Genomic DNA, 113,672 nt, shown 5'->3' with positions numbered 1-113,672 from the left:
ATGCTGACGTTCTCCGCCGTATGAATCAATTTGCCGCCTCTGAAGGATATGCAGTGAAAGGACTGTCCTTCTCACCGATTACAGGGGGAGACGGCAATATTGAGTTTCTGCTTCATCTGAACTGGGAGGGAGAAGACGGAAACGGCACTGAACTGCCGGAAGAAGACATTCTCCGTACCGTCCGCGAAGCACATGAGACATTAAAAGCCAAAAAGACAGATGTACCGGAATAATAGGGGGCTATTATTCCTTTTTTCTGCCATCATGTACTTTTTATCAAGAAGCGGTTAACATAATGACAAGAACAGCTTGAAAACAGAGGTGCTTACATGACAAAAGGCCAAAGGCATATAAAAATCAGAGAGCTTATTACAAGCCAGGAGATTGAAACGCAGGATGACTTAGTTGACATGCTGAGAGAAGAAGGGTATAAGGTAACCCAGGCGACTGTTTCCAGAGACATTAAAGAGCTGCATCTCGTAAAGGTGCCTACGAATAACGGCTCCTACAAATACAGCCTGCCGGCGGATCAGCGGTTCAACCCGCTGTCAAAACTGAAGCGTTCATTAATGGATGCGTTCGTAAAAATTGACTCAGCAAGCCATATGATCGTATTAAAGACGATGCCGGGGAATGCTCAGGCAATCGGTGCTTTGATGGATAATCTCGAATGGGAGGAAATCATGGGCACGATTTGCGGAGATGACACAATTTTGATCATCTGCAGGACGCCTGAAGATACGGAAGGCGTTCAAAGCCGTCTTTTGGAGCTGCTGTAGCGTAATTATCAGATAAAAGGTGGAATGCTGTTTGTTAGCTGAACTATCAATAAAAAACTTTGCCATTATAGAGGAACTGACGATCTCGTTTGAACGGGGGCTCACCGTCCTGACGGGAGAAACAGGAGCCGGCAAGTCAATTATTATAGACGCCGTTTCCCTGTTAGTCGGCGGCCGCGGGTCGTCTGAATTTGTCCGTTACGGTGAAACAAAGGCCGAGCTTGAAGGACTGTTTCTTTTAGACAGCGGCCATCCCGTTTTTGAGGTGTGCCGTGAGCAGGGAATAGACGCATCTGACGACATGATTGTCATGAGAAGGGACATCAATGCCGGAGGAAAAAGCGTCTGCCGTGTCAACGGAAAATTAGTAACGATCGCGGCTTTAAGGGAGATCGGCAGACTTTTATTAGATATTCACGGACAGCATGATAACCAGCTGTTAATGGAGGACGACAAGCATTTAGAGCTTTTAGATAAATTTGCGGGCGCTGAGGCCGAATCAGCGCTTCAGGCTTACCGTGAAGGCTATGACCGTTATATGAAGCTGCTCAAAAAAGTGAAGAAGCTGTCAGAGAGCGAGCAGGAAATGGCGCATCGGTTAGATCTGATCCAATTTCAGCTTGAAGAAATCGAATCGGCTAAGCTTGAATTGAATGAAGACGAGCTTCTTCAGGAAGAACGGAAGCAAATATCCAACTTTGAGAAAATTTATGAATCATTGCAAAACGCCTATAATGCGCTCCGCAGTGAGCAGGGGGGTCTCGACTGGGTCGGAATGGCTTCTGCCCAGCTTGAAGACATTTCGGATATCAATGAACCGCTGCAAAAGCTGTCCGAAACTGTGTCAAGTTCCTATTATCTGCTGGAAGATGCAACCTTTCAGATGCGCAATTTGTTAGATGATCTGGAATATGATCCGGAACGGCTGAATTTTATTGAAACCCGTTTAAACGAGATTAAACAGCTGAAGCGCAAATACGGAGCGACGGTAGAAGATATTCTGGAATACGGCTCAAAGATAGAAGAGGAAATTGATCAAATCGAGAACCGTGACAGCCACCTTGAAACGCTGAAGAAGGAACTGGAGTCCGTGGGCAAAGATGTGGCCGTAGAAGCCGCCAACTTATCAAAAATCAGAAAAGCATGGGCCAAAAAACTGGCTGAAGCGATTCATCAGGAATTAAAAAGTCTGTATATGGGCAAATCTACGTTTGATACGGAATTTCTTGTGAAAACCGATCCGTCAGCCGATGAAGCGCCAGTTGTCAACGGCCAGCCCGTGCAGCTTACCCAAAAGGGCATTGACCTTGTGAAATTTTTAATTTCAACAAATACCGGTGAGCCTCTCAAGCCGCTGTCAAAGGTTGCGTCCGGCGGCGAACTTTCAAGGGTGATGCTGGCGATAAAGAGTATTTTTTCTTCTCAGCAGGATGTCACTTCCATCATCTTTGACGAAGTGGACACCGGTGTAAGCGGGCGGGTTGCGCAGGCCATCGCGGAAAAAATCCATAAAGTATCTACCGGTTCACAGGTGCTCTGCATTACACATCTTCCGCAGGTTGCCGCGATGGCGGACACGCACCTTTTGATCGCGAAAGAATTAAAAGACGGCCGGACGACAACGCATGTCACGCCGCTTTCCCAGCAGGACAAGGTAGCGGAAATCGGCCGCATGATTGCGGGCGTCGAAGTGACAGATCTGACAAAACGGCATGCAAAAGAGCTTTTAAAACAGGCCGGACAGGTAAAATCGACAGGATAAGCTGCTGATACAGGCAGCTTATTTTTTTGTTCCATTTCTCTAACAGTGTATCCAATGTTTTTCTTCGTATGCCGGTTATAAATCAAGCGCAGGAAGGCAAAAGTATAGATGTAGCAGAAAAAGAAAGTGGTGTGGGATAGGAGCGAGGAGAGTGAAGGAATGAATGCACGATAACATGAGGAAAGCAATAGGTGTAATTCTCCTTGTTTCTTTACTAAGTGTAGGCTTTTTTAAGCCGTTTAAAGAATATTTACTGATACCATCGCAAATGAGCGTCTTTGAAAAACAGACACAAGCCGTTCCGGTCAATGCATCAATAAGCGCTGAAAAGGGCGAATTATCAGAAGCCTTTACGCTGAAAGAAGAGCACGGTCATGCAAACATAACAGGGCAAAAACAAGGCCGGTCAGAAGTAGTATATGATCTTGCCGGATTTCCCATTAAAAAAACGAAAGTGCGTGTGCTTCCTGAATTAAAGGTCATTCCAGGCGGACAGTCCATCGGTGTAAAACTGCATTCAGTCGGTGTTTTGGTCGTCGGCTTTCACCAGGTGATGACAAAGGATGGAAAAAAGTCTCCGGGAGAACAAGCGGGAATTGAATCTGGCGACATCATTATTAAAATGAACGGACATAAAATTGAAAAAATGAGCGATATCGCCCCGTTTATTCAAAAAGCGGGCACAACCGGAGAATCATTGGATTTATTGGTGAAACGCGATAAGCAAAAAATCAAGACAAAGCTGATTCCGACAAAGGATGAAGCTGAAGGAAAATATCGAATCGGCCTTTATATCCGCGATTCGGCAGCCGGCATCGGCACGATGACATTTTTTGAACCGAAAACAAAAAAATACGGCGCATTGGGCCACGTCATTTCTGATATGGATACGAAAAAACCGATTGTTGTAGAAGACGGAGAAATCGTCCGTTCAACTGTAACCTCCATTGAAAAAGGAAAAGGCGGCAATCCCGGCGAAAAACTGGCAAGGTTTTCGTCAGAACGGAAAACGATCGGCGATATTAACCGCAACAGTCCGTTCGGCATCTTTGGGAAACTGCATCAGCCGATTCAAAACAATATTTCCGACAAAGCGCTTCCGATTGCTTTGTCAAATGAAGTAAAAAAAGGACCGGCGCAAATGCTGACGGTTATTGAAAACGATAAAGTAGAGAAATTTGATATTGAAATCGTCAGCACCACGCCGCAAAAATTCCCGGCGACAAAGGGTATGGTATTAAAGGTAACCGACCCGAAACTGCTGAAAAAAACCGGCGGAATCGTTCAGGGAATGAGCGGAAGCCCGATCATCCAGAACGGGAAAGTCGTCGGAGCCGTTACCCACGTGTTTGTCAATGATCCGACAAGCGGCTACGGCGTTCATATCGAATGGATGCTTTCTGAAGCAGGCGTTGATGTTTACGGAAAAGATAAAGCAAGCTGACTGCCGGATGATCCGGCAGTTTTTTTATTTGATGCGTTCTTCACTTCTTTCCTGGATTCATGTAAAATAAGACATGAAGATTTTTCGACAAATTCACGTTTCCTGATTTGTCAAACTTAATTTTTAGTCGAAAAACCTAGAAAAACAAAGATATACCACTATTATTGGTAAAAATGGATTTTTTAAAAGGGGAAGTAGTGGTTTTGTCGAATGTAACATGTAGCAGTCAAATGGGTTGCGTCCTGTTAATACATTGGGGGAGGAAGAAACGTGGAGAAAATTAAAGTTTGTGTTGCTGATGATAATCGAGAGCTTGTAAGCCTGTTGAGTGAATATATAGAGGGACAGGATGATATGGAAGTGCTCGGCGTTGCTTATAACGGACAGGAATGCCTTTCTTTGTTTAAAGATAAAAATCCCGATGTGCTCGTTTTAGACATTATTATGCCGCATCTGGACGGTCTTGCGGTTTTGGAGCGCCTCCGGGAATCAGAACTTGCGAAGCAGCCGAACGTCATCATGCTGACGGCATTCGGTCAGGAAGACGTTACGAAAAAAGCCGTCGATTTAGGTGCGTCCTACTTCATCCTGAAGCCGTTTGATATGGAAAACCTTGTCGGCCATATCCGCCAGGTAAGCGGCAATGTCAGCAGCGTCACACACCGTGCGCCGTCCGCGCAAAGCAGCATTATCCGCAGTCAGCCTGAGCCGAAGCGGAAAAATCTCGATGCCAGCATTACAAGCATTATCCATGAGATCGGTGTGCCTGCCCATATCAAAGGCTATCTTTATTTGCGTGAAGCCATTTCCATGGTGTATAACGATATTGAACTTCTCGGCAGCATCACAAAAGTCCTTTATCCCGACATTGCCAAAAAATTCAACACGACCGCAAGCCGTGTAGAACGGGCCATCCGCCATGCCATTGAAGTCGCATGGAGCAGGGGAAATATTGACTCCATTTCTTCGCTGTTCGGGTATACTGTGAGCATGACAAAAGCAAAACCAACCAATTCAGAATTCATCGCAATGGTTGCTGACAAGCTGAGATTGGAGCATAAAGCTTCATAACGTAAGCTGAATGGCAGGATGTCTTTTTCACGTCTTCTTTTCCGTGCATCAATGCGGAAGAGAAGGCGTTTTGTGCTTTTGCCGGTGAAATCAAGTGAATCACTCGCACCGGCACCTGAATTTTATACATAAGCAAAATCCCTCTGGTCCGAGGAATCTTGATGCTGCATAAAAACGGGGTTTATGAGACCTACACGTATAATACGGGAGCTGATACTTTGATGATCTCGCCGTCTCTGATATAAAAGCGGGGGACGCGACGGCTTAACGTAGATACGACTTCATAATTAATCGTACCTAGCATTTCGGCAATCTCATCAACTGAAATCTCGGCTCCTTTTTGTTTACCGTAGATGACGACTTCTTCTCCTTGTTTGCCCTCACTCTCACCCAAACTGACCATGATCATATCCATCGTCACTCTCCCCGCCACCGGCACCCGTCTGCCGCGATGAAGAATAAACCCGCGGTTGGAAAGGGCGCGCGAGTAACCGTCAGCATAGCCGATCGGAATTGTTGCGATAATTTCACCCGGTTCGGCGATATATGTAGCACCATAACTGACGGTCCGGGGCTCCGTCACCATGGCTTTCACATAAGCGATACGCGCCTTTAAACTGAGTGCGGGCGTGAGTTTTACAAGATCCAGCTCCTTGATATAGGCGGACGGGTATAATCCATATAAACCGATGCCTAAACGGATCATATCGGCGCTGAATTCCGGGAAAGCGATAGCGGCTGCTGTGTTGCACATATGCACGGTAGGGAGCGTAATGCCTTGATCTTTTAAAAAACGGAGAAAGCTGATAAATTTTTCGTGCTGCAGCATCGTCAATTCAGTATCAGGTTCATCCGCTGTTGAAAAATGGGTAAAGATCCCGTCCCACGACAGGTATGTACTCGACTTGAGCGCTTTTACAACTGCTAAAAGGTCTTCTTCTGTGCGTACACCGAGCCGGCCCATTCCGGTATCCACATTGATATGAATGGACAGCTGTTTCGAAACCGCTTCTTTTTCCAATATCTGGTTCGCTTTTTTTGATCCAGCTGACTTGAAACGCTGATAATGTTATATTCCAGACGGCAGACTTTTTCACACAGCTGAGAGCGGTAAAGCCGAGCACAAGGATCGGTGCCGTAATCCCCGCTCTTCGTAACACAATTCCCTCTTCGACGCTGGCGACTGCGAGCTCGCTCGCTCCGCTTTCCAGTGCCTGCCGCGCTACTTCCACAGAGCCGTGGCCATAAGCATTTGCTTTTACGACGGCCATAATCTTTGACTTCTTCGGAATATGGCGGCGGATCGTCCGTATATTCTTTTTTATCGCATCAAGGTCAACTTCAATCCAAACTTCCCGGCAAAGTTTTTTCATCGCGATTCCTTCTTTCCGTAATGAGATTCAGTACTGCCGTGTTTTCATGCTTTCAATCTGCATTCTATTTACTCTTAACTGAAATCATTCAAAACATAAGAAGGTGATCGCTGATTGTTTTCAGTGATTCTGCCGGCCTGCTTATATTTACGCTTTACGTGTCTATAAGGGCTGCATGGCAGCCCTTAAATTGACTTCACAATATTCTGATCTGAAAATTGATGCTCAAACATTTTGGCCTGGCTCACAGCATTGCTTTGAATGACAATACCGATATTTCCTCCTCCGGCACCGAAAACGGTTTTTGATGCAGTCACCGGACTGATGGATATAGCGCCGCCAACATTGACAACTCCGTTTCCTGATACGTTGTTTATCGTAATCGGGCAACCGCTCATTCTATTTTTTCTCCTTTCTCTCTAAGTCTACTAACTATATGTACGCTGTGATCTGAAATAAGATTAAACAAAACGGTAAAAAAATCCGGCTGCTGTGAGCCGGAATAGGAGGGAAATACAGATATCATAGTGTTTTCATTACATTTTGATCAGAGAATTGAGAACTTGAAGATTGAGCCGTGCTGGATTGATTCATTTGCAGAACCATACCGATATTTCCTCCTCCTGAGCCGTAGACTGTTTTTGATACGGTTAAAGGACTTATCGAAAACGCGCCGCCGACATTGACAACCCCGTTTCCGGAAAGACTGTTAATCGTAATAGGAAATCCAGCCATCATATACGGTCTCCTTTCTATTAATCTATTTACTATATGTACGCAGTGTGTCAGAAATAGGAGTAAACAAAGCGGTAAAAATTTATGAACCAAAAAAACTGCCGGACATCCGGCAGTTTTTTGTGGTTATTTTTCAAACGGCACCCAGCCGCCTGTATTCTGGATCATTTCCCATAACGGTTCAGGGAGTCGGTATTTCTCAATTTCAGATGCTTTTATTGCTTTTTCGATTTCCTGCTCGCGGCCTTCTTTGATCAGCACCGACCATTCGGGGTTGATCAGAATGACACGTCCCAGAGCCACCAGCGGAATCCCGCTTTCTAATACGGCTAGCGCTTCATCCGCGGTATAGATAGAACCGACCGCCATCAGCGGCACTTTATGGCCAACGCGTTCGTTTAATAAATCCATCCGTGTACGTGAAGTATCTGCGCCGCGGCGGGCTTTGGAATTGACGTCCATCAGTGAAATATGCAGGTAATCCAAGTTTTGTTCCGCAAGCGCGTCGGCGAGCAGGAAGGTTTCTTTCATTGTAATCCCAGGTGTTTCCGGCTCTTCCGGTGACAGGCGGTAGCCGAGAACAAATGGATTTTCAGCGTGTGCAGCAATCGCCTGTTTGACAGCGTCAACGACTGCAAGCGGGAACGCAAGGCGTTTTTCATCGCTTCCACCCCAGCGGTCTGTGCGCTGATTTGTTTTCGGAGAATAAAATTGTTGAATCAGGTACCCGTTTGCCCCGTGAATTTCAACACCGTCAAAGCCGGCTTCAATCGCTCTGCGTGTCGCTTCGCCGAATGCTTTTACGATGTGCTCAACTTCTTGTTCAGTAAGAGCCCGGGAAGTTTGTCTGCCGTCTTCTTCTGAGCCGCTCGGGCTGACGACGTCTTTGTTTGGCACGAGTTCAGGAGGGCATTCCAATCCGCCATGGTGAATCTGCACAACGGCTTTCGCTCCTTGAGACTGGATCGCCTGGGCGAGTTTTTTCAAGCCGGGAATGTGAGAATCATCATAGATACCGGGCTGGCCGGGAAACGCTTTGCCATCAGGTGTTACGTTTGCACATGCCGTAATGACTATGCCCATTTCTTTTGAACGGGGAGTAATGTAGCTTAATTCACGGTCTGAAATTGTTCCGTCATCGTTTGATGAATAGTGTGTGATCGGTGCGACAGAAATACGGTTTGGTATGGTGACGCCGCTTTCGAACGTAAAAGGTTCAAACAGCGGTTTATAAATTTGCTTCATCATTTCGCCTTCTTCCTTAGGAGTTTAACTCGTCCGTATTCTAGCTTATGTTTTAATTGTGTGCAATTATTTTGCCTGTGCTTTATCCTGAGATTATGATCGGCTGAACCATTTAAATGAATGGAACGGTTTTCTCCGTTCTTTTTCAGGATCTTTATATCCGCCTGAAATTTGATGGCCGATCGAGCTGAATATGACAGCGGCGGCGAAGAGGAGAATGATTTTTTTCATATGCATAACTTCTTTCTAATCATTTACAAGATTATTTATAAGCATACGCTTGTGCGAAAAAACCGTCAATTTGTTTTTTATTCTTTTTTCCACTTTCCTGCGGCGAATATCGTTCCGATCTGAATCACAACACTTAACAGAGCGCACACCATAGAAGACACCCTCCTTTTTGTTAGGTTAATGTATCATATGACAGCTGTCTCTGTTTTGACAAAACCGTAATGCGGTGTTTCATATTTTTCAACAAAAAAGGGCGCTTTTTTAAGCGCCTTTACTTTTTTTTCAGCCGATGTAAAGCGATTTGAACGGCGATCGCGTCGTCCAGATAGCCGATTGGAAACATGTAATCCGGAATGACGTCCGTCGCCAAAATATAATACAGCAGCGCGCTCCCGAGAATCGCGCGGTCTTCAGCCGGTGTTGATTCATCCATATATTGATGATGCATGTTTTTCAAGTGATCAATAAAAGGGCCGACACTTTCTTCGTTATCCATTTTCTTTTGAAACTCATCACAAATCAGGCGATGGCCCTGCTGGGTTTTGGCATATTGTTCATATCTGGTCAGCTCGCGTTCAATTTGCTCGCGGGAAAAAGGCTGATCAAACATCTCCGCCATATTCAGCATATCCTGAATCGCGTGCATCGGATCTTGCGGCGCAGCTTCTTTATCATGGCCGATGTCTATGCCTGACGCCTCAAGCAATTCCTCCAGCGGGGTGCGGAGGTGTTTTGAAAATTCCTGAAGATGCTTTAAATTGGCCTTCTGCTTGCCGTTTATAATCCGGGAGATGGTGGCCGTATCAATGTTGGTTAAGGCGCCGAGTTTTCTCATGGAGAGCGAGTGCTTATCAAGCAGTGATTTTAAAAGCGGGCCCAATGTATTATTTTCATTTTCTGCCAAGGGTGTCACCTCGTTTCCGCCGGAATGATGATAATCAGTCAATAATTTTTTGCAGAAAAGGTACCTTTTCTGTGCTGCTGAATAGGATAGTGTAGATTCAACAGCGCAACATGTTGAAAAGACATCAAAGAATGGGGAGAAAATAACATGGCTTGGTTACTGATTTTAGGTTTGGCAGTGTCCTCGAGCATTGATAATTTAGGAGTGGGGATGTCATACGGCATCAGAAAGATCAAAATATCGCACACGTCAAATATGATGATCGCTTTTATCTGTTTTTTATTCAGTTATATCGGGATTTATTTCGGCAAATGGATTTCAGCCGTTCTGCCTGGTTTTTTTCCCGTCTTGCTGGCGGCTTTTATCTTATCTGTCATCGGCATCCGCATCATCCTGCTGGCAGTGCCGAGAAAAAAAGAAAATTCAGCGCGTGCTGATCTGTCATCAAGAAAAAAAGGCCGTTTTGCCGGTCTGTTACAAAACCCGGAGACAGCGGGTGCTGACGGTTCGGGAGAAATCGGTATATTGGAATCCATGGTTCTCGGAGTGGCCGTATCCGCAAATGCGCTGACTAACGGATTAAGCGCAGGCCTGATCGGGCTTTCTCCCGCCGCAATTTCCATCACTGCGGCGTTCGGAAGTTTTCTGACCATATGGCTCGGCTGCTTGCTTGGAAAAAAAGCTGCGTCATTGCGCATCGGATCTTTCCATGTCGGACAGTTCAGCACGGTGCTGAGCGGAGTGATTATTCTCATCATTGCCGTCAATACGCTCCTCTTTTAAGTTGTCCCGTTCATTTTATGAAAAACTCAAAATAAATATGAACAATTCTATTCGGGAGAGCGCATGATGAGCCTCTCTTTTTTTGATGATCTGATATTTTTTCAAAATGAATAGAAAGTCGTCCGTTTCCGTTAAATTCTGCATATCCGCTCTTCAGACAGAACCTTTTTCATAGACGAATCAGCTCGTTTTCTTTCTAAGTTCAGGTAATCAGCGGGTCAGAAATCCTTCATTCCAAATATGGAAAAGCACTGGAGGAAAGAAGGCGCCCTTTACAAATCGGCCATTCTGTTCAAAGATAAAGCCGAATGAGAAAACGTGAGGTGATCTGTGTGAAGTCTGTCATATCTGTCATACTTCTAATCTTCACCGCATGGCTGTTATCAGGCTGCGAGTATACCGCGGAGGCGGATTCGGCGCCGTCATTTACACAGGAAGGAACATTTATAAAAGCGTCCGGAAACGATACGATCGTGGTGAAAATTGACGGAGAGCGGCAAGAGGTGAAGGTGCCTTTCTCTAAGCGGTTTGAATGTCAGTCTCTGCCTGAACATACGGCGGTGCAAATCACCTATAAAAAAGAGAGCAACGGACAATTACAGCTTGAAAAACTGAAAAGAGAAACAGATATGTAAAGAACGGGGAGGAAAACACGTGGGTTTACTGACAAAAAGCGCTGCAGCATTCGGTGCCGCTCTGCTTCTTCTTGCACCGTCCGCTTATGCAGCTGAATCTGTGCAAGGAAAAACCATTTATATCGATGCCGGACATGGCGGAGAAGACAGCGGGGCCGCCGGAAATGGGCTGCTGGAGAAAAATATCAATTTAGCGGTGTCAAACAAGGTGATCGCCAAATTGGAGGCAGAAGGCGCAAAACCTGTTGCTTCAAGAACGGATGATACTTTTTTAAGCTTGGACGAGCGGGTGGCGAAAGCAAGCGCCAGCCAATCCGATTTATTCGTCAGCCTCCATACGAATTCAGCCGTATCAACGGCATCGGGGACAGAAACGTATTTTAATTCAACATATGAAGGAGCAGACAGCGAGAGGCTTGCTTCTGACATTCAACAGCAGCTTGTCTCGTCTTTAGAGATGAGGGACAGAGGTGTAAAAGAAGCCCCTTTTTATGTCATTACATATTCAAAAATGCCGAGTGTGCTGGCTGAATTAGGCTTTATCACAAATTCTCAAGATGCGGACAAGCTGAAAAACGAGAGTGGACAAGAGCATGCCGCAGACGCTGTTGTAAACGGAATCGAAACCTATTACAGCGGGCAATAATTATAAAATATATGTAAATAGCGCCCTCCTTATGTGCATAACGATTATAATAGAGAAAACCGATGACAAACACCTGAGGTGACACATATGACGACTATTTTTGCCCACCGGGGGGCGTCGGGCGACTATCCCGAAAATACGATGCTCGCGTTCACGAAAGCGATTGAGGCCGGAGCTGACGGAATCGAACTTGACGTACAAATGACAAAAGACGGCCGAATCGTGGTTATTCACGACGAAACCCTTGACCGTACGACGTCTTTAAAAGGATTTGTGAAAGATACGGCGTATGAGAAAATCAGAACTGCCGATGCCGCCGGCAAATGGAAAGATTCGTTTAAAGGAGTCAGAATTCCGCTTTTGTCAGACGTGCTGCGTTTTGCGGAGCGTGCTGATTTTCTGATCAATATTGAGCTGAAAAACAGCGTGTTCCGTTACGAGGGAATGGAAGAAGAAGTGATCAAAAAAGTCAGGTATTACGGACTGGAACAGCGCGTTATTTTTTCTTCATTTAATCATGAGAGCCTCGCGCTTTGCCACGCCCTGGCACCTGAGATAGAACGGGCGGTGCTGACGATGGATGTGCTTTACCGGCCTGAACGGTATCTTGCTTCAATTCCAGCTTCTGGTTATCATCCGAAGCTCGGCACGCCGGCGGTCAGCGCTGAAGTGATCAAACATCTTGCAAAACACCAAGCGGCGCTCCGTCCGTTCACCGTCAATCGGCCGGAAGATATGAAGCAGCTGATAAAAGCGGGAGCAGACGCATTTTTTACCGATTATCCAAAGCTGGCTCTTTCAATAAAAGAAGAATGCTGCAACTAGAGGACTGTTCAGACAGTCCTCTTTTTTTATGGGCGGAAACAGCACGGGGCGATCATAACTTGGTCAGCCGGTTCATATATTGGAACAGGGCGTTTTTTGTAAGCGTTATCTTTTATCTTATTGAAAGTGAGGCAAAAGTGTGGGAAAAACGGTTATCGTCAGTGCGGCTAGAACGCCGTTCGGAAAATTCGGCGGGGCATTAAAAGAGGTAAAAGCAGCCGAGCTTGGCGGCATTGCCATAAAAGAAGCAATCAAGCGCGCCGGCATCAGTGAAAGCGAAGCAGAAGGTGCGGTGATGGGAATGGTCGTCCAGGCGGGCGCGGGGCAGATTCCGGCGCGGCAGGCTGCGAGGCATGCCGGGCTTCCATGGTCCGTTCCGGCTGAAACCATTAATAAGGTCTGTGCATCGGGGCTCAGAGCCGTTACCATCTGTGATCAAATCATCCGGGCGAAAGATGCGGACGTGCTGATTGCAGGCGGTATGGAAAGCATGAGCAACATTCCGTACGCCATTCCGGCCGGCCGTTGGGGTATGAGGATGGGAGACGGGGTTTTTCAGGATTTAATGGTTCATGACGGGCTGACCTGTGCGTTTGATCAGGTGCATATGGCTGTCCACGGAAGCTCTGCGGCCAAAAAGTACGGCATTTCCCGAGATGAACAGGATCATTACGCTCTTTTAAGCCAGAAACGCGCGGCTGAGGCAGCTGAGACGGGTAAATTGCATGAAGAAATCGTTCCCGTCACCTGGACCGGTAAAAAGGGCAAACAGCATACTGTTGCAGCAGATGAGGGGCTGCGTCCGGATACAAGCCTTGACCAGCTCGCAAAGCTCAAACCTATTTTTACAGCCGACGGAACGGTCACCGCCGGAAACGCTCCCGGTGTAAATGACGGCGCCGGAGCATTTGTGCTGATGTCGGAGGAAAAAGCCGCGAAGCAGCATGTCAGACCGCTCGCTGCGATACTTGGTTTTGCGTCTGTCGGACTGGAAGCGTCCGAGCTTGCAAGCGCGCCGGGAGAAGCTATCAGCCGGCTCTTGAAAAAAACCGGATTGTCCGTTGACGACATCGATTTGTTTGAAGTGAATGAAGCATTTGCGTCCGTCGTCCTCGTGAGCGAAAAAATAGCCGGGTTCAGCCGGGAGAAAGTGAATGTTAACGGGGGGGCAATTGCGTTCGGCCATCCGATCGGCGCAAGCGGAGCCAGAATCATCATGAGTTTGATATACGAATTAAAGCGGCGCGGCGGAGGTTTAGGCATAGCGGCAATATGCAGCGGAGCGGCTCAAGGAGACGCCGTCCTGCTGGAGGTGTACTGATATAACGAAGGGAGCGTCAGATGAAGATGAAAACAATCATGGTCGCAGGTGCCGGACAGATGGGAGCCGGCATCGCACAGACAGCTGCCGAAGCTGGGTTTACCGTCATGTTATACGACTGGGAGCCGGAAATGGTGACAAAAGGCCTTCGCCGTATCAAAACAAATCTGGAGAAAGATCAGGCGAAAGGACGAAAGACACAGCATGAAACAGATGCCGTTTTCAGCCGCATTTCCCCGGCAGAACTAACGGACGCGGGAAATGCTGATTTTGTAATAGAGGCGATTGCCGAAAACAAAAAAGCAAAGGCCGAATTGCTCGGCACACTCGATAAACTGTGTCCCCCTCATACCGTATTGGCAAGCAATACGTCTTCTCTTCCCATTACGGAGCTTGCCGCTGTCACAAAAAGGCCTGCAAAAGTAATCGGCATGCATTTTATGAATCCGGTTCCCGTCATGGAGCTTGTCGAAGTCATCAGAGGGCTTGCCACGTCGGAAGAAACATCGGAAACAGTAAAGAAGCTTGCCGTTCAGATGAAAAAAATACCTGTCGAAGTCAATGACTTTCCAGGCTTTATATCTAATCGCATATTAATGCCGATGATAAACGAGGCCGTTTATTGCCTTTACGAAGGTGCGGCCTCAAAGGAAGCGATTGACGATGTGATGAAGCTCGGCATGCGTCATCCGATGGGGCCTTTAACATTAGCCGATTTCATCGGATTGGATACGTGCCTTTCCATTATGGAGGTTCTCTATTCGGGACTCGGAGATTCGAAATATCGTCCATGCCCTCTGCTCAGAAAATATGTCAGCGCCGGCTGGCTCGGAAAAAAAAGCGGGCGCGGTTTTTATGAGTACAACAGATGACATAAAAATCATGAGGGGGAGGCGGCAGCCGTGCATTTTACAGAAGAGCACATCATGATGAGAAAAATGGTGCGTGATTTTGCGCGCAAGGAAGTCGCGCCGATGGTTGAGATCATGGAAACAACCGATGAATTTCCGGACCGGCTGATTAAAAAAATGGGGGAAGCGGGGTTAATGGGGATTCCCGTCCCGGAAGCTTATGGCGGAGCGGGCGCTGATATAACATCTTATATTTTAGCGATTCATGAAATATCAAAAGTAAGCGCGGCTGTCGGAGTTATTTTATCCGTCCACACATCGGTAGGGACAAACCCGATTTTGCATTTCGGGACAGAAGCCCAAAAACAAACGTACATTCCAAAGCTGGCAGCGGGCGAATATGTAGGGGCGTTTGCACTTACTGAGCCTCAATCCGGATCTGATGCGGGAGGCCTGAAAACAACGGCCGTGCAAAAAGGCGGTTCCTATATTCTGAACGGTTCAAAAATCTTTATTACAAACGGCGGAGCGGCAGATCTGTATCTGACATTTGCCTTAACCGATCCGGCTAAAGGGAGGAAGGGGATATCCGCTTTTATCGTTGAAAAAAACACACCCGGCTTTTCTATCGGAAAAAAAGAAAAAAAGCTCGGTCTGTTAGGTTCCAACACTGTCGAATTGCAATTTGACCAAGCGGAAATTCCAATTGAAAACCGGCTCGGCGAAGAGGGCGAGGGTTTTTCAATCGCCATGAAAAACCTTGATGTCGGGCGGATCGGCATAGCGGCTCAGGCGCTCGGGATTATCGAAGCGGCGCTCGGCTGCTCTGTCGAGTACTCGAAAACCCGCAGCCAGTTCGGCAGGCCCATCGCCTCGAATCAGGCCGTTTCTTTTAAACTTTCTGATATGGCGACGAATGCGGAAGCTGCCAAATTATTGGTCTATCATGCTGCTGATCTGTATCAGCGCGGGCTTCCGTGCGGAAAAGAAGCATCAATGGCAAAGCAGTTCGCGTCTGATGCGGCGATGAAAGCGGCGGTTGAGGCCGTGCAGATTCACGGAGGCTACGGCTATATGAAAGAGTATCCCGCGGAGCGTTTATTTCAGGATGCGAAGGTCACGCAAATCTATGAAGGCACCAATGAGATTCAAAGGCTGATTATTTCTAAGTATCTTCTTCAATAAAATGTGCGAAAAGGAGCGAAATCATGGAACCTTATTCTCCTGGTTTAGATGGCGTTATTGCGGTGGAAACGGGAATTTCTTTTCTGGATACACAGCAGGGCAGTATTTTGATCAAGGGCCACGATCTGATTGAGCTTTCTAAAACGGCCGGCTATATGGACATTGTCCATCTCTTATTGGAAGACAGACTTCCTGATGCGAAAGAGAAGGCGGCGCTTGAAGAAGACGTCCGGCGCGGCGGATACCTTCCTGAGGAAATCTTGCACATCTGCCGTCTGCTGCCAGAACATACTCACCCGATGGACGGACTGAGGACGGGTTTGTCTGCGCTTGGAGGCTTTGACAAGGACATTGATGACCGCACCTCATCTGTGAATCAGCACCGTGTCCGCGGGCTGATAGGCAAAATGCCGAATCTGACCGTCAACAGCTATCGCGTCATAAACGGGCTGGAGCCTTTAGCGCCTGTCGGGACTCTATCGTACAGCGCAAACTTTTTATATATGATTACCGGAAAAACCCCGTCATCCTTGGAAGAAGAAATATTCGACCGGTCGCTTCTTTTATACAGTGAGCATGAATTGCCGAACTCAACGTTTACGGCCCGAGTCATTGCTTCGACACAATCGGATATATACGGCGCTCTGACCGGAGCCGTCGCCTCATTGAAGGGAAACCTTCACGGTGGAGCGAACGAAGCGGTTATGTACATGCTTGAAGAAGCGAAGGATACAGACGGGTTTATACAATTGTTAACTCAAAAAAAGAAAAAATCATGGGCTTCGGTCACCGTGTCTACATGAAAAAAATGGACCCGAGGGCGCTCATGATGAAAGAAGCATTGAAGAAGCTGTCTGATCTTTCGGGTGATTTCCGTCTTTATAACATGTGTGAAGCCGGTGAAACCGTCATGCGGGAGAAAAAAGGCCTTTATCCGAATTTAGATTACTACGCAGCGCCGGTCTATTACATGCTCGGCATTCCGATTCCGCTGTACACGCCTATATTCTTCAGCGCACGGACGGTCGGCCTATGCGCGCACGTCATTGAACAGCACAGCCGGAACCGGCTTTTCCGCCCGCGTGTCCGCTATACCGGGGCGCGCCTGTAAATAGATGAGAAAGGAAGATGAAAACATGACAGAAACCCGCCGAATGGACGCCGTGATCGAAGAGATTTCTGATTACGTGCTCCATCAAGAGATTGACAGTTCAGAAGCTTTCACTACGGCAGGACATGTGCTTCTTGATACGATAGGCTGCGGAATTCTGGCGCTCAGCTATCCTGAATGTACAAAGCTGCTCGGCCCGATTGTCCCGGGAACCTCCGTGCCGAACGGAAGCAGAGTCCCCGGCACGCCTTTTGTGTTAGACCCCGTCACGGCCGCTTTTAATATCGGATGTATCAACAGATGGCTCGATTATAACGATACGTGGCTTGCAGCGGAATGGGGTCATCCGTCTGACAATCTCGGAGGCATTTTGGCCTGTGCGGACTATATTTCCAGAGTAAGGGTGTCTGAAGGGAAAGAACCCCTTACCGTGCGCGATGTGCTTCGCGCAATGATCAAAGCGCACGAAATCCAAGGTATTCTCGCTTTGGAAAACAGTTTAAACAGAGTCGGACTGGACCATGTGCTGTTTGTGAAAGTAGCGACTGCGGCTGTGTGCACGCAAATGCTGGGCGGTTCAAAAGAGGAAATCAGCAACGCCGTATCACACGCCTGGATTGATAATTCAAGCCTCAGAACGTACCGGCATGCGCCGAACACCGGATCGCGCAAATCATGGGCGGCCGGTGATGCGACGAGCAGAGGCGTGTATTTGGCCCTCATGGCGCTCAAAGGTGAAATGGGATACCCGACGGCGCTGACCGCACCGGGATGGGGATTTCAAGATGTATTATTTAATCAGCAGGAAATGAAGCTTGCCCGCCCGCTTGGTTCCTATGTTATGGAAAATGTTTTGTTTAAAGTATCCTACCCGGCTGAATTCCACGCCCAAACAGCTGCGGAATGCGCGGTCCAACTCCATCCTGAGGTGAAAGACCGCATCGGGGAAATCGACAGAATCACGATTTTGACGCATGAGTCAGCGATCCGGATTATTGATAAAAAAGGGCCGCTTCACAATCCGGCTGACCGGGATCATTGCCTGCAGTACATTACGGCAATCGGGCTGCTTTTCGGAGATATTACGGCAGACCATTATGAAGAGGAAACGGCGTCTGACCCGAGAATTGATACATTGCGGAGCAAAATGGAGGTGACGGAACATAAAGCGTACTCAAAAGATTACTTAGACCCGCATAAGCGATCCATCTCAAATGCCGTGCAGGTGCATTTTACAGACGGCACAGCTACGGAGGGGATTGAATGTGAATACCCGCTCGGGCACCGATTCCGCAGAAAAGAAGCCGTTCCGAATATTCTTGCCAAGTTTTCAGCAAACGTCAGCACTCATTTTTCACTGAAGCAGCAGCGTAAAATAGAAGAAGCCTGCAAACATAGCGGACGGATGCAGCAGCTCAGCGTTATTGAATTTATGGACTTATTTCTCGTATAAAGTAGGAGGGTGACAAACATGACGTGGATCGTCAGCAGGCAGTCGTCTCAAGAGGAGCTTGCAGAGCGGTTCCGTACGCAGATGACAGCGCCGGATCTATTGCAGATCCCCGGCGCTCACGATGCGATGGCTGCTCTTATCGCCAAGAAAACGGGGTTTTCGGCTCTTTATTTGTCAGGCGCGGCTTACACGGCGAGCAGAGGGCTGCCCGATTTAGGCATCATCACGTCGGCGGAAATGGCTGAACGTGTTAAAGACCTGGTCCGTGCATCTGACCTGCCCGTCCTTGTGGATATTGATACGGGTTTCGGAGGAGTGCTGAATGCCGCCCGGACGGCGAAAGAAATGTATGAAGCGCGCGCAGCCGCCGTCCAAATGGAGGACCAGCGCCTGCCGAAAAAATGCGGGCATCTGAATGGGAAGCAGCTCGTGCCGATCGAAGAAATGGCGCAGAAAATCCAAGCGGTCAAGCAGGCAGCGCCGACTCTTCTCGTTGTTGCGAGGACAGACGCCAGACAGCAGGAAGGGCTGGAGGGCGCATTAAAAAGAGCGGCCGCTTATATAAAAGCGGGTGCTGACGCCATTTTCCCGGAAGCGCTCCAATCAGAAAGTGAATTCAGAGCGTTTTCCAAACAAATCAGTGTGCCGATTCTCGCAAATATGACTGAATTCGGAAAAACGCCATATTACAGCGCTGAAGAATTCTCCGGCATGGGCTGTCAGATGGTCATTTACCCGGTCACGTCACTCAGGACGGCGGCCAAGGCTTTTGAGCGTATTTTCCGCCTTATAAAAGAAGAAGGCTCGCAAAAAGAGGGGCTTTCGGACATGCAGACGAGAAAAGAATTATATGAAACGATCGCTTACCATGACTATGAAGAACTTGATCAATCCATTGCAAAAACGATACTGCCGGATGACTGAAAAAAGCCCTTTTTAGCAAGGGCTTTTTTTACAGCTTTTTTTTCCTGAATCGCGGGCTGACTTGATTGCGTTTCCGATCTCTGTACAGAATAAATCCGGCCAGAATATAAAGGCCGAACAAAAAAAACGCCAGTCCGGCCGCTCCCTGAAGAAAAAGGGACGGAAACGGGGCAAACGTATGCCCGAATAATGCATCTCTCATCAGCTTAATGCCGAGCGCCGCAACAGCGCCGGGGAGGACCAGAATCAAAAGCGCAACAAGCCGGCTCATATTCAGAAAACCCCTTTTCGATATGATTTCCTTTATTGTCCAATCGAAAAAATATTTTGTCAAGAGATGAAAACATGGTAACATAGGGGTTGTGCAAATTATTGCAACGGAAAATACAGGTGTGCAAATTTTTTCATACAAAGGGGTATCGGGATGCAGAAGGTGCTGATTATAGGTGCTGGTAAAGGAGGCACGGCGCTCTTACAGATTTTGATGAAAACAAAACTGATCCGGATTATTGCGGTGGTTGACCAAGATCCGGAGGCGCAAGGGCTGCAAGAAGCCCGGAGATATGGAATTGCAACCTCATCAGATTGGAAACCTTACATAACCGAAGATATAGATATTATCATCCACACAACGGGTGACAAAGCGGTCATGGATGAGCTGCTCCATGAGAAAAAAGAACAAACCATCGTCATGCCGGGGAAATTGGCGTACATGGTGTTTCAGCTGATGGAGGAAAAGCAGCAGCTTATTCAAATGCTGAAGTCACAGACGTATAAGCATGACCGGATTTTTAATTCAACCCACGACGGCATGATTTTTATAGACGTCAACGAAACGATCATTTTATTTAATCAGATGGCTGAAAAAATGGTCGGCCAAAAACGGGAGCATGTCATCGGCCGCCAAATTAAAGATGTCGTGCCGAACACAAAACTGCCGCGGATTTTGGAAACAAGAGAGCCGGAATATAACCAGAAGCAGCTTCTCGGAAAGCACCTGCAGATTGTCACGACAAGACTGCCGATCATTGATGAAGGCGGAAAGCTTCTCGGTGCGTTATGCGTGTTTAAAGACATCACGGACGCAGTTGAGCTGGCAGAAGAGGTAACGAACTTAAAACAAATCCGCACCATGCTTGAAGCGATTATTCAATCGTCAGACGAAGCCATTTCCGTCGTTGATGAAAACGGCATCGGAATGTTAATCAACAAAGCGTATACAAAAATGACCGGGCTGTCAGAAAGCGAAGTCATCGGAAAACCCGCCTCCACCGATATCTCAGAAGGAGAAAGCATGCACCTGAAAGTATTGGGGACAAGGCGGCCTGTACGGGGCGTAAGAATGAAAGTCGGCCCCAATAAAAAGGATGTCATCGTGAATGTTGCTCCGGTTATCGTGGACGGCATTTTAAAAGGCAGCGTCGGAGTCATTCACGATGTGTCAGAAATTAAAACACTGACTGCTGAACTAAACCGGGCGCGGCAGATCATCCGCACGCTTGAAGCGAAATACACGTTTGACGACATTATCGGCACGAGTGAACAAATGCTGGTCGCCCTTGAACAGGCGAAGCTCGGGGCGAAAACACCGGCGACAATTCTGCTGCGGGGAGAATCCGGCACCGGAAAAGAACTTTTCGCCCACGCCATCCATAACGAAAGCGACAGAAAATACAATAAGTTCATTCGGGTTAATTGTGCGGCCCTGTCAGAATCCCTGCTTGAATCCGAGCTTTTCGGCTATGAGGAAGGCGCGTTTACGGGCGCGAGGCGCGGGGGCAAAAAAGGGCTTTTTGAAGAAGCGAATAACGGCAGCATTTTCTTAGATGAAATCGGAGAGCTGACCCAAAGCACCCAGGCGAAGCTGCTCAGGGTTCTGCAGGAAAAAGAAATTACCAGAGTCGGCGGTGCTAAAGCGATTTCTGTCAATGTCAGAATTATCGCAGCGACAAACGTCAATATCGAAAAGGCCATGGCGGAAGGAACGTTCCGGGAAGACCTGTATTACCGAATTAACCGCTATCCGATCTCAATCCCGCCGCTTCGGCAGCGCAAAGAGGATATTGAAGCGCTGAGCATACGGCTCATCGAAAAAATCAATCAGGATTACGGACGCAACGTAAAGGGGCTCACGCCGAACGCGCTGCGTGCTTTATCAGCCTACAGCTGGCCGGGAAACGTCCGAGAGCTCGAAAATGTTCTCGGCCGGGCGATGATATTTTTAGAGCCGCACATGGAGCGGATAGAACAGCAGCATCTGCCTGTTTTTGAAACAGAGCTGAGTGAAAAAAGCGGCGCCCGAAGTGATTTTCCGGATGTGGAAGGAGAAAAACTCTCTCAGGCCGTTGAAAAATTTGAAGCGCACGTCATTCAAAAAACGCTTGAAAAGCATAAATTCAACCGAACCAAAACGGCAAAAGCGCTTGGCGTCAGCATTCGGAATCTGTACTACAAAATGGACAAGTACGGCCTTGCAAATGACGGCATGCAATAAATTGCAGAGAAAGCGCAAACAGCTGCATGTTTTCTTGAAAAAAGGCCGGAATAACCCTCCCGAACATTTGGCACGGAACTTGCATTGATAAAAGCGGATTCGAACAAGGAAGGTGGTACAAAATGAAGCTGAGAGACTTAGTTGAAAAAGCCGCGGCAAAAAACGCAAAAACCATTGCAGTGGCCCACGCAGCAGATAAAGAAGTAATCCAGGCCGTCAAAATGGCGGCAGAGCACTTGTCGGCACGATTTTTACTGACGGGTGACAGCGAAAAGCTGAAAGAGCTTCTGGCAAATGAGCCGAAGTTCAATGCTGACATTATCCACGCCGATTCACCCGAAGAATCTGCGGCAAAAGCAGTGCGCGCAGTGCGCGAACAAGAGGCGGATATTTTAATGAAAGGGAATCTGCCGAGCTCAACTCTTCTGAAGTCGGTTTTAAACCGCCAGGAAGGGTTACGTTCTAAAAGTGTGTTATCACATGTAGCCGTTTTTGAGGTGCCGGACTATGACCGGCTGATGTATGTGACTGATTCAGCGCTGAACATCGCCCCGTCTCTTGAAGAGCTCCGGCATATTCTGCAAAATGCGGTTCATGTCGCACATTCAGTAGGGAACCCTATGCCGAAAGCCGCAGTCCTTGCCGCTATTGAAACGGTTAATCCGAAAATGGAGGCGACGCTGAACGCGGCTGCGATCGTCCAAATGTGCAATAGAGGCCAGATTACAGGCTGTATCGCGGACGGACCGCTTGCTTTGGATAATGCCGTATCTCAAGCTGCAGCACTGCAAAAAGGAATTTCCGGAAGCGTAGCGGGCCAGGCAGATATTCTCTTGGTTCCGTCAATAGAGGCTGGAAATATGCTTTATAAGTCAATGATTTATTTTGCGAAAGCAAATGTTGCTGCCGTCATCGCGGGTGCGAAGGCGCCGATTGCATTAACGAGCAGAGCGGATACCGCAGAAAATAAACTGTATTCAATTGCGCTTGCGATTTGCGCATCACAAGAACAGTAGGAGGAACGTACCTATGGAAATTTTTAAATATATGGAAACTTATGATTACGAACAATTGGTATTCTGCCAAGATGAACAGTCAGGATTAAAAGCGATCATCGCGATTCATGATACAACGCTCGGCCCTGCACTCGGCGGAACGAGAATGTGGACATATGACAGTGAAGAAGCGGCAATTGAAGATGCATTAAGACTTGCAAAAGGCATGACTTATAAAAATGCGGCTGCCGGTTTAAACTTAGGCGGCGGGAAAACCGTTATTATCGGGGACCCGCGCAAGGATAAGAATGAAGAAATGTTCCGTGCATTCGGCCGGTACATTCAAGGCTTAAACGGAAGATATATTACCGCTGAAGACGTCGGCACAACCGTTGAAGATATGGATATTATTCATGATGAAACAGACTATGTAACAGGGATTTCTCCGGCATTCGGTTCATCAGGAAACCCATCTCCGGTTACGGCGTACGGCGTCTACAAAGGGATGAAAGCTGCTGCTAAAGCGGCGTTTGGCACTGATTCACTGGAAGGAAAAACAATTGCCGTGCAAGGTGTGGGAAATGTGGCTTACAATCTTTGCCGCCATCTTCACGAAGAAGGTGCTTCTTTAATCGTGACGGATATCAATAAAGAATCTGTTAAACGTGCCGTTGAAGACTTCGGGGCCCGCGCAGTTGATCCGGACGACATTTACTCACAGGCGTGCGATATTTATGCTCCGTGTGCCCTCGGCGCCGTCATTAATGATGACACGATTAAACAGCTGAAAGCGAAAGTCATTGCGGGAGCGGCCAATAACCAGCTGAAAGAAACACGTCACGGCGATACCATTCATGAAATGGGAATCGTGTACGCGCCGGATTATGTTATCAATGCCGGCGGCGTCATCAATGTAGCTGATGAGCTTTACGGCTATAATGCTGAGCGGGCTTTGAAAAAGGTTGAAGGCATCTATGCAAATATTGAACGGGTGCTCGATATTTCTGCGCGTGACGGTATTCCGACTTACTTAGCGGCTGACCGTCTGGCTGAAGAACGAATTGAGCGCATGCGCCGTTCAAGAAGCCAGTTTCTGCAAAACGGCCAAAGTGTATTAAGCAGACGATAGGAATTTGATCTGGAGGTATGAAAATGTTCGAACAGGAAAAACGCATTCTCATTCTGAATCCAGGCTCAACATCAACGAAAATCGGTGTCTTTCACAATGAACGCTGTATCTTTGAAAAGACGCTGCGGCACCCCGAAGAAGAGCTGAAAACATTTAACAGCATTATCGACCAATACGAATTTCGAAAAATAAGCATACTTGAGTCTCTGCACGAACAGGGCATCAACATTTCAAAGTTTGATGCCGTTTGTGCCAGAGGCGGCCTGCTCAGACCGATTGAGGGCGGCACATATGAAGTGAATGACGCCATGATCACTGATTTGAAAAACGGCTACAACGGCCAGCATGCTTCGAATCTGGGCGGGATTATTGCCAGGGAAATAGCTGACGGACTTAATATCCCGGCGTATATCGTCGATCCTGTTGTGGTGGATGAGATGACACCGCTTGCTAAAGTATCTGGCATGCCTGAAATTAAGCGTAAAAGCATTTTCCACGCTTTAAACCAAAAAGCCGTTGCCCGTACGGCGGCGGCGTCTCTCGGCAAGCGGTATGAACAGATGAAGATGATCGTCACTCATATGGGCGGCGGCATCACAGTCGGCGTTCATGACTGCGGACGGGTGACTGATGTCAACAATGGGCTTCACGGAGAAGGGCCATTCAGTCCGGAACGTGCGGGAACCGTTCCGGCGGGTGATCTGGTGGAGATGTGTTTTTCCGGCAAGTATTCAAAAGCCGATATGATGAAAAAACTTGTCGGCACGGGCGGACTCTCCGGCTACCTGGGGACAACGGACGCGGTGAAAGTGGAAAAACGCATTCAGGACGGAGATGAAAATGCGAGGCTCATTTATGACGCCATGGCTTATCAGATAGCGAAAGAAATTGGGGCGGCAAGCGCCGTTTTAAAAGGAAAAGTAGATATTATCGTCCTGACAGGCGGATTGGCGTACGGGAAAGATTTCGTTTCCGCCATCAGATCGTACATAGATTGGATTTCGGATGTACTGGTGTATCCGGGAGAAAATGAACTGCAATCACTTGCGCAAGGCGCGCTTCGGGTTTTAGCCGGTGAGGAGCAGGCGAAACAATATCAGATCGGCGAAGGAGTGAAAACAAATGGCGACGGAGTATGATGTGGTCATTCTGGGCGGCGGCACGGGCGGTTATGTTGCCGCCATCAGAGCGGCCCAGCTCGGCTTAAAAACGGCCGTTGTAGAAAAAGAACAACTCGGGGGAACATGCCTTCATAAAGGATGTATTCCGAGTAAAGCGCTGTTAAGAAGCGCAGAAGTGTATCGGACCGCAAAGGAAGCGGCAGCATTCGGCATTGAAACGGAAGGTGTCTCCCTCCGTTTTGACAGCGTGCAAAAACGAAAGCAGGGAATCGTTGACCGGCTGGCCGGAGGTGTCGCCCATCTGATGAAAAAGGGGAAGATTGATGTATTCAACGGGTACGGACGTATGCTCGGCCCTTCCATCTTCTCACCTCTTCCGGGTACCATTTCCGTCGAATACGCAAATGGTGAAGAAAACGACATGCTGATACCGAAACAATTAATTATCGCAACCGGTTCAAGGCCGAAAATGCTTCCAGGTTTAGAAGCAGACGGTACGTATATTCTGACGTCAGATGAAGCGCTGCAGCTTGAACGACTGCCTCAATCCATGATAATCGTCGGCGGCGGTGTCATCGGTATTGAATGGGCATCCATGCTGAATGATTTCGGCGTCAATATCACTGTAATTGAATACGCGGACCGCATTTTGCCGACTGAAGACCGTGATATTTCAAGCGAAATGGAAAAACTGTTAACGAAAAAAGGAATTAAGATCGTAACGGGTGCGAAAGTGCTTCCGGATACATTGGAAAAAGCGGACGGCGTTTCAATTGAAGCTGAAAAGAATGGTGAAAGCGAAACGTATCACGCGGAACAAATGCTTGTTTCCATCGGCCGCCAGCCCAATATCGAAGGAATCGGGCTCGAAAATACGGACATTGCAACGGAAAACGGTTCTATCGTCGTAAACGAATCCGGACAGACGAAGGAATCGCATATTTATGCGATCGGTGATGTCGTCGGCGGGCTGCAGCTTGCACATGTGGCCTCACGTGAAGGCATCATTGCGGTTGAGCATATGGCGGGTCTTAATCCGGCTCCGCTTGATGCCGCCCTTGTGCCGAAATGCATTTATTCAAACCCGGAGGCGGCGAGTGTCGGTCTGACAGAAGAAGAAGCCGCCGAAAAAGGCCATGAACTTAAGATCGGGAAGTTTCCGTTCATGGCGATCGGAAAGGCTCTTGTATACGGAGAAAGCGACGGCTTTGTCAAAATCGTCGCCGACCGGAATACAGATGATATTCTCGGTGTTCATATGATCGGTCCGCACGTTACCGATATGATTTCTGAAGCGGGGCTTGCCAAGGTGCTAGATGCGACACCGTGGGAAATCGGTCAGTCCATACACCCGCATCCGTCGCTTTCAGAGGCGATTGGAGAAGCTGCGTTAGCCGCAGACGGAAACGCGATTCATTTTTAAAAGGAAAGAAGGAGGGGTTTGAATGACTACAAACCGCCATCAAGCATTAGGGCTTTCTGACGCGGAAGCCGTTGAAATGTACAGAACCATGCTGTTAGCCAGAAAAATCGACGAAAGAATGTGGCTGTTAAACCGCTCGGGCAAAATTCCGTTCGTTATTTCATGTCAAGGGCAGGAAGCGGCTCAAGTAGGCGCGGCTTATGCTTTAAACCGTGATACCGACTATGTGCTTCCGTACTACAGAGATATGGGGGTAGTGCTTGCATTCGGTATGACTGCAAAGGATTTGATGATGTCCGGTTTTGCGAAAGCGGCTGACCCGAACTCAGGCGGAAGGCAGATGCCGGGCCACTTCGGGCAAAAGAAAAACAGAATCGTAACGGGCTCATCCCCTGTGACGACGCAGGTGCCTCACGCGGTCGGAATCGCGCTTGCGGGACGCATGGATAAAAAGGATATCGTCTCTTTCGTTACCTTTGGAGAAGGATCTTCCAACCAGGGAGATTTTCACGAAGGGGCAAACTTTGCCGCCGTGCATAAACTGCCGGTCATTTTCATGTGTGAAAACAATAAGTATGCCATCTCTGTTCCGTATGACAGACAGGTGGCCTGCGAGAATATTTCCGACCGGGCGGTAGGCTACGGCATGCCGGGAGTCACTGTTGACGGAAACGACCTGCTGCAAGTTTATCAGGCTGTGAAAGAAGCGCGCGAACGGGCGTCTAAAGGCGAAGGCCCTACATTAATAGAAACGGTTTCCTACCGTTTGACGCCGCATTCCAGTGATGATGACGACAGCAGCTACAGAGAACGTAAAGAAGTAGAAGAAGCAAAGAAACAAGATCCGCTTCTCATATACAAAGCATACCTGCAAGAAGCCGGACTTCTCGGCGAAGAAGAAGAAAAGGCCATGCTGGATGATATCATGGCCATCGTAAACGAAGCGACAGACGAAGCGGAGAAAGCGCCTTACGCATCTCCTGAATCAACGCTTGATCACGTTTATGCGAAGTAGGGAGGAATACTTATGTCTGTAATGTCTTATATTGACAGTATTAATGCAGCAATGAAAGAAGAAATGGAAAGAGATCCGCGCGTTTTTGTTCTCGGGGAAGACGTCGGGAGAAAAGGCGGCGTGTTTAAAGCCACGGCAGGTCTTTATGAGCAATTCGGAGAAGAGCGGGTTATGGATACGCCGCTTGCGGAATCAGCGATTGCCGGTGTCGGTATCGGCGCCGCGATGTACGGCATGCGTCCGATCGCGGAGATGCAGTTTGCCGATTTCATTCTTCCTGCGGTCAATCAAATCATTTCAGAAGCGGCAAAAATCCGCTACCGTTCAAACAATGATTGGACCTGTCCGATGGTCATCAGAGCGCCATACGGAGGCGGCGTGCATGGCGCATTGTATCACTCCCAATCTGTGGAGGCCATTTTTGCCAACCAGCCGGGACTTAAAATTGTCATGCCTTCAACTCCTTATGACGCAAAAGGGCTGTTAAAAGCTGCAGTCCGTGACGATGACCCCGTGCTGTTTTTCGAGCATAAGCGGGCATACCGCCTGATTAAAGGCGAAGTTCCTGCCGATGATTACGTTCTTCCGATCGGTAAGGCCGATGTAAAACGCGAAGGCAGCGACATTACTGTCATTACGTACGGATTATGCGTCCATTTCGCTCTGCAGGCTGCCGAGCGTCTTGAAAAAGACGGAATTTCCGCGCACGTATTAGACTTGCGCACGGTCTATCCGTTAGATAAAGAAGCCATCATTGAAGCCGCGTCTAAAACGGGAAAAGTTTTGCTGATCACAGAAGATACGAAAGAAGGCAGCATTATGAGCGAAGTCGCCGCCATTATTTCTGAGAACTGCTTATTTGATTTAGACGCGCCGATCAAGCGGCTTGCAGGTCCTGATGTTCCGGCGATGCCTTATGCGCCGACGATGGAAAAATACTTCATGATGAATCCTGACAAAGCAGAAGCCGCAATGAGAGAATTAGCGGAGTTTTAAAGACGTAAGGAGGTTTTTGACATGGCGATTGAACAAATGGCGATGCCGCAGCTCGGAGAGAGTGTAACAGAAGGGACGATCAGCAAATGGCTGGTATCCCCCGGTGATCATGTGAATAAATACGACCCCATCGCGGAGGTCATGACAGATAAAGTGAATGCGGAGGTGCCGTCTTCTTTTACGGGCACGATTACAGAACTTGTAGGAGAAGAAGGGCAGACTCTTGCGGTCGGCGAGATAATCTGCAAAATTGAAACAGAAAAAACGGAAACCCAAGAAGCGCCGAAGCGGGAAGAAGAGCAAAGCACACCTGCAAATAACCCTTCACACGATGCAGGCAAAGATCGGTCAAATAAAGCGCGTTATTCGCCGGCCGTGCTCAGATTAGCGGGAGAACACGGCATTCAGCTTGAACAAGTTGAAGGAACGGGTGCAGGCGGAAGAATTACACGGAAAGACATTCAAAAGATCATTGATTCGGGCGTGCAGCAGAAGACGGAAACGCCGAAAGCGGCTACCGTTCAAGCCCCGCAAGAGCCGAAACAGCAGCAAAAACAAGCACCGGCGCCAGCTCTGTCAGCCGGTGATATTGAAATTCCGGTTACAGGCGTCAGAAAAGCCATCGCAGCCAATATGCATAAAAGCAAAACAGAAATTCCGCATGCCTGGACGATGATGGAAGTCGACGTCACAAACATGACGGCATACAGAAACAGCATAAAAGACTCGTTTAAACAGAAAGAAGGCTTCAATTTAACATTTTTTGCTTTCTTTGTGAAAGCGTCGGCGCAGGCTCTCAAAGAATTCCCGCAGATGAACAGCATGTGGGCGGGAGACAAAATCGTCCAAAAGAAAGACATCAATATCTCCATTGCCGTTGCCACAGAAGATTCGCTGTTTGTTCCGGTTATTAAGCATGCTGATGAAAAAACGATTAAAGGCATAGCGAGAGAAATAACAGACCTTGCGAAAAAAGTGAGAGACGGAAAACTTACCGCCGATGATATGCAGGGCGGCACATTTACCGTCAATAACACGGGATCTTTCGGCTCGGTTCAGTCTATGGGCATTATCAACCATCCGCAGGCGGCGATTCTTCAGGTAGAATCAATCGTCAAACGTCCGGTTGTCATGAATAACGGGATGATTGCCGTGCGTGACATGGTTAATCTTTGTCTGTCTTTGGATCACAGAGTGCTCGACGGGCTCGTGTGCGGCCGTTTCCTCGGACGCGTCAAAGAGATTTTAGAAAACATTGACGAAAATACTTCAGTCTATTAAAAAAAACTCCTTTTGCCCGGGCGGCAAAGGGAGTTTTTTCAGTTTCATTCTGAATCTTCGGGAACAAGCATAGTGAGATGATGTTTTTTCACTTCGATCGTGCAAGGTGTCTTTCCGTATACCTCGCCATCCGTATCGGCGTCCATCTCGCGTCCGGTTTCGATTTCAATTCTGGAGGCCTGAATATAGGACAGCTCCCCTTTGAAATCATCAAATGTACCCTGTTCCATTGTCATCAGCTCCCGCAACGCTCCAAGGCTTGTGTTGCGGCAGATTAACACATCGGCTAAGCCGTCCTGAAGGCTGGCATCAGGCAGGGGAACTCTGTTTGTCCCGATGTAATGCCCGTTCATGACAAGCACCATAACGGCTTCATCTTCTTTCACCTCGCCGTCGATCGTCAATTTGACGGGAAAAGGGTTCGCGCTTGTCATCGTCCGCAAGGCGCTCGTGAAGTAGCTGATTTTTCCGAGCCATGCTTTTTCAGTTTCATTGATATGGCTGGAGGCTTCGGTGATAAGCCCGATGCCCCAGAAGTTCAGAAAATAGCCGTGATCCGATTTACAGACGTCAATCATCCGTTTATGCCCGGCCGCGAGCGCTTCAGCGGCCTTTTGAAGGTTTTGCGGAATGCCGAGCGCCCGTGAGAAATCATTGCACGTTCCTCCCGGCAAAATGCCGACAGCGGGTCTGTGATCAAGCTTGCTGATGCTGTTGATGCATTGATGCACCGTACCGTCTCCCCCTAAAATATATAAATGGTCAACCGAGCTGTCGAGATTTTCGCAAAACCGACGGGCATCATCCTGATGTTTGGTCGGTTTAATCAAAAGCTCATCAGCTGACTGGACCAAAATGGGGACGACCGTGCCGAGCGTTTTATCAATCTGTTTCTGACCGGCGTTACCGTTATAAATTAATACTGCTTTCCGTTGGCTCATACGACTGCTCCTTTATTTCAGACAATCTCCTTAACAAGTTTCCCGTTTTTAAAAGGTCATAAACTTACATAGCGGAACATAAAAGGGACAAAAAACATTCGGATATGAGCGGTGTCATTTGCCGATAGGGCAGGTTCCTTGCTATCATAAGAGCAGATGATCAAAAAGGAGAGGTCCCAGTTGAATATGGATTTTAATTTATTTATGAATGATGTCGTGCGTCAAGCCCGCCAGGAAATCACAGCCGCCGGGTATACGGAGCTGAAAACCGCTGAGGAAGTGGACGAAGCGCTTTCGAAAAAAGGAACGACACTCGTCATGGTCAACTCTGTGTGCGGATGCGCAGGCGGAATTGCAAGACCTGCGGCGTACCATTCCGTACATTACGATAAACGCCCCGATCAGCTTGTGACAGTATTTGCCGGACAGGATAAAGAAGCGACAGCCAAAGCGAGAGAATACTTTGAAGGCTATCCGCCGTCCTCTCCGTCATTTGCGATTTTAAAAGACGGGAAAATCATGAAAATGGTGGAACGCCATGAAATTGAAGGACATGAGCCTATGGCCGTCGTCACAAAACTGCAGGAAGCATTTGAAGAATATTGTGAAGAAGTATAAGTGAAAGGAAAACCCCGGAGCCGAGCGCTTGCGGGGTTTTTTTATATTGGGTTTGTATAAATATAAATTATTTATGCACCGGCGATCAGTTGTCACTCATTCGGGAAACAATGACTATAATAAACACAGAGAAGGAAATATATTTTTTGAAAATAGTATTGCATAACTATTAAAAAGTGTTTAAAATACAGATTAACGAATAAATATTCAATTTTAAGAGATAAGCAGATATGGGGGAAAATAATCATGAAGAAATGGCTGTTGGTATTGGTTGCCGCATGTATCACCTTTACGCTGTCCGCCTGCGGATCAGGCAATTCAGGCTCAGAGGGCGGAAAGAACAAATTGATTATGGGTACATCGGCTGATTATAAACCATTTGAATATAAAGACGGCGATCAGATCGTCGGGTTTGACGTTGATTTGGCAAAAGCTCTGGGCAAAAAGACCGGCTATGACGTTGAGGTGCAGGACATGGACTTCAACAGCCTGATTACAGCCCTGAAGTCTAAGCAGGTTGATATGATTTTATCAGGAATGACACCAACGCCGGAACGGAAAAAGCAAGTGGATTTCTCCGGTATTTATTATACTGCTAACAATATGATCGTTACGAAAAAGGGAAGCAGCATTAAATCTCTGAATGATCTGAAAGGCAAAACCGTCGGTGTTCAGCTTGGCTCCATTCAAGAAGAAAAAGGCAAGAAACTTGCTTCGAAATACGGTTTCCAGCTTGAAGACCGCAACCGCATTTCAGACTTAACGGAAGAGATTAAATCCGGGCGTTTTGATGCTGCGATTATCGAAGACATCGTAGCACAAGGCTATTTCAGTTCAAATAATGATTTGCAGGGCTTTGCATCAGCAGATGCGAAATCAGACGAATCGGGTTCCGCGATTGCGTTCCGCAAAGACAGTGATCTGACAGCGAAGTTTAACAAAGCGCTGAAAGAAATGGAGAAAAACGGAGAAATTGAAAAACTGAAGAAGAAATGGTTCACCAACGAGAAATAAAAGAAAGCTCAACTTTTCGTTGAGCTTTTTATCTTGAATACAGGTAAAGGAGATCAAACGTATGAATTTGGATTTCTCAGCGACAATACCCCAAATTCCTTTTATATTGGAAGGCCTTGCCGTCACATTGAAAATTGTGCTCGTTTCAGCGGTCATCGGCCTTGTATTAGGCATCGTGCTCAGTTTGTTTAAAATCAGCACCATCAGTCCGCTGAAATGGATTGCGGATTTTTATACTTCGATATTCCGCGGCACGCCGCTCGTGCTGCAGCTGATGATTATTTATTTCGGGATGCCGCAGCTTCTCGGCTTTCAGATCGACCAATTTTGGGCGGCGGTCACCGCATTATCACTTAATTCAGCAGCTTACGTCTCTGAAATTATCAGAGCGGGAATCAACGCGATTGACAAAGGACAAAAAGAAGCGGCCGTCGCTCTCGGCGTGCCGTACGGAAAAATGATGAAAGATCTGCTTCTGCCGCAGGCATTTAAAAACATTTCTCCGGCTATTATTAACGAATTAATCACCTTGACGAAAGAATCGGCGATCGTCACCGTAATCGGTCTCGGCGATATTATGAGACGGGCCTACCAGTCCGGTGCCGCAACATACAACTATTTAGAGCCTCTCATTGTGGCCGGTTTCATCTATTACGTGCTCGTTTTGATCTTAGCATTCATCGGAAAAGGCGTAGAAAGGAAGCTGAAAGCCAATGATTAAGGTCGACAACCTGTCAAAATCATTCGGAAAACATGAAGTACTGAAAAACATTTCAACACAGATCGCAGAAGGGGAAGTCGTCGCTGTCATCGGACCTTCCGGCTCCGGCAAATCAACGTTTCTGCGCTGCTTAAACCTGCTGGAAACTCCGAGCGGCGGAATGATTGCCATTAAAGAAAAAGAAATCACCGCCGCTAAAACGAATAAACTGAAAGTGCGGGAAAATATCGGCATGGTATTTCAGCATTTTCATCTGTTTCCGCATAAAACGGTGCTTGAAAATATCACATACGCGCCGGTCAGCGTGAAGAAAGAGTCCAAAAAGGCGGCGGAGGAAAAGGCGTGCGCTCTCCTTGAAAAAGTCGGACTGCTTGAAAAACGGAACGACTATCCGAACCGTTTGTCAGGCGGGCAAAAGCAGCGTGTCGCCATCGCGCGTGCCCTTGCCATGAATCCTGACATCATGCTGTTTGACGAGCCGACCTCAGCTCTTGACCCGGAAATGGTCAAAGAAGTTCTTGAGGTTATGAAGGAGCTCGCTCAAACGGGCATGACGATGGTCATCGTCACGCACGAAATGGGATTTGCCAAAGAAGTCGCAGACCGCGTATTATTTATGGATGAAGGCACGATAGTGGAAGACGGGCAGCCGGAAGAATTTTTTCTTTCTCCGAAGTCAAAAAGAGCACAGGACTTTTTAGAAAAAATATTATAAAATATAACTGTAAGAAAAGAAGAAGGGTGCTCTTCTTCTTTTTTTTGAGAAAGAAACAAACAGAATGGAGCAAGCAATGTTTAAAATCGGTTACCGCACACTAAAGACCGCACTTGGAACGGCGCTGGCCATTTATTTAGCCCAGCTGTTGCATCTGCAAAACTTCGCATCCGCAGGAATCATCACCATATTGTGCATCCAAATTACGCAAAAGCGGTCGCTTCAGGCCTCGTGGGCCCGATTTGCCGCCTGTTTATTGGCAATCGTCTTTTCATATGTCTTTTTCGGACTGATCGGCTATTATCCGTTTGTGATCGGAATATTGCTGGTGCTGTTTATTCCAACTACAGTCGTCTTGAAAATAAACGAAGGGATCGTCACAAGCTCAGTTATCATTCTTCATCTATATATGTCCGGCGGCATTACGATGGCGTTCATCTGGAATGAGTTCCAGCTGATCACCGTAGGTATCGGTGTCGCGCTGTTAATGAATCTGTATATGCCGAGCCTTGACAGGAAACTTGCGGCGTACCGGAAAAAAATTGAGGACAATTTTGCCGTCATCTTCGCTGAAATCGAACGGTATTTGTTAACTGGTGAGCAAGATTGGACGGGAAAGGAAATACCGGAGACGCATCAGATGATTCAAGAGGCGAAAAACCTTGCCTACCGGGACGTGCAGAATCATATTTTGCGCCATGAAAATCTCTACTATCACTATTTTAAGATGAGACAGAAACAATTTGAAATCATCGAACGGCTGCTGCCGAAGATTACCTCTATTTCAATAACGGTGGAGCAGGGAAAAATGATTGCCCATTTCATCCATGAATTAAGGGAAGCCATTCACCCCGGCAATACCGCTCATAAATTTTTAAAAAGACTTGCAGATATGAGAACGGAATTTGAAGAGATGCCGCTCCCGGCAACACGCGAGGAGTTTGAAGCGCGGGCGGCTTTGTTTCACCTGCTCGGTGAGATGGAGCAATATCTCGTGATTAAAAGTTATTTCAAAGGCATCAAGCTGTAAAAAACACATGGATCATCGCATGAGTCCTCCTTTCATTGGTCATTCTAATGAAAAAAGGAGGGGAGCCCATGCGATTTTTTTTATTGTCAGCCGCCCTGCTGCTGTCCCCGCTTTGGCCGCTTGGCGCGAATCCTTTGCCGGGTGACCCTTATATAATCGTCAATAAAGCCACAAATGCGCTTGCGGTTGTGAAGGATAATCGAATAGAAGGCATTTATCAGGTGGCGACGGGAAAGACAGATGATCTGACGCCTGAAGGAGAATTTACGGTAACGGTTAAAGCCGTAAATCCGTATTATCGGAAGAAAAATGTAGAGGGAGGCGCACCGGAAAATCCGCTCGGCGTTCGCTGGATCGGTTTTGACGCGAGAGGAACTGACGGCAGGATATACGGTATTCACGGGACAAACAGAGAAGAGCTGATCGGAGGGTTTGTATCAAACGGCTGCATCCGTATGAAAAACCGGGATGTCATCCATATTTTTCGGATCATCCCTGAGGGAACAAAAGTGTTAATTACAAAAGAAAACCGCTCATTTGAGAACATTGCAAAAGAGCGGAAAGCCCTCATAAAAAAGCAGGAAATCCCTGTGCAATGAGGCGCCTGCTTTTTTATCGCAAATACATCATAATGCTTGAGAGGACGGTTGACAGTATAAATACGCCTAGAATGACGATGACGGCGCTTTTCATGAATTTTTGAGACATCGTTTCACTCCTTAAGATTACTGTTTATCATTTTAACGTGTTTTGCTTGTATGAACAAGCCATATCCTATGGCGGAAAGCAGGTGGCCGCGCAATGAAAAAACTTGATCATGTCGGTATTGCCGTCAGCTCTATTGATGCAGCAAGGGGATTTTACGAACGGATGCTTGGGCTTACTTATATGGGAGACGAGCTGGTAAACGGACAAAATGTGAAAGCTGCTTTTTTAGAAGCGGGAGGCACAAAGCTTGAACTGATTGAGCCGCTGTCGGACGCGTCTCCCGTCAGCTCTTTTTTACAGAAAAGAGGTGAAGGGCTTCATCATCTGGCGTTCCGGTGCGACGACATTAAGGAAACGATCAAGGAGCTTGAATCATACCGCATGACATTGATCCATCATGAACCGCAGAACGGAGCGGGCGGGAAGAAAATCGCATTTCTCTCTCCAAAAGAGGCGAACGGGGTCCTGATTGAGCTTTGTGAAACAATTGAAAAAGGAGAAACTCAAGATGAGCATGAGTGAGCATATCAGACACTTAAATGAAAAACGTTCCTTTTTAACAAACGGCGGCGGAGCGGAAAGAAATGAAAAACAGCATAAAAAAGGCAAGCTGACGGCAAGAGAAAGAATTGCCTATTTATTGGACAAAGACAGTTTTTCAGAGCTTCAGCCGTTTGCAAAAAGCCGCATGTCCGGATGTCAAAATGCGCCGGGAGACGGCGTCATTACCGGATACGGCACAATTGACGGACGGCCCGTGTATTTGTTTGCTCATGACTTTACCGTCCTCGGCGGGACGCTCGGCGAGACACATGCGGAGAAAATCGCAGCGGTGATGGATCTGGCCGCGAAAAATAAAACCCCGATCATCGGGCTGAACGACTCAGGTGGTGCGAGAATTCAAGAGGGTGTGGTATCATTAAATGGATACGGTCATATCTTTAGGCGCAACGTCCTTTACTCGGGAGTGATTCCGCAAATTTCCGTCATCCTTGGGCCGTGTGCCGGCGGTGCTGTTTATTCACCCGCTCTGACGGATTTTGTAATTATGGCGGAAAATACGTCGCACATGTTTATTACAGGCCCGAAAGTCATTGAACAGGTTACGGGTGAACAGATTGACGCGGAAAGTTTAGGCGGTGCGGGAATACATAATGTGATCAGCGGAAATGCCCACTATTCCGCACGAACGGAAAAAGAGGCTCTTTCCGCAGTGAAAACGCTGCTTTCTTATCTTCCGCACGGCAGACAGACGGCATCACCCGTTAAAAAGGAAGACGCCAGGCCGTTATTAAATACCCTCGTTCCCGCGGACAGTTCGAAACCTTACGATATGTTACAGGTGATAAAAGAACTGGCGGATGACGGAACGTTTTTTGACATTCAGCCGTATTTTGCCAAAAACATTGCTGTCGGTTTTCTGAAGATCGGACGGCGCACAGTCGGTGTTATCGCAAACCAGCCGAAACATTTGGCGGGGAGCCTTACGATAGATGCCGCTGACAAAGCGTCGAGATTCATCCGTTTTTGCGACGCGTTTCATATTCCGCTGTTAACGATCGCTGATGTACCGGGATTTCTGCCGGGCCTTCAGCAGGAGCACGCGGGAATCATCCGTCACGGAGCAAAATTGCTGTATGCTTTTGCCGAAGCGGCCGTGCCGAAAGTGACGCTCATCATCAGAAAAGCTTACGGAGGCGCTTATGTCGCCATGAATTCGAAAGGCCTCGGGGCAGATCTTGTATTCGCCTGGCCGAATGCGGAAATTGCCGTGATGGGAGCTGAAGGCGCGTCGTCGATTTTATACCGCAGAGACATACAGGCTTCTGATGATCCGGAAAAAACGAAGCGCGAAAAAAAAGCCATATACGAAAAGGAAAATGCCGGTCCGTATAAAGCGGCGGCCTGCGGAATGGTGGATGATATCATCCGGCCGGAAGACTCGAGGAAAAAATTGATTCAGGCATTTGACATGCTTGCGCATAAGGAAGAGGAAAGACCGAAAAAAAAGCACGGTAATATACCGCTTTAAACGGAGGGAACTGTAAATGGTAAACGAAAAACGCCTGCTGGAAGAATTTCTGGAACTCGTCCAAATTGATTCAGAAACAAAGCATGAAGCGGAAATCAGCAAAGTGCTCAAACAAAAATTCACTGATTTAGGATTGAGCGTAAAAGAAGACGATACAAAAGAAGTGACGGGTCACGGAGCCGGCAATTTAATCTGTACTTTAAAGGGCACAAAAGATGCGGATACGATTTATTTCACATCGCACATGGACACGGTTGTCCCGGGCAAAGGCGTTAAGCCGGTTGTGGAAGACGGTTATGTAAAAACCGACGGCACGACGATTCTCGGCGCTGATGATAAGACGGGCCTTGCCGCAATGTTTGAAGCCATCAGAGTACTCAAAGAACAAAACATCGAGCACGGAACAATTGAATTCATCATCACAGCCGGAGAAGAATCAGGATTAGTCGGGGCAAAAGCAATGGATCGTTCAGATATTACCGCGAAATACGGTTTTGCGCTTGATTCAGACGGGAAAGTCGGCAACATCATTGTAGCCGCGCCGACACAAGCGAAAGTGAGGGCAACCATTTTCGGGAAAACGGCTCATGCAGGAGTAGAACCGGAAAAAGGCATCTCCGCTATTACAATCGCGTCAAAAGCGATCTCAAAAATGCCGCTCGGCCGTATTGATGAAGAAACAACGGCTAATATCGGGCGTTTTGAAGGCGGCACACAAACCAATATCGTCTGCGACCAAGTCGATATTCTGGCTGAAGCGCGTTCATTAGTCCCTGAAAAAATGGAAGCGCAAGTGCAGAAAATGAAAGAAGCTTTCGAATCTGCTGCAGCTGAGATGGGTGGACGCGCAGAAGTTGACATCGCGGTCATGTATCCGGGTTTCAAATATCAGGACGGCGATCAGGTTGTGGAAGTCGCGAAAAAAGCGGCGGCAAAAATCGGCCGGCCGAGCGAGCTTCAGACAAGCGGCGGCGGAAGTGACGCGAACGTCATTGCCGGCCACGGCATTCCGACAGTCAACCTGTCAGTAGGCTATGAACAAATCCACACGAAAAATGAAAAAATGCCGATTGAAGAGCTCGTGAAAACGGCGGAAATGGTCGTTGCCATTATCGAAACAGCGGCAAACTGAAAACGAAGCACCCAATGAATTGGGTGCTTTTTTTTTTCGCGTCTGCAAACGCATGAAAAAAACCTGCCGGAACTTATCCGGCAGGTTCAGTATTATGACTTTACGGGCTCCGCTTGAGCCGCAGCTTGTTTCTTTTTATGATGCGTCTGCTGTAAAAGTACGTTTTGCACTGTCAAAAACAGTCCGCTTGTAAACCAGTAAAGCGGAAGCGCAGCCGGAACGTTAAGTGAAAAAACAGTCATCATGACAGGGAAAATAAAGACCATGATTTTTGCTGACTGCATCGCGGCCGGGTTTTGAGCGGCCGGTGAATATTTCTCGTTTAGTTTTTGGGAAACATAAGCCTGTAAGAAATACATGGCCCCCGCGCACAGGGATACAAGCATATCAGAGTGCCCTAGGCTGAACCACAGGAATGAGTGTGAAGCGATTTCCGGCGTTGAGCGGATGGCGTAATAAAAACCGATCAGAATCGGGAATTGTACCAGCATCGGAAGACATCCCATTGCCATCGGATTCAGATTATGCTCACGGTAAAGCTTCATCATTTCCATTTGCAGTTCTTTTTGTTTTTCCGCATCTTTCGTTTTTTTCATTTTAGCCTGAATGCTGTCGACCTGCGGTTTGATCACAGCCATTTTTTCCTGGAACACCCGCTGTTTCTTAAATTGGTTCACAAACAAAGGCAATACAACGATCCGGACGATAATCGTCACCAGAATAATCGACAGTCCGTACTCACCGTGGAACAGGCCCGCCACACCTTTTAATAGGGCCGAAAACGGTTCGATCAGGTAATCGTGGAAAAACCCGATATTTCCGAGTCCTCCCGTCTGAGTCTGAGATGTCGCCGCAAACGCCGAGCGGCCTGTGAACAGCACGATAAAAAACAATCCGAAAGCAATCCATTTTTGATATGTTTTAGACAATTCATGTCTCCTCCTTTTTATTATCACTTGCCGTTATAAAAGGAGGAAGCTGACATCTTCATCATCATTCGCCGGTGAATTCATGCGGATGACTTTACGTATCCAAGTTGTAATGCGATGATATATAATAATAAGAAAGTCTGTTCGGTTCAGCTGAACGACTGCTTGATGTTCATCTATACGTTTCGTTCTCCAATGCTCGCCTGCGCGGCACTCACGCAAAAGAAATGCGATGCCGATCGCGGTCAGAGCGGGAAGAATAATTGTGAAAAAATCGACTAAAAATAAAAAGTCATTCATTGACTCAAGAATCATTTCATCACATCCATTCAGCTTTTATTTTACTACATATATATGAGGTTTGTCTATGAAAGGAAAGGAGGCGCCGGGAGTGGCCGGAAAAGGAAGAATTATATTTCATATCGATATGAACAGTTTCTATGCCTCCGTAGAAATGGCGTATGATCCGTCTTTAAAGGGAAAACCTCTCGCCGTTGCCGGAAACGTGAAGGAACGGAAAGGAATCATCGTCACCTGCAGCTACGAAGCGAGAGCGCGGGGCGTAAAGACCACCATGCCGGTGTGGCGGGCAAAACGCCTCTGTCCGGAACTCATCGTCGTGCCTCCGAATTTTGACCGCTACCGGAGTTCGTCAAAAGAAATGTTCAGCATCCTGAGGGAGTATACGGATTTAGTCGAGCCCGTTTCTATTGATGAAGGATACATGGATATTACAGACACACCGCACAGACACAGGGCGTATGAGACCGCCATAGACATTCAGGCAAGACTGCAAAAGGAGCTTTTGCTTCCGTCAAGCATCGGCATCGCTCCGAATAAATTTCTCGCCAAAATGGCGTCCGACATGAAAAAACCGCTCGGCATCACCATTTTAAGAAAAAGAGAGCTGCCGGACGTATTGTGGCCTCTTCCGATTGAAGAAATGCACGGTATAGGAACGAAAACTGCGGAAAAAATAAAAACGCTCGGCATCAAAACGATCGGTGATCTGGCAAAAGGAGATGAGCATGCGCTGAAGACGCTGCTCGGTATAAACGGCCCGAGACTGAAGGATAAAGCGAACGGCATCCACCATGCAGAAGTCGATCCCGAGCGGATTTATGAATTTAAAAGCGTCGGCAACTCATCCACCCTGTCGCATGATTCGGCTGACTGGGACGAATTAACCGGCGTGTTTGACCGTCTCGCGCTTTCTGTAAGCGAACGGCTCCAGCGTAAGGAGGTCATGGCCTGCCGGCTGTTCATCATGATCCGTTATGCGGATTGGAAAACGGTCACAAGAAGCATGACCCTCAGCAATCCGGTTGATCAGAAAAAAGACATCATGGAAGCGGCAATGGAGCTGTTTGACAAACATTGGAACCAAAATCCAGTAAGGCTTCTCGGCATCACCGGAACGGAACTGGTTGAAAAACAGCAGGCGTATAAACAGCTTGATCTGTTTTCGTTCAAGGAGGATGCAAAGGACGAGCCGATTTTTCAGATGATGAATCAGCTGAATGAAAAGTACGGCCGAAACCTGATCAGAAAAGGCGCCGTTATGAAAAAAGAAGAAAGCAAAACAAAGGGAACGAGCTTTAACAGAGACTTTTTTCAGGATGAAAAGAAAAGCTGAATAACTTGAAAAAAGGGGTTATCTATGATAATTTCTTTAGTATAAATATCATTTTATTTTAATTTAAATTTTAAAATGGTTAAACGTTTGAAGAAGGGACGTTAGAATATGTCAAAACAACAAATCGGAGTTATCGGTCTTGCGGTAATGGGTAAAAATCTGGCTCTTAACATCGAAAGCCGGGGATTTTCTGTGTCTGTGTACAACAGATCAAGCAGCAAAACGGAAGAGTTTTTAGAAGAGGCAAAAGGCAAAAATGTTGTCGGTACATACAGCATTGAGGAGTTTGTCCAGTCTCTTGAAACGCCCCGCAAAATTCTATTAATGGTTAAAGCGGGAACTGCAACGGATGCGACGATTCAATCTCTTCTTCCTCATCTGGAAAAAGACGATATTTTGATTGACGGCGGAAATACATACTATAAAGATACACAGCGCCGGAACAAAGAGCTTGCCGAAAGCGGCATTCACTTTATCGGAACGGGTGTATCAGGCGGTGAAGAGGGAGCGCTGAAAGGGCCTTCTATTATGCCGGGCGGCCAAAAGGAAGCGCATGAACTTGTGAAACCGATTTTAGAAGCCATTTCTGCTAAAGTGGACGGAGAAGCTTGTACGACATACATCGGCCCGGACGGAGCGGGACACTATGTGAAAATGGTGCACAACGGTATCGAATACGGTGACATGCAGCTGATCTCTGAGTCTTACTTCATTCTGAAACAGGTGCTCGGACTGTCTGCCGAAGAGCTTCACGAAGTATTCGCTGAGTGGAACAAAGGGGAACTTGACAGCTATCTGATCGAAATCACGGCTGACATTTTCACCAAAAAAGATGAAGAAACAGGCAAACCGCTTGTTGATGTCATCCTTGATAAAGCAGGCCAAAAAGGAACGGGTAAATGGACAAGCCAAAGCGCTCTTGACCTAGGCGTACCGCTTCCGATTATCACTGAATCTGTGTTTGCGCGTTTCATTTCCGCAATGAAAGATGAGCGTGTGAAAGCGAGCGGCCTTCTGTCAGGACCTGACGTTAAGCCGGTTACTGAAAATAAAGAAGAGCTGATTGAAGCGGTCAGAAAAGCGCTCTTCATGAGTAAAATCTGTTCTTACGCACAAGGCTTCGCCCAAATGAAAGCCGCGTCAGAAGAATATAACTGGGATCTGAAATACGGTGAGATCGCTATGATCTTCCGCGGCGGCTGTATCATCCGCGCGGCGTTCCTGCAAAAGATCAAAGATGCGTATGACCGTGAGCCGGAGCTTGACAACTTGCTTCTTGACAGCTATTTCAAAAATATCGCAGAAAGCTACCAAGGCGCTCTTCGCCAAGTCATTTCACTTGCGGTAGCCCAAGGCGTGCCGGTACCTTCGTTCTCAAGCGCACTTGCGTATTACGACAGCTACCGTACGGCAGTGCTTCCTGCAAACTTAATTCAAGCGCAGCGTGACTACTTCGGCGCGCATACGTATGAACGCACGGATAAAGAAGGCATTTTCCATACTGAATGGATGAAGTAATGAAAAAGCCCCCGCAATTATTGCGGGGGCTTTTCTGATATGTAAAAACCGCGGGCCGTAATGAACGGCGCCGCGGTTTTTTGATTATTATATATTCCACCAGTGAAGGCCGTCTTTTTCCAAGAGGTCATCCGAAGCCTTCGGTCCCATTGATCCGGCTTCATAATTCGGAGAAAGGGTTTTGTCGGCAGCCCATGTTTCGGAAATCGCATCGACGAAATTCCAGGAAAGCGCTACTTCATCCCAATGGGCGAAGTTCGTCGCATCGCCGAGCAGACAGTCGTGAATTAATTTTTCATAGGCTTCCGGTGTGTTCATTTCATCACTGCAGTTGCTGCAGTAATCCAGCTTAATCGGCTGAGCGTGTGCGGCTCCGCCTAATTTTTTAGCGTTCAGATATAAAGTGATGCCTTCATCCGGCTGAATGTGGATGACAAGCAGGTTCGGATTTACATTCGTTTCATTGCCGTAATAAAGGTTCATCGGAATGTCTTTAAATTGAACGACAATTTTTGTTGATTTTTCTTTCATCCGTTTTCCTGTGCGGATATAAAACGGAACGCCGGCCCAGCGGAAGTTATCGATTAACAGCTTACCGGACACGAATGTTTCCGTATTGGAATCCGGCGCTACGTTATGCTCATCCGTATAACTCGCTACAGGGGTGCCGTCGATCGTTCCGGCTTGGTATTGTCCGCGGACGAAGTAATCATTCACTTCGTTTTGAGCGACAGGGCGAAGAGCTCTCAGCACTTTCACTTTTTCGCTGCGGATTTCTTCCGTGTTCAGTTTAATCGGCGGTTCCATCGCCAAAAGAGCGACCATTTGTAAAATATGATTCTGAACCATATCGCGGAGTGCGCCTGATTTCTCATAATATCTCGCACGGTCCTCAACGCCGAGATCTTCACTTGACGTAATCTGGATGTTTGAGATGTAGCGGTTATTCCACAGCGGCTCAAAGAGCGCATTTGCAAACCGGATGACTTCGATGTTTTGAACCATTTGTTTGCCTAGGTAATGGTCGATCCGATAAATTTGATCTTCTGTGAACGCTTCGCGTATTTCTTTGTTAAGCTCTTTCGCACTCGGCAGGTCGTGGCCGAACGGTTTTTCAATTACGAGACGGGACCAGCCTTTTGTCGCCGTGACACCTTCGTTTTTAAGCGATTTTGCGATAGTGCCGAAAAATTCAGGGGCCATCGCCAAGTAAAACATTCTGTTGTTCGGGATTTCATATGTATGCTCAAGCCGGTCAAGCAGGACATTCAGCTCCTGATAGGAACCCGGATTCGTTACATCAAACGGATGGTAATAAAAATGAGACGTGAAATCGTCTGTGTCTTTTTGCCCAGCCGAAGAAACAGACGTTTTAACGGTTTCCCGGAGGTCCTCGTTTGACCAAGGTCTTCTTCCAACACCTACAACTGCAAACTCTTCACCAATTTGACCATTTTTATATAAACGATGAATGGATGGGTAAAGTTTTCGTTTTGCCAAATCCCCTGTGGCACCAAATATTACAATTACTGCTTTTGGTTTGTCGTTTGTTTTCACTTAGAGTACCTCACTTTATCTGAAGCATGGTTTAAAACCCCGCATATTTCCTTCATTTTAAATCTAAAATTCATTGAAAGCAAACATTTCAGCCTGTTTTTTGCGGTTTGCGGAAAAAAATTAATCATGCCGGTGGCGCCCCTGGCGAATTCACATTTTCAGCCTGATCCTGTATCCTTAGTAGTACAAAGATCTAGGAGGAAGCATTGTGGAATTAATATTTTTAGGGACGGGGGCCGGCATGCCGGCAAAGACGAGAAACGTAACGTCCGTCGCGCTGAAGCTTCTTGAAGAAAGACGTTCCGTATGGCTGTTTGATTGCGGGGAAGCCACTCAGCATCAGATTTTACATACAACAATTAAACCGAGGAAAATTGAAAAGATATTCATCACACATCTTCACGGCGACCATGTTTACGGCCTTCCGGGTCTGTTGGGAAGCCGGTCGTTTCAAGGCGGTGAAGAAGAACTGGCGATTTACGGACCAAAAGGCATAAAAGCATTTATCGAAACAAGCCTGAAAGTGACGGCGACACATTTGACTTATCCTCTTGCCATACATGAAATTGAAGAGGGAACGGTTTTTGAGGATGACCAATTCATCGTCACCGCAGCATCCGTCATTCACGGTGTAGAAGCGTTCGGCTATCGGATTCAGGAAAAAGATATTCCCGGTGCATTGCAGGCCGGTAGACTGAAAGAAATGAATATTCCGCCCGGACCCGTCTACCAGAAAATCAAAAAAGGCGAAACAGTCACGCTTGACGATGGAAGAATAATTAATGGACAGGATTTTTTAGAGCCGCCGAAAAAGGGAAGAATCGTCGCTTTTTCCGGGGATACCCGGGTATCAGAGCGGGTAACGGAGCTGGCGCGCAATGCCGATGTACTTGTTCATGAAGCGACGTTTGCCAAGGAAGATGCAAAGCTCGCGCATAATTATTATCACGCGACGACAGAGCAGGCCGCGCAAACAGCAAAAAAAGCAGGCGCCAAACAGCTGATCTTAACTCATATCAGCGCCAGGTATCAAGGCGAAGCGCCGATAGAGCGGCTGGAACATGAGGCAAAAGCGGTATTTGAAAACAGTAAGGTTGCATTTGACTTTATGGAGGTTGCCGTGGAGCGCTCTTAAAAAATGTGCGCTTGACATTTTTGTTTGATGATCTATAATAAAACGTAATTGTTACGATTTGATCGTGAGGTGAAAATGATGCGTGTGAATGTGACATTGGCTTGCACAGAGACAGGGGACAGAAATTATATTACGACGAAGAACAAACGGACGAATCCGGACCGGTTAGAACTGAAAAAATATTCACCCCGGTTGAAAAAGTATACTTTGCATCGTGAGACAAAGTAGATCACGAATAAAAAAGCCATTGTGCCGCGGCACAATGGCTTTTGTTTTATCAGTTCACCGCCTGATAGGCAGGCGCATTCATTTGCTGGCGCGCCGCACACCAAACATCATAAATGGCCAGGTGGACGATGTGCGGTTCATCGTGATGAATGGCGTGAGAACTGTTTTTGGCCTGAATCCATCCGCTTTGATGCGAGATATCAAGCATGTTTCTGTGCAGGTTCACCCATTGTTCATGCGCGTGCTTTAAGCGCTCATCCCGCTCTCCCGATGATAAAATCAACAGCGGCATATCGCTGAAATGAAGCTGCTGGTGCTTAATCTGCCGAAGACTCGTCAAAAATTCCGCATGTGATCCTTCTAGTATGAACTGTTTCAGATAGGCGGCTTTCATTTCCTCGGGAAGAAGCGGAAGCACTTTTGTTTCCTGATCCTCAGAAACCGGGTCAAGCAATACCATCCCGAGAATATCCCGGCGGTTTCGGCTCGCCCAGAGTCTGCTGATAATCGTGCCGTATGAATGCGAGACGACAAGGTAAGGAGGCTTGACGCCGGCCTTCAGCAGTAGAGCGTTTAATTCCTGTACCATGTGATCTGCCGTTCTCTTGTTTCTGCTTTGTCCGCTTTTGCCGATTCCGGCCCTGACATATGTGAAAACCCCAAATTCTTCATCTATGTCAGCGAGTAATGATGTCCATGTTTCAGAAGAAGTGCCGTAGCCGGCTTCAAAGACGATCGTCACTTCGCCGGCACCTTTACGGTGTTTAGTATAAAACGGACATCCGTCAATCAGGTATGTCCTTTCCATCCATGCTGCTTTCATTGGAGTCATCCCCTCTAATTGGTTCTATAGGGAAGACGGAGAAGCTTCGGCAATCGTTTCTCAAAAAATAAAAAAAGAGACAGCCGGATCGAAAAATCTCCGGCTGTCTCTTCTGTCACCATGCTCTGTCGTATTGAACCGGCGACGGTATTTCCGTATTCAGCTGCTTCGCTGCACTCCTTGCAAAGTGCGGATCGCGCAGAAGTTCTCTCGCGACAAAAATAAGGTCAGCGCGGTTGTTCTGCAGAATTTCTTCCGCCATTGTTCCCGTCGTTATCAAACCGACGGCGCCTGTTGCGATTTCGGCCTGTTCGCGGATTTTCTCTGCGAAGCTCACTTGGTAGCCGGGGAAGACGTTAATATCAGCTTGAACGAGTGCGCCTGAGCTGCAATCAATCAGGTCGACTCCCTGTTCTTTCATCCACTTCGCAAAACCGATGTGATCGGCAATGTCCAGCCCCTTGTCTGTATAATCAGATGCAGAAACACGGACAAATAACGGGCCGTCCCATACTTCCTTGACGGCGTCAATCGTCTCGCCTAAGAAGCGGTAGCGATTTTCATGTGAGCCTCCGTATTCGTCTGTGCGGTGATTGGACAGCGGTGACAAAAATTCGTGCATTAAGTAGCCGTGTGCCGCATGAAGCTCGATTATGTCAAAGCTGGCTTCTTTCGCGCGCGCCGCCGCCTGTTTGAATTCCTGAATGGTTTCTTTAATTTGTTCTGTCGTCATTTCAGCCGGTGTTTTGGACTGCTCGTCGAACGGAATGGCTGAAGGAGCGTAAATGTCTCCGTCAAGCTCAGCTTTACGTCCCGCGTGCGCGAGCTGAATGCCGATTTTTGAACTTTGCGCTTTCACTTGTTCCGTCAGTTTGGCAAAACCTTCGATATGATCGTCGCTCCAAATGCCCAAATCCTGATCGGAAATGCGTCCCTGCGGATTCACAGCTGTCGCTTCAACGATTATCAGGCCGACCTGTCCGATTGCGCGCGATATGTAGTGCGCCATATGAAAAGGCTGCAGTTTTCCGTCCTTCTCATGTGAGGAATACATACACATCGGTGCCATAACAATACGGTTTTTGATCGTTACATCTTTAACGGTCCATGGTGTAAATAATTTTCTGGCCATTTATTTCGCCTCCCGGAATGTTTTAGAAATTGATTATAACAACTTATGATCATTCAGTCATATAAACTGCTCACAACTGAGCGTAATGTTCTTATTGTTCTGACCGGGCATTTTTTTATACAGGGGGGCTGTATCTTCATAACAGGCATTTACAGGCGATCATATAGCAGATATAGATAAGAAACGCACCGATGACGGAGTGGCTTCCTTTGAACCAGTTTGTCAGGATAAAAATACTGCTGATGAAAATCACCGCGCCGAACGCACCGAATATTCCGTTTTTTTGAGCTGCTCTGAAATCGTCGGCGCTCATATTTTTCAGCTGCAATTGTATATTCAGCAACGTCATGATCGGCAGCAATGTGATAACGCCTGATAAAAATAAGTATTTCGATTTGCTTAAAAACGCAGCAGCCACCATAACGGTGCCGCCGATCAAAAATTGAATGAGAAAACTCATGCTGGAACGCTCACCTTCTGTTTGTTATCAAGTATAATTATGGAGACATTGCCATTTTATTTTTGATTGATGTATAAGTAAACTAAATATAACTAATGCGCTGGATAATAAGAAATGATATCTGGGAGATGAAGCCGGTTGGATTTAAAGAAACATTTAGCCTTTATTAAAACGGTTGAAAGCGGCAGCCTGACCCAAGCCGCTGCCATATTGAATTACACACAGCCGAACATCAGCCAAATGATCAGTAAATTAGAAGAAGAGTACGGTTTTCCGCTTCTGATCAGACAGCGGCATGGAGTGAGGCCCACCGCAAATGGCTTGAAAGTGTTACATATTATGAAGGAAATTCAAAAAAACTATGAAAAATTGTCTGAAACCGTTGATAATATTAATGGATTAGAAAGAGGAGAAATCCGGCTCGGCACTGTTACGAGTGTGGCGGTAAAATGGCTGCCGAAAATTTTGAGAGAATTTAATGTGCTGTATCCTTCCATTAAGGTGCATTTGTTTGAAGGGAATTCAACTGAACTGGAAGAATGGCTGAAAGACGATCAGGTTGATGCGGCGATCGGGACATCCCACAGCGGGAAGAGGCATTTTTACCCGTTGGCCGAGGACCCGATTGTAGTAGTGATGAGTCCGCAGCATGAATTGGCGCAATGTGAAACGGTTCCTTTACATGTCATGGAGTCCGTCAAATGTATCGTGCCTTATCCGGAGACACATTTTGATGTGCTGAAAGTGCTGAAGGAAGAAAAAATCACGCCGCGGATCGCCTATCAAATCAGAGGGGATGAAGCGATTATTGCAATGGTGCGGAACAATCTGGGGATCAGCCTCTTGCCGCAGCTTTTGGTGAATGATTGTGATGTGCTCATCAAACGGCTCGACCGGTATGTCTGCAGGCAGATCGGCATTTTGACAGCTCGTGCAAAGGAGACGCAGACACCTTCTGTTCAGAAACTGATTCAATGCATAAAAGAATGGGTTGCGATCCATCAGGCTTCTGTCTGAAGAAGCCTGATATGCCGTTTAAGCAGGATGAGGATAATGGACCGGCACAAAATAAGTGACCCGAGGAATTAAGATAACTGCGGCGTCGCCCCGGTAAACTGATGGGCATCACCGGGGGCCGGCTCACGCCTTCGTCCTGAAGCTCAACCGTCAATGCACCGCTTTTGATTAATGTGTTCTTCCCCTACATGTGATTTTGCCTCATGGGTGCAGCCCGGCTTCAAACTTTTTTTCAGGAAAGTCTTATTTTTCGCTTTTGCTCGCTCGTCCTCTTTCATAAGTGCAAGAAAAGAAACCTGTAAGCCGTTAGCGGTCTTCCGAAATTGTAAATGGACGAAAAAAAGCATGGGGAGCCCCATGCTTTATGATTGATCCGTCTTTTGCAGAACGGAGCCTGCGAATTGTTCTTTAATTTCTGCGCTCCGGGCTGCGGTTTCTGTAATGCAGTGTATGATGGCTTCTTCAAAGCGGCGCTCGTTTAAAGCGCGAAGGCCTGCTTCCGTTGTGCCGCCCGGGCTTGTGATTTCCTTGCGCAGGCGCTCAGGTCGTTTGCTGCTTTTTCTGAGCATTTCCGTCGCTCCAGCCATGGTTTGTAAAATCAGCTCTTTTGCCGTCTCTTCCGGCAGGCCGACTTGAAGGGCGGCCTTTTCCATCGCTTCGACATATCGGTACACATAGGCGGGGCCGCTTCCGGCAATGGCTGTGACGGCATCAAGGTGTTTTTCCTCAAAAAGCGTCGCTTCTCCGATTGTTTCCAGCAGTTCTTTTGCCATCCGGATTTCAGCCTCACTCGCCTCAGGGCTTGCAGAAAAACCGGTCGCCGATTGTTGAATGGCCGCGGATGTATTCGGCATCGCCCGGATGATGGTAAGCTTTCTGCCGAAATAATGCTGAATGGTGTGAATCGTCAGCCCTGCGATGACAGAAATCACAAGCTGATCTTTAACGTATTCGCGAATGTTCTCAATGCTTTCTGCCGCATCTTTCGGTTTAAAGGCGAGAACGATAATGTCGGTATTGCTGAAAAACTCTTCTTTATCCCGGCATGGTTTCACGCCGTACGTGTCTTGAAGTTCTTCAAGCCGGCTGTCATTTGACCGGTTTGTCATGTATATATGTCCGGGGGCTGTCAGTCCGCTCTGCAGCAGTCCGTTCACCATTGCTTCCGCCATTGATCCGGCCCCGATAAAACCGATTTTCTTCATATAAATCCTCCTTCTTTCCAAAACACAAAAAACCTTCCCGTCAAAAAGGACGAAAAGGTTTCGCGGTACCACCTTACATTAGCACGAATCAGCCGTGCTCAGCTCAAATCCCGTAACGAGGGATACGTTTAGGTTTTCCTAACCGCTCTGAGGGCAGGTTCTGTAAACAAGAGGGCCGCAATGTCTTTCAGCCGGGGACATTGCTCTCTGCTGCCGTTGTTTATATACTAGTTCCTCGTCATCGCGTTCCGTTTTTTCTAGTTTGTTGTTCATTATGCTATGCAGCAGAGCGGGATGTCAATCTTTTTTTCTGATATGCGGCAATAATGACACAGGGATGAGAAAAGGCTAAAATATGAGTATTCAGGAATGAAAAGAACGAAGGAGCGTAAATATGGCAGCGAGAAAGATCATTCCGATACGTGTGCCGACTCCGTTTGCAGTCGGCGACGTTATCGTTTATTTAGTAAAAGATGACGCATTAACCCTTATTGATTGCGGCCCGAATACAAAGGAAGCGGCTGAATCACTCTCAATGCAGCTTAAAGAACACGGGGTCTCCGCAGCGGATATAGAACAAGTGGTGCTCACTCATCATCACGCGGATCACTCAGGTTTGCTGCACATTTTTTCTGATGACACGGAAGTTGTCGGGCATCCGCTGAATGACAGGTACATGACTCAGGATCAGTCGTATATCGCCCGGCAGGAGGATTTTTTTCTGTCCCTTATGACCGAAATGGGCGTTCCTCTGACACCTGAAGACATACATAAAACAGTTAAGCTGTCATACTTATTTTCAGCAAACCGTCCGCTAACGAAAACAGTGGGAGAAGGCGGGGAAATTGACGGGCTTGATGGCTGGACGGTGCTTGAGATTCCGGGTCATGCCGCTTCTCATATTGCGCTTTACCATGAAAAAAACGGTGAAATGTTCAGCGGTGATCTGCTTTTGTCCAACAGCTCCACCAATCCGATTCTGGAGGCTCCGGAAAAGGGGAGTGTGCGCTCATCCCCGATGCTCGACTATTTGAAATCAATGAAACGGCTGTATGACATCAACCCGGCTTTTTTATATCCGGGGCACGGCGATCTGCTGACAGACGTAAGGCCAGCTGCTGACAGGCGGCTTGAAAAACAGAGAAACCGGGCGGACTATGTGCTGCACCTGTTGTCAGAGGAAACGCTGACGGCTTTCCAAGTATGCCGGCGGCTGTTTCCGGCTGTGTATGAAAACGAATTGTTTTTAACAATGTCAGAAACGATCGGCCATCTTGACGTGCTGGCCGCTGAAGGGAAGGCCGTATCTTTTCAGTCGGGAAACACTTTGATGTTTAAAGCTGTAAAGGAGTGAATGAAATGGGCAGATTAACGGATAAACGGATTTGGATCACAGGAGCATCAGGCGGACTTGGAGAACGGCTTGCATATTCCTGCGTGGCAGAAGGGGCCCATGTTTTTTTATCCGCCAGGCGGGAAGACCGCTTGCAGGAAGTGAAAAATACGATTACTGCGCGGGGCGGACGGTGTGATGTCATTCCGTTTGACGTCCGGCATGCAGAAGAAGCTGAAAACGTAAGGCGTTTAATCGGTCATGTTGACGTATTAATTAACAACGCGGGGTTCGGTATTTTTGAAACTGCGGCGGATTCATCTTTAGATGATATGAAGTCAATGTTTGAAGTCAATGTATTCGGATTAATCGCCTGTACGAAAGCCTGTCTGCCGGTGATGCTTCATGCCAAAAGCGGCCATATTATCAATATCGCTTCACAGGCCGGCAAACTGGCGACGCCGAAATCAAGCCTTTATTCCGCTACGAAACATGCCGTTTTAGGGTATTCCAATGCCCTGCGGCTCGAGCTGGCCGGTACGGGTGTAGCTGTGACAACGGTTAATCCCGGACCGATCAAAACAGACTTCTTTACAATTGCAGATAAAGAGGGCAGTTATGTTAAAAGCGTCGGCAGATGGATGCTTGATGCCGACCGTGTGGCAGAGCGCATTACGTCCGTGATTTTGACGGATAAACGGGAAATTAATCTTCCGGGATGGATGAGCCTCGGGACGAAGCTGTATCAGCTTTTCCCTTCGTTTACAGAAAAACTGGCCGGCCGGGTATTAAAGAAAAAGTAACAAGGGGGAGAAGGCAAATGTCTGATCGGGATATACGCACGGCATTGATGGAAGAGCCTTTCGTCAGGCAAATGGCGGAGGCGCGTGAAGTCTTTTGGATCAACCCGCACAAAAACGATGATCACATAAAACATGCCGCTGAATGGAATGAGGAGATTGCTGAAGCGGAAGAAAGGCTGCGCCGGTTTGCGCCTTATATCGCATCAGCTTTCCCGGAGACGAAAGAGGCGGGAGGTCTCATTGAATCTCCGCTTGTCTTGATCAATGAAATGAAGAAACGTCTGGAACACAGCGCCGGCCGGGCTTTCCCTGGGCGTCTGCTTTTGAAATGCGACGATGAACTGCCGATTTCCGGTTCCATTAAAGCCCGCGGCGGGATTTACGAAGTGCTGAAGCATGCAGAAGACCTCGCGCAAAAAGCGGGAATGCTCTCAAAAGATGATGATTACAGCATATTGACTGAGAAGCGGTTTACTGATTTTTTCTCGAAATATTCTATAGCCGTCGGCTCTACAGGCAATTTAGGCCTTAGTATCGGCATAATCGGCGCGAAGCTCGGCTTTTGTGTGACCGTGCATATGTCCGGTGACGCAAAGCAGTGGAAAAAGGAGCTGCTCCGGGAAAAAGGGGTCCGCGTCATCGAATACGAAGCAGACTACAGTCTGGCTGTTAAAGAGGGGCGTATTCAGGCGCAGCAGGACCCTTATTGTTATTTTATTGATGATGAGCATTCACGGGATCTGTTTTTGGGCTATGCTGTTGCGGGGGGACGTGTGAAAAAGCAGCTCGATCAAATGAACATAAAGCCTGATGCTGATGAGCCGCTTTTCGTCTATCTGCCGTGCGGGGTCGGAGGAGGCCCGGGCGGCGTCGCGCTTGCGCTAAAGCTGGTCTATGGCGAACATGTCCATATTTTTTTCGGGGAGCCGACGCACTCACCGTGTATGCTGTTAGGGCTGTTTTCCGGTTTGCATGACGGAATCAGCGTGCAGGATATCGGTCTTGATAATCAAACGGCCGCCGACGGACTTGCGGTGGGAAGGCCGTCCGGACTGGCCGGCCCTCTTATGGAACCTATACTCAGCGGCTGTTATACCGCTGATGACAGCACGCTTTTTTCGCTGCTTTATCAATTAAGAGCGTCCGAGAATAAGAGCCTTGAGCCTTCTGCCCTCGCCGGTATGGCCGGAGCTGTCAAGTTCGTTCAGACCGAAGCGGGAAACCGTTATATAAAAGAGCGGGGGCTTGAGATGGAAAATGCCGTGCATCTTGTGTGGAGCACCGGCGGGAGCATGGTTCCGGACGAGGAAATGGAAGAGTACAGCCGCATCGGTTCCTCGTTTGCGAAAAAAATGGGCAGACAGTGAAGCGGTTTTCCGTTACAATCTTTGTAAGCGTTTGTTTTTTAACCGGAAAGCCATACAGAGAGATTGGTGTGAATTGTGAAAAGTAAAGAATTGAACTTACATACATTGTACACGCAGCACAGCCGCGAGTCGTGGTCCGGATTCGGCGGCCATCTTTCCATTGCCGTTTCAGAGGAAGAAGCCAAGGCCGTAGAGGGGCTGAACGACTACCTATCGGTTGAAGAAGTAGAAACGATTTACATTCCGCTTGTGCGCCTGCTCCACCTTCATGTCACGTCTGCCGCAAGACGGAATCAGCATGTCAACGTGTTTCTGAAGCATCCGCATTCAGCGAAAATCCCGTTTATTATCGGGATCGCGGGCAGCGTCGCCGTCGGCAAAAGCACGACGGCGAGAATTTTGCAAAAGCTTCTTTCCCGTCTGCCGGACAGGCCGAAGGTGAGTCTGGTGACAACCGACGGTTTCTTGTATCCGACGGCGGAATTAAAAAGGAAGAACCTTCTGTCCAGAAAGGGATTCCCGGAAAGTTATGACGTAAAAGCGCTGCTTGAGTTTCTGAATGATATAAAATCAGGGAAAGAGAGAGTGGAGGCGCCCCTATATTCCCATCTTACTTATGACAGGGAAGAGGGCGCCGTCGAAGTTGTCGAAGGTGCGGATATCGTCATTATCGAAGGAATCAATGTCCTGCAGTCGCCGACTTTAGAGGACGACAGGGAAGATCCGCGGATTTTTGTATCGGATTTCTTTGATTTTTCGATTTATGTGGATGCGGAAGAAAGCCGGATTTTCACGTGGTATTTGGAGCGCTTCCGCCTTTTAAGAGAAACCGCTTTTCAGGACCCGGCTTCTTATTTTCATAAATTTAAGGATTTGTCTGATGCAGAAGCGGATGCCATGGCCGCCTCCATTTGGGAGAGCGTCAACCGTCCGAATCTGTATGAAAATATTCTGCCGACAAAATTCAGATCAGATTTGATTTTGAGAAAAGGTGACGGCCATAAAGTTGAAGAGGTGCTGGTAAGACGGGTGTGACACAAATCCCGCGACCCCCTTATTTGCGGTTTTTTTCTTCGCGCAGCGCATCGAGTTTCTTTTCGATCCTGTCCAATTGCTGGCGGCGCTGCTTCATGCTTCTGAATACGTATATCACGGCAAACAGGAAAATCGCGGCTGCAATAAATGAAACGAATTGAAAAATGACATCACCGATGTTCATCTTTTGACCTCCGTGTGGGGCGGGATTCTTCAGCCCGCCTTTTTTTTATTTTAACCGATGTGAAGGCATGAGGGGTGAATCGTTTCTCTCTAGCCTTGTTTTTTTCTGAGAATGAACAGTTTCTGCATATGGCTTATGATCACCTTTGCAACCGCATAGCCGGGAATGGCCAGCAGCATCCCGGCAATACCCGAGAATTTACCGGCGGCAAGCAGAAGAAAAATGATGGTCAGCGGGTGAATGTCAAGCTTCCGGCCCATAATTTGCGGGGAAATCAGCTGGCTTTCAAGCTGCTGGACAATGACGACGACTATAACCACCAGCACCGCTCGCGTCGGTGAATCGAACAATCCGACAATGACTCCCGGAAATGTGCCGATCCAAGGCCCGATAAACGGAATCAGGTTTGTCACCATGGCGAACGCACCCAGGACGAGCGGATAATCGAGCCCGATTATGAAATAGCCGGTCGTAACGAGAACACCGACACAAAAACTGACGAGCAGCTGTCCTTGTATGTATGAACTGAGAGCCTCATCCATGTCCTGAAGGATTTGTTTTCCTTCTTTCTGATGTTTTTCCGGAAGAAGCCGCAGCAGCCGCCGGGGCGCTTTATTTCCTTCCTTTAACATGTAATACAGCGCAAACGGAATGATGGCGGCGGTGATGGCGGCATTGGCAGCCGCACCGGCCAGGCTGCTGAGAGAATCAGCGATTGAACCTGAATAATTTGCGGCTTTGTCCGCTGCTTTTTTAAAGGAATCCTCATGCTGAATCCGGGAAAACCATTTGCTGTCCTGAAGGTGTCTGATCCAATTTTCAGCTTTTGCGGAAAGCTCAGGGATATGATCTGTGAAGGCTGCAAACTGTTTTTGAACGGCAGGGCCCGCCGTATAAAGGAAGAGGACAAAAAGGCCGGCTGTTCCCGCATAAATCGCTAAAATCGCGATGCCTTCGGGCAGCTTTACTTTCTCATGCAGCACTCTGACGATCGGGCGGCACAAATAGTAAAGGACCCCCGATAATACAATGGGCGGAAACAAGGTTTTAGCCGTAATCACAACAGGCTGGAACAAAAAGTCTATTAATGTTCCGAGATAAATAATGAGGAATAACAAAAGAACGGCATATCCGATCTTGAAATAAGGCCCGACTGGCATCTCCTGCACCACGCAATCTTTAAGGGTTTACTCTCGACCGTTTCCCTTATCGCCCGGTGCATAAACGTCAGTGTCAGGAGAACTGGCCCTGGTTGGTGACGTAATCGTAGATAATATCTTCTACATGGGCATGGAGATCCTCATCGGGTTCTTCGTTCCTTCTTTCTTCTAAAGCTTTTTTTAAACGCTGTTTTTCATAGGGGCTCAGCGGATCTGTCGACACATTCCGTCCATACTGGCGGAGGGCCTGTCCCAGCATTTTTTCTATAAATTGATCCATCATATATTCTCCTATTCTTATCATTCATCTATTCTACTAAATATCATATGATCCTCCCACTCTTCTATCATATTTTCTGTCAGGACGGGATGGGCTTTTTATTCCAATTCAGCTGAGAGAATAAGATGAAACGGCAGCGATAATGCATCTTCATCGTTTATGATTTTTAAACGCTTTTCGTCGTGCATCACTTGTTTTACCCATCCCCAAAACCGGCGGGGGCCGTGTGCTGAAGCGTAGGTGACCGAAATGGCCCTGTCTTCTTCAATCGACGCCGTAATGGTGCGGTTCATGTCGTTCATTTGCTCTTCGCTCAGTTCCGGAGGCCGGAATTCCCGTTCTTTTCGTTTTTTTGCAAGCAGCTGCTCCCGATGTTCGGGCAGCATCATCCGGCTTGACTCCCACATGACATTATACCCGGGGGTTAATTTGTTCGGATTCATGTATATCACCTCAATTATTTGTAGTGCCCGCCGATTTTTTCGGCCCGGTGAAAGGCTTGGCCGGCCTCTGTCAGCGAAGCGGCATGGAGCAGCGACGCGGGGCCGTACCGCTCATGAATATCATCCAATACTTTGCCGAGGCTGATCTTTTTTTCCAGGGAATCAAACAGGCTCAGCTGAACATAATCACAGGGCTCCAGCTGGGAAAGGGCGACGCCGGCGCTGCGGACGGGCTCACCGTTCCAATGCTCTTTGAAGAGCTTGACCGCCGCTTTAAAAATATCCATTCCGAAATTGGTCGGAGAGACGAGCTTTCTCTGTCTGTGAAAACCTGAAGGAAAATCAAAATCTGCGCCTCTGATGCTGACCGAAACCGTATGGCCGATGTACTGTTTGAAACGGGCGCGGCGGGCCACTTCTTCGCTTAACTCCAGCAAAACGACTTTGATATCCTCAAAGCGGCAGTAGTCCCTGGGGAGCGTCATGTTATGGCCGATCGCTTTTTGCCGGCTGTGCGTGTTTACGGTGACTGGAGAGGGATCGATGCCGCGGGCCGTCCGCTGAAGCAATTCGCCGTTAATGCCCCACCGTTTTTTCAGCAGTTCGGCAGGATGCCCGGCAAGCCCGCCGATTGTGCTGATGCCCATCCGTCTTAAATGATGCTCCATCCGTTTTCCGATGCCGAATAGTTTTCCGACCGGCAGAGGCCACAGATCCTGCCTGATATTTGACATATCCAGCCTGTGGATGCCGGATGCGTTTTTTTTGGCAAAATGGTCGCAAGCCATTTTCGCGAGCGCTTTATTCGGCCCGATGCCGACACGGGCATAAATACCGAATTCACGCATAATCGCTTGTTGAATGCTTTCGGCGATTGTAAAAGGATCACCGAACAGCCGCCTGCTTCCGGTCACGTCGAGAAACTGCTCATCGATGGAGTAGGGTTCTACAAGGTCGGTATACCGCTCAAACAGTTCGGTAATCATGACGGATACATCAATATACCGCTGCATCCGCGGACGGACGATAACGGCGTCGGGGCATTTGGCCTGCGCTTCCCACAGCCGTTCGGCGTTTTTTACGCCGTATCGTTTGGCGAGCGGACAAGCCGCAAGCACGACCCCGCTGCGTCTTTCGGGATCTCCCGAAACGATGACGGGCCGGTTTTTAAGATGAGGCGCTTCCGCTTTTTCTACAGACGCATAAAACGATTGCATATCAACAAGAAGAATATCAGCCATAAAAAAAACCTCCGGGAACGTTTGTTCTGTTTTTCATTGTACCCGAACAATGACCGCGTTTATACTGGTAAATCATTCCCCGATTGGGAGACGGCTGATTCGTTCGCATAAAAAGAAATCATTTACAATTGCAAATAACCCACATATAATTTTTTATATTCCAATGAGAAGAGCTGACATTCATTTTGCCGGACGAAAAGGAGAGTCAATCGAAAATGGATATTCGAACAATCACCTCTGAAGACTATGAAATGGTTACGTCTGTTTTGAATGAATGGTGGGGCGGCAGGCAAATGAAAGAAAAACTGCCGCGCTTGTTTTTTGAACATTTTCAGGACACAAGCTTTATTACATACGGGCCGGAGGGAATGACCGGTTTTTTAATTGGGTTTCAGTCACAGTCAGACCCTGAGACGGCCTACATTCATTTTTCCGGTGTGCACCCGGATTTCAGAAAAATGCAAATTGGAAAACAGCTCTACGACCGATTTATGGAGACGGTGAAAAAAAGGGGCTGCACAAAAGTCAATTGCGTGACGGCGCCTGTTAATAAAGTGTCAATTGCTTATCATACAAAGTTAGGCTTTGAACCTGAAAAAGGAACCAAAACCGTAAACGGAATCCCTGTTTTTGCGAATTATGACGGCCCGGGCCAAGACCGGATTCTGTTTGTGAAATACATATAGAGGAGGCCGAATATGGGTTTTTTAGCTGACACGCCCAAACCGCCTTATTATGCGGTCATTTTTTCATCAATAAAGGGAGAATCTGAGCATACTGACAGCGGGGCTTTTAGGCGAAGAAAGCGTTCATGGATGCGATGAAACCGCGGAAAGACCATACCGGCCACCGGACGGCAAAACAAAAAGGAAAAAGTGCGTACGCGATCCGCATAACGAAAACGGAGTCATAGCGGTTTGCACCAAAAGGAGTGGAAGATTGATTACATTTTTACAGCATACACAAGAACAGACGGCGCGGGAAATTGCAGCGGTTCAGCGCTGCTCTTATCAAAAAGAAGCCGAGTTGATCGGCTTTTTCGGCATTCCCGCTCTGCATGAGACACCGCGTGACATACAGCGGTCACGGGAGACGTTTGCCGGTTTCAAGGCAAAAGATCAGCTCATAGGCGTCATTTCGTATGAAAAAAAGGGATATGAACTTGTCATATGCCGGCTGACGGTGCACCCGTCCGGCTTTCGGAAAGGAATCGGACGGGCGCTTCTTCAATTTGTGATAGACGAGAACCGGGACGCTCAAAAAATAGAGGTGGCTACCGCTAAACAAAACGTTCCGGCAGTCTCTCTCTATTTAAAAACCGGGTTCACGGAAGCCGGACAGATTGAGACGCCGGAAGGGCTGACCCTCTCGTTTTTTCATTTTTATCCGAAGAGGAAAGCGGAAGTCATTCCGTACAAGGCGGAATGGAAAGAGATGTTTGAGAGAGAGAAGGCGGTTTTGATCCGAATCTTCGGACCCGCACTCCATTCTGTCAGCCATATCGGAAGCACCTCCATCCCGGGGATGGCCGCAAAACCGGTCATTGATATACTGGCGGAGGTCAAAGATATTTTGGATGCTGACCGATACCGTCCGCAGCTGGAAGCACTCGGCTATGAGGCAAAAGGGGAGAACGGGATAAAGGGAAGGCGTTTTTTTCAAAAAGGCGGCAACAAGCGCACACACCACGTCCACATATACGAAACAGGACATGCGGACGTAAAGCGTCATCTGCTGTTCCGGGATTACCTCACCGCAAGACCTGAAAAAGCGGCTCAATACATGGAGCTGAAACAGCAGCTCGCCGAGACATACCCGTACGATATGGGAAAGTATATTGAAGGGAAAAATGACTGGATCAAGGCGGCTGAACAAGAGGCGAAGGACTGGGAGAGCGGTCTGCTGTAAAAAAGCAGAAACAATGCATACAGCGGCGCGGTATGCTACAATTGGCGAAAATGAAAAACGGAGGATCATCTATGCAAATACATGTGACGGATGCGGCGAAACATACATTCCAGCAGGCGATGGACGCCAACCCGCAGAAAAAAGCGCAGCTCCGCTATGACGCAGAAGGCTGCGGATGCGCTGTCAGCGGCGTGCCGACCATCTGGCTGACGGACGAATTAACGGGGCAATGCGAACGCATTGAAACCAACGGACTTCCGCTTTACATCCAGACCTCTCAAAAAGTGTTTTTTGACGAGGAAATGACAATCGATTACAATGAAAAGGCGAAAACGCTCGTCTTAAAAAGCCCGGCAGAGATGCTGAGCCCGAGAATGAGCATATTAGTAAAGCAGGGAGAAACGGAAAGTGAATCAAAAGCTGAAAGCCATTAAACAGACGGCACAGCATAAGACGTGGGTATCCTTCCTGAACAACAACCACCCGTACAGTCTGCTGCACTGGTCCATTGGAGGCGCTGAATCCGTTCAGAAGGATGTCTGGTTGCTTCAGGATGAGATGACCTTCAAAGCGCAGGAATTTACGACAATCGACCTCGCCATTGACTGGATCGGAGAAAATATGGACGGGATTACCGACGTTTTATGACGGGAAAGCGAAAGAACGAGCATACGTTCTTTCGCTTTTTTACGTTTGCGTCATGGTATCTAAAAAGGTTTGAACGGCTTTACGGTAGCTTTCCGGATTTTTGGTGTACGACATGGCATGCCCGCCCGATTCGGCAAGATACAGCATCTTCGGGCCGCGTTTTCTGCGGTGCAGCAATTCGGAAGAAGAAGGAGGTATATAATCATCCTCCTTACTGTGAATAAACAGCACGGGCTGCCGGATGCGGCTGATCACCGACAAAGGCGATACATCACGGATACGGTATCCCTCTCTCATCCGCAAAAAGAAATCAGCCAAAGGCAGAATCGGCCACGGAGGCAGCCGGAATTCCCGCTTCAGTCTGTAGGCGAGCTGATCGTGAAAGCTTGCGAAAGGGCAGTCCGCAATATAAAAATCAGCGCCGTCGCCGTTCTGATGCCCGCCCGCATATAATAAGGCCGTCACCGCCCCCATCGATTCGCCGTGGATGCCGATTTGACCGCCGTCTCCGGTTTTGTTTCTCACCCAATTCACGGCTTCTTCCAAATCATCTTTTTCAAAATAGCCGTAGCTCGTCGTTCTGCCGCCGCTTTTACCGTGCCGGCGGTGGTCACACATTCCAGCCTAAATCTAAAAACAAATCCATGTATTTCAATGAGTTGAACGAATTCATGGTAACGCCGTGACAAATAATCATGGTGTTTGCCGTATCATACGGGGCAATGTAAAAGCCTTTGATCTCATACCCGTGGCGTGACAAGATGACGGCCTCTTCTTTTTCCATGGTCTGAAAGGAATCAAATAGATCATGTCCGTCCGCCGTTTCTCTTTTCATGATATCTTCATCCGTTTTTTTCTTAATAAACATAATCAGATTCGTAAGAGCAAATCCGGCAGCTAAAAAGACTGCACAAGCCGAACCGAACACCGCCAGCCATTTTTTCACGCAGGAACCCTCCTTTAAATGACAGAAATATAGAAAATCCTTTCCCGGGTTTTCAGGCAGCTGAACAAAAGAAGGACAGTTGCCGGCCTGCGGCGCTCCGTGGTACACTTGCTTCAGCATATTCAGATACGGGGGCGTAATGATGAAAAAGCAGCTGCCTAAAGAAAAACACAGCTTAAAAGACGATCTGGAGGAAGATCTGAAGGCCAAGCTTTTGCAAATGAAAAGTGAGCTGAAGGAAGAAGACGAGAAAAAACAGGCACAGAAAAAGGCCGAACAAATCAGAAAGCGAAAAGAAATAGAAAAAAATAAAAGCTTTGAAGAGCTGCTGAATGAAAGCAGTCTCGATTGGCACAAATATAAATAAAACCGGCATCTGAAAAGGTGCCGGTTTTATTGTTTAAGAACGATGGGCTTCGTATACGTCCCGTTTTGTATGACATTGCAGGGCTTTGATTTCCTGGCTGCTTAAACGCCGGGCCTCTGCTGCCGAGCAGTTTTCTCTCAGCTGCTCAAGTGAGCTGGCTCCCGTTATGACAGAAGCGACGGCCGGCTGTGAAAGCAAGTATTGAAGAGAAAGCTCCGTCATGCTCAGATCAGGGGCGGCAGCGTTAATCGCTTTCTTGGTTTCTGCCAGTTCTTCAAAAGAATATGTTAAATAGCCGTTCTCTTTTATGCTTGCGGCCGCTTGATCAAGCGGTTTTTTCGTAAGAAGCCCTTTAGCGACCGGTCCTCTGGCGACTATGCTGATTCCGTTCTCCTCTAAAAGAGGCAGCCACTCCTCGGGACGCCGGTCCAGCAGGCTGTACTGCATCATAATGCTGGTGATATTTGATTTTTTCACATATTCTTTAATGACATTCGGACGAATCGAGGAAATGCCGTAATACCGGATGACACCTTCCTGTTTTAAGTCCTCGAATGCTTCGATCGTTTCGTCGATGTTATCCTCCATCGTGCCGCCATGCAGCTGATAAAGGTCGATATAGTCCGTTTTCAGCCGGCGCAGGCTGTTTTTGACCGCTTCTTTTATGTATCCTTTGGAAGCGTCCCAATGCCAGCCGTCTTTCTCATCATTCCAGCGGTTCCCGGCTTTCGTGGCTAAAATGATATCGTGCCTGCGGTTTTTGACGGCCTCTCCGACAATTTCCTCATTTCTGCCGAAATCATAAAGATCGGCAGTGTCTAAATAATTGATTCCAAGCTCAATCGCTTCATCCAAAATAGACAGCGCTTTAGCTTTATCCGTGCCCAGCGACATGCAGCCGAGCCCAATTTCGCTTATTTCTAAATCAGAACGTCCTAGCGTGCGTTTTCTCATTGTTTCGCTCCTTTTTATGGTCTTTTATTGACCGTAATATAAAGGCGCGAAGTTTTCAACTGTTAAGGCCCGGTGATCCAATCTCCGACATAGCGGAATGTCCGCCCGTACTCTTTCAGTTTAGCCCGCACTTCCCAAGCCTTTCCGACCAATACGATGCTGTTATCCTTCCGGTATACCTTCAATCGAAAAGCACCTCCCTCGTATGCATGTATGATAAAATATATGAGGCATAATAGAGAGACAGAACGGGAGATGAAATGATGGAACATTTAGAAGAAAAAACACTAGCGAAAAAAAAGCTGTATGACGGGAAAGTCATAGACCTTTACTTAGAAGATGTAGAGCTTCCGAACGGAAAAACAAGCAAGCGGGAAATCGTCAAGCATCCGGGGGCGGTGGCCGTGCTTGCGGTGACCGAAGAAGGAAAAATCATTTTGGTGAACCAGTTCAGAAAGCCGCTGGAACGGACTATCGTTGAAATCCCGGCCGGCAAGCTTGAAAAGGGGGAAGAGCCCGAGCATACCGCTTTAAGAGAGCTGGAGGAAGAAACGGGATATACGGCGGAAACCTTGACGAAAATTACCGCTTTTTATACATCACCCGGATTTGCTGATGAAATCGTGCACCTCTTTCTTGCTGAAGGGCTTTCGCCGCTAGAAGAAAAGCGCGAGCTGGATGAGGACGAATTTGTCGAAGTGATGCAGGTCACGCTTGATGAGGCCGTGAAACTGACCGAAGAGCGCCGGGTGTATGACGCTAAAACGGCGTACGCGATTCAGTATCTCCAGCTGAAAGAAGCGCTGAAGGAAAAATGATGAAAACCATTTATGCGGATCTGCATATTCATATCGGGCGCACCCATACGGGAAAACCGGTCAAAATCACTGGAGCCAAAACATTGACGCTGCACCGGATATTAGAAGAAGCAAGCGAGGGGAAGGGAATTGAACTTTTAGGCATCATCGACTGCCATTCCCCGGAAGTCATTGAAGAAATCGAGCGCGGAATTGAAGAAGGCAGATACCGTGAACTGAAAGAAGGCGGCATCCGGTATCGGAATACCACGCTTCTGTTGGGAAGTGAGCTTGAAATCTATGATCATACATGCCTCGGGCCGATTCACGTTCTCGTCTTTATGCCGGCTCTTGCCGAAATGAAGATGTTTTCCGAGTGGCTCGCAAAAAGGCTTACAAACATCCATCTCAGTTCACAGCGCATTTATGAAACAGGTTTGAATCTCCAAAAGAAAACAAAGGAATTGGGCGGGCTGTTTATTCCCGCCCATATGTTCACCCCGCATAAAAGCCTGTACGGAAAAGGGGTCAGATCTTCTTTAAGAGAAGTATTCGACCCGGCGCTCATTGATGCGGCGGAACTCGGATTAAGCTGCGACACCGATATGGCTTCGCGGTTAACAGAACTTGACCCGTATACATTTTTAACAAATTCTGATGCGCATTCCTTAGGGAAAATCGGCAGAGAATATAATGAAATGCTTCTTAAGGAAGCGAATTTCACGGAATTTTCGCTGGCTTTAAAAGGGAAGGACGGAAGAAAAATCACGGCGAATTACGGACTGAATCCGAAGCTAGGGAAGTATTACCGGACGGCTTGCGACCGCTGCGGCAGCCCGGTTGAAAAAGGAGCTTCCGCATGTCCGGAGTGCGGGGGAAAAACAATGACAAAAGGGGTCAGTGAACGGCTCGAGGAACTGAGCGGATCGGAAAAAAGCCGCGTGCCGCGGCCTCCGTATATTCATCAAATCCCGCTGCAGTTCATTCCCGGAGTCGGGCCGAAAACATTAGAAAAACTGAAGCGGGCTTTCGGGACGGAGATGGCGATTCTTCATCGGGCAAAAGAAGAGGACTTGGCGCGTGTCGTACAGCCTAAAATAGCGGCCGTCATTCATAAAGCGCGCACCGGACAGCTCGCCCTTGAGGCCGGGGGCGGGGGAACGTACGGCCGGATAAAGCCGTAAAGCAATTTTTCAGCGGAGCTCCTCCTGTACCTTCTTTTTCGTTCGGACAAACGCAATTAATTCGATGATTTCATCCTGATTAAGCGGCTGCCCGTCAACGGTCAGTGTGCCGCGGCCTTGTGCGGCTTTTGTTAATTCGATGGTCTGGGTAAACGGCTCCGCCTTTTTTTCAGTGCGCCCCAGTAAATCGTCGCACGTCGTGTCAAACAGATCGGCAAGCGTTCCCAGCGCCTCGAATGACGGACGCCGGTAGCCTGATTCATACCCGGCGTACGTGCTCTTGGCGATGCCGAGCCGGTCAGCCGTATATTGAAGAGACCAATTTTTCTTTTTTCTCAGTTCAGTTAAACGATCTAAATTCATATTAAAAACCGCTCCTTTTCACTTGAGCAAATTATATCATATCGATATGTAAAAGTGTACGCGAATTGAATAATAATCACTTGATTAATTTCATTTGTCTGTCTATAATTTGATTAAAAGTATGCGAAAAGCGAATGCTTAAAACATCTTGAGAAATGATGAAGAGGTGCAGGGTATGAAAAAATTATTGCTGTTAACAACCGGAGGAACAATCGCCTCAGTCGAAGGAGAAAACGGGCTTGCACCCGGAGTGAAAGCAGATGAATTGTTAACCTACGTATCAAAACTTGATAACGATTACACGATGGAAACCCATTCGTTAATGAACATCGACAGCACAAATATGCAGCCTGAATATTGGGTCCAAATAGCTGATGCTGTCAAAGAAAAATATGACGCTTACGACGGGTTCGTCATTACACACGGTACAGACACAATGGCTTATACATCAGCGGCATTGTCTTATATGCTTCAGCATGCTGATAAACCGATCGTCATTACGGGTTCGCAAATCCCGATTACATTTCAAAAAACCGATGCCAAAAAAAATATCACGGACGCGATCCGCTTCGCATGTGAAGGTGTGGGCGGCGTATATGTCGTATTTGACGGCAGAGTCATTCAAGGCACCCGCGCCATTAAATTAAGAACGAAAAGCTATGATGCATTTGAGAGCATTAACTATCCGTATATCGCGTTTATTACCGAAAACGGAATTGAATACAATAAACACGTGCACTTGCCGGAAGACGATGCCTTTACGGTGAATACTTCACTTTGCACGGACGTGTGTCTCCTCAAGCTCCATCCGGGACTTAAACCGGAAATGTTTGACGCGTTAAAAGGCATGTACAAAGGAATCGTCATTGAAAGCTACGGCAGCGGCGGCGTACCGTTTGAAGGTAGAGACATTCTCGCCAAAGTCAATGAAATGATTGAAAGCGGCATTGTCGTTGTCATTACGACCCAATGCCTTGAAGAAGGAGAGGACATGAGCGTCTATGAAGTCGGACGAAGAGTCAATCAAGATCTCATTATCCGCTCCAGAAATATGAACACAGAAGCCATCGTGCCGAAATTAATGTGGGCACTCGGCCAGTCTCACAATTTGGCTGAAGTTAAAAGTATTATGGAGACACCGATCGCAGACGACGTAGTACTGTAAAAATATGACCAAGACAAAGAGAAAGTAGGGTTTTAGCATGACAAACGCGCAAAAAGAATATCGTCAGGAAAAAGATTTCCTTGGAGAAAAACAAATTGAAGCTGATGTGTATTACGGGATCCAAACGCTGCGCGCAAAAGAAAACTTTCCGATTACCGGCTACCGCATCCATGAAGAAATGATTAATGCGCTCGCCATCGTCAAAAAAGCGGCGGCGCTAGCCAATATGGATGTAAAACGGCTGTATGAAGGAATCGGAAACGCGATTGTCCAGGCCGCAGACGAAATTCTTGAAGGAAAATGGCATGACCAATTCATCGTCGATCCGATCCAAGGCGGAGCCGGAACGTCCATGAACATGAATGCCAACGAAGTAATCGGCAACAGAGCGCTTGAAATCATGGGCCATAAAAAAGGTGAATACATTCACCTCAGCCCGAACACACACGTCAATATGTCACAATCGACGAACGACGTGTTCCCGACAGCGATTCATATTTCTACCTTAAAACTTCTTGATAAGCTTCTTGATACGATGGCGCATATGCTGAGTGTCTTTAAAGATAAAGCGAAACAATTTGATTCCGTCATTAAAATGGGACGCACACACCTTCAGGACGCTGTGCCGATCCGTCTCGGACAGGAATTTGAAGCATACAGCCGCGTGCTTGAGCGTGATATAAAACGAATTAAACAATCCCGCCAGCATCTCTATGAAGTAAACATGGGAGCAACGGCCGTAGGTACGGGACTTAACGCTGATCCGCGCTACATAGAACAGGTTGTGAAGCACCTTGCTGACATCAGCGGACTGCCGCTTGTCGGCGCAGGCCATTTGGTTGATGCCACACAAAACACCGATGCGTATACGGAAGTTTCAGCTGCGTTGAAAGTATGCATGATGAACATGTCTAAAATCGCCAACGATCTGCGCTTAATGGCTTCAGGCCCGCGCGCGGGACTTGCGGAAATTTCCCTGCCCGCCCGTCAGCCGGGATCATCCATTATGCCGGGGAAAGTCAACCCTGTAATGGCAGAGCTTATCAACCAAATCGCCTTCCAGGTTATCGGGAATGACAATACGATCTGCCTCGCTTCAGAAGCGGGCCAGCTGGAGCTTAACGTAATGGAGCCGGTACTCGTATTTAACCTGCTGCAATCCATCAGCATTATGAACAACGGTTTCCGCTCATTTACCGATCATTGTCTGGCGGGAATTGAAGCCAACGAAAAACGCCTGAAGCAATACGTGGAAAAAAGCGTCGGCGTCATTACAGCGGTCAATCCGCACCTTGGGTATGAGGCGGCTGCGCGAATTGCCCGTGAAGCAATCATGACGGGGCAATCTGTAAGGGATCTCTGCCTTCAAAATGATGTATTGACAGAAGAAGAATTGGATATCATTTTGAATCCATATGAAATGACAAAACCGGGGATCGCTGGAAAAGATCTTTTGGAAAAATAAATTTTTAAGCAACAACAGCCGCCTTTTCACGTTTTTTGGTGAATAGGCGGTTGCCATACAAAGGGATGAGGCAGTATAGTATAATTTGTTATATTATTTGATGAAAGCGTTTTAGCTTTTTTCTTCTAGGGGGATTTTCTTGTGAAAGAGGTCAGATTGCCAAATTTATTGGAAATTATCATCTTATTATTCGGGTTTTTAGCGCTTGTTTTATCATTTACGGTGTTTTTAGACCTGCCGATCCAGCTTGCTCTGTTTATATCCTGGTTTATTGCTATTATTCTCGGAGTCAGGCTGGGCTATTCATATAAAGACTTGCAGTCCTCTATTGTCACCGGGATATCGAACGGTCTTGAAGCGGTTTTGATTCTTGTTTCGGTCGGTGCGCTTATCGGAACATGGATTGCCGGCGGGGTTGTGCCGACTTTAATTTATTATGGTTTAGAGTTTATTAATCCTCATGTTTTCCTGCTTGCTACACTGGTTATTTGTTCCATTATGTCTGTTGCGACCGGAACGTCTTGGGGAACGGTGGGAACGGCGGGAATCGCAATGATGGCCATCGGAGAGGGAATGGGCATACCGCTTCCGATCGTAGCGGGAGCCGTTTTGTCCGGCGCTTACTTCGGGGACAAGCTTTCACCGCTGTCTGACAGTACGGTGCTTGCCTCCACGCTTTCTAAGGTGGATGTGCTGTCACACGTCAGAGCGATGATGTATCTGTCAATTCCGTCCTATATTATTACGGCCATTCTTTTTACCGTAACGGGATTTATATACGGCGGAAAAAATATTGATCTTGATAAAGTTGAATTCTTAAAATCTTCATTGCAGAAAACGTTTGATATTCATATATGGATGCTCATTCCGGCTGTTATCGTCGTTGTCCTTCTGATTTTGAAAAAGCCGTCTATGCCCGTCATCGTCATCGGAGCTTTGCTTGGCGCAATCTGGGCCTCTGTGTTTCAAGGAATGAATTTTGCCAGTGCCATCGCGACTGCTTATAATGGTTTTTCCATTAAAACGGACGTCGAATTTCTGAATGGCCTGTTAAACCGCGGGGGTATCACCGGTATGCTGGATACGTTGGTCGTTATCCTGTTCGGTCTCGGTTTTGGAGGAATTCTTGAAAAGCTCGGCGTATTAAAAGTGATTGTCTCAACTTTTGAGAAAAAACTGACCACACCGGGAAATGTAACGCTTTCGACGTTGATCGTCGCTCTTTTAGGAAACATTTTCGGCTGTGCGATGTATGTGTCATTGATTCTGACGCCAAAAATCATGGAGAACAGTTATGATAAACTGAAACTTGACAGAAGAATTTTATCCCGGAACGCAGAGGTGGGCGGTACGCTTACTTCAGGGATGGTGCCGTGGTCTGACAACGGAATTTATATGGCCGGCATTCTCGGAGTATCCACATTTTCTTATCTGCCGTTCATGTGGCTCAGTTTCGTGTCTATCGGACTGGCAATATTGTACGGATACACTGGAAAATTCATTTGGTATACGAAAGAAAAATCCATGCAATCTCAAAAATTGGGTTAGGAGGTTCATTTCATGATTACAAAGCATATGATTCGGACTTTAATGATTGAAACGCCGACTGTTCCCGGAAATCTCGGAAAAGTGGCAACCGCCATCGGAGTGATGGGCGGAGATATCGGGGAAGTTGAAACCGTAAAAGTCGGCCCGAACTACACGATGCGCAACATTACGGTGCAGGCCGAAAATGAGGAGCAACTGCAGGAAATCATTCAAGCCATTGAAGCTCTCGGTGAAGGCATCCGGCTTCACACAGTCTCAGATGAAGTGCTCTCTGCCCATGAAGGCGGGAAAATTCAGATGAAGAGCAAAATGCCGATCCGAACATTGGCTGAGCTTGGCCGTGTTTATACACCGGGCGTCGCTGATGTGTGCAGACTGATCGAAAAGGAGCCTGAAAAAGCGTCCATCTATACGACAATCAGCAATTCTGTCGCCATTGTCACCGACGGTACTGCGATTCTCGGTCTCGGCAATATCGGCTCTGTCGCCGGAATGCCCGTAATGGAAGGGAAAGCAGCGCTTTTTGACCAGCTGGCAGGCATCAGCGGAATTCCGATTTTGCTCGATACTTCCGATCCGGAAGAAATCATTCGCACGGTAAAACATATTTCTCCGGGGTTCAGCGGAATTCTGCTTGAAGATATCGGTTCGCCTCACTGCTTTGACATTGAGGACCGCCTGAAGGAAGAATTGGACATTCCGGTTATGCACGATGACCAGCACGGCACGGCAGTCGTCACTCTCGCTGCCGCCATTTCCGCTTGTAAAAGCGCCGGCCTTGATTTAAAAGAAGCGAAGGTCGGACAGATCGGTCTCGGCGCGGCAGGCGTCGCCATCTGCCGCATGTTTATGGCATACGGGGTCAAAGCGGTCTGCGGAACGGACAAGTCGGAAGACGCAATGAACCGCCTCGCTCAATACGGAGGTCAGCCGCTCGGAAGCATCAAGGATTTAATGGACACGTGTGACATCGTGATCAGCACTACCGGAGTTCCGGGTCTAATTAAAAAAGAAGATGTCAGAAAGGGACAAGTTATTCTGGCCTTATCTAACCCGAAACCGGAAATTGAACCGGAAGAGGCATTACAAGCCGGAGCCGCCTATGCAGCCGACGGCCGTTCAGTCAATAATGTTCTCGGCTTCCCGGGTATTTTCCGCGGCGCGCTGAACGCTAAAAGCAAGAAAATTGACCATGAAATGCTTGTGGCGGCCGCAGAAGCCATCGCCTCTTGCACGAAACACGGTGATCTCGTGCCTCAGCCTTTGGACGCGGACGTGCATCGGGCCGTATCAGCAGCCGTAGAACGGGCCGCGGCGGGAAAATAAATAATGCTTGCAGCACCGGATATGTGTCCGGTGCTGTTTTTTTATATGAATAGGAAGCGGAATTCTTTGGCAGGCTAACAGAAAGCAAAAGACGGAGTAAAGAGGTGTCAATGTGGATTATTTTCCGCTGATCCATACAAATATTTGGGATGCTGTGATCGGCGTGCCGATCGTCTTATGCGTCACACAGCTGATCAAAGTGTTCTGCCGGGTTCCTGGCATATTCGTTCCTACGATTGCCCTTGTTGTCGGAAATGTTGTGTCTATCGTTTTCGGTCACCACGAACACGTGTATGCGGGGATTTTTATGGGATTCTTTTACGGATACGCCGCGATCGGGAGCTTTTCATCTGCCAAAACGTCTCTGCGCGCTTACCGGACGAAACATAAGCCGTATTCATGAACGCACTTGGATTTTTTTGTTATGATAGAGAAAAGGAAAAGGAGCGATCGGCACATGGCGAAGAGCAAAGCGAAAAAAATGCGGGAGCATCTCAGAAGAAACGGAATGCGTGACGCAGTCTTGTCAAGGGGGGAGGTGCCGTCCTTCAGCACGCATGAAAGAGTGACAAAAACGAAAAAAGACAGGCTGGAAAGAATAAAACATAAAAAAAGGAACCCCTGTGATCACCGGAGTGATGACGGGGGTTCTTTTTTTATGCCGGAATCTCGCGCCTTTCTATGATTCTCTGTCATGTTTTCTCTTTTCTTTCATACAATCTACTAAATCAAGTCAATAGATTAGCGGGAGGAAAGCGGTATGAGAAAACAATCGTACAAAGAACTGTTTTTTCGCCATGTAAAGGATCATCTGTCACTTTATATATTTGTGTTCGTTTTGTTTTTAATGGGCGTCATTTTCGGCGCAATCATTGTCAACAGCATGACCATCACGCAGAAAGAAGATTTGTATTACTATTTAAGCAAGTTTTTCGGACAGCTGTCTGACGGAAAACATGCGGGCTCTTCAGAAATGTTTTGGCAGGCCGTCTTTCATGATGTAAAATATTTGGGTCTGATGTGGATCCTCGGCATTTCCGTTATCGGTCTTCCGGTTATTTTCATTATGGTGTTTTTGAAAGGAATCGTCGTCGGCTTCACGGTCGGATTTTTAGTGAATCAAATGGGGATGAACGGATTTTTCCTGTCATTCATTTCGGTGCTGCCGCAAAACATCGTTCTCATTCCGGCATACCTTATCATGGGGACATGCTCCATCGCTTTTTCGCTGAAACTGATCCGGCAGCTGTTTGTCAAACGCAGCCTTCATGACGCGCCGATCCAATGGTTCGGACGCTACGCCTTCGTGCTGATTCTTATCGTGTTCTTCTCAGTCATCGCTTCGCTGCTGGAAGCCTACGTGTCTCCGGTGTTTATGGAAAAGCTGTCATCGCGCATATTTTAGAATGATTATCACAAAATAATACTTTTATTTATCAGTTTATAATAATTATAGTTGGAACTCTCCGCGTATTTTGTTATAATGAGTCATGGAATGCGGCGTAGGAGGGAAAGACATGGAAAACCGTATTGATCGAATTAAAAAGCAGCTGCACTCGTCAAGCTACAAGCTTACGCCACAGCGTGAAGCAACGGTAAGAGTGCTGCTTGAAAACGAAGAAGACCATTTAAGCGCAGAAGATGTATACCTCCTCGTAAAAGAGAAATCTCCTGAAATTGGTCTCGCTACAGTATACCGTACATTAGAATTATTAACAGAATTAAAAGTCGTTGATAAAATTAACTTCGGGGACGGCGTATCCCGCTACGACCTTCGCAAAGAAGGCGCAGCCCATTTTCATCATCACTTGGTGTGTATGGAGTGCGGAGCCGTCGATGAAATTGAAGAAGATCTGCTTGAAGACGTTGAAGAAGTGATTGAACGTGATTGGAAATTTAAAATTAAAGATCATAGATTGACTTTTCACGGAATCTGCCACCGCTGCCGCGAGGATGAAACAGAATAAAAGCCTATGAACCTTTTCTGTCAGGAAAGGGTTTTTTGCTGTTTTTATGTATAAAAGCCTTTGAAATTGGCATAAGGTGTACTAACAGCCGCCAAAGAAAGGATCGATCGAAAGATGGGCAGATTCATAAAAACAGCCGCGGATACGATCAAAGTGTTTATTCTGTTCACAGGTTTTACCGCACTGTTCTATTATGCTATGATATGGGTGAATTCAGAGTATGAAAACTATCATCGGTACGATAAACCGGAAGGCTCCGCCGTCAAAGTGGCCAAAACGGAACATGAGGAGAAAGACGGCTGGTTCGGCCGATTGATCTTTTTTTACCAAAACGGGGAGTAGATCAAGAGTGAAGGATCAAATTAAGGATTTCATCCATTATGTGAGGGTTGAAAGAGGGCTGTCCCAAAATACGATGATGTCCTATGAGCGTGATCTGAAAAGTTATTCTCTCTTCTTAACTGAAACCCTTCAGATCACTTCATGGAATGATGTGACCCGTCTTCATATTATTCAATATTTAAAGCATTTAAAGGACTCCGGAAAATCCGGTAAGACGTCTGCCAGACATTTGGCGTCGATCCGGTCTTTTCATCAGTTTCTGTTAAGGGAAAAAGCCGCGGATAAAGATCCTTCGGTACATATTGAAACACAAAAAACAGAGCGGGCGCTTCCAAAAGTGCTGGCGCTGCAAGAAGTAGAGCGGTTATTGGACACGCCTAAGCTTGACAGTCCGTTCGGTCTCAGGGATAAAGCCATGCTTGAACTGCTGTATGCAACGGGTATCAGGGTCAGCGAGATGATCGAGCTGAAATTATCTGATGTCCATTTGACGATGGGATTTGTCCGCTGCTTCGGAAAAGGGCGGAAAGAGCGGATTGTGCCCATCGGTGAAGCCGCCTCCCATGCGATCGAAGCGTACATTGAAAAAGCCAGAGGGAAATTATTAAAGAAAAACGTGACCGAAGCACTTTTTCTGAATCATCACGGCCGCCAGATCAGCCGGCAGGGATTCTGGAAAAACCTGAAAAAAATCGCACTTGAGGCGGGCATTAAAAAAGAACTGACACCGCACACGCTCCGGCACTCTTTTGCAACGCACCTGCTTGAAAACGGGGCGGACCTGCGCGCCGTACAGGAGATGCTCGGACATGCCGATATTTCCACGACGCAAATTTACACGCATGTGTCGAAAACAAGGCTGAAGGACGTGTACAAGCAGTATCATCCGCGTGCTTAGGAGCCGCTGCCAGAGGGGCTGCGGCTTTTTTCTGTCGGATTGGCGGAATACAGAGAAGGTTCTTATTATTTGAATGGGCATTGTCAATAAGAATGTAAACGGTTTATACTTGAGTTGTCTGACCTCTGTAAGCTACAATGGACAGATGGAAGAAAAGGAGGCTTTTATGATGTCTGAATACAAATATAAACGTGTATTTTTGATCGTAATGGATTCTGTCGGAATCGGTGAAGCGCCGGACGCGGCCGATTTTAATGATATAGGCGCAAATACGCTCGGACATATCGCAGAGCACATGAACGGTTTACATATGCCCCATATGGCTCAGCTCGGTCTCGGACTGATCGGAGACATTAAGGGAGTGGAAAAAACGGAGCACCCTCTTGCGTACTACGGTAAAATGCAGGAGGCGTCAAACGGGAAAGATACGATGACAGGCCACTGGGAGATTATGGGCCTTTATATTGAAAAACCGTTTAAAGTGTTCCCGGAAGGATTTCCGGATGAGCTTCTTCAGGAGCTTGAGCAGCGTTCGGGACGGAAAATCATCGGAAATAAGCCGGCTTCAGGAACGGCGATTCTGTACGAGCTCGGTAAAGAACATATGGAAACGGGTGCGCTGATCGTTTATACATCAGCAGATTCCGTTTTGCAGATTGCGGCTCACGAAGATGTCGTTCCGCTTGACGAGCTGTACAGCATCTGTGAGACGGCCAGAGAACTGACGCTTGATCCGAAATACATGGTCGGCCGGATTATCGCAAGACCGTTCGTCGGAGAACCGGGCAGCTTCACGCGTACGCCGAACCGCCATGATTATGCCCTCAAACCGTTCGGCCGCACGGTAATGAACGGAATGAAGGACAGCGGATTTGACGTCATTTCCATCGGCAAAATTTCTGATATTTATGATGGAGAAGGCATTACCTCGTCACGCCGCACAGTATCTAATATGGACGGCATGGACAAAGTCATTGAAACGATCGGCGAAGATTTTACGGGTCTGAGCTTTGCCAACCTCGTTGATTTTGATGCGCTGTACGGACACCGCCGTGATCCGGAAGGGTACGGAAAAGCGCTTGAGGAATTCGACGCGAGGCTTCCGGAAGTGTTTGAAAAAATGAAAGAAGACGACCTGCTCATCATTACGGCGGATCACGGCAACGACCCTGTCCATCACGGGACAGACCACACGCGGGAGTATGTGCCGCTTCTTGTCTACAGCAAAAAGCATAAGCACACTGAACAACTGCCGCTTGCGGATACATTTGCCGATATCGGCGCAACCATTGCGGATAATTTCAAAACAGAAAAGCCGGAATACGGAAAAAGCTTTTTATCAAGATTACAGTAGGGGGACTTTTTTTGAAACAAAAGATCGAACGTGCTGCTGCATTTATTAAAGAACACGTGAAAGAAACACCGAAGATCGGTCTGATTTTAGGGTCAGGGCTCGGAGTATTGGCAGATGAAATTGAAGGAGCTGTTAAGCTTACATATGAAACGATTCCTGATTTTCCGGTCTCAACGGTAGAAGGCCATGCCGGCCAGCTTGTGATGGGTACGCTTGAAGGTGTACAGGTTATCGCGATGCAGGGCCGCTTTCATTACTATGAAGGCTACTCAATGGATCAGGTAACGTTTCCCGTCCGCGTGATGAAGGCGCTCGGCGTTGAATCTCTCATCGTGACGAACGCAGCCGGCGGTATCAACACTGAATTCCGCGCCGGTGATTTGATGATTATTACCGACCATATCAACTTTACGGGCACCAACCCGTTAATCGGACCGAACGAAGCTGAATTCGGAGTCAGATTCCCGGACATGTCAGAAGCCTATGACAAAGAGCTGTCAAACTTGGCTGAAAAAACGGCGGATGAGCTTGGCATTCCGGTTCAAAAAGGTGTGTATACAGCTGTTACGGGACCATCTTACGAAACGCCGGCAGAAGTTCGGTTTTTAAGAACGATGGGATCTGACGCTGTCGGCATGTCGACTGTGCCGGAAGTTATCGTCGCAAACCATGCCGGTATGCGAGTTCTCGGCATCTCATGCATTTCCAACGCTGCGGCCGGTATTCTTGACCAGCCGTTATCCCATGATGAAGTGATGGAAATGACGGAAAAAGTAAAAGGCGGCTTTTTGAAGCTTGTAAAAGCCGTAGTCGCACGATCTCAAAAATAAATAAACATCAGGCAGCTGTTTCTTCGGGAGCAGCTGTTTTTTTGTGCCCTCAAAACGAAACATTTTCCAGATGAGGCGTATAAAACCACCGGGCTTGGAAAAAATAAAAAGGATTATGAAATGGAGGGCTTTGGAGATGAAACGTCTTATATCCACTTTGTTGATTGGCATTTTATTAACCGCATCGGCACCGTCCGCTTTTGCAAAGCCGGACGGAAAACATACATCGGAGCTCGCTCATGAAGCCAAAAGCGCCGTGCTGATTGAACGCGATACGGGAAGCATTCTTTACAATAAGAACAGCCGGGAGCGCCTGGCGCCGGCAAGCATGACAAAAATCATGACCATGCTTTTAATCATGGAAGCGCTTGACAAAGGAAACATTAAGATGAGCGATAAAGTCAGGACGAGTGAACATGCCGCGTCCATGGGCGGCTCGCAGATTTTCCTTGAACCCGGAGAGGAAATGACGGTAAAAGAAATGCTCAAAGGAATTGCGATCGCTTCCGGAAATGACGCATCTGTCGCGATGGCAGAATATATCGCCGGTTCGGAAGAGGATTTCGTCAGCCGGATGAACAAAAAAGCAAAAGAATTGGGATTGAAAGATACCTCCTTCAAAAACCCGACAGGCCTGCCTGAAAAAGGCCATTACAGCTCTGCTTACGACATGGCAAAAATGGCGAAGGAATTATTGAAGTATGACAAAATCACTCAATTTACGGGAACGTATGAGGATTATTTAAGAGAAAATACAGACAAAAAGTTCTGGCTCGTCAATACAAACCGGCTGATCAAATTTTATCCGGGTGTAGACGGTGTGAAAACCGGCTTTACAGGCGAAGCGAAGTATTGTTTAACTGCCACCGCTAAAAAAGGCAATATGAGGGTCATCGCAGTCGTTTTCGGAGCCAGCACTCCGAAAGAAAGAAATGCCCAAGTGACAAAAATGCTTGATTATGCCTTCAGCCAGTTCAAAACACATCCATTGTATAAACGGAATCAAATCGTCGGATCGGTCAAAGTCAAAAAAGGTAAGCAGAAACTGATCAAGCTGACCACGTCTGAACCGATTTCCCTTTTAGCCAAAAAGGGGGAGAATATGGACAAAGTTAAAAAAGAAGTGAAAATCAACAGCAATGTAACGGCTCCGGTTAAAAAAGGAGAGGTGCTTGGCAGCCTCGTTCTGAAAAAAGACGGAAAAGTGCTCGTTGAAAGCCCCGTCACGGCAAAAGACGACATGGAAAAAGCGGGTTTTCTCACTTTTCTGAAGCGGACGATGGGAGATTGGACAAAATTTAAATAATCGTGGCGAATGGGCACTAGTTTTGTCATAGTGAAGGAATTGCTTTCCCGAAAATCGAAACACTCATTATCCGATCATATCAAGGAGGAATGAGCATGAGCCTTGGAATTGACTTTCATGTCAAAGAATCCGTGCTTTGTATTCGATTAACAGGTGAACTTGACCACCATACGGCAGAATCATTAAAACAAAAGGTGACTGAATCGCTGGAGGCTGACGGCATCCGTCACATCGTGCTGAACCTTGAAGATCTTTCCTTCATGGACAGCTCGGGCCTCGGCGTGATTTTAGGACGTTATAAACAAATTAAACAGCTCGGCGGAGAAATGGTCGTGTGCGCGATTTCGCCTGCGGTGAGACGTCTGTTTGACATGTCGGGCCTGTTTAAAATTATCAGGTTCGAACAATCAGAACAAAAAGCGCTTTTAACGCTGGGGGTGGCATCATGAAAAACGAGATGCATCTTGAATTTTCAGCCCTCAGTCAGAATGAATCGTTTGCGCGTGTAACGGTTGCTTCTTTTATCGCACAGCTGGACCCGACGATGGACGAGCTGACGGAAATCAAAACCGTCGTATCAGAAGCGGTAACAAACGCGATCATCCACGGCTATGAAGAAAACTGCGACGGAAAGGTGTACATCTCCGTCACGCTGGAGGATCACGTCGTCTATCTGACCATACGGGATGAAGGCCTCGGGATCACGGATCTGGAGGAGGCGCGCCAGCCGCTCTTTACGACAAAACCCGAGCTTGAGCGCTCCGGAATGGGCTTTACCATTATGGAAAACTTCATGGATGATGTCACGATTGATTCCTCGCCGGAGATGGGGACGACGATACGCTTAACAAAACACCTATCAAAAAGCAAAGCGCTTTGTAATTAAGGAGATTTGTTATGGATGTGGAGGTTAAGAAAAACAGCAAAAACGCGCAGCTCAAGGACCATGAAGTCAAAGAATTAATCAAAAAGAGCCAAGAGGGCGACCAGCAGGCAAGAGACCTCCTCATAGAAAAAAACATGCGTCTTGTGTGGTCTGTCGTGCAAAGGTTTTTAAACAGAGGCTATGAGCCGGACGATCTGTTTCAGATCGGCTGTATCGGATTGTTAAAATCCGTTGATAAATTCGATTTGTCCTATGATGTCCGTTTTTCAACTTATGCCGTGCCGATGATTATCGGAGAAATCCAGCGCTTCATCCGTGATGACGGAACCGTCAAAGTGTCAAGATCTTTAAAAGAACTGGGCAATAAAATCCGCCGGGCGAAAGATGAGCTGTCAAAAACATACGGAAGAGTGCCGACCGTTCAGGAAATCGCGGATCATTTAGAAATTGATGCGGAGGATGTGGTGCTTGCGCAGGAAGCGGTGCGGGCGCCTTCATCCATTCATGAGACGGTATATGAAAATGACGGAGACCCGATCACCCTGCTCGATCAGATCGCCGATCATTCAGAAGAGAAGTGGTTTGACAAAATCGCCCTCAAGGAAGCGATCAGTGATTTGGAAGAACGGGAAAAACTCATTGTCTATCTGAGGTATTACAAAGACCAGACCCAGTCGGAAGTAGCCGAACGGCTCGGGATTTCACAAGTCCAGGTATCGAGGCTGGAGAAAAAAATATTAAAGCAGATTAAAGTGCAGATGGATCATACGGAAAGCTGACCTTTTACGGGCCGGCTTTTTTTATTTGTGCACAAGTGGTAATTTATGGTCTTTTGCCGCTGATGAATGAGAACAAAAGTGAACCACATACTACATATATAACCACCCGAAAGATGGTGATGCAAGATGGAAAGACGAATATTCCTCAGACTTCGCCACCGCGTGAAGGCTCATACCGGAGATATCATCACAGTCGGCGACGCCGCGCAGATCGCGGGACAGCAAAAGCTGAAAAAAAAACTGTCGGCACTGCCGCTGTATCAGATCACGAAAAAAGACAAAAATATCGTAGTGCTGGACATTATAAAAGTGCTGAAGGCCATTCATACCGCTTTTCCCGCTCTTGATGTACAGACCGTCGGCGGCGCTGAAACGATAGTGGAAATTCATTACCAGAAAAAGCAGCTGTCAGCCGTTTTGTTTGTCGGTGTCTGGCTGCTGCTTTTTATCGGTTCATGTCTCGCCATTATGAATTTTCATGAAGATGTGAGTATGAGAGAAGTTCATATCGCCTTATATGAAATCATAACGGGCAGACGGAATGAATATCCGTATCTGCTTCAGATTCCGTACAGTATCGGCCTCGGTCTCGGTATGATCGTCTTTTTCAATCACATCTTCAAAAAACGCCTGAATGAAGAGCCAAGCCCGCTGGAGGTCGAGATGTTTAATTATCAGCTTGATCTCGATCATTATGTCGCAATGCACGAAAATGAAGAAACGATGAAAGATCTGCATGATCGTTAGCATTCTTTTCGTTATATTTGTCGGGCTTGGCGGCGGGCTGACCGTGGGAGCGGGCTTTGTGGCTTTTTTAACCGTTATGGGAATCGTCCCCCGCCTTATGCAGCTGACAAAAACAATGCGCTTTGTACAGGCCTACGAAGGGGCTGTTATTTCAGGGGCTGTGTTTGGCGGCTGGGAAACCTTAAATATGAATCATTTTTTTTTATCTGAATGGCTAGCCGTTCCGGTCGGGCTTTTGGCCGGCATGTTTATCGGCATGCTGGCCGCCGCGCTTACAGAAGTGCTGAATGTGCTTCCCATTCTTGCCAAACGGATCGGCTTCGGCAGCAAAATCATCATTTTGCTGATGGCCATTGTGTTCGGCAAAATAGCCGGCTCTTTATTTCATTGGCTGTATTTTATCCATCATTCATAAGGAGGAACAGACGTGACAAACTTAAAAGAAAATTACAAAACAAAAGTGAAAGACTATCAGCCGAAACCGCCATATGTCTGGAATTGTGTCAAAGCTTTTCTGATCGGCGGTTTGATCTGTCTGATCGGGCAGGCTCTTCAAGATTTTTACATCCACTTTTTTAATTTTAACGAAAAAACAGCGGGCAACCCGACGTCCGCCACTCTTATTTTAATTTCAGCCCTGCTGACCGGATTCGGCATTTATGACAGACTCGGTCAATTTGCCGGAGCGGGTTCAGCCGTGCCGGTGACGGGATTTGCAAACAGTATGACAAGCGCGGCTCTGGAACACAGAAGTGAAGGGCTTGTGCTCGGAGTGGCGACAAACATGTTTAAATTGGCGGGAAACGTCATTGTATTCGGCGTCGTGGCGGCCTATATCGTAGGCCTGATACGGTTTGCTTGTGAAAAACTGTTTTCATAGGAGGAGAAAAAATGAAATTGACCGGAAAGCAAACCTGGGTGTTTGAAAACCCGTTATTTATAAATGCGGCGGGGACGGCAGCCGGACCGAAAGAAAAAGACGGCCCGCTCGGCTCGCTGTTTGATAAGACATACGATGAAATGCATTGCAATCAGAAAAACTGGGAAATGGCGGAACGTCAATTAATGGAAGATGCCATCAACTCCGCTTTGCAAAAACAAAACCTGAAAAAAAGCGATATTGATTTGTTGCTCGCAGGTGATCTTTTAAATCAAAATGTGACGGCCAATTACGTCGCAAGACATCTGAAAATTCCGTTCCTCTGTCTGTTCGGCGCCTGCTCGACGTCAATGGAAACGGTTGCCGTCGCATCCGCACTCATTGACGGCGGTTTTGCGAACAGGGCGATTGCGGCCACGAGCAGCCATAATGCGACGGCAGAACGGCAATTCCGTAATCCGACGGAGTATGGCGGGCAAAAACCGGATACCGCCACTTCAACGGTTACGGGGGGAGGGGCGGTCATCATCAGCCAAAACCCTTCTGATATCAAGATTACAAGCGCGACAGTGGGAAAAGTAAGCGACCTCGGGATTACAGACCCGTTTGATATGGGCTCTGCCATGGCGCCCGCTGCTGCAGATACAATCAAACAGCACCTGAAGGACTTGAACCGTACGGCGGATGATTACGATCTGATTTTAACGGGAGACCTTTCAGGCGTCGGCTCGCCGATTTTAAAAGATTTGCTTAAAGAAGAAGGCTATCCCGCCGGAACGAAACACGATGACTGCGGTCTTCTCATCTATACGCCGGATCAGCAGGTATTTGCGGGCGGAAGCGGCTGCGCCTGCTCCGCGCTTGTTACGTACACACATATTTTTAATCAATTAAAAGCGGGGTCTCTCAACAGGGTTCTCGTTGTCGCGACAGGAGCGCTTTTAAGTCCGACAATGATTCAGCAGAAGGAAACCATTCCGACCATCGCCCACGGTGTGGTATTTGAGCGAGCGGGAGGTGCATCATAAATGGAATATCTGTTGGCTTTTGTTTGCGGAGGAATCATTTGTATTATCGGTCAGCTGCTGCTGGACATTTTTAAACTGACACCCGCCCATGTGATGACAACTTTTGTGGTCATCGGCACCTTATTAGACGGGTTCGGCATTTATGACAAATTTATCGAGTTCGCAGGCGCGGGCGCGACGGTTCCCATCGTCAGCTTCGGACACAGCTTATTGCACGGCGCCATGCATCAAGCTCACGAGCATGGATTTATCGGGATCGGCATGGGGATTTTTGAACTTACCTCCGCCGGCATATCTTCAGCGATTTTATTCGCATTTCTTGTGGCTGTTATTTTTAAACCGAAAGGATAATGTCTGATGACGAAACGGAAAGTCATCCTTGTGACAGACGGGGACGTATACGCCGCCAAAACGATTGAATATGCCGCGGAAAAAACAGGCGGACGGTGTATTTCCCAATCAAAGGGCAATCCTTCAACCAGAAGCGGTCCGGAACTTGTTCAGCTGATTAAAACCGCGCCGAATGACCCGGTGTTTGTCATGTTTGACGATTCGGGCCTGCAAGGTGAAGGACCGGGCGAAACGGCGCTGAAATATGTCGCCTCACATCAAGACATTGAAGTGCTGGGAGTGATTGCGGTCGCTTCTAAAACCCATCAGGCTGAATGGACGAAAGTAGATGTCTCCATTGACCGTGATGGAGAAGTGACGGAGTTTGGCGTCGACAAAATCGGAATGAGAGAAATGGACGAGCACAGAATGAACGGAGACACGGTGTATTGTCTTGACAAACTGGACGTTCCCCTCATTGTAGGCATCGGCGACATAGGAAAGATGGGAAGAAAAGATGATATATCCAAAGGCTCGCCGATTACGATGAAGGCTGTCGAATTCATTTTAGAAAGGAGCGAATATCATGCCGGAAAAACCGGAAAACATGATAAAAGTATACCGGGATCCTAGAAAAAATGAACAATTTTTTAAAGACCGTGTCGGTATGGGGACGAGCTATGATGTCGGCGTCCGCAAAGTTCAAGTTTTAGGCCGGGAAGTCCAGATTTACTTTGTCAACGGGTTAACCGATACTTTGTTTATCATTCATTTAATAGAGCAGCTCGTCGATGTCAATAATTATGACGAGAACGCGGATGAAGCGATTGATGTCGTTGAAAACAGGCTCGTCAATCAGCAGGTCCAAAAAGTGAAAACACTCGACGAAGCAACGGATCAAGTGCTTTCCGGACTTGTCGCCGTTATCGTTGAAGACGCCGGCTTCGCTTTCGTCGTCGACGTCAGGAATTATCCCGGACGCACGCCCGAAGAACCGGATACAGAAAAGGTCGTGCGCGGGGCAAGAGACGGTTTTATAGAAAGTATCGTCATTAATACAGCGTTGATCAGAAGAAGAATCAGAGACGAAAGGCTCCGCGTCAAAATTACGAAAGTCGGTGAGCGCTCTAAGACCGATCTGGCCATTGTGTATATAGAGGACATCGCGGACCCTGATCTTGTCAGCATCGTCGAAAACGAAGTGAATGCGATTGACATTGACGGGCTGACGATGGCTGATAAAACGGTGGAAGAATTTATCGTCAAGCAGGGCTACAACCCGTTTCCTATGGTCAGATACACAGAACGCCCGGATGTGGCCGCCAATCATATTTTGGAAGGTCACGTCATTATCGTCGTCGATACGTCACCGAGCGTTATCATAACGCCCACAACGATTTTTCACCACGTTCAGCATGCGGAAGAATACAGGCAGGCTCCTTCTGTCGGGACATTTTTAAGATGGATCAGGTTTTTTGGTATTATTGCTTCAACTGTCCTGCTTCCGATTTGGTTCCTGTTTGTTCTCGAACCGTCTCTTCTGCCAGAAAGATTGGATTTTATCGGCTTAAATAAAAATACGCATATCCCGATCATTCTGCAAATCTTTTTGGCCGATCTGGGCATTGAGTTTCTCAGGATGGCCGCGATCCATACGCCGACCGCTTTATCGACCGCCATGGGGCTGATTGCGGCGGTGCTGATCGGACAAATCGCCATAGCGGTGGGGCTGTTTTCAGCCGAAGTGATTTTGTACGTATCGATCGCCGCCATCGGATCATTCACAACGCCGAGCTATGAACTCAGCCTCGCCAATAAAATGATGCGTCTCATCTTAATGATTCTCGTGGCCATTTTCAAAGTGAAAGGCTTTGTTATCGGCTTTACATTGCTGCTGATCGTAATGGCGAGTATCCGCTCATTTCATACGCCGTATTTATGGCCGTTTTTACCATTTAACGGCAAGGCGCTGTGGCAGGTGCTCGTCCGGACGACAGTGCCGGGAGCAAAAGTCAGACCGAGCATTGTTCACCCGAAAGACCGTCAAAGACAGCCAAGCGGTTCATAATCGCATTGAAACCGACAGAAGATTATGATATTGTATGTCTTAACTTATACGGGACCTGTATAAGGACAGCTCAACAAAAGCTGTCCTTTTCACCCATATGCGGATCAGAAAGAGGGAATGAGCATTGTTCTTACATGGCACAAGCAGACAAAACAAACTAGGTCATCTGGAAATCGGAGGTGTGGATGCGCTGTATTTAGCGGAGCATTACGGCACGCCTCTTTATGTTTATGACGTGGCTTTAATACGTGAGCGCGCTAAAAGCTTTAAACAGGCATTCATTGACGCGGATTTAAAAGCGCAGGTCGCATACGCGAGCAAGGCATTTTCTTCCGTTGCAATGATACAGCTCGCTGAGCAGGAGGGGCTTTCATTGGACGTTGTGTCCGGCGGAGAGCTGTTTACGGCGGTTTCGGCCGGTTTTCCGGCTGACCGGATACATTTTCACGGCAATAACAAAAGCAGGGAAGAATTGCAAATGGCGCTCGATCATCAAATCGGCTGCATCGTCGTTGATAATTTTCATGAAATATCCTTACTTGCGGAACTGTGCCGCAAATCAGGGCGCGCCATGGATGTGCTTCTGCGGATCACCCCGGGGGTAGAGGCGCACACGCATGATTATATTACGACGGGGCAGGAAGATTCCAAATTCGGTTTTGATCTGCATAACGGGCAAATAGAAAAGGCGATTGAGCAAGTATTACAGTCAGACCATATCCGTCTTCTCGGCGTTCACTGCCATATCGGATCGCAAATTTTTGATACGGCGGGCTTTGTCCTGGCCGCGGAAAAAATCTTTGCAAAACTGAATGAATGGAGAGAATCATTCGGCTTTGTCTCTGAAGTGCTGAATTTAGGAGGAGGCTTCGGCATCCGCTACACAGAAGAGGATGAACCTCTTCATCCCGCCGTCTACGTGGAAAAAATTATTGAAGCGGTAAAAGAAAACGCAGAACTGTACGCTTTTGACATTCCGGAAATTTGGATTGAACCGGGACGTTCGCTCGTCGGAGACGCCGGAACGACGCTTTATACCATCGGTTCGCAAAAAGAAGTGCCCGGCACCCGTAAATATGCAGCCGTTGACGGAGGCATGAGCGACAATATCCGTCCTGCGCTTTATCAGGCGAAATATGAAGCCGTATCGGCAAACAGAATCTCAGAACACCATGACACAACGGTATCCATCGCGGGTAAGTGCTGTGAAAGCGGAGATATGCTCATCTGGGATATAGACCTTCCGGAAGTGAAAGAAGGCGATCTGCTCGCCGTTTTCTGCACGGGGGCATACGGATACAGCATGGCTAACAACTATAACCGCATTCCGCGTCCCGCGGTTGTATTTGTGGAAGACGGCGAAGCGCATCTTGTCATTAAAAGAGAAACCTATGAAGACATTGTCAAGCTGGATCTGCCGTTTAAGACGGGAGTCAAACAATAAACAAAAAAAGAGACCGGGACGATACAGTCCCGGTCTCTTTTTTGTTTTAGCTGTTAGAACTTGATCCGCTGTCTCCTGTAAATACAGACACGATCGCATTCCAAATCGACGCGAAGAAATCAATGACTTTTTGAATAAAGCTTTTGCCTTCGTCGGATTGAATGAACTTTGTGATTTTGTCTTTAGCCTTATCAAGCTGATTGCCGACTTGGCCCCAATCAATCTTGGCATTTTTCATTTTATTAAACAATGAAACAAGCTGGTCTTTTTGAGCGTCAGTCAGTGTAATGTTAAGGTTTGATGCCGCATCATCGACTTTTTTCTCGATTCCTTCTTTTGTATCGGGCACACCGTTTTTCGCGAAATCGTCTTTAATGTTTGCGATAAGCGCGGAGGCGTTTTTATCTCCGATTTTATCTCCGAGTTTTGATGTTGTGACAAGCTCTTGGTTGGCGACTTGTTTTACATCTTCTGAAATCGCTTTGTCTGATGAAACTTCATATGCCTTAATGACCCCTGTTAATGCAGCGGTTCCTGATACTTCAAACGGCGCCGTTACGTATACTTTCGCATCTTTCACGCCTGCTGTCATCAGGGCGTTTAAGTACATTTCATCCGTAATGGAATCGATGTTATGGGTTTGGACGTCAAGCCCGGACCCTTTCTTTTCCACCGTGATGGATGATGAAGAAATGGCTCTTGTGCCGATTTGGGCATTCGATATATATTTTCCCAGATATTCATGTTCTTCTTTATTAGTGACCGTCACTTTTGTCGCGTTGTCAGGAACATTTAATTCGTCAAGCACTTTTTGACGGTCTGCGTTTGACAGATCTGCTCCCAGTGTGACGATGACATCTCCGACTGCGGCATCGGCCAGGCTGATCTTCGGTATTGTGCACAATACAACGGCCGCCGCCAGCAATCCAATCCACATTTTTTTCAAAGCGGTTAACCTCCTTCTTTTCACAAATGCCGTTTTGAAGCGGTTTGTGAGGCCCTGCGTGAAGCAGTTCCGTTACATAGACGGCTGTGAAGCTGTTCTGGTTTCATTTTCTTTCTTTGGAAGCTGGGAGATTCGTTTTCCGGCTGAAGGTATGGTATAATAAGCCGCGAAAAGAAGAGCAGACGCATCTTCCTTCAAAAGAATATCAAAAAGAAAGCCGGCTTACAATTGAAAATTCATGTGGAAGAAGGCTTTGACAAAAAACATATGGAAGTAGGAATGAGAATGAAAACTGGTTACATCGAAATGGAAAACGGCAGCAGAATCGAATTTGAACTTTACCCGAATGAAGCGCCTAATACAGTCGCTAACTTTGAAAACCTGGCGAATACGGGCTTTTATGACGGCGTTATTTTCCACCGCGTGATTCCGGGCTTTGTCAGCCAAGGCGGAGATCCGACTGGGACAGGCATGGGCGGAAGCGGAAAAACGATCAAATGTGAAACAGAAGGCAACCCGCATAAGCACGAAGCCGGTTCTTTATCAATGGCGCATGCCGGTAAAGACACGGGTTCAAGCCAATTCTTCATCGTACATGAGCCGCAGCCGCATTTAAACGGCGTTCACACTGTATTCGGAAAAGTGACAAGCGGTTTAGAGCACGCGAAAAACATGTCTAACGGAGACAAAATGAAAGAAGTCCGTGTAGAAGGTTAATGACGGAAAACCCGCCTTTTCAGGCGGGTTTTTTTATGTATATGAAAATTCTCATGTGTAAATCATGAAAAAATACATATATGAACTATAGCGGTCACTCTGGTATAGTGTAAAAGACCGATTACAACAATGAAAAGAGGTAAAAACGTTGGTTCAATTGGCAACCGTTTTATTTGTCATTATTATTATTGCACTTATTTTTTGGTTCAGAATGAAAAAGGGAAACAGGCCGATTAAAGGCGGCGGCTTCGGCATCATTCTCCCGCTTGTGATTATCGCCGTCATTTTTTCGTTCAGCATCAGCCAGCTCATGCATATTCCGGGAAAGCCGTTTCATCTTCCCGCTGTTTGGGAGCTCGCCATCGCCGGACTGTTAGGCGCGGTATTTGGCGTCATTATGCTGTCGCAAACCGCATATGAAATCCGGGAAGACGGCTTTGTCTACTCCAAACGGAATAAAAACTTTAAATATGTCATTATCGCGATTATTGCGATCCGTATCGTGCTCAGTCAATATTTCAAAAACATTGACGCGGCGGAATTTGCCGTTTTAACAATGGAGCTTGCTTTTGTGTATTTGTGCATTTGGCGGATCGGAAGCTTCGTGAAATACCGTAAAATCAGCAGATCCGGCTTGTGAAATGAAAAAAATGGATGAGGTGCGGGGCTTATTTGCCCTCTGTGCAGGGATTCATGGTAAAATAAAAACAACCATGGCTAATGGGAGGAAATCACTTGAAATCAGAAAAAGAAAAAACTTCTAAAAAAAGCGCCGTACTTGATTGGGCGAAAGCCATTATCATCGCTGTCGTTCTGGCAGTGCTCATCCGCAACTTTTTATTTGCTCCTTATGTCGTTGACGGGGAATCAATGGAACCGACTCTGCATGACCGTGAGAGAATCTTTGTCAATATGACGGTCAAATACATAAGCGACTTCAAACGCGGCCAGATCGTCGTTTTGAACGGAGAAAACGAGCACTATGTCAAACGGATTATCGGACTTCCCGGCGACACGGTGCAAATGAAAAACGATCAGCTGTACATCAACGGCAAAAAAGTGTCCGAACCGTATTTAGCGGCAAACAAGACAAAAGCGAAGCAGGACGGCTATGACACGCTGACGGATGACTTCGGCCCGGTGAAAGTGCCGGACGACAAATATTTCGTCATGGGTGATAACCGCAGAAACTCTATGGACAGCCGCAACGGCCTCGGTCTTTTTACGAAAAAACAAATAGCGGGAACATCAAAATTCGTCTTCTTCCCGTTTAATGAAATTCGCAAGACGAAATAAACCGTACGAGCAGTTTTCTTTAGAGAAAACTGCTTTTTTTATATAAATTTATCTTTCCACCCACAAAAACAGAACATAAATTCGTATATCTATTTAATAGATAGAAAGTTTTACAGATACATGAAACATCTTCCCTTTATGAATCGTTATATGAATAACTCACGCAGGGAAGAACGGTTTTCTATTCATGAAAAAAAGGAATATGACATAGTAATGAATAGATTGATACGGGCTGGAGGTAGAAAAATGGAAAGAATTAAAACAAAAGCAGCCATTTTACTTGTACTGCTGCTGTTATTGGCGGGCGGTTTTATGGTCATAAACGATATTGAACTGAAAGACGTGCCTACTGCGATCGGACAAACCCTGTCTCAGGAAAAAGAAGAATATACAGTGAAAACATATAAAATTACGAAAATAGAAGGAAATGAATACCACGGTACGGCAGCAAACGGCACAAAAATCATTTTTAACGGCGACAAGCTGAAACAGGATCTCTCCGATGTGAAAAAAGGAGATAAGATTAAAGCGTATTTCAGCAAATCGAACCGGATTGACGGCTTATTGAAGGTCGTTAAAGTAAACGAATAAATGAAGGCGCCTTTTTGGAAAAAAGGCGCTTTTTATTTTTTCTGAATAATTAGGTGCAAATTCATTGCGCCTCCCGTAAAGGATGTTATAATAGCGGATAAGGACAAAAAAATATTGATTGTATCCTTCGGGGCTGGGTGAAAATCCCGACCGGCGGTAATAAGGCGCTCCTGCGCTTTACAGCCCGTGACCCGTATGCATCTGTATACGGTGGATTCAGTGAAAAGCTGAAGCCGACAGTGAAAGTCTGGATGGGAGAAGGATGAGAGAAGCTATGCAAAAAATAATCATACTGTATAGTCTTATTTCCTATGGATTAAAACTGGTAAAGCCCCGAACTGTGTAAACATTCGGGGCTTTTTTGACGCCAAATTGCGTGGAAGAAGGGAGGGATAACGATGGAAGAATATTATATGAATACGGCAATAGAGCTTGCCAGACGCGGTGAAGGACAGACACAGCCGAATCCTCTTGTCGGCGCCGTCGTCGTCAAAAACGGACAGATCGTCGGAATGGGCGCCCACTTGCAATACGGAGAGGCCCATGCTGAGGTGCACGCGATCAATATGGCAGGCAGCCATGCAAAAGGCGCTGATTTGTATGTGACGCTTGAGCCTTGCAGCCATTACGGAAAAACACCGCCATGTGCCGAACTGATCATGAAATCAGGGATAAAAAGGGTGTTTATCGCTGTGGAAGATCCCAATCCGCTTGTAGCCGGAAAAGGCATCACAATGCTGGAAGCAGCGGGCATCGAAGTGAAAACGGGGCTTCTCAGGCAACAGGCAGAAGAGCTGAATAAAATGTTTCTTCACTTCATGCGGACCGGACTTCCGTATGTCACCTTGAAAGCGGCCGCAAGCCTTGACGGGAAAACAGCGACTGAAACCGGTGACAGCAAATGGATTACATCAGAGGCGGCAAGGCTTGATGCCCAGCAATACAGGAAATCGCATCAAAGCATTCTTGTCGGAGCAGGCACAGTCAAAGCCGATAATCCGAGCCTGACATGCAGGCTCCCCGATGCGGTGAAGCAGCCGGTCAGAGTCATTCTCGATACAAAGCTGACCGTTCCTGAAACGGCAAATGTGCTCACTGACGGGGCTGCGCCGACATGGATATTTACAGCCGCAGGTTCTGACGTCCGAAAGAAAGACCGGCTGACCGCACTCGGAATAAAAGTCTTTACGCTTGAAACAGACCGCATTCACATCCCTGAGGTGCTCAGCATTCTCGCTGAAAACGGCATAATGTCCGTTTATGTGGAAGGAGGAGCATCTGTACACGGAAGTTTTGTCAAGGCGGGCTGTTTCGACGAGCTTCATTTCTATTTCGCCCCTACATTAATCGGAGGAACGCTTGCTCCCAGCTTGATCTCCGGTGAAGGTTTTCAATCAATGAAAGATGTCCCCCATTTACAATTCACACAAATTACCCAAATCGGGCCGGATATAAAACTGACGGCCATACCTAAAGATGGAAAGGATGGTGACGATGTTTACAGGAATCGTTGAAGAAACAGGCACGATCCAAGCAATCAAAAAGACAGGCCTTTCCATGGCATTAACAATTGCCGCTTCAAAAGTGACAAGTGATGTGAGGCTTGGCGACAGCATCGCGGTAAACGGCATCTGCCTGACCGTGACCGGATTTTCTGACAATCAATTTACGGTAGATGTCATGCCGGAGACAGTTAAAGCCACTTCGCTGAACGGCTTGTCAAAAGGCAGTAAAGTGAATCTGGAAAGAGCAATGTCCGCCAACGGACGGTTCGGCGGCCACTTTGTATCAGGGCACGTAGACGGGACGGCGGAAATTACACGGATCGAGAAAAAAAGCAACGCGGTCTATTACGACTTAAAGCTGTCTCCCGAATTGACGAAAACGCTCGTATTGAAAGGTTCGATTACGGTAGACGGCGTGAGCCTGACGATTTTCGGCTTATCAGACGAAAGTGTGACGGTATCTGTCATTCCGCATACCATCTCAGAAACGATTTTCCGGACGAAAGCAGTCGGCTCGATCGTCAATATTGAGTGCGACATGATCGGCAAATACTTATACCGCTTTTTGCACAAAACAGAACAAACGAAAAGCAATCAAACTATCACAGAAGCCTTTTTAAGCGAGAACGGCTTTTAGAAAGGGAGATCAATATGTTTCATCCGATAGAAGAGGCATTAGAAGCGCTGAAAAAAGGTGAAGTCATCATCGTTGTCGATGATGAAGACAGAGAAAACGAAGGAGATTTCGTAGCGCTCGCTGAGCATGCTACGCCTGAAGTGGTGAATTTTATGGCGACCCACGGGAGAGGCCTGATCTGCACGCCGCTTTCTGAAGACATCGCCGGCCGGCTGGATCTTCATCCAATGGTCGATCATAATACAGACTCACATGAGACCGCGTTTACAGTCAGCATTGACCACAAGCTGACAAAAACGGGAATCAGCGCTCAGGAACGTTCCTTTACGATTCAGGCGCTTTTGGACGAAGAATCTGTGCCTGACGATTTTCAGCGTCCGGGTCATATTTTTCCCTTAATCGCAAAAAAAGGAGGCGTCCTGAAGCGGGCGGGCCACACGGAAGCAGCCGTTGACCTTGCAAAAGCATGCGGTTCTCAAGGAGCGGGCGTCATTTGTGAAATTATGAATGAAGACGGCACAATGGCCAGAGTGCCAGAGTTAGCCGAGATCGCCAAACGCCACCAGCTGAAAATGATTACGATAAAAGACTTAATAGAATACCGCTACAACATTACAACACTTGTGAACAGAGAAGTTGACATTACGCTGCCGACTGACTTCGGCACGTTCCGGGTTTACGGATATACAAACGAGGTGGACGGAAAAGAACATCTCGCCTTTGTCATGGGCGATGTCCCGTTTAACAGCGGACCCGTTCTTGTCAGAGTGCACTCAGAATGCCTGACCGGCGATGTGTTTGCATCCCACCGCTGTGATTGCGGGCCTCAGCTTCATGCCGCGCTTGCGCAAATTGCCGAAGAAGGCCGCGGCGTTCTATTGTATTTGCGTCAGGAAGGCAGAGGAATCGGTCTCATCAATAAGCTGAAAGCGTATCGATTGCAGGAACAAGGGTACGACACGGTTGAAGCGAACGAAGCGCTCGGCTTTCTGCCTGACTTGCGCAACTATGGCATCGGCGCCCAGATTCTCCGCGATTTAGGGGTTCAGCATATGAAACTTTTAACCAATAACCCCCGGAAAATCGCCGGCCTTGAAGGGTACGGACTAAGCATTTCAGATCGGGTGCCGCTTCAAATGGAAGCGAGTGAGCACAACAAGCAGTATTTACAAACCAAAATGAAAAAACTCGGACACTTGCTTCATTTCTAAAAACAAATCTCACAAAAAAGGATGGATAACATATGAATATCATACAAGGAAACCTAGTAGGAACAGGACTTAAAATCGGAATCGTCGTCGGCAGATTTAATGAATTTATTACGAGCAAGCTGTTAAGCGGAGCAGAAGACACATTGATTCGCCACGGTGTAGAATCAAATGACATTGATGTCGCTTGGGTGCCGGGAGCGTTTGAAATCCCGTTTGCCGCAAAAAAAATGGCGGAAACGAAAAAATACGATGCCGTCATTACACTTGGCACGGTGATCAGAGGAGCGACAACGCATTATGACTATGTCTGCAACGAAGCGGCAAAAGGCATCGCTCAGGCGGGAACGGCGACGGGCGTCCCGGTTATCTTCGGCATCGTGACGACTGAAACCATTGAGCAGGCTATCGAACGCGCCGGAACAAAAGCCGGAAATAAGGGAGCGGACTGCGCAGTATCCGCCATTGAAATGGCAAATTTAAACCGCTCATTTGAATAATTTGTTGAAAAGCGTTTAAAACCGCGGCGAAAATGATATAATGTGAGAAAACGGATCGCCTTTATGTATCCGTTTGATAGGACATGAATGGACATTTTGGATATAGAGGGGTTTTTATGTTAATTCGTTATAAAAAATCGTTTGAAAAGATTGCGATGGGTCTTCTGTCATTTATGCCGAATGAAAAAGATCTTAAGCAGCTTCAGCAGACAATGAAGGACTATGAAACGGATACTGGCCGCCAGCTCTTTCTTTGGAAAGAGGATGAAGATATCGTCGGAGCGATCGGAGTCGAAAAAAAAGACTCGGAGGTTGAAATCCGTCATATCAGCGTGAATCCTTCTCACCGCCATCAAGGAATCGGAAAGCAAATGATGGACGCCTTAAAACGTCTGTTCAAAACGGAGGCACTCGTTCCGAATGAATTAACGCAAAGCTTTTTTGAACGCTGTCAACATCAAAAAGATCAGGATATTTCATATAATAACTGACAAATGCTCCCGGAATCATCACGGTTTCGGGAGCTGTTTTTATATAGAAAAAGCAGGGCTGACCGTCAGCCTCTGCTTTTTTTTCTTTTCTCAATTTCCCGTTCGCGTTCCATGATGACATCCGTCCTGTCCCGCAGGCGGTGTTTATGAATAAGAAAGGTATCGGATACACCGTCTTGCCCCCATATATAGCCCTTGCGGCGGCATTCGGCAAGACATGCTTCTTTCAAAGTTTCATCTGTAATCGGCAGCATAACACTTTTGTACGGCAGGCCCGCTTCTATGTTGTCTGACAGCGATTCTATCAGCTCAATCAGCTTCGGATGACTGAGACCGAGAGAGCTGACAGCCTGTTTTTCAGACCGCAGAATACGTAAGCTGTTGGCAATCAGCCGTTTAGCCCCGGCTTCATTCCCCCTTCGCTGGTGATACAGAGCGACGGCAAGCTGAATCAGGCCGACCCAATGAATGCTCCGCTCCCCAGGCGGGCTTTCTTTCCAATATTCCTCTAACAGTTCATGACACTCAAAATAATCTCTTGATGCGTGAAATTCGGCCAAAAAGCCGATATAAGCTTTTGGATACAAGCCGCTTCCTCCTTTTATGCTAAACCCAGTGTACCACAGCGCTATGAAAAGGAAAAAAGAGCGGCTTGGTGTCTGAAGCCTGATGAACTAGCAGATGTAAGATGCCCCTACGACAACGAGCAATATAAACAGAACGACAATTAATGCAAATCCTCCGCCGAAACAAGCTCCGCCCATGTGAAATCAGCCTCCCTTTGTTTCATGTTTACACGGCTATCATATGTGCATCCGCCTTTAAAGGTATAGGCGTATATCTTCTTTTTCAGTATTTTCTAAATAACGGAGCACGATTAGAAAAGTATTGGACGCGAGCATTTCGGTGGATTATACTAATGGGTAGCCAGTTTTTCCGGCAATGAGAGTGATATTGAAAATGGTGAGATAATGGTAGAATATCAAGTGAAAATTGATACGTTTGAAGGCCCATTGGACCTGCTGCTTCATCTGATTAACCGTCTTGAAATCGACATATACGACATACCCGTGGCAACCATTACTGAACAATATTTATTATATGTACATACAATGCAAGTGCTTGAACTTGATGTCGCCAGTGAATATCTGGTCATGGCGGCGACTCTTCTCAGCATTAAAAGCCGAATGCTGCTTCCGAAACAAGAGGAAGAGCTGTTTGAAGACGAAATGCTTGAAGAAGAAGACCCTCGGGACGAGCTGATTGAAAAGCTGATTGAGTATAGAAAATATAAAACCGCTGCGAAAGATTTAAAAGAGCGGGAAGAAGAAAGACAAAAGTCATTTACGAAGCCGCCGAGTGATTTAAGTGAATATGCAAAAGAAATCAAACAGACGGAGCAGAAGCTTTCGGTGACCGTTTATGACATGATCGGCGCGTTTCAAAAAGTGCTTCAGCGTAAAAAAATCACGCGGCCGAAAGAAACGACCATTACAAGACAGGAAATACCGATTGAAGACAGAATGAACGAAATCGTAAAAAGTTTAAAAACGGCGGGAAGAAGAATAAACTTCACGGAGCTTTTTCCTTCTCGGCAAAAAGACCATCTCGTCGTGACGTTTTTAGCAGTTCTGGAGCTGATGAAAAATCAGCAGATTATCCTTGAACAGGAAGAAAACTTTTCAGATATATACATTACGGGGAGTGAATCCATTCATGGCGCTTGATATCGTGAATTGGAAAGCGATTGTGGAAGCCCTGCTGTATGCGGCGGGTGATGAGGGGCTTACCAAAAAGCAATTGGTGACGGTGCTTGAAATAGAAGAAGCGGAGCTGGCCGGAATTATGGAAGAAGTGGCCGCACAGTACAAGGAAGACGGCAGGGGTATCGAGCTGACCGAATATGCGGATACGTATATGCTTGGAACGAAAAAAGAATTCGTGCCTTATTTAAAAAAATTAATCGAAGTGCCGTCAAAGGGGCTGTCACAGGCTTCTTTAGAAGTGCTGGCGATTGTTTCGTACAAGCAGCCGATCACACGGGCAGAAATTGAAGATATCCGGGGCGTGAAGTCTGAACGGATTCTGCACAGCCTCGTGTCAAAAGCGCTGCTGTGTGAGGTTGGCCGCGCCGACGGTCCCGGCCGTGCGATTTTATACGGCACGACACCTGTATTTCTTGAACAATTCGGCTTAAAAACACTGGACGAGCTCCCGCCGCTTCCTGAAAATGCGGAAGAAGACGTTCTCCAGGAGGAAGCCGACTTGTTCTTTGAAAACTTCAACCAAACTTTTGAGGATATTAAATAATAACGGTTTTTCATCATACGATAGTAGGGAAAGGCCATTGATGAATGACGCACATTGACGAAGTACAAGAGAGGAAGGAAACGGACGAAAATGGGAAATTCGATTGTGAGGGCCCATACTGAAGAAACTGGTAAATTTTTAGCCGAGGTTGTCACGATGGTCAGCAGCTATTTAAATCATACAACATTACCGGAGATGCAGGCTTCGGGAAAGGCGGATGAGGCATACTGCCGCGATGTGCTCAGTGTGCTGAGACGGATGACCGTCTTTTGCGAAGGCGCCCAGGAAGCCTGCCGCCGGCTCTTAATGCAGGAGCCGTTTCATGAGTCGAGAGCGGAGAAAACCCTGTATAAAGTGTATCATCAGTGCGTGGAAGAGTTTTTCATGCCGAAAAAGGATACATGGTATGAAAACAGCCGCGCCGCATATACAGGCCAAAGCGCGATTGAATTTTACCAGCGAGTGCCGGACTCGCTGCGGAGCCTTCTGCTTTCGCTCAGCAGTGAGTTTCTGCGCATGCGGGAAGAATTGGCGCAATATGAAGCATCAGGCTCAAATATGGTATCAGCCAGATAAAAACTCTCCCTTTTGGGAGAGTTTTTTTATGTAAAGTGATGTAATTGGTATTCATAAGTCATGGACATGCGCATAAACTTGTACAAACCCACAACAAGGACGTGAGCATTCATGCGCTTTCTCAAAAAAGCTGCCGTATTTCTTTTGACTTTTGTTATCCTTTTTTCCATTACAGACGGAAATACGGCACATGCCCAAATACATGTCAGCGCAAAAAGCGCGATTTTAATTGACGGAACATCAGGCAGGGTATTATTCGCTAAGGACGAACATCATAAGCGGCGGATCGCAAGCATTACTAAAATCATGACGGCGGTGCTGGCAATTGAATCAGGGAAGATGGAAAAGACCGTGACTGTTTCCCCGAATGCCGTAAAAACGGAAGGTTCAGCAATTTATCTTCAGCCGGGACAGAAAGTTAAGCTGAAAGATCTCGTATACGGGCTTATGCTGAGATCAGGAAATGATGCCGCTGCGGCAATAGCCGAATATGTCGGCGGAAGCCTTGACGGTTTTGTATTTATGATGAACCAAAAAGCCGAGCAAATCGGGATGGAAAATACAAAATTTCAAAACCCGCACGGACTGGATGACCACGAAAATTTATATTCAACGGCGTATGACATGGCGCTTTTGACCAAATACGCGATGAAGATCAAGGAATACCGGACCGTTTCAGGCACAAAAGTGTATAAAGCGGAAACGATGGACCGGGTGTGGAAAAATAAAAACAAGCTTTTGACAGGGCTCTATCCTTACAGCACTGGCGGAAAAACGGGTTACACAAAAATCGCGAAACGGACCCTCGTTTCGACGGCTTCAAAAGACGGAACGGATCTCATCGCAGTCACTATTAATGATCCGGATGACTGGGATGACCATATGAATATGTTTAATTATGTCTTTGAGAACTATAAAACCTATGTCGTCGCCAAAAAAGGCGGCATCCCGAAGCTGAAAAAGACGTTTTACGGAAAACACGCTTTTATTACCCGTGATGTTAAATATTTGTTAAAAGAGGATGAAATCGATGATGTGAAAATCAGCACAACCTTAATAAAACCGAAAAAAGCCTGGAAAAAGGATGCCTCTCTCATTCCTGATGTTGTCGGCCGGATGACCGTTATGCATGACGGGAAAGTGATCGCCAAGATCCCCGTCTATTATGAAAATGAGCGCCATAAAAAGCCGAAAAAGCATTTCATTGAAACATTTACGAGCCTTTTTATGAGCACGGCGGGCGGTTCAGTATGGTCAATTTAATCTGGGTCTGTCTGACTGTAATCGGACTTGTTTTTGCGATGTTTAACGGTACCTTGCAGGATGTGAATGAAGCTGTTTTTAAAGGAGCGAAAGAAGCTGTTACGATCTCGTTCGGATTAATGAGCGTCCTCGTGTTCTGGCTCGGCCTGATGAAAATAGCCGAGCAGTCCGGCCTTTTGGATATATTCAGCAGAATGTGCCGCCCGTTTATTTCTAAGCTGTTTCCCGATATTCCCCCTGATCATCCGGCTATGGGATACATCTTATCAAATCTCATGGCGAATTTTTTCGGGTTGGGAAATGCTGCGACACCCCTCGGCATTAAAGCTATGGAGCAGATGAAAAAGCTGAACGGCAACAAGTCTGAGGCCAGCCGTTCCATGATTACCTTTTTGGCGGTAAATACTTCGAGCATTACATTGATACCGACAACCGTCATTGCCGTCCGCATGGCTTATTCGGCGAAATCACCGACCGATATCGTCGGACCGACCATCTTAGCGACTTTAATTTCGGGAATCGGCGCAATTTTCATTGACCGCTACTTCTGGTACCGCCGCAAAAGAAAAGGGAGGTAAGCGAATGGAAATGGTGAATTGGCTGTCTTTAGCCATGATCCCGATTATTATCGCCGGTATATTGATATACGGCACGATCAAAAAAGTGCCGACGTATGAATCATTCGTTGAAGGCGGAAAAGAAGGAATTGAGATTGCGTTTTCCATCATTCCGTTTTTGGTCGGGATGCTTGTGGCGATCACCGTATTCCGGGCTTCAGGCGCGCTGGATTTTGTCATGGGACTTTGCAAGCCTTTCTTTACGGCGCTCGGCATTCCGGCAGAGGTCGTGCCGCTTGCTCTGATCCGTCCGATTTCAGGTACGGCGGCGCTCGGGATGACGACAGATTTGATCGCCGTGTACGGGCCTGATTCATTTATCGGCAGACTGGCTTCTGTCATGCAGGGATCGACTGATACGACGCTGTACGTCCTGACGGTATACTTCGGGGCGGTCGGCATTAAAAAAATGGGGGATGCTCTAAAGGTCGGTCTTCTTGCTGATTTGATCGGAGTGGTTGCATCAATCATCATAGTTACGTTATTATTTGGAAGCGCCTGAATCAGGCGCTTTTTATATATCAGAATAACTCTCCTTGAAAAAGCTTGTTTGTTCAAGTGGAAAAAAGTAAGATTATACTTGAGGTGAACGACATGGAAAGACTGCAAAAAGTTATTGCTCATGCCGGCGTGGCATCACGCAGAAAGGCAGAAGAGCTGATAAAAGAAGGAAAAGTAAAGGTGAATGGAAAAGTAATAACAGAGCTCGGCGTAAAAGTGACCGGTTCTGATCAGATTGAAGTAAACGGATTAAAGGTGGAACGGGAAGAACCCGTGTACTTTCTGCTTTATAAACCGAGAGGAGTGATCTCAGCAGCTGACGACGACAAAGGGCGGAAAGTGGTGACCGACTTCTTTAAAGAAGTGCCGCAGCGCATTTATCCGATCGGCAGGCTTGATTATGATACGAGCGGTCTTTTATTGCTGACAAATGACGGCGAGTTTGCCAACAAACTTATGCATCCGAAATACGAAATTGATAAGACATACGTCGCCAAAGTGAAAGGGATTCCTTCCAAGGAACTTCTGAGAAAGCTTGAGCGCGGCATTCAGCTTGAAGAAGGCAAGACGGCTCCGGCCAGAGCGAAAATGCTTTCCCTGGACAAAAGAAAGCAGACGAGCATCATTCAGCTGACGATTCATGAAGGCCGAAACAGACAGGTCCGCCGCATGTTCGAGGCGATCGGTCATGACGTGCTGAAACTCAAACGTGAAGAATACGCATTTTTAGATTTAAGAGGCCTTCACACAGGAGACGCAAGAGAATTGACGCCGCATGAGGTGAAAAGGCTGCGGGCTTTAGCCGACCACGGTAAAAACGCTTTCTAATTTTCACATAACCTTCAAAAATTACAAAACGTGAAGATGATATAATTGAATGGATTTGCAGGCAGGGGAGGGGAGCAGTGTACAATGAACAAAAAACGGCGGCGTTTATTCATTCGGACCGGCATCCTTCTCATCTTACTCTGCGCGCTCGGATATACCATCTATAACGCTGTTTACACAAACGGCGAGCGTATATCTGAGGGGTCCAAAGCCCCGAATTTCGCGCTGAAAGATACAGAGGGCAGAAACATAGAACTGAGTCAGTTAAAAGGAAAAGGTGTTTTTCTGAATTTCTGGGGAACGTGGTGCGAGCCTTGCAAGCAGGAATTCCCCTATATGGAAAACCAATATAAGTATTTTAAAGACCTCGGTGTAGAGGTGGTTGCGGTAAATGTCGGCGAATCAAAAATTGCAGTACATAATTTTATGAAAACATACGGCGTCAATTTCCCGGTTGCGCTTGATACTGACCGGCAAGTGCTGGACGCGTACGGCGTATCGCCTATACCGACGACTTTTTTGATCAATCCCGACGGAAAAGTCGTGAAAGTGGTGACCGGCACGATGACAGAACGCATGGTTCATGACTATATGAATTTAATTAAGCTGGAGGCGTCTTCATGAAAAAGGTCAAATGTGAATGCGGGCACGTGAATCCAGCCGGAACAGTTTTGTGCGAGTCGTGCGGGAAGCCTCTTGATGATCAAAAGTCGCCGCTTGCCGATATGCGGTACGACGGCAGCGCAAGACGTTCGCAAACATATAACAAAACAATCGTAGATAAAGTATGGAATTTCTTTTCTTCCGTTAAAGTCGGAATATGGCTGATCGTCATTACTCTGGCGGCTTCAGCATTCGGCACGGTTTTTCCGCAGGAAGCTTATCTGCCGCCGGGCGCCCAGCCGGATACATATTATGAACAGCAGTACGGTATAATCGGCAAAATCTATTATCTGCTGGGATTTCATCACCTGTACGGTTCATGGTGGTATATGCTCCTGATCGCATCCATCGGCATATCACTTGTCATCTGCAGCCTGGATCGGGTGATTCCTCTGTACAGAGCGCTGAAAAATCAAGGAGTTCAGCGGAATCCGGTCTTTTTGAAGAGGCAGCGTCTATACAGCCGGACGGAAACCGGTCTGAGCGCGGAGGCGGCTGATGGCATCAGAACACGTTTGAAAAAAAAGCATTATAGAGTGCGAGAACAAGAGGGAAGCATTCTGGCGGAAAAAGGGCGCTTTTCAAGGTGGGGGCCCTACGTCAATCATATCGGCCTGATCATTTTTCTGATCGGAGCCATGCTGAGGTTTGTCCCGGGGATGTATGTCGATGAAACCCTCTGGGTCCGTGAAGGCGAAACCGCCCAGATTCCCGGCACTGACGGCAAATATTACTTGAAAAACAATCGGTTCACCATGCAGACATATAACAAAAACACTGAGAAAAAAGTATTCGCCGACGCCATTGACAGAGCCGGAAACGGCAAAGTCGCCAAATCCTTCAATACGGATGCAATTTTGTACAAGAGGGAAGGCGACATTGTATTCGGTGAAAAGCCGAAGCTTAAAAGAGTCAAAGAAAACAATATCCGCGTCAATGAACCGCTGCGGTTCGACTCCTATTCCGTGTATCAGGTGGACTATAAAGAAAACCAGCTCGATCAGATGGTGTTTCAGCTGATCGACCAAAAAACAAAACAGTCATTCGGCAGACTGAAGATCAATCTTCTTGATCCAGACACGGACTATGATCTTGGTAACGGTTACAAAGTGCAGATCGCCAGTTATCTTCCTGATTTTTATTTTAACAAGGACGGAGAACCGAGCACGAAAACGAAGGTTCCGAACAATCCGGCTTTTGTCTTTAAAGTTACGGCTCCTGACAAGCCGAAAGGGGAGAAAAGCTTTGTTGCGATTCAGCAGACTGTTGAAGGTTCCGCGAATAACAAGTACAAATTAAAATTCGACCACGTGGAAACGAAAAACATTACAGGACTCACCGTCAGAAAAGATTTAACCTTATGGGTGCTTGCCGTCGGCGGCGCGATTTTTATGATCGGCGTCATTCAAGGAATGTACTGGCAGCACAGAAGAATCTGGATCAAAACCGGTGAAAATGAAGTGCTTGTGGCGGGTCATACGAACAAAAACTGGTTCGGTTTGAAAAAGGATATTGAATATGTTCTTAACGGGACCGGGATTAAAGAGCCGGCCGATCAAAAAGAACTGGTCAAAAATCAGGCCTAATGAAAAAGGAGTGGTGTCATGGCGGAGCTGAGCGCAAATTTTCTTTATGCTGCCTTTTTGATTTATTTAATTGCCGTCCCGGTTTTCGGCGGCGCCATCCGGGGAACAAAAGGTGCAAAGGACGGTAAGGGCCGCTGGTCGGCAATCGGAATCACGTTAACCATTCTCGGATTTATTTGCCATCTCGGCTACTTCATTGCGAGGTGGTCGGCAAGCGGACACGCGCCTGTCAGCAATATGTTTGAATTTACCACGTCATTCGGCATGATGCTTGTTCTCGCTTTTATTATTATTTACTTTATTTACAGACTGCCGTCTTTAGGCATGTTCACATTGTCTATCGCGCTGTTGCTTATTGCATACGCAAGCATGTTTCCGACCGACATTACGCCGCTTATTCCGTCACTGCAAAGCAATTGGCTGTACATTCACGTCACGACGGCGGCGCTCGGGCAGGCGATTCTTGCGATCAGCTTTGTAGCCGGAGTCATTTTCCTGTTAAAGCATGTCGATCAGTCCAGACCGGGCAAAAAAACGTTCTGGCTCGAAGTCATCATGTTTATCCTCGTGACGACCGTGGCATTTATCGCCGTCACGTCGGCATTCCGGCTGGCGGACTACAAAGCCGAATTTAATTGGGTGGATAAAAAAGATGCCAAAAGCGTCATGGTATATGATATGCCTGCGCTTGTCGGTCCGCATGAAGGAGAACTGCTTACAGAAGGCGCAATGAAGCCGTTTGTTGAGCTCCCGGCCATTTTTTCAGGCAGAAAGGTTAATACGGTGATCTGGTCGTTTGGCGCAGGTCTCGTCTTATACGGCGCGCTCAGGCTGATATTCAGAAAGAGAATCAGCGCTCTTTTAAGCCCGCTCGTCAAAAATGTGAATCTCGACTTGGTAGATGAAGTCGGCTACCGCGCCGTTTCCATCGGATTTCCGGTATTTACACTCGGCGCGCTTGTGTTTGCGATGATTTGGGCGCAGCTTGCATGGACGCGTTTTTGGGGCTGGGACCCTAAGGAAGTATGGGCGCTGATCACCTTTTTATTTTACGCAGCATACTTGCACTTGCGGCTGTCAAGAGGCTGGCATGGCGAAAAATCGGCATGGCTCGCCGTCATCGGCTTTGCCATTATTATGTTTAACTTAATTTTTGTAAATCTCGTGCTTGCCGGACTTCATTCGTACGCATAGATGCCGAAAGCCGATACAGTTCTCAAGCCGCCGCACAGTTTGTTAAAATGAAAGTAACAGAAGGAAAGCAGGGGGAAAACGATGGATCAAACAAATGAAACTAAAATATTAGTAGTAGATGATGAAGCCAGAATTCGCCGCCTTTTAAGAATGTACCTTGAACGGGAAAACTATGTGATTGAAGAAGCGGAAAACGGCGATGAGGCCATTAAAATGGGGCTGGCCTCAGATTATGATCTGGTGCTCTTGGATTTAATGATGCCGGGAACAGACGGAATAGAAGTATGCCGGCAGCTCAGAGAAAAAAAAGCGACGCCGATTATCATGCTGACGGCAAAAGGGGAAGAAGCCAACCGCGTTCAGGGGTTTGAAGCGGGTACGGACGATTATATCGTGAAGCCTTTCAGCCCGAGAGAAGTGGTGCTTCGGGTAAAGGCGCTTTTAAGAAGAGCTTCTCAAACATCCTATCTGACAGCAAATACGCCGACAAAAAATGTGCTCGTTTTTTCACATCTTTCCATCGATCACGATGCTCACAGAGTGACTGCGGACGGCACGGAAGTGAGCCTGACGCCGAAGGAATACGAACTGCTGTATTTTCTGGCGAAAACACCGGACAAAGTGTATGACAGAGAAAAGCTTTTAAAAGAAGTATGGCAGTATGAATTTTTCGGAGACCTTAGAACGGTGGATACCCATGTAAAACGGCTCCGTGAAAAATTAAACAAAGTATCTCCGGGAGCGGCGAAAAAAATCGTCACCGTCTGGGGAGTGGGTTACAAATTTGAGGTAGGCGCTGAATGAAGTTTTGGAAAAGCGTAGTAGGAAAGCTTTGGTTTACCATTCTTTCACTCGTATTAATTGTTTTATTTATTTTAACGGTGCTGCTTCTCGAATTCATAGAGAATTACCACGTAGAAGAAGCGGAAAAAGATTTAACGCAGCTTGCCGATAAAATAGCGGTCATTATAGAAAATCATGAAGACCAGCCGCTTGCCAGATCCATCACGTGGGAGCTGGCGGACAACTTAACGAGCATCGCGATCATTCAGGATGATCAGCACGTCTGGTATTCGCCGAATGACGATAATCATTTATCATCTATTACATTGGAGCAGATCAAACGCGACCGGGATTTGCACAAGGCGCTGACAGACCGCAAAAAAGTAAGCAAACGCGCGGCGCCCAATGATGCCGGTTCCGATAACGAACGGCTGATCGTCGGCGTGCCGTATGAAAAAGACGGCAAAAAAGGCATGGTCTTTTTATCTCAGTCGCTGCTTGCCGTCAAAGATACGACGAAACATACGACACGGTATATCTTTCTTGCGGCGGGAATTGCCATCGTTTTGACAACGTTTTTCGCGTTCTTTTTATCCAGCAGGGTGACGTACCCGCTTCGGAAAATGCGGGAAGGCGCCCAGGACTTGGCGAAAGGGAAGTTTGATACAAAAATTCCGATTCTGACTCAAGATGAAATCGGGGAACTGGCCATTGCCTTTAATCAGATGGGCCGGCAGCTCAATTTCCATATCAACGCGCTGAATCAGGAAAAAGAACAGCTGTCGAATATTTTAAGCAGTATGGCAGACGGGGTCATCACCATTAATATCGACGGCACCATTTTGGTGACGAACCCGCCGGCCGAACGTTTTCTGCAGGCTTGGTATTACGAGCAGAATATGAACATTAAAGAAGGAGACAACCTTCCTCCTGAAGCAAAAGAGCTTTTTCAAAATGCCGTGAGCACAGAAAAAGAGCAAATGATTGAAATGACGCTTCAAGGAAGGTCATGGGTTTTATTGATGTCGCCTCTTTATGCGGAATCACACGTCCGCGGCGCCGTGGCCGTGCTCCGTGACATGACCGAAGAGCGCAGGCTTGATAAATTGCGTGAAGATTTCATTGCCAATGTCAGTCATGAACTCAGAACTCCGATTTCTATGCTGCAAGGATACAGTGAGGCAATAGTGGACGACATTGCAAGTACCGAAGAGGAGAAAAAAGAAATCGCGCAGATCATTTATGATGAATCCCTTCGCATGGGCCGGCTTGTCAATGACTTGCTGGACTTGGCCAGAATGGAATCCGGACATACGGGTCTGCACTATGAAACGGTGAACCTGCATGAATTTCTGGAGAAGATTTCCCGCAAATTTTCCGGGGTAGCGAAGGAAAAAGGGGTTTCGCTCACAGAAGACATTGCGGTGTCTCAGCCGGAGTGTGTCTTTGACGAAGACAAAATGGAACAGGTGTTTACCAATCTTATAGACAACGCGCTGCGTCATACAGAGTCAGGCGGAAGCGTTCATATCGCGGCTCAGACCGTAAAAGACGGACTGAAAATCGATATTAAAGATTCCGGCTCGGGAATACCTGAAGAGGACCTGCCTTTTATTTTTGAACGTTTTTATAAAGCGGACAAGGCGAGAACAAGGGGCAGGGCGGGAACCGGACTCGGGCTCGCTATCGTAAAAAATATCGTGGAAGCGCACGGCGGCTCAATTGCGGTGCACAGCAGCATCGACAAAGGGACGGCGTTTACATTTTATATTCCGACAAAAGTGCAGGATGGCGTCTGAAATTGACGAACAATCTTGTTCCATACGAAACACCCGCAGAACATGCGGGTGTTTTTTTGTTAATTTCCCCTTTAAAAATTTAAGAATATGTTAATATAAATTCCCTTCCAAATTCCAGTTTCTCGTAATATAGTTGTAATGTAACTTTTCAACGCATTTATACGACAAAAAAGTGAACGGAGGGGCTTCCCATGGAAGAAACCTTTCAGATATTATATGATGCATATCATCAAGATTTATACCAATTTTTATTTTATATGGTAAAAGATAAAACACAGGCTGAGGATTTGGCGCAGGAAGTGTATATCCGCGTCTTGAATTCCTATCATACATTCGAAGGTAGAAGCAGTGAAAAAACATGGCTGTTGTCCATCGCGCGCCATGTGGCGATTGACTGGTTCCGCAAGCAGCAGACGATCAGACAGCGTATTATGGGTACGTTTGATTGGGATACACAAGATGTCAGAGATCAGCATTTGCTTCCGGACGAACTCGCCGTACAGCATGAAAATGTCCGGGAAATTTATACCGCGCTTGATCACTGCACCATTGATCAAAGAGCTGTTATTATCTTGAGATTTATTCAGGGATATTCCATTCAGGAAACAGCTGCCGCTCTCGGCTTCTCGGAAAGCAAAGTCAAAACGACCCAACACAGAGGGCTCAAAATACTTCGGAAACAGATGGAGCTTTTGAGGGAGGAGCTAATGGATGATGAAGTCATATTGGAACGAAGAAAGAGTAGAGGAGTTGTTAAGACAACTTCCGGCGGTTAGAGATCATCGTTCACCAGAGGCCATTTACCGGAATATTGAAACGGGTAAACAGTATAGAAAAAAACCGGCCCGAAGCAGGATCGGCCCCGCAACAGCCGCCATCTGCGCATTGTGCATCGCTCTGATTATATCTCCTCACCTGCTGACAAGAAACGAATCTTCCGGTGATCTTACAGCTGACAGCAGTCAGGCTGAAAAAGCCAGTCAGTCAGCTTCAGTCAAGCCGGAACAGAAGACGTTTGTCGTCTCAAACCAAAACAAAAACAAATACATTACGTTGGCGTTTGCCGATTCAGAAACATCCGCCGTTATTCCGATCAGTTTTGAAAAAAGGAAGCCCGACGAATCGGTTTCAGAGGCTTTATCCGAGGCAGAAAACCTGGAAGTGCCCGAATCTTTCCTGTCTGTACCCCGGCTTTTGGACGGTGTTCAAGTAAGTGCGGATAAGAAGGATCTGCTTGTACAAGTAAACGGACGGCTATCAATTGAATCAGTGGCCGAAGCTGATTTATTGAAAAAGGTGCTGAAAGAGACTTTGACCTGGAGTCCTTACGAGCGGATTAAAATGACAAAGATTCAAAATGGAGCAGGACAGGATCTTTATAAAGCATACGGTATTGCCGCTGAGATGTCCGTACATAAGCAGGCAAAACGGGCGTATTTTTCTTACCGTGACAATCTGGGACAAGAGTATCTCATTCCGTCGGAACAAACCTATTCTTCAGTAGAGCAAGCCATTGACGGAATGAAAACAGATAAAGACTCACAGACCGCAGGCGTCATTGAAGCAGATGCGATTGCATCAGTATCCGAAATTAAAAACGGCCGGCAGCTGCAAATCCAATTGTCCGAAAAACATACGGTGGAAGATTCGCTAGAAGGGATTTTAATGATCGAAGGACTTTTGTTAACCGCGAAGGAATTCGGTTTTTCTGAGGTGCTGTTCACACATGCGCGTGCAAAGAAAGTCGGTAATTATGATGTGACAAAACCAATCGCTGTGCCTGCCGCGCCTAATCCGCTTCCCATCCATTAAACGTTAAAAACCCAAAACATTTATATGTTTTGGGTTTTTGTCTGTTACGGAAGGTCAATCAATTTAACTGAGACAATATCCTGAATTGAAGCCAGCTCATTGACGACTTTATCATCCAGGTGTTTATCAAAAGAAAGCATCATAATGGCTTCTCCGCCTTTTTCTTTACGGCCTACCTGCATGGTGGCGATATTGATATCGTTATCGCCGAGGATGCGTCCGACGCGTCCGATTACGCCAGTCGTATCCTGATGCTGGATATATACGAGGTGGCCGGCAGGATGTAAGTCAATATTAAAGCCGTTCAGTTCAACGATTCTTTCACCGAAGTGAGGGATATACGTAGCCGTTAACGTAAAGGTGCTCCGGTCTCCGGTCACTTTTACGCTGATGAAGTTATCATATCCTGATTCATTGGAGGAAATCTTTTCGCTGAAGCTGATTCCGCGTTCTTTTGCGACACCGCCGGCATTCACTTCATTGACCGTTGAGTCTACACGCGGTTTTAAGAAGCCGGACAGCAGGCTTTTTGTAATAAACGATGTTTCAAATTTGGCGATGGTGCCTTCATATTGAATCGCAACATCTTTGACGGGTTCCTTCATACATTGTGACACGAGACTTCCGATTTTATCGGCAATTTGGTGATAAGGCTGAATTTTTTTGAATTCATCCTTCGTCATCGCTGGCAGGTTGATCGCTGACATGACAGGCAGGCCTTTTGCAAATTGAAGCACTTCTTCAGAAACCTGCGCCGCAACATTCAGCTGTGCTTCTTTCGTTGAAGCGCCTAAGTGAGGTGTGGCAATCACTAACGGATGGTCGGGAAGTTTAGATTCAACAGGCGGCTCCACTTCAAACACGTCAAGCGCAGCGCCTGCGACATGCCCGCTTTCCAGTGCTTCCAAAAGCGCCGCTTCATCAATGATTCCGCCTCTTGCGCAGTTAATAAGGCGGACGCCTTTTTTCGTTTTGGCGATGGTCTCTCTATTAAGCAGTCCTTTTGTTTCCTTTGTTAAAGGCGTGTGAACGGTAATGATATCCGCACTTTCAAGCACTTCTTCGAAGGTCCGGCTGTTTACCCCGATTTTGCCGGCTCTTTCTTCGGTTAAGAACGGATCGAACACATGAACCGTCATACCGAACGCTCTTGCGCGCTGGGCGATCTCGCTTCCGATCCGGCCGAGACCGATAATTCCCAGAGTCTTTCCGTAGAGTTCCGCCCCGACAAAAGCCGTCCGGTTCCATTCTCTAGATTTTACTGAGATATTGGCTTGCGGGATGTGTCTCATTAATGAAGAAATCATCGCGAATGTATGCTCTGCCGTTGAAATCGTGTTTCCGTTTGGCGCATTTATCACGATAACTCCATGTTTTGTGGCCTCATCGATGTCGATGTTATCCACCCCGACACCGGCTCTGCCGACGATTTTTAAAGAGGTCATTTTTTCAAACAATTCTTCGGTTACTTTCGTGGCACTGCGGACTAACAGGGCATCAAAGGTATGTAATTCATCTTCTGCATCCGCGACGTTTTTTTGAACAATTTCTATAAAGTCTGATTCCATCAGCGGCTTTAAGCCGTCATTGCTCATCTTATCTGAGACCAAAACTCGAAACATTGTTAGATTTCCTCCTAGTTTAGCTGACTAAATATCTGATAATTTATCATATTCTCAATAGAGTGTCAATGCGTATTGACGCAGTAAAGGAGAAAAGGAAACCGCTCATTCAGTTAAAAAATGAGTTTCGCCAATATTTTATATAAAATTGAGCAGTTCGCTATACAATTGCAATGTGATCATATATAATGTGAATAAATTCATAAGATCAATCTTCGGGGCAGGGTGAAATTCCCTACCGGCGGTGATGAGTATCATACTCTAAGCCCGCGAGCTGCTTCGGCGGCAGGATCCGGTGAGATTCCGGAGCCGACAGTATAGTCTGGATGGGAGAAGATGGAGGTTCAGCAGACGTTTTGATGCTCATATCAAACGTTTCTTTGCTAAGCCTTAGTAAACTCCCGCTTTTTTATAAAAGCGGTTTTTTTATTGAGGTGTAAAGAACCTTTCCTCTTTTCGAGAGATTTGATCGAAAAGGAGAGAGCATTGTGAAAGTAAAAAAATTAGTTGTTATCAGTATGCTTAGCAGCATTGCCTTTGTGCTTATGCTGTTAAATTTCCCGTTTCCGGGTCTGCCGGATTACTTGAAAATTGATTTCAGTGACGTTCCTGCAATTATCGCCATTTTGGTTTACGGGCCTGCGGCGGGGATTGCGGTTGAAGCGATTAAAAATATTCTGCAGTATATCATTCAAGGAAGCATGGCCGGCGTGCCTGTCGGGCAGGCGGCCAATTTTATCGCGGGGACGCTGTTTATCCTGCCGACGGCGTTTATGTTTGAAAAACTCAAGTCTGCAAAAGGGCTTGCGGTGAGCCTGCTGGCCGGAACCGCGGCGATGACTGTTCTGATGAGTATTTTGAACTATATTCTCATCCTGCCCGCGTATACTTGGTTTTTGCATTCACCGGCACTGTCAAACAGCCAGTTAAAAACAGCGGTTGTTGCGGGAATTCTGCCGTTTAACATTGTGAAAGGCATTATCATCACCATCGTATTTACGTTCATCTTTACGAAGCTTAAACCTTGGATTGAGCAAAAACGCAGCGTTCAAACACAATAATGACTGAAAGCGTCCGCCTCGTAAAACACAGGCCGGGCGCTTTTTTTTGTTTGTTGGATCGGCAAAAAAATAAGACTCCGGCCGATAACAGCCGGAGTCTTATTCACGTATAAAGCTCCTCTCACGGGGAGGGCTTTTCTATTCGTATTTCAGCGGGTCGCCTTCAAACGGTTCATCCGCAACTTTGATTGAATCAGTAGGGCATCCTTCAAATGCGTCAATCATATCTTCTTCCAGCACTTCCGGAACTTCGACGACACCTTTATTTTCGTCAAGCGTAACGAATGCAATGCCTTCATCATCATAATCATAAATGTCTGGTGCCGCAGCTCCGCAAGCGCCGCATGCAATACACGTATCTTTATCTACGATTGTGTACTTTGCCATGAAAAAAACCTCCCAGATTGTTCGTGTTGGAACAAATGGTTTACCTTATATATTTTTAAATATAACACCTATTCCTCTTACTTATTGTAATGATGTTGGTGTCAAATTTCAACAGAAAAATGATTGAGAATGCTTATCACATAAGGGATTCTCTATAGCAGTTCCCCCTAAAAGATGACTTTAAACGTCAAATTTATATGAAAATCTGTTAAAATAAAAAGAACAAAAAAACGAAACTTGTTGAGAGAAGAAATGTAGGTGTGTTGAGATTGGCGATAAACTACTTTGATACCGTGGTTCTCGACTGTCTGGACAAAATAGACGGCGAACGGACTCCGAGTGCCGTGTTTCATTTATTAAAAGGAAAAAAGTCGTCTCAAACCATTCAGGATGCGGGCTTATTTCAGATCGCTAAATATTTCGGCATGGCTTCACAGTGCGAGCGCGGCGATATTGCTGCTTCGATGCATAAACTCACCGGGGACTCATACATTACAGTCGGAAAAGAAGAGGGAACGTGGAAAGTGACTGCACGCGGCGTTCAAAAGCTTGAACAGGCGTTTGCCGAGCGGCCTTGGCCGAAGCACTGCCACGGCGCGAATTATCAAACGCCGGCCGTCATCCTGTGGAAGCGGCTTTCCCTGCTCATTCAAGTCCTGTCAAACAAAGAGCATCAATACAGTCAATATATCCCGGTTACAAACGATGTACAGACGCTGAGATGGGTCAAACGGTTTATGCGGAAAACCAGAGATGTCAAAGAACTCTCCGTCCAAATGCATGACACGCTGTTTCAGCTTCTGCAAGGCGTGAGTGAACGGCAGGCGCTTATATTCGTCTATTCTCTAACCTCATTCGACAGAATAGGCAGCACCAATAAGCAGCTCGCTCTTCAGCTGAACGAAGATGAATGGTATGTGTCCGTTCAGTTTTGGGGAGCGGTACATTATGTTATTCAATCGCTTCCGCAATGTGCACACCCAGCTCTGCGCGAACTGTTGTCCGACCTTCAGTCGGAAAGCGCGCTCACACAGTCTGCCAGAAAAACCTATGAGCTTTTGGAAAAAGGGTTTCCGATTGAACGGATCGCCGCAATCAGAAATTTAAAAACCGCCACAATCGAAGATCATATCGTAGAAATATCGCTGCATCAGCCTGCATTTTTTATAGAACAGTACATTTCTGAAGAGGAACAGCGTATGATAACGGCATTTGCAAAACAGCAACAAACGAATAAAATTAAACGGATTCGCGAAGGAATGCAGATGCGCTTCAGCTATTTTCAGATCAGGCTGGCGCTGGCAAAGACGGTGAAACAGCATGACTGAGCTGCACAAAGCTTTATACCGGAATTTTGGTCTGCATTCGTTTAAAAAAGGGCAGGAAGAAATCATCACCAGCGTGCTTCAAAAGAAGGATACGATTGCCATGCTTCCGACAGGCGGGGGGAAATCATTATGCTATCAGCTTCCGGGTTACATAATGGACGGGCTGGTACTGATTATTTCACCTCTTCTTTCATTAATGGAAGATCAGGTGCAGCAGCTGAAGGCGAAAGGAGAAAAGCGGGTTGCGGCATTAAACAGCATGCTGAATTCTGACGAGCGGCATTTTATCCTCAGCAACATCAGCCGTTACAAATTTCTTTATATGTCTCCTGAAGCCCTCTCGTCACCTTATGTGCTGAACCGTTTGAAAAACGTCCCGGTCAGTTTATTTGTCATTGATGAGGCTCATTGCATATCAGAGTGGGGACATGATTTCAGGCCTGATTATTCAAAGCTCGGACCTTTCAGGCAAGCACTCGGCAAGCCGCCTGTATTGGCGCTGACCGCGACAGCGACGAAAGAAACGCTCAGGGATGTGGCGGATGTGCTCGGACTTGAGCATGCGGTGCGCCATCTATATTCGGTCAACCGGCCGAATATTCTCTTGGCGGTTGAACATGTGGCTGATAATGCCGAAAAAATCAGCAGGGTCACAGAGCTTGCCGAAAAGCTCGAGGGCCCGGGCATCGTATATTGTCCGACCAGAAAATGGGCGGAAGAGCTTGCGGCCGAGCTGAACGAAAAAACGGGAAAGCGGACGGATTATTATCACGGGGGAATGGATACAGGCGACAGGATATTAATTCAGCAGCAATTTATCCATAACCAGCTTGATTGCATTTGCTGCACCAATGCGTTCGGCATGGGTGTGGATAAGTCTGATATCCGCTTTGTTATTCACTTTTATCCTCCCCAAACGGCCGAGGCCTTTATGCAGGAAATCGGAAGAGCGGGCCGCGACGGAAGCCCGAGTGTCAGTATTTTGCTGAGAGCGCCGGGCGATACCGAGCTTCAGCAGCAGATTATTCAGACAGAAAGTTTGTCCGGTTACGACCTGGAAGGCATTCTGGCCGTCATACGGGACGCCGGTACGAGCGATGAGCGAAAGCTTCGGGATGTTCTGATAAGCAAGGGCGTTCAGGAAACACAGGCGCGAACGGCCATCCACCTGTACCTGCAAGGAAAAACCACTAAAGAGCAGCTGCAGGAAGAACTGACATGCCGCGTGGAAAAGAAGCTGCATAAAATGAACCGCTTTTCGGCGTTATTGGAGCGGAAAGAATGTATAAGAGAAGCGCTATTAGCTTACTTTGATGAATCGTATGAGCCTGAAAGTCAAACCGGGCAATGCTGCAGCAGCTGCGGAATTGATCTGGCCCCATACGAGCAAAAAGGAGAACGGAAAAACATGGAGCGGTTTGAAGATTGGAAGCTGGAATTAGACCGGATTTTCGGTTTAGAGTCTGCGGGTGAGTTCAGCTGAAACGGCAAAGCGAATTGATCCATCAGCTCTCAGACCGGGAGATTGTTATACAGCTTTATGCCACCCAATTGCTCATATTGGCGGCTTCTGCTGTCATCGGCTTTTTCTGTTTCACCGATATTCACGATTTTTTAAAGCTGTGGCATATACGTGACGATAATATCATATGGTACGGTGTAACTCTTGCTGTCCTTGTCATTTTTGCCGATCTGGCGGTGATGAAATGGTGTCCTTCGCATTTATATGATGACGGCGGTATTAATGTATTGCTTTTTAAGAAAAGGCCGGTATTGCACATTTTGTTTTTGA

The 113,672-nt window shown here is 47.1% G+C and carries 126 protein-coding genes, 4 pseudogenes and 2 riboswitches (2 of these 132 running past the window's edge); of the genes and pseudogenes, 100 read left to right on the top strand and 30 right to left on the bottom strand.

Annotated features, from left to right (window positions below; all coding sequences use genetic code 11):
* From ACW5MY_RS11330 to spo0A, 5 genes are all read left to right on the top strand, one after another.
* Positions 1–233, top strand: the 3' end of a protein-coding gene (locus ACW5MY_RS11330; protein WP_462061611.1) for a TlyA family RNA methyltransferase. It extends 613 nt beyond the left edge of the window; only the last 233 of its 846 coding nucleotides appear in the window; its start codon lies beyond the left edge, outside the window; its stop codon occupies positions 231–233.
* A 96-nt stretch (positions 234–329) separates the two neighbouring features.
* Positions 330–779, top strand: a complete 450-nt coding sequence (gene ahrC, locus ACW5MY_RS11325; protein ID WP_013352828.1) for a transcriptional regulator AhrC/ArgR — start codon at positions 330–332, stop codon at positions 777–779.
* Positions 780–810: 31 nt separating this feature from the next.
* Positions 811–2,541, top strand: coding sequence for a DNA repair protein RecN (recN, locus tag ACW5MY_RS11320; protein ID WP_289393721.1), 1,731 nt, complete (start codon positions 811–813; stop codon positions 2,539–2,541).
* Positions 2,542–2,704: 163 nt separating this feature from the next.
* The gene (spoIVB, locus tag ACW5MY_RS11315) at positions 2,705–3,985 is read left to right on the top strand and encodes a SpoIVB peptidase (protein ID WP_045510700.1); all 1,281 of its coding nucleotides are present in this window, start codon (positions 2,705–2,707) and stop codon (positions 3,983–3,985) included.
* Positions 3,986–4,255: 270 nt separating this feature from the next.
* Entirely contained in the window at positions 4,256–5,056 is an 801-nt protein-coding gene (spo0A, locus tag ACW5MY_RS11310) for a sporulation transcription factor Spo0A (protein WP_013352825.1), read from the top strand.
* Between the two features lie 190 nt (positions 5,057–5,246).
* Here spo0A and alr read toward each other — a convergent pair.
* From alr to ACW5MY_RS11280, 6 genes and pseudogenes are all read right to left on the bottom strand, one after another.
* Positions 5,247–6,429 (bottom strand): annotated as a pseudogene (alr, locus tag ACW5MY_RS11305) (alanine racemase).
* Between the two features lie 185 nt (positions 6,430–6,614).
* Complete coding sequence (locus tag ACW5MY_RS11300; RefSeq protein ID WP_013352823.1) at positions 6,615–6,827, bottom strand: spore germination protein; 213 nt, start codon at positions 6,825–6,827, stop codon at positions 6,615–6,617.
* 124 nt (positions 6,828–6,951) lie between these two features.
* On the bottom strand, positions 6,952–7,164 hold the full coding sequence (locus ACW5MY_RS11295; protein ID WP_014470647.1) for a spore germination protein: 213 nt from the start codon (positions 7,162–7,164) through the stop codon (positions 6,952–6,954).
* A 126-nt stretch (positions 7,165–7,290) separates the two neighbouring features.
* Positions 7,291–8,409: an NADH-dependent flavin oxidoreductase gene (locus ACW5MY_RS11290; RefSeq protein WP_462061907.1), complete on the bottom strand. Its 1,119-nt coding sequence runs from the start codon at positions 8,407–8,409 to the stop codon at positions 7,291–7,293.
* Positions 8,410–8,502: 93 nt separating this feature from the next.
* Positions 8,503–8,640: a hypothetical protein gene (locus ACW5MY_RS11285; RefSeq protein WP_014470646.1), complete on the bottom strand. Its 138-nt coding sequence runs from the start codon at positions 8,638–8,640 to the stop codon at positions 8,503–8,505.
* Between the two features lie 271 nt (positions 8,641–8,911).
* Positions 8,912–9,544 (bottom strand): helix-turn-helix domain-containing protein, encoded by a 633-nt coding sequence (locus ACW5MY_RS11280; protein WP_013352819.1) that lies wholly within the window; start codon positions 9,542–9,544, stop codon positions 8,912–8,914.
* 147 nt (positions 9,545–9,691) lie between these two features.
* Between ACW5MY_RS11280 and ytaF the strand changes: the two genes are divergently transcribed.
* The 10 genes and pseudogenes from ytaF to prpB all read left to right on the top strand — a co-directional run bounded on the left by ytaF (position 9,692) and on the right by prpB (position 19,278).
* The gene (gene ytaF / locus ACW5MY_RS11275) at positions 9,692–10,327 is read left to right on the top strand and encodes a sporulation membrane protein YtaF (RefSeq protein ID WP_289393717.1); all 636 of its coding nucleotides are present in this window, start codon (positions 9,692–9,694) and stop codon (positions 10,325–10,327) included.
* 308 nt (positions 10,328–10,635) lie between these two features.
* On the top strand, positions 10,636–10,962 hold the full coding sequence (locus ACW5MY_RS11270) for a hypothetical protein (protein WP_289393716.1): 327 nt from the start codon (positions 10,636–10,638) through the stop codon (positions 10,960–10,962).
* A gap of 19 nt (positions 10,963–10,981) precedes the next feature.
* Positions 10,982–11,608 carry an N-acetylmuramoyl-L-alanine amidase family protein gene (locus tag ACW5MY_RS11265; RefSeq protein ID WP_193350410.1) on the top strand — a complete coding sequence of 209 codons (627 nt, stop codon included), beginning with the start codon at positions 10,982–10,984 and terminating at the stop codon, positions 11,606–11,608.
* Between the two features lie 87 nt (positions 11,609–11,695).
* The gene (locus ACW5MY_RS11260; RefSeq protein ID WP_013352815.1) at positions 11,696–12,433 is read left to right on the top strand and encodes a glycerophosphodiester phosphodiesterase; all 738 of its coding nucleotides are present in this window, start codon (positions 11,696–11,698) and stop codon (positions 12,431–12,433) included.
* 139 nt (positions 12,434–12,572) lie between these two features.
* Positions 12,573–13,754, top strand: a complete 1,182-nt coding sequence (locus ACW5MY_RS11255; protein ID WP_462061610.1) for an acetyl-CoA C-acetyltransferase — start codon at positions 12,573–12,575, stop codon at positions 13,752–13,754.
* A gap of 20 nt (positions 13,755–13,774) precedes the next feature.
* Entirely contained in the window at positions 13,775–14,626 is an 852-nt protein-coding gene (locus ACW5MY_RS11250; protein ID WP_289393712.1) for a 3-hydroxybutyryl-CoA dehydrogenase, read from the top strand.
* 30 nt (positions 14,627–14,656) lie between these two features.
* The gene (locus tag ACW5MY_RS11245; protein WP_289393711.1) at positions 14,657–15,790 is read left to right on the top strand and encodes an acyl-CoA dehydrogenase; all 1,134 of its coding nucleotides are present in this window, start codon (positions 14,657–14,659) and stop codon (positions 15,788–15,790) included.
* A 23-nt stretch (positions 15,791–15,813) separates the two neighbouring features.
* Positions 15,814–16,901 (top strand): annotated as a pseudogene (gene mmgD / locus ACW5MY_RS11240) (citrate synthase).
* 25 nt (positions 16,902–16,926) lie between these two features.
* A complete protein-coding gene (locus ACW5MY_RS11235; protein ID WP_289393710.1) occupies positions 16,927–18,354 on the top strand; it encodes a bifunctional 2-methylcitrate dehydratase/aconitate hydratase in 1,428 nt (475 codons plus the stop codon).
* Positions 18,355–18,372: 18 nt separating this feature from the next.
* On the top strand, positions 18,373–19,278 hold the full coding sequence (gene prpB, locus ACW5MY_RS11230) for a methylisocitrate lyase (protein ID WP_071348040.1): 906 nt from the start codon (positions 18,373–18,375) through the stop codon (positions 19,276–19,278).
* Between the two features lie 28 nt (positions 19,279–19,306).
* On the opposite strand, the gene ACW5MY_RS11225 is transcribed toward prpB, so the two are convergent.
* The gene (locus ACW5MY_RS11225; RefSeq protein ID WP_013352807.1) at positions 19,307–19,549 is read right to left on the bottom strand and encodes a DUF2627 domain-containing protein; all 243 of its coding nucleotides are present in this window, start codon (positions 19,547–19,549) and stop codon (positions 19,307–19,309) included.
* A gap of 153 nt (positions 19,550–19,702) precedes the next feature.
* Here ACW5MY_RS11225 and ACW5MY_RS11220 point away from each other — a divergent pair, with 153 nt between their 5' ends.
* From ACW5MY_RS11220 to ACW5MY_RS11185, 8 genes are all read left to right on the top strand, one after another.
* Entirely contained in the window at positions 19,703–21,772 is a 2,070-nt protein-coding gene (locus ACW5MY_RS11220) for a sigma-54 interaction domain-containing protein (RefSeq protein ID WP_065522797.1), read from the top strand.
* A 122-nt stretch (positions 21,773–21,894) separates the two neighbouring features.
* Positions 21,895–22,788, top strand: a complete 894-nt coding sequence (yqiS, locus tag ACW5MY_RS11215) for a phosphate butyryltransferase (RefSeq protein ID WP_013352805.1) — start codon at positions 21,895–21,897, stop codon at positions 22,786–22,788.
* Between the two features lie 13 nt (positions 22,789–22,801).
* Positions 22,802–23,896 carry a branched-chain amino acid dehydrogenase gene (gene bcd / locus ACW5MY_RS11210; RefSeq protein ID WP_013352804.1) on the top strand — a complete coding sequence of 365 codons (1,095 nt, stop codon included), beginning with the start codon at positions 22,802–22,804 and terminating at the stop codon, positions 23,894–23,896.
* 17 nt (positions 23,897–23,913) lie between these two features.
* A complete protein-coding gene (gene buk / locus ACW5MY_RS11205) occupies positions 23,914–25,035 on the top strand; it encodes a butyrate kinase (RefSeq protein WP_193350403.1) in 1,122 nt (373 codons plus the stop codon).
* Positions 25,019–26,440 (top strand): dihydrolipoyl dehydrogenase, encoded by a 1,422-nt coding sequence (lpdA, locus tag ACW5MY_RS11200; protein ID WP_125122936.1) that lies wholly within the window; start codon positions 25,019–25,021, stop codon positions 26,438–26,440. Before buk ends, lpdA begins: the two co-directional genes overlap by 17 nt.
* Positions 26,441–26,462: 22 nt before the next feature.
* Positions 26,463–27,455, top strand: coding sequence for a thiamine pyrophosphate-dependent dehydrogenase E1 component subunit alpha (locus tag ACW5MY_RS11195; protein WP_193350401.1), 993 nt, complete (start codon positions 26,463–26,465; stop codon positions 27,453–27,455).
* A gap of 12 nt (positions 27,456–27,467) precedes the next feature.
* The gene (bfmBAB, locus tag ACW5MY_RS11190) at positions 27,468–28,451 is read left to right on the top strand and encodes a 3-methyl-2-oxobutanoate dehydrogenase subunit beta (protein ID WP_045510749.1); all 984 of its coding nucleotides are present in this window, start codon (positions 27,468–27,470) and stop codon (positions 28,449–28,451) included.
* Between the two features lie 21 nt (positions 28,452–28,472).
* On the top strand, positions 28,473–29,732 hold the full coding sequence (locus tag ACW5MY_RS11185; protein WP_193350400.1) for a dihydrolipoamide acetyltransferase family protein: 1,260 nt from the start codon (positions 28,473–28,475) through the stop codon (positions 29,730–29,732).
* Between the two features lie 44 nt (positions 29,733–29,776).
* On the opposite strand, the gene ACW5MY_RS11180 is transcribed toward ACW5MY_RS11185, so the two are convergent.
* Positions 29,777–30,673 (bottom strand): YegS/Rv2252/BmrU family lipid kinase, encoded by an 897-nt coding sequence (locus tag ACW5MY_RS11180; protein WP_462061609.1) that lies wholly within the window; start codon positions 30,671–30,673, stop codon positions 29,777–29,779.
* Positions 30,674–30,853: 180 nt separating this feature from the next.
* Here ACW5MY_RS11180 and brxB point away from each other — a divergent pair, with 180 nt between their 5' ends.
* The 6 genes from brxB to ACW5MY_RS11150 all read left to right on the top strand — a co-directional run bounded on the left by brxB (position 30,854) and on the right by ACW5MY_RS11150 (position 35,370).
* Positions 30,854–31,291 carry a bacilliredoxin BrxB gene (gene brxB / locus ACW5MY_RS11175; protein WP_003153223.1) on the top strand — a complete coding sequence of 146 codons (438 nt, stop codon included), beginning with the start codon at positions 30,854–30,856 and terminating at the stop codon, positions 31,289–31,291.
* Positions 31,292–31,537: 246 nt separating this feature from the next.
* Entirely contained in the window at positions 31,538–32,305 is a 768-nt protein-coding gene (locus tag ACW5MY_RS11170) for a transporter substrate-binding domain-containing protein (protein ID WP_193350398.1), read from the top strand.
* Between the two features lie 61 nt (positions 32,306–32,366).
* A complete protein-coding gene (locus ACW5MY_RS11165; RefSeq protein WP_014470640.1) occupies positions 32,367–33,026 on the top strand; it encodes an amino acid ABC transporter permease in 660 nt (219 codons plus the stop codon).
* Entirely contained in the window at positions 33,019–33,741 is a 723-nt protein-coding gene (locus ACW5MY_RS11160) for an amino acid ABC transporter ATP-binding protein (RefSeq protein WP_071348047.1), read from the top strand. Before ACW5MY_RS11165 ends, ACW5MY_RS11160 begins: the two co-directional genes overlap by 8 nt.
* Positions 33,742–33,817: 76 nt before the next feature.
* On the top strand, positions 33,818–34,771 hold the full coding sequence (locus tag ACW5MY_RS11155; RefSeq protein ID WP_045511564.1) for an aromatic acid exporter family protein: 954 nt from the start codon (positions 33,818–33,820) through the stop codon (positions 34,769–34,771).
* Between the two features lie 68 nt (positions 34,772–34,839).
* Complete coding sequence (locus tag ACW5MY_RS11150; protein ID WP_013352793.1) at positions 34,840–35,370, top strand: L,D-transpeptidase; 531 nt, start codon at positions 34,840–34,842, stop codon at positions 35,368–35,370.
* 13 nt (positions 35,371–35,383) lie between these two features.
* On the opposite strand, the gene prli42 is transcribed toward ACW5MY_RS11150, so the two are convergent.
* Positions 35,384–35,479 (bottom strand): stressosome-associated protein Prli42, encoded by a 96-nt coding sequence (prli42, locus tag ACW5MY_RS11145; protein ID WP_149917093.1) that lies wholly within the window; start codon positions 35,477–35,479, stop codon positions 35,384–35,386.
* A gap of 93 nt (positions 35,480–35,572) precedes the next feature.
* Between prli42 and mce the strand changes: the two genes are divergently transcribed.
* From mce to ACW5MY_RS11130, 3 genes are read left to right on the top strand one after another with little or no spacing between them, the layout of a single operon-like run.
* Positions 35,573–36,001 (top strand): methylmalonyl-CoA epimerase, encoded by a 429-nt coding sequence (gene mce / locus ACW5MY_RS11140; protein WP_289393708.1) that lies wholly within the window; start codon positions 35,573–35,575, stop codon positions 35,999–36,001.
* A complete protein-coding gene (locus ACW5MY_RS11135) occupies positions 35,988–37,511 on the top strand; it encodes an acyl-CoA carboxylase subunit beta (protein WP_193350396.1) in 1,524 nt (507 codons plus the stop codon). Before mce ends, ACW5MY_RS11135 begins: the two co-directional genes overlap by 14 nt.
* Before the next feature lie 16 nt (positions 37,512–37,527).
* Positions 37,528–38,643 (top strand): tripeptidase T, encoded by a 1,116-nt coding sequence (locus tag ACW5MY_RS11130; RefSeq protein ID WP_014472086.1) that lies wholly within the window; start codon positions 37,528–37,530, stop codon positions 38,641–38,643.
* 92 nt (positions 38,644–38,735) lie between these two features.
* Here the strand turns inward: ACW5MY_RS11130 and ACW5MY_RS11125 are convergent, their stop codons facing one another.
* Positions 38,736–39,572 (bottom strand): membrane protein insertase YidC, encoded by an 837-nt coding sequence (locus tag ACW5MY_RS11125; protein ID WP_013352789.1) that lies wholly within the window; start codon positions 39,570–39,572, stop codon positions 38,736–38,738.
* Between the two features lie 33 nt (positions 39,573–39,605).
* Positions 39,606–39,887 carry a hypothetical protein gene (locus ACW5MY_RS11120; RefSeq protein ID WP_013352788.1) on the bottom strand — a complete coding sequence of 94 codons (282 nt, stop codon included), beginning with the start codon at positions 39,885–39,887 and terminating at the stop codon, positions 39,606–39,608.
* A gap of 76 nt (positions 39,888–39,963) precedes the next feature.
* On the opposite strand from ACW5MY_RS11120, the gene ACW5MY_RS11115 reads away from it, so the two are divergent.
* A complete protein-coding gene (locus ACW5MY_RS11115; RefSeq protein WP_025649868.1) occupies positions 39,964–41,208 on the top strand; it encodes a DNA polymerase IV in 1,245 nt (414 codons plus the stop codon).
* 108 nt (positions 41,209–41,316) lie between these two features.
* Complete coding sequence (gene gndA / locus ACW5MY_RS11110; protein ID WP_013352786.1) at positions 41,317–42,726, top strand: NADP-dependent phosphogluconate dehydrogenase; 1,410 nt, start codon at positions 41,317–41,319, stop codon at positions 42,724–42,726.
* A gap of 87 nt (positions 42,727–42,813) precedes the next feature.
* Here gndA and zwf read toward each other — a convergent pair whose 3' ends face one another.
* A complete protein-coding gene (gene zwf / locus ACW5MY_RS11105) occupies positions 42,814–44,283 on the bottom strand; it encodes a glucose-6-phosphate dehydrogenase (RefSeq protein ID WP_013352785.1) in 1,470 nt (489 codons plus the stop codon).
* A 208-nt stretch (positions 44,284–44,491) separates the two neighbouring features.
* On the opposite strand from zwf, the gene rnz reads away from it, so the two are divergent.
* Together rnz and rpmG are read left to right on the top strand one after the other, a co-directional pair.
* Entirely contained in the window at positions 44,492–45,418 is a 927-nt protein-coding gene (gene rnz, locus ACW5MY_RS11100) for a ribonuclease Z (protein WP_269389974.1), read from the top strand.
* A 78-nt stretch (positions 45,419–45,496) separates the two neighbouring features.
* Complete coding sequence (gene rpmG / locus ACW5MY_RS11095; RefSeq protein WP_003226511.1) at positions 45,497–45,646, top strand: 50S ribosomal protein L33; 150 nt, start codon at positions 45,497–45,499, stop codon at positions 45,644–45,646.
* A gap of 49 nt (positions 45,647–45,695) precedes the next feature.
* On the opposite strand, the gene ACW5MY_RS11090 is transcribed toward rpmG, so the two are convergent.
* The 3 genes from ACW5MY_RS11090 to ACW5MY_RS11080 form a co-directional block, all read right to left on the bottom strand.
* Entirely contained in the window at positions 45,696–46,469 is a 774-nt protein-coding gene (locus ACW5MY_RS11090; RefSeq protein ID WP_289393705.1) for an alpha/beta fold hydrolase, read from the bottom strand.
* A 115-nt stretch (positions 46,470–46,584) separates the two neighbouring features.
* A complete protein-coding gene (gene namA / locus ACW5MY_RS11085; protein WP_289393704.1) occupies positions 46,585–47,601 on the bottom strand; it encodes an NADPH dehydrogenase NamA in 1,017 nt (338 codons plus the stop codon).
* A 136-nt stretch (positions 47,602–47,737) separates the two neighbouring features.
* Positions 47,738–48,061 carry a GlpM family protein gene (locus tag ACW5MY_RS11080; RefSeq protein ID WP_013352780.1) on the bottom strand — a complete coding sequence of 108 codons (324 nt, stop codon included), beginning with the start codon at positions 48,059–48,061 and terminating at the stop codon, positions 47,738–47,740.
* A 138-nt stretch (positions 48,062–48,199) separates the two neighbouring features.
* Between ACW5MY_RS11080 and ACW5MY_RS11075 the strand changes: the two genes are divergently transcribed.
* On the top strand, positions 48,200–49,078 hold the full coding sequence (locus ACW5MY_RS11075) for a LysR family transcriptional regulator (RefSeq protein WP_013352779.1): 879 nt from the start codon (positions 48,200–48,202) through the stop codon (positions 49,076–49,078).
* Between the two features lie 362 nt (positions 49,079–49,440).
* Here ACW5MY_RS11075 and proC read toward each other — a convergent pair whose 3' ends face one another.
* A complete protein-coding gene (proC, locus tag ACW5MY_RS11070; RefSeq protein WP_013352778.1) occupies positions 49,441–50,283 on the bottom strand; it encodes a pyrroline-5-carboxylate reductase in 843 nt (280 codons plus the stop codon).
* A gap of 394 nt (positions 50,284–50,677) precedes the next feature.
* Here proC and ACW5MY_RS11065 point away from each other — a divergent pair, with 394 nt between their 5' ends.
* The 4 genes from ACW5MY_RS11065 (at position 50,678) to coaA (ending at position 54,821) form a co-directional block, all read left to right on the top strand.
* Entirely contained in the window at positions 50,678–51,637 is a 960-nt protein-coding gene (locus ACW5MY_RS11065) for an MBL fold metallo-hydrolase (RefSeq protein ID WP_013352777.1), read from the top strand.
* Positions 51,638–51,642: 5 nt separating this feature from the next.
* Positions 51,643–52,419: an SDR family NAD(P)-dependent oxidoreductase gene (locus ACW5MY_RS11060; protein ID WP_013352776.1), complete on the top strand. Its 777-nt coding sequence runs from the start codon at positions 51,643–51,645 to the stop codon at positions 52,417–52,419.
* A 17-nt stretch (positions 52,420–52,436) separates the two neighbouring features.
* On the top strand, positions 52,437–53,786 hold the full coding sequence (gene dsdA, locus ACW5MY_RS11055; protein WP_013352775.1) for a D-serine ammonia-lyase: 1,350 nt from the start codon (positions 52,437–52,439) through the stop codon (positions 53,784–53,786).
* 75 nt (positions 53,787–53,861) lie between these two features.
* Entirely contained in the window at positions 53,862–54,821 is a 960-nt protein-coding gene (coaA, locus tag ACW5MY_RS11050) for a type I pantothenate kinase (protein WP_013352774.1), read from the top strand.
* Between the two features lie 19 nt (positions 54,822–54,840).
* Here the strand turns inward: coaA and ACW5MY_RS11045 are convergent, their stop codons facing one another.
* The 5 genes from ACW5MY_RS11045 to ACW5MY_RS11025 form a co-directional block, all read right to left on the bottom strand.
* Positions 54,841–55,005 carry a DUF4083 family protein gene (locus ACW5MY_RS11045; RefSeq protein ID WP_014470631.1) on the bottom strand — a complete coding sequence of 55 codons (165 nt, stop codon included), beginning with the start codon at positions 55,003–55,005 and terminating at the stop codon, positions 54,841–54,843.
* Between the two features lie 89 nt (positions 55,006–55,094).
* Complete coding sequence (locus ACW5MY_RS11040; protein WP_014470630.1) at positions 55,095–56,165, bottom strand: AI-2E family transporter; 1,071 nt, start codon at positions 56,163–56,165, stop codon at positions 55,095–55,097.
* A gap of 73 nt (positions 56,166–56,238) precedes the next feature.
* Positions 56,239–56,445, bottom strand: coding sequence for a YqzH family protein (locus ACW5MY_RS11035; protein ID WP_014470629.1), 207 nt, complete (start codon positions 56,443–56,445; stop codon positions 56,239–56,241).
* 98 nt (positions 56,446–56,543) lie between these two features.
* The gene (locus tag ACW5MY_RS11030; RefSeq protein ID WP_013352770.1) at positions 56,544–56,888 is read right to left on the bottom strand and encodes a YolD-like family protein; all 345 of its coding nucleotides are present in this window, start codon (positions 56,886–56,888) and stop codon (positions 56,544–56,546) included.
* A 14-nt stretch (positions 56,889–56,902) separates the two neighbouring features.
* The gene (locus tag ACW5MY_RS11025) at positions 56,903–58,129 is read right to left on the bottom strand and encodes a DNA polymerase IV (RefSeq protein ID WP_014470627.1); all 1,227 of its coding nucleotides are present in this window, start codon (positions 58,127–58,129) and stop codon (positions 56,903–56,905) included.
* A 215-nt stretch (positions 58,130–58,344) separates the two neighbouring features.
* On the opposite strand from ACW5MY_RS11025, the gene ACW5MY_RS11020 reads away from it, so the two are divergent.
* The 5 genes and pseudogenes from ACW5MY_RS11020 (at position 58,345) to ACW5MY_RS11000 (ending at position 60,685) form a co-directional block, all read left to right on the top strand.
* Positions 58,345–58,815 (top strand): GNAT family N-acetyltransferase, encoded by a 471-nt coding sequence (locus ACW5MY_RS11020; protein WP_013352768.1) that lies wholly within the window; start codon positions 58,345–58,347, stop codon positions 58,813–58,815.
* Positions 58,816–58,827: 12 nt separating this feature from the next.
* Positions 58,828–59,042: pseudogene (locus ACW5MY_RS11015) on the top strand (hypothetical protein).
* A gap of 26 nt (positions 59,043–59,068) precedes the next feature.
* Entirely contained in the window at positions 59,069–60,037 is a 969-nt protein-coding gene (locus tag ACW5MY_RS11010; RefSeq protein WP_013352766.1) for a GNAT family N-acetyltransferase, read from the top strand.
* 71 nt (positions 60,038–60,108) lie between these two features.
* Positions 60,109–60,471, top strand: coding sequence for an iron-sulfur cluster biosynthesis family protein (locus ACW5MY_RS11005; protein WP_013352765.1), 363 nt, complete (start codon positions 60,109–60,111; stop codon positions 60,469–60,471).
* Positions 60,446–60,685 (top strand): DUF2552 family protein, encoded by a 240-nt coding sequence (locus ACW5MY_RS11000; protein ID WP_003153307.1) that lies wholly within the window; start codon positions 60,446–60,448, stop codon positions 60,683–60,685. The genes ACW5MY_RS11005 and ACW5MY_RS11000 overlap by 26 nt, the downstream gene beginning before the upstream one ends.
* A 39-nt stretch (positions 60,686–60,724) precedes the next feature.
* On the opposite strand, the pseudogene ACW5MY_RS10995 reads toward ACW5MY_RS11000, so the two are convergent.
* A pseudogene (locus ACW5MY_RS10995) lies at positions 60,725–61,631 on the bottom strand (alpha/beta hydrolase).
* Positions 61,632–61,773: 142 nt separating this feature from the next.
* Here ACW5MY_RS10995 and ACW5MY_RS10990 point away from each other — a divergent pair.
* Positions 61,774–61,998 carry a YqkE family protein gene (locus tag ACW5MY_RS10990; protein WP_014470623.1) on the top strand — a complete coding sequence of 75 codons (225 nt, stop codon included), beginning with the start codon at positions 61,774–61,776 and terminating at the stop codon, positions 61,996–61,998.
* Positions 61,999–62,031: 33 nt separating this feature from the next.
* Here ACW5MY_RS10990 and ACW5MY_RS10985 read toward each other — a convergent pair whose 3' ends face one another.
* Together ACW5MY_RS10985 and mciZ are read right to left on the bottom strand one after the other, a co-directional pair.
* Complete coding sequence (locus ACW5MY_RS10985) at positions 62,032–62,952, bottom strand: aldo/keto reductase (RefSeq protein ID WP_013352762.1); 921 nt, start codon at positions 62,950–62,952, stop codon at positions 62,032–62,034.
* Positions 62,953–63,014: 62 nt separating this feature from the next.
* The gene (mciZ, locus tag ACW5MY_RS10980) at positions 63,015–63,137 is read right to left on the bottom strand and encodes a Z-ring formation inhibitor MciZ (RefSeq protein WP_013352761.1); all 123 of its coding nucleotides are present in this window, start codon (positions 63,135–63,137) and stop codon (positions 63,015–63,017) included.
* A gap of 78 nt (positions 63,138–63,215) precedes the next feature.
* On the opposite strand from mciZ, the gene ACW5MY_RS10975 reads away from it, so the two are divergent.
* On the top strand, positions 63,216–63,770 hold the full coding sequence (locus tag ACW5MY_RS10975; RefSeq protein WP_014470622.1) for an NUDIX hydrolase: 555 nt from the start codon (positions 63,216–63,218) through the stop codon (positions 63,768–63,770).
* On the top strand, positions 63,770–64,933 hold the full coding sequence (locus ACW5MY_RS10970; protein ID WP_013352759.1) for a TIGR00375 family protein: 1,164 nt from the start codon (positions 63,770–63,772) through the stop codon (positions 64,931–64,933). The genes ACW5MY_RS10975 and ACW5MY_RS10970 overlap by 1 nt, the downstream gene beginning before the upstream one ends.
* A 9-nt stretch (positions 64,934–64,942) precedes the next feature.
* On the opposite strand, the gene ACW5MY_RS10965 is transcribed toward ACW5MY_RS10970, so the two are convergent.
* Positions 64,943–65,296, bottom strand: coding sequence for a helix-turn-helix domain-containing protein (locus ACW5MY_RS10965; RefSeq protein WP_013352758.1), 354 nt, complete (start codon positions 65,294–65,296; stop codon positions 64,943–64,945).
* 175 nt (positions 65,297–65,471) lie between these two features.
* Between ACW5MY_RS10965 and ACW5MY_RS10960 the strand changes: the two genes are divergently transcribed.
* From ACW5MY_RS10960 to lysA, 24 genes are all read left to right on the top strand, one after another.
* Positions 65,472–66,461 carry a type I asparaginase gene (locus ACW5MY_RS10960; RefSeq protein ID WP_013352757.1) on the top strand — a complete coding sequence of 330 codons (990 nt, stop codon included), beginning with the start codon at positions 65,472–65,474 and terminating at the stop codon, positions 66,459–66,461.
* Between the two features lie 37 nt (positions 66,462–66,498).
* Positions 66,499–67,926 (top strand): aspartate ammonia-lyase, encoded by a 1,428-nt coding sequence (gene aspA, locus ACW5MY_RS10955; RefSeq protein ID WP_003153322.1) that lies wholly within the window; start codon positions 66,499–66,501, stop codon positions 67,924–67,926.
* Positions 67,927–68,067: 141 nt separating this feature from the next.
* Positions 68,068–69,474: a Na+/H+ antiporter NhaC gene (nhaC, locus tag ACW5MY_RS10950; protein ID WP_013352756.1), complete on the top strand. Its 1,407-nt coding sequence runs from the start codon at positions 68,068–68,070 to the stop codon at positions 69,472–69,474.
* Positions 69,475–69,486: 12 nt separating this feature from the next.
* The gene (locus ACW5MY_RS10945; RefSeq protein ID WP_013352755.1) at positions 69,487–70,800 is read left to right on the top strand and encodes an NAD-dependent malic enzyme; all 1,314 of its coding nucleotides are present in this window, start codon (positions 69,487–69,489) and stop codon (positions 70,798–70,800) included.
* Positions 70,801–70,912: 112 nt separating this feature from the next.
* Positions 70,913–71,203: a hypothetical protein gene (locus tag ACW5MY_RS10940; RefSeq protein WP_013352754.1), complete on the top strand. Its 291-nt coding sequence runs from the start codon at positions 70,913–70,915 to the stop codon at positions 71,201–71,203.
* Between the two features lie 54 nt (positions 71,204–71,257).
* On the top strand, positions 71,258–71,485 hold the full coding sequence (locus ACW5MY_RS10935; RefSeq protein ID WP_462061608.1) for a hypothetical protein: 228 nt from the start codon (positions 71,258–71,260) through the stop codon (positions 71,483–71,485).
* Between the two features lie 75 nt (positions 71,486–71,560).
* The gene (gene spoIIM, locus ACW5MY_RS10930; RefSeq protein WP_013352752.1) at positions 71,561–72,205 is read left to right on the top strand and encodes a stage II sporulation protein M; all 645 of its coding nucleotides are present in this window, start codon (positions 71,561–71,563) and stop codon (positions 72,203–72,205) included.
* 112 nt (positions 72,206–72,317) lie between these two features.
* On the top strand, positions 72,318–72,767 hold the full coding sequence (gene fur, locus ACW5MY_RS10925) for a ferric iron uptake transcriptional regulator (protein WP_013352751.1): 450 nt from the start codon (positions 72,318–72,320) through the stop codon (positions 72,765–72,767).
* Positions 72,768–72,881: 114 nt separating this feature from the next.
* The gene (locus tag ACW5MY_RS10920) at positions 72,882–73,109 is read left to right on the top strand and encodes a YqzK family protein (protein WP_013352750.1); all 228 of its coding nucleotides are present in this window, start codon (positions 72,882–72,884) and stop codon (positions 73,107–73,109) included.
* A gap of 7 nt (positions 73,110–73,116) precedes the next feature.
* The gene (gene xerD / locus ACW5MY_RS10915; protein WP_013352749.1) at positions 73,117–74,007 is read left to right on the top strand and encodes a site-specific tyrosine recombinase XerD; all 891 of its coding nucleotides are present in this window, start codon (positions 73,117–73,119) and stop codon (positions 74,005–74,007) included.
* Between the two features lie 169 nt (positions 74,008–74,176).
* The gene (gene deoB, locus ACW5MY_RS10910) at positions 74,177–75,361 is read left to right on the top strand and encodes a phosphopentomutase (RefSeq protein ID WP_041481654.1); all 1,185 of its coding nucleotides are present in this window, start codon (positions 74,177–74,179) and stop codon (positions 75,359–75,361) included.
* A gap of 11 nt (positions 75,362–75,372) precedes the next feature.
* Positions 75,373–76,191 carry a purine-nucleoside phosphorylase gene (locus ACW5MY_RS10905; RefSeq protein WP_013352747.1) on the top strand — a complete coding sequence of 273 codons (819 nt, stop codon included), beginning with the start codon at positions 75,373–75,375 and terminating at the stop codon, positions 76,189–76,191.
* A 136-nt stretch (positions 76,192–76,327) separates the two neighbouring features.
* The gene (locus tag ACW5MY_RS10900) at positions 76,328–77,497 is read left to right on the top strand and encodes a D-alanyl-D-alanine carboxypeptidase family protein (protein ID WP_013352746.1); all 1,170 of its coding nucleotides are present in this window, start codon (positions 76,328–76,330) and stop codon (positions 77,495–77,497) included.
* 95 nt (positions 77,498–77,592) lie between these two features.
* A complete protein-coding gene (spoIIAA, locus tag ACW5MY_RS10895) occupies positions 77,593–77,946 on the top strand; it encodes an anti-sigma F factor antagonist (protein ID WP_013352745.1) in 354 nt (117 codons plus the stop codon).
* Entirely contained in the window at positions 77,943–78,383 is a 441-nt protein-coding gene (gene spoIIAB / locus ACW5MY_RS10890) for an anti-sigma F factor (RefSeq protein ID WP_003153347.1), read from the top strand. Before spoIIAA ends, spoIIAB begins: the two co-directional genes overlap by 4 nt.
* 11 nt (positions 78,384–78,394) lie before the next feature.
* Positions 78,395–79,162 carry an RNA polymerase sporulation sigma factor SigF gene (gene sigF, locus ACW5MY_RS10885; protein ID WP_003153348.1) on the top strand — a complete coding sequence of 256 codons (768 nt, stop codon included), beginning with the start codon at positions 78,395–78,397 and terminating at the stop codon, positions 79,160–79,162.
* Positions 79,163–79,288: 126 nt separating this feature from the next.
* Entirely contained in the window at positions 79,289–79,909 is a 621-nt protein-coding gene (locus ACW5MY_RS10880) for a stage V sporulation protein AA (protein ID WP_013352744.1), read from the top strand.
* Complete coding sequence (locus ACW5MY_RS10875; RefSeq protein ID WP_003153350.1) at positions 79,899–80,324, top strand: stage V sporulation protein AB; 426 nt, start codon at positions 79,899–79,901, stop codon at positions 80,322–80,324. Before ACW5MY_RS10880 ends, ACW5MY_RS10875 begins: the two co-directional genes overlap by 11 nt.
* Before the next feature lie 12 nt (positions 80,325–80,336).
* Positions 80,337–80,789, top strand: coding sequence for a stage V sporulation protein AC (gene spoVAC / locus ACW5MY_RS10870; protein WP_007612334.1), 453 nt, complete (start codon positions 80,337–80,339; stop codon positions 80,787–80,789).
* Positions 80,790–80,800: 11 nt separating this feature from the next.
* Positions 80,801–81,817, top strand: a complete 1,017-nt coding sequence (spoVAD, locus tag ACW5MY_RS10865; RefSeq protein WP_013352743.1) for a stage V sporulation protein AD — start codon at positions 80,801–80,803, stop codon at positions 81,815–81,817.
* Positions 81,818–82,168, top strand: coding sequence for a stage V sporulation protein AE (spoVAE, locus tag ACW5MY_RS10860; RefSeq protein WP_013352742.1), 351 nt, complete (start codon positions 81,818–81,820; stop codon positions 82,166–82,168). It abuts the gene before it with no gap.
* A gap of 3 nt (positions 82,169–82,171) precedes the next feature.
* The gene (gene spoVAEA, locus ACW5MY_RS10855; RefSeq protein WP_088030539.1) at positions 82,172–82,780 is read left to right on the top strand and encodes a stage V sporulation protein SpoVABEA; all 609 of its coding nucleotides are present in this window, start codon (positions 82,172–82,174) and stop codon (positions 82,778–82,780) included.
* Entirely contained in the window at positions 82,734–84,215 is a 1,482-nt protein-coding gene (locus ACW5MY_RS10850) for a spore germination protein (protein ID WP_014470027.1), read from the top strand. Before spoVAEA ends, ACW5MY_RS10850 begins: the two co-directional genes overlap by 47 nt.
* Before the next feature lie 124 nt (positions 84,216–84,339).
* Complete coding sequence (gene lysA, locus ACW5MY_RS10845) at positions 84,340–85,659, top strand: diaminopimelate decarboxylase (protein ID WP_014470028.1); 1,320 nt, start codon at positions 84,340–84,342, stop codon at positions 85,657–85,659.
* A 46-nt stretch (positions 85,660–85,705) separates the two neighbouring features.
* Here the strand turns inward: lysA and ACW5MY_RS10840 are convergent, their stop codons facing one another.
* A complete protein-coding gene (locus ACW5MY_RS10840) occupies positions 85,706–86,605 on the bottom strand; it encodes a DUF1002 domain-containing protein (RefSeq protein WP_013352738.1) in 900 nt (299 codons plus the stop codon).
* A 285-nt stretch (positions 86,606–86,890) separates the two neighbouring features.
* Between ACW5MY_RS10840 and ACW5MY_RS10835 the strand changes: the two genes are divergently transcribed.
* The 9 genes from ACW5MY_RS10835 (at position 86,891) to ribT (ending at position 93,550) form a co-directional block, all read left to right on the top strand.
* Positions 86,891–87,322: a peptidylprolyl isomerase gene (locus ACW5MY_RS10835; RefSeq protein WP_038463262.1), complete on the top strand. Its 432-nt coding sequence runs from the start codon at positions 86,891–86,893 to the stop codon at positions 87,320–87,322.
* A 148-nt stretch (positions 87,323–87,470) separates the two neighbouring features.
* Complete coding sequence (locus ACW5MY_RS10830) at positions 87,471–87,962, top strand: CcdC protein domain-containing protein (RefSeq protein ID WP_013352736.1); 492 nt, start codon at positions 87,471–87,473, stop codon at positions 87,960–87,962.
* Between the two features lie 80 nt (positions 87,963–88,042).
* Positions 88,043–88,618 (top strand): signal peptidase I, encoded by a 576-nt coding sequence (gene lepB, locus ACW5MY_RS10825; protein ID WP_462061607.1) that lies wholly within the window; start codon positions 88,043–88,045, stop codon positions 88,616–88,618.
* Between the two features lie 246 nt (positions 88,619–88,864).
* Positions 88,865–89,209 carry a hypothetical protein gene (locus ACW5MY_RS10820; protein WP_013352734.1) on the top strand — a complete coding sequence of 115 codons (345 nt, stop codon included), beginning with the start codon at positions 88,865–88,867 and terminating at the stop codon, positions 89,207–89,209.
* A 119-nt stretch (positions 89,210–89,328) separates the two neighbouring features.
* Positions 89,329–89,476, top strand: a riboswitch (FMN riboswitch).
* Positions 89,477–89,607: 131 nt separating this feature from the next.
* The gene (gene ribD / locus ACW5MY_RS10815; RefSeq protein WP_013352733.1) at positions 89,608–90,723 is read left to right on the top strand and encodes a bifunctional diaminohydroxyphosphoribosylaminopyrimidine deaminase/5-amino-6-(5-phosphoribosylamino)uracil reductase RibD; all 1,116 of its coding nucleotides are present in this window, start codon (positions 89,608–89,610) and stop codon (positions 90,721–90,723) included.
* On the top strand, positions 90,704–91,351 hold the full coding sequence (gene ribE / locus ACW5MY_RS10810; protein WP_014470033.1) for a riboflavin synthase: 648 nt from the start codon (positions 90,704–90,706) through the stop codon (positions 91,349–91,351). Before ribD ends, ribE begins: the two co-directional genes overlap by 20 nt.
* Before the next feature lie 14 nt (positions 91,352–91,365).
* Complete coding sequence (locus ACW5MY_RS10805; protein WP_013352731.1) at positions 91,366–92,562, top strand: bifunctional 3,4-dihydroxy-2-butanone-4-phosphate synthase/GTP cyclohydrolase II; 1,197 nt, start codon at positions 91,366–91,368, stop codon at positions 92,560–92,562.
* A 32-nt stretch (positions 92,563–92,594) separates the two neighbouring features.
* Positions 92,595–93,059 (top strand): 6,7-dimethyl-8-ribityllumazine synthase, encoded by a 465-nt coding sequence (gene ribH / locus ACW5MY_RS10800; protein WP_013352730.1) that lies wholly within the window; start codon positions 92,595–92,597, stop codon positions 93,057–93,059.
* 116 nt (positions 93,060–93,175) lie between these two features.
* Positions 93,176–93,550: a GNAT family N-acetyltransferase RibT gene (gene ribT, locus ACW5MY_RS10795; RefSeq protein WP_013352729.1), complete on the top strand. Its 375-nt coding sequence runs from the start codon at positions 93,176–93,178 to the stop codon at positions 93,548–93,550.
* Between the two features lie 65 nt (positions 93,551–93,615).
* Here the strand turns inward: ribT and ACW5MY_RS10790 are convergent, their stop codons facing one another.
* Both ACW5MY_RS10790 and ACW5MY_RS10785 read right to left on the bottom strand, forming a co-directional pair.
* Positions 93,616–94,137, bottom strand: a complete 522-nt coding sequence (locus ACW5MY_RS10790; RefSeq protein ID WP_013352728.1) for a DUF309 domain-containing protein — start codon at positions 94,135–94,137, stop codon at positions 93,616–93,618.
* 87 nt (positions 94,138–94,224) lie between these two features.
* The gene (locus ACW5MY_RS10785) at positions 94,225–94,314 is read right to left on the bottom strand and encodes a YjcZ family sporulation protein (protein ID WP_076983148.1); all 90 of its coding nucleotides are present in this window, start codon (positions 94,312–94,314) and stop codon (positions 94,225–94,227) included.
* Between the two features lie 207 nt (positions 94,315–94,521).
* Between ACW5MY_RS10785 and ACW5MY_RS10780 the strand changes: the two genes are divergently transcribed.
* The 14 genes from ACW5MY_RS10780 (at position 94,522) to ACW5MY_RS10715 (ending at position 107,482) form a co-directional block, all read left to right on the top strand.
* On the top strand, positions 94,522–95,277 hold the full coding sequence (locus ACW5MY_RS10780) for a segregation/condensation protein A (RefSeq protein ID WP_013352727.1): 756 nt from the start codon (positions 94,522–94,524) through the stop codon (positions 95,275–95,277).
* Entirely contained in the window at positions 95,267–95,860 is a 594-nt protein-coding gene (scpB, locus tag ACW5MY_RS10775; RefSeq protein WP_013352726.1) for an SMC-Scp complex subunit ScpB, read from the top strand. Before ACW5MY_RS10780 ends, scpB begins: the two co-directional genes overlap by 11 nt.
* Positions 95,861–95,950: 90 nt before the next feature.
* Positions 95,951–96,436: a DUF3907 family protein gene (locus ACW5MY_RS10770; RefSeq protein ID WP_013352725.1), complete on the top strand. Its 486-nt coding sequence runs from the start codon at positions 95,951–95,953 to the stop codon at positions 96,434–96,436.
* Between the two features lie 111 nt (positions 96,437–96,547).
* The gene (locus tag ACW5MY_RS10765; RefSeq protein WP_013352724.1) at positions 96,548–97,699 is read left to right on the top strand and encodes a D-alanyl-D-alanine carboxypeptidase family protein; all 1,152 of its coding nucleotides are present in this window, start codon (positions 96,548–96,550) and stop codon (positions 97,697–97,699) included.
* The gene (locus tag ACW5MY_RS10760) at positions 97,687–98,277 is read left to right on the top strand and encodes a nucleoside recognition domain-containing protein (RefSeq protein ID WP_013352723.1); all 591 of its coding nucleotides are present in this window, start codon (positions 97,687–97,689) and stop codon (positions 98,275–98,277) included. Before ACW5MY_RS10765 ends, ACW5MY_RS10760 begins: the two co-directional genes overlap by 13 nt.
* 4 nt (positions 98,278–98,281) lie before the next feature.
* On the top strand, positions 98,282–98,818 hold the full coding sequence (locus ACW5MY_RS10755) for a spore maturation protein (RefSeq protein ID WP_013352722.1): 537 nt from the start codon (positions 98,282–98,284) through the stop codon (positions 98,816–98,818).
* Between the two features lie 92 nt (positions 98,819–98,910).
* Positions 98,911–99,645: a 23S rRNA pseudouridine(2605) synthase RluB gene (gene rluB, locus ACW5MY_RS10750; protein WP_013352721.1), complete on the top strand. Its 735-nt coding sequence runs from the start codon at positions 98,911–98,913 to the stop codon at positions 99,643–99,645.
* An 84-nt stretch (positions 99,646–99,729) separates the two neighbouring features.
* Complete coding sequence (gene resA / locus ACW5MY_RS10745; RefSeq protein WP_013352720.1) at positions 99,730–100,269, top strand: thiol-disulfide oxidoreductase ResA; 540 nt, start codon at positions 99,730–99,732, stop codon at positions 100,267–100,269.
* Positions 100,266–101,894 carry a cytochrome c biogenesis protein ResB gene (gene resB / locus ACW5MY_RS10740; RefSeq protein WP_013352719.1) on the top strand — a complete coding sequence of 543 codons (1,629 nt, stop codon included), beginning with the start codon at positions 100,266–100,268 and terminating at the stop codon, positions 101,892–101,894. The genes resA and resB overlap by 4 nt, the downstream gene beginning before the upstream one ends.
* 18 nt (positions 101,895–101,912) lie before the next feature.
* The gene (ccsB, locus tag ACW5MY_RS10735; RefSeq protein ID WP_013352718.1) at positions 101,913–103,088 is read left to right on the top strand and encodes a c-type cytochrome biogenesis protein CcsB; all 1,176 of its coding nucleotides are present in this window, start codon (positions 101,913–101,915) and stop codon (positions 103,086–103,088) included.
* 81 nt (positions 103,089–103,169) lie between these two features.
* Positions 103,170–103,892: a DNA-binding response regulator ResD gene (gene resD, locus ACW5MY_RS10730; protein ID WP_003153397.1), complete on the top strand. Its 723-nt coding sequence runs from the start codon at positions 103,170–103,172 to the stop codon at positions 103,890–103,892.
* Positions 103,889–105,670: an ATP-binding protein gene (locus tag ACW5MY_RS10725; RefSeq protein WP_013352717.1), complete on the top strand. Its 1,782-nt coding sequence runs from the start codon at positions 103,889–103,891 to the stop codon at positions 105,668–105,670. The genes resD and ACW5MY_RS10725 overlap by 4 nt, the downstream gene beginning before the upstream one ends.
* A 191-nt stretch (positions 105,671–105,861) precedes the next feature.
* Positions 105,862–106,446, top strand: coding sequence for an RNA polymerase sigma factor SigX (gene sigX, locus ACW5MY_RS10720; protein WP_013352716.1), 585 nt, complete (start codon positions 105,862–105,864; stop codon positions 106,444–106,446).
* Positions 106,382–107,482: a sugar dehydratase gene (locus ACW5MY_RS10715; RefSeq protein ID WP_457851317.1), complete on the top strand. Its 1,101-nt coding sequence runs from the start codon at positions 106,382–106,384 to the stop codon at positions 107,480–107,482. The genes sigX and ACW5MY_RS10715 overlap by 65 nt, the downstream gene beginning before the upstream one ends.
* Positions 107,483–107,526: 44 nt before the next feature.
* Here ACW5MY_RS10715 and serA read toward each other — a convergent pair whose 3' ends face one another.
* Positions 107,527–109,104, bottom strand: coding sequence for a phosphoglycerate dehydrogenase (gene serA, locus ACW5MY_RS10710; protein ID WP_013352714.1), 1,578 nt, complete (start codon positions 109,102–109,104; stop codon positions 107,527–107,529).
* 207 nt (positions 109,105–109,311) lie between these two features.
* A riboswitch (FMN riboswitch) is annotated at positions 109,312–109,446 on the top strand.
* A gap of 146 nt (positions 109,447–109,592) precedes the next feature.
* Between serA and ACW5MY_RS10705 the strand changes: the two genes are divergently transcribed.
* Entirely contained in the window at positions 109,593–110,165 is a 573-nt protein-coding gene (locus ACW5MY_RS10705) for an ECF transporter S component (RefSeq protein WP_289393701.1), read from the top strand.
* 138 nt (positions 110,166–110,303) lie between these two features.
* On the opposite strand, the gene ACW5MY_RS10700 is transcribed toward ACW5MY_RS10705, so the two are convergent.
* On the bottom strand, positions 110,304–110,552 hold the full coding sequence (locus ACW5MY_RS10700; RefSeq protein ID WP_003153403.1) for a ferredoxin: 249 nt from the start codon (positions 110,550–110,552) through the stop codon (positions 110,304–110,306).
* Between the two features lie 269 nt (positions 110,553–110,821).
* Between ACW5MY_RS10700 and ACW5MY_RS10695 the strand changes: the two genes are divergently transcribed.
* The 3 genes in view from ACW5MY_RS10695 to ACW5MY_RS10685 are tightly spaced (at most 14 nt apart) and all read left to right on the top strand, a layout consistent with a single transcriptional unit that may run on beyond the window.
* Positions 110,822–111,880 carry a YpbB family protein gene (locus ACW5MY_RS10695; RefSeq protein ID WP_289393700.1) on the top strand — a complete coding sequence of 353 codons (1,059 nt, stop codon included), beginning with the start codon at positions 110,822–110,824 and terminating at the stop codon, positions 111,878–111,880.
* On the top strand, positions 111,873–113,363 hold the full coding sequence (locus ACW5MY_RS10690; RefSeq protein ID WP_289393699.1) for a RecQ family ATP-dependent DNA helicase: 1,491 nt from the start codon (positions 111,873–111,875) through the stop codon (positions 113,361–113,363). The genes ACW5MY_RS10695 and ACW5MY_RS10690 overlap by 8 nt, the downstream gene beginning before the upstream one ends.
* Positions 113,364–113,377: 14 nt before the next feature.
* Positions 113,378–113,672, top strand: the 5' portion of a protein-coding gene (locus tag ACW5MY_RS10685; RefSeq protein ID WP_193350362.1) for a CPBP family intramembrane glutamic endopeptidase. Its footprint extends 293 nt past the window's final position; only the first 295 of its 588 coding nucleotides appear in the window; it begins with the start codon at positions 113,378–113,380; its stop codon lies beyond the right edge, outside the window.

This window comes from Bacillus sp. Bwzl_19, from assembly GCF_054900515.1.
This window is presented reverse-complemented; position numbering and strand designations above follow the sequence as displayed.

Bases quoted from the DNA above. Each gene is read 5' to 3' on its own strand.
- resD (WP_003153397.1), top strand. From the start codon at position 103,170: ATGGATCAAACAAATGAAACTAAAATATTAGTAGTAGATGATGAAGCC.
- ribH (WP_013352730.1), top strand. From the start codon at position 92,595: ATGAATATCATACAAGGAAACCTAGTAGGAACAGGACTTAAAATCGGA.
- ACW5MY_RS11065 (WP_013352777.1), top strand. From the start codon at position 50,678: ATGGCAGCGAGAAAGATCATTCCGATACGTGTGCCGACTCCGTTTGCA.
- ACW5MY_RS11270 (WP_289393716.1), top strand. From the start codon at position 10,636: ATGAGAAAACGTGAGGTGATCTGTGTGAAGTCTGTCATATCTGTCATA.
- ACW5MY_RS10880 (WP_013352744.1), top strand. From the start codon at position 79,289: ATGGAAAGACGAATATTCCTCAGACTTCGCCACCGCGTGAAGGCTCAT.
- ahrC (WP_013352828.1), top strand. From the start codon at position 330: ATGACAAAAGGCCAAAGGCATATAAAAATCAGAGAGCTTATTACAAGC.
- ACW5MY_RS11080 (WP_013352780.1), bottom strand. From the start codon at position 48,061: ATGAGTTTTCTCATTCAATTTTTGATCGGCGGCACCGTTATGGTGGCT.
- fur (WP_013352751.1), top strand. From the start codon at position 72,318: ATGGAAAACCGTATTGATCGAATTAAAAAGCAGCTGCACTCGTCAAGC.
- ACW5MY_RS10920 (WP_013352750.1), top strand. From the start codon at position 72,882: ATGGGCAGATTCATAAAAACAGCCGCGGATACGATCAAAGTGTTTATT.
- ACW5MY_RS11300 (WP_013352823.1), bottom strand. From the start codon at position 6,827: ATGAGCGGTTGCCCGATTACGATAAACAACGTATCAGGAAACGGAGTT.
- ACW5MY_RS10970 (WP_013352759.1), top strand. From the start codon at position 63,770: ATGAAAACCATTTATGCGGATCTGCATATTCATATCGGGCGCACCCAT.
- ACW5MY_RS11090 (WP_289393705.1), bottom strand. From the start codon at position 46,469: ATGAAAGCAGCATGGATGGAAAGGACATACCTGATTGACGGATGTCCG.
- ACW5MY_RS11220 (WP_065522797.1), top strand. From the start codon at position 19,703: ATGCAGAAGGTGCTGATTATAGGTGCTGGTAAAGGAGGCACGGCGCTC.
- ACW5MY_RS11195 (WP_193350401.1), top strand. From the start codon at position 26,463: ATGACTACAAACCGCCATCAAGCATTAGGGCTTTCTGACGCGGAAGCC.
- dsdA (WP_013352775.1), top strand. From the start codon at position 52,437: ATGTCTGATCGGGATATACGCACGGCATTGATGGAAGAGCCTTTCGTC.
- yqiS (WP_013352805.1), top strand. From the start codon at position 21,895: ATGAAGCTGAGAGACTTAGTTGAAAAAGCCGCGGCAAAAAACGCAAAA.
- ACW5MY_RS11165 (WP_014470640.1), top strand. From the start codon at position 32,367: ATGAATTTGGATTTCTCAGCGACAATACCCCAAATTCCTTTTATATTG.
- lpdA (WP_125122936.1), top strand. From the start codon at position 25,019: ATGGCGACGGAGTATGATGTGGTCATTCTGGGCGGCGGCACGGGCGGT.
- spoIVB (WP_045510700.1), top strand. From the start codon at position 2,705: ATGCACGATAACATGAGGAAAGCAATAGGTGTAATTCTCCTTGTTTCT.
- ACW5MY_RS10820 (WP_013352734.1), top strand. From the start codon at position 88,865: ATGGAAAGAATTAAAACAAAAGCAGCCATTTTACTTGTACTGCTGCTG.
- ACW5MY_RS10965 (WP_013352758.1), bottom strand. From the start codon at position 65,296: ATGAATTTAGATCGTTTAACTGAACTGAGAAAAAAGAAAAATTGGTCT.
- ytaF (WP_289393717.1), top strand. From the start codon at position 9,692: ATGGCTTGGTTACTGATTTTAGGTTTGGCAGTGTCCTCGAGCATTGAT.
- sigX (WP_013352716.1), top strand. From the start codon at position 105,862: ATGGAAGAAACCTTTCAGATATTATATGATGCATATCATCAAGATTTA.
- ACW5MY_RS11185 (WP_193350400.1), top strand. From the start codon at position 28,473: ATGGCGATTGAACAAATGGCGATGCCGCAGCTCGGAGAGAGTGTAACA.
- bfmBAB (WP_045510749.1), top strand. From the start codon at position 27,468: ATGTCTGTAATGTCTTATATTGACAGTATTAATGCAGCAATGAAAGAA.
- spoIIAB (WP_003153347.1), top strand. From the start codon at position 77,943: ATGAAAAACGAGATGCATCTTGAATTTTCAGCCCTCAGTCAGAATGAA.
- buk (WP_193350403.1), top strand. From the start codon at position 23,914: ATGAAAATGTTCGAACAGGAAAAACGCATTCTCATTCTGAATCCAGGC.
- ACW5MY_RS10715 (WP_457851317.1), top strand. From the start codon at position 106,382: ATGATGAAGTCATATTGGAACGAAGAAAGAGTAGAGGAGTTGTTAAGA.
- resA (WP_013352720.1), top strand. From the start codon at position 99,730: ATGAACAAAAAACGGCGGCGTTTATTCATTCGGACCGGCATCCTTCTC.
- ACW5MY_RS11290 (WP_462061907.1), bottom strand. From the start codon at position 8,409: ATGAAGCAAATTTATAAACCGCTGTTTGAACCTTTTACGTTCGAAAGC.
- ribD (WP_013352733.1), top strand. From the start codon at position 89,608: ATGGAAGAATATTATATGAATACGGCAATAGAGCTTGCCAGACGCGGT.
- ACW5MY_RS10875 (WP_003153350.1), top strand. From the start codon at position 79,899: ATGATCGTTAGCATTCTTTTCGTTATATTTGTCGGGCTTGGCGGCGGG.
- ACW5MY_RS10805 (WP_013352731.1), top strand. From the start codon at position 91,366: ATGTTTCATCCGATAGAAGAGGCATTAGAAGCGCTGAAAAAAGGTGAA.
- ACW5MY_RS10960 (WP_013352757.1), top strand. From the start codon at position 65,472: ATGAAAAAATTATTGCTGTTAACAACCGGAGGAACAATCGCCTCAGTC.
- ACW5MY_RS10975 (WP_014470622.1), top strand. From the start codon at position 63,216: ATGGAACATTTAGAAGAAAAAACACTAGCGAAAAAAAAGCTGTATGAC.
- spoIIAA (WP_013352745.1), top strand. From the start codon at position 77,593: ATGAGCCTTGGAATTGACTTTCATGTCAAAGAATCCGTGCTTTGTATT.
- ribT (WP_013352729.1), top strand. From the start codon at position 93,176: ATGTTAATTCGTTATAAAAAATCGTTTGAAAAGATTGCGATGGGTCTT.
- ACW5MY_RS11120 (WP_013352788.1), bottom strand. From the start codon at position 39,887: ATGATTCTTGAGTCAATGAATGACTTTTTATTTTTAGTCGATTTTTTC.
- ACW5MY_RS10700 (WP_003153403.1), bottom strand. From the start codon at position 110,552: ATGGCAAAGTACACAATCGTAGATAAAGATACGTGTATTGCATGCGGC.
- bcd (WP_013352804.1), top strand. From the start codon at position 22,802: ATGGAAATTTTTAAATATATGGAAACTTATGATTACGAACAATTGGTA.
- deoB (WP_041481654.1), top strand. From the start codon at position 74,177: ATGTCTGAATACAAATATAAACGTGTATTTTTGATCGTAATGGATTCT.
- gndA (WP_013352786.1), top strand. From the start codon at position 41,317: ATGTCAAAACAACAAATCGGAGTTATCGGTCTTGCGGTAATGGGTAAA.
- ACW5MY_RS11150 (WP_013352793.1), top strand. From the start codon at position 34,840: ATGCGATTTTTTTTATTGTCAGCCGCCCTGCTGCTGTCCCCGCTTTGG.
- ACW5MY_RS11045 (WP_014470631.1), bottom strand. From the start codon at position 55,005: ATGAACATCGGTGATGTCATTTTTCAATTCGTTTCATTTATTGCAGCC.
- lepB (WP_462061607.1), top strand. From the start codon at position 88,043: ATGGGAGGAAATCACTTGAAATCAGAAAAAGAAAAAACTTCTAAAAAA.
- ACW5MY_RS11040 (WP_014470630.1), bottom strand. From the start codon at position 56,165: ATGCCAGTCGGGCCTTATTTCAAGATCGGATATGCCGTTCTTTTGTTA.
- ACW5MY_RS10835 (WP_038463262.1), top strand. From the start codon at position 86,891: ATGAAAACTGGTTACATCGAAATGGAAAACGGCAGCAGAATCGAATTT.
- spoVAD (WP_013352743.1), top strand. From the start codon at position 80,801: ATGAAATTGACCGGAAAGCAAACCTGGGTGTTTGAAAACCCGTTATTT.
- ACW5MY_RS11025 (WP_014470627.1), bottom strand. From the start codon at position 58,129: ATGGCTGATATTCTTCTTGTTGATATGCAATCGTTTTATGCGTCTGTA.
- ACW5MY_RS10900 (WP_013352746.1), top strand. From the start codon at position 76,328: ATGAAACGTCTTATATCCACTTTGTTGATTGGCATTTTATTAACCGCA.
- scpB (WP_013352726.1), top strand. From the start codon at position 95,267: ATGGCGCTTGATATCGTGAATTGGAAAGCGATTGTGGAAGCCCTGCTG.
- ACW5MY_RS11260 (WP_013352815.1), top strand. From the start codon at position 11,696: ATGACGACTATTTTTGCCCACCGGGGGGCGTCGGGCGACTATCCCGAA.
- namA (WP_289393704.1), bottom strand. From the start codon at position 47,601: ATGGCCAGAAAATTATTTACACCATGGACCGTTAAAGATGTAACGATC.
- ACW5MY_RS11250 (WP_289393712.1), top strand. From the start codon at position 13,775: ATGAAGATGAAAACAATCATGGTCGCAGGTGCCGGACAGATGGGAGCC.
- ACW5MY_RS10770 (WP_013352725.1), top strand. From the start codon at position 95,951: ATGGGAAATTCGATTGTGAGGGCCCATACTGAAGAAACTGGTAAATTT.
- ACW5MY_RS10760 (WP_013352723.1), top strand. From the start codon at position 97,687: ATGGTCAATTTAATCTGGGTCTGTCTGACTGTAATCGGACTTGTTTTT.
- ACW5MY_RS11020 (WP_013352768.1), top strand. From the start codon at position 58,345: ATGGATATTCGAACAATCACCTCTGAAGACTATGAAATGGTTACGTCT.
- ccsB (WP_013352718.1), top strand. From the start codon at position 101,913: ATGGCGGAGCTGAGCGCAAATTTTCTTTATGCTGCCTTTTTGATTTAT.
- ACW5MY_RS10990 (WP_014470623.1), top strand. From the start codon at position 61,774: ATGAAAAAGCAGCTGCCTAAAGAAAAACACAGCTTAAAAGACGATCTG.
- ACW5MY_RS11295 (WP_014470647.1), bottom strand. From the start codon at position 7,164: ATGGCTGGATTTCCTATTACGATTAACAGTCTTTCCGGAAACGGGGTT.
- ACW5MY_RS10690 (WP_289393699.1), top strand. From the start codon at position 111,873: ATGACTGAGCTGCACAAAGCTTTATACCGGAATTTTGGTCTGCATTCG.
- prli42 (WP_149917093.1), bottom strand. From the start codon at position 35,479: ATGTCTCAAAAATTCATGAAAAGCGCCGTCATCGTCATTCTAGGCGTA.
- ACW5MY_RS10935 (WP_462061608.1), top strand. From the start codon at position 71,258: ATGGCGAAGAGCAAAGCGAAAAAAATGCGGGAGCATCTCAGAAGAAAC.
- serA (WP_013352714.1), bottom strand. From the start codon at position 109,104: ATGTTTCGAGTTTTGGTCTCAGATAAGATGAGCAATGACGGCTTAAAG.
- ACW5MY_RS11235 (WP_289393710.1), top strand. From the start codon at position 16,927: ATGACAGAAACCCGCCGAATGGACGCCGTGATCGAAGAGATTTCTGAT.
- ribE (WP_014470033.1), top strand. From the start codon at position 90,704: ATGTTTACAGGAATCGTTGAAGAAACAGGCACGATCCAAGCAATCAAA.
- resB (WP_013352719.1), top strand. From the start codon at position 100,266: ATGAAAAAGGTCAAATGTGAATGCGGGCACGTGAATCCAGCCGGAACA.
- spoIIM (WP_013352752.1), top strand. From the start codon at position 71,561: ATGAGAAAACAATCGTACAAAGAACTGTTTTTTCGCCATGTAAAGGAT.
- ACW5MY_RS11130 (WP_014472086.1), top strand. From the start codon at position 37,528: ATGGTAAACGAAAAACGCCTGCTGGAAGAATTTCTGGAACTCGTCCAA.
- ACW5MY_RS10725 (WP_013352717.1), top strand. From the start codon at position 103,889: ATGAAGTTTTGGAAAAGCGTAGTAGGAAAGCTTTGGTTTACCATTCTT.
- ACW5MY_RS11155 (WP_045511564.1), top strand. From the start codon at position 33,818: ATGTTTAAAATCGGTTACCGCACACTAAAGACCGCACTTGGAACGGCG.
- ACW5MY_RS10985 (WP_013352762.1), bottom strand. From the start codon at position 62,952: ATGAGAAAACGCACGCTAGGACGTTCTGATTTAGAAATAAGCGAAATT.
- ACW5MY_RS10780 (WP_013352727.1), top strand. From the start codon at position 94,522: ATGGTAGAATATCAAGTGAAAATTGATACGTTTGAAGGCCCATTGGAC.
- mce (WP_289393708.1), top strand. From the start codon at position 35,573: ATGAAAAAACTTGATCATGTCGGTATTGCCGTCAGCTCTATTGATGCA.
- ACW5MY_RS11170 (WP_193350398.1), top strand. From the start codon at position 31,538: ATGAAGAAATGGCTGTTGGTATTGGTTGCCGCATGTATCACCTTTACG.
- prpB (WP_071348040.1), top strand. From the start codon at position 18,373: ATGACGTGGATCGTCAGCAGGCAGTCGTCTCAAGAGGAGCTTGCAGAG.
- ACW5MY_RS10785 (WP_076983148.1), bottom strand. From the start codon at position 94,314: ATGGGCGGAGCTTGTTTCGGCGGAGGATTTGCATTAATTGTCGTTCTG.
- ACW5MY_RS10850 (WP_014470027.1), top strand. From the start codon at position 82,734: ATGCCGGAAAAACCGGAAAACATGATAAAAGTATACCGGGATCCTAGA.
- ACW5MY_RS10945 (WP_013352755.1), top strand. From the start codon at position 69,487: ATGATTACAAAGCATATGATTCGGACTTTAATGATTGAAACGCCGACT.
- ACW5MY_RS11060 (WP_013352776.1), top strand. From the start codon at position 51,643: ATGGGCAGATTAACGGATAAACGGATTTGGATCACAGGAGCATCAGGC.
- ACW5MY_RS11160 (WP_071348047.1), top strand. From the start codon at position 33,019: ATGATTAAGGTCGACAACCTGTCAAAATCATTCGGAAAACATGAAGTA.
- aspA (WP_003153322.1), top strand. From the start codon at position 66,499: ATGACAAACGCGCAAAAAGAATATCGTCAGGAAAAAGATTTCCTTGGA.
- sigF (WP_003153348.1), top strand. From the start codon at position 78,395: ATGGATGTGGAGGTTAAGAAAAACAGCAAAAACGCGCAGCTCAAGGAC.
- spoVAE (WP_013352742.1), top strand. From the start codon at position 81,818: ATGGAATATCTGTTGGCTTTTGTTTGCGGAGGAATCATTTGTATTATC.
- ACW5MY_RS11135 (WP_193350396.1), top strand. From the start codon at position 35,988: ATGAGCATGAGTGAGCATATCAGACACTTAAATGAAAAACGTTCCTTT.
- ACW5MY_RS10765 (WP_013352724.1), top strand. From the start codon at position 96,548: ATGCGCTTTCTCAAAAAAGCTGCCGTATTTCTTTTGACTTTTGTTATC.
- rluB (WP_013352721.1), top strand. From the start codon at position 98,911: ATGGAAAGACTGCAAAAAGTTATTGCTCATGCCGGCGTGGCATCACGC.
- proC (WP_013352778.1), bottom strand. From the start codon at position 50,283: ATGAAGAAAATCGGTTTTATCGGGGCCGGATCAATGGCGGAAGCAATG.
- rpmG (WP_003226511.1), top strand. From the start codon at position 45,497: ATGCGTGTGAATGTGACATTGGCTTGCACAGAGACAGGGGACAGAAAT.
- ACW5MY_RS11005 (WP_013352765.1), top strand. From the start codon at position 60,109: ATGCAAATACATGTGACGGATGCGGCGAAACATACATTCCAGCAGGCG.
- ACW5MY_RS10755 (WP_013352722.1), top strand. From the start codon at position 98,282: ATGGAAATGGTGAATTGGCTGTCTTTAGCCATGATCCCGATTATTATC.
- ACW5MY_RS11225 (WP_013352807.1), bottom strand. From the start codon at position 19,549: ATGAGCCGGCTTGTTGCGCTTTTGATTCTGGTCCTCCCCGGCGCTGTT.
- ACW5MY_RS11035 (WP_014470629.1), bottom strand. From the start codon at position 56,445: ATGGATCAATTTATAGAAAAAATGCTGGGACAGGCCCTCCGCCAGTAT.
- ACW5MY_RS11285 (WP_014470646.1), bottom strand. From the start codon at position 8,640: ATGAAAAAAATCATTCTCCTCTTCGCCGCCGCTGTCATATTCAGCTCG.
- ACW5MY_RS11030 (WP_013352770.1), bottom strand. From the start codon at position 56,888: ATGAATCCGAACAAATTAACCCCCGGGTATAATGTCATGTGGGAGTCA.
- ACW5MY_RS11180 (WP_462061609.1), bottom strand. From the start codon at position 30,673: ATGAGCCAACGGAAAGCAGTATTAATTTATAACGGTAACGCCGGTCAG.